This window comes from Streptomyces sp. NPDC031210 (assembly GCF_055570395.1).
In genome coordinates this window covers 251,734-362,704 of sequence record NZ_JBVIHH010000001.1, presented here as the reverse complement: position 1 = coordinate 362,704, position 110,971 = coordinate 251,734, and the positions used below count along the sequence as shown (strand labels likewise).

119 protein-coding genes, 1 tRNA gene and 1 pseudogene (2 of these 121 running past the window's edge) are annotated in these 110,971 nt (G+C 70.8%); 81 read left to right on the top strand and 40 right to left on the bottom strand.

The genetic code is table 11. The annotated features are described in order from the left end of the window. From ACZ45Z_RS01770 to ACZ45Z_RS01745, 6 genes are all read right to left on the bottom strand, one after another. On the bottom strand, positions 1-877 hold the 5' portion of the coding sequence (locus tag ACZ45Z_RS01770) for an ABC transporter permease (protein ID WP_468354383.1). It extends 53 nt beyond the left edge of the window; the window shows 877 of its 930 coding nt (coding positions 1-877); the start codon lies at positions 875-877; the stop codon falls past the left edge of the window. Between the two features lie 78 nt (positions 878-955). Then, positions 956-1,828 (bottom strand): glycosyltransferase family 2 protein, encoded by an 873-nt coding sequence (locus ACZ45Z_RS01765; protein WP_468355527.1) that lies wholly within the window; start codon positions 1,826-1,828, stop codon positions 956-958. A gap of 20 nt (positions 1,829-1,848) precedes the next feature. Then, positions 1,849-2,628 (bottom strand): CDP-alcohol phosphatidyltransferase family protein, encoded by a 780-nt coding sequence (locus ACZ45Z_RS01760; RefSeq protein ID WP_468354381.1) that lies wholly within the window; start codon positions 2,626-2,628, stop codon positions 1,849-1,851. Beyond that, complete coding sequence (locus ACZ45Z_RS01755) at positions 2,606-3,667, bottom strand: iron-containing alcohol dehydrogenase family protein (protein WP_468354379.1); 1,062 nt, start codon at positions 3,665-3,667, stop codon at positions 2,606-2,608. The genes ACZ45Z_RS01760 and ACZ45Z_RS01755 overlap by 23 nt, the downstream gene beginning before the upstream one ends. Then, positions 3,655-4,392 carry a phosphocholine cytidylyltransferase family protein gene (locus tag ACZ45Z_RS01750; protein WP_468354377.1) on the bottom strand — a complete coding sequence of 246 codons (738 nt, stop codon included), beginning with the start codon at positions 4,390-4,392 and terminating at the stop codon, positions 3,655-3,657. Before ACZ45Z_RS01750 ends, ACZ45Z_RS01755 begins: the two co-directional genes overlap by 13 nt. Further along, the gene (locus ACZ45Z_RS01745; protein ID WP_468355524.1) at positions 4,389-6,200 is read right to left on the bottom strand and encodes a DUF5941 domain-containing protein; all 1,812 of its coding nucleotides are present in this window, start codon (positions 6,198-6,200) and stop codon (positions 4,389-4,391) included. Before ACZ45Z_RS01745 ends, ACZ45Z_RS01750 begins: the two co-directional genes overlap by 4 nt. Positions 6,201-6,717: 517 nt before the next feature. Between ACZ45Z_RS01745 and idi the strand changes: the two genes are divergently transcribed. Then, positions 6,718-7,329 carry an isopentenyl-diphosphate Delta-isomerase gene (gene idi, locus ACZ45Z_RS01740; RefSeq protein WP_468354375.1) on the top strand — a complete coding sequence of 204 codons (612 nt, stop codon included), beginning with the start codon at positions 6,718-6,720 and terminating at the stop codon, positions 7,327-7,329. Here the strand turns inward: idi and ACZ45Z_RS01735 are convergent. From ACZ45Z_RS01735 to ACZ45Z_RS01725, 3 genes are all read right to left on the bottom strand, one after another. Beyond that, positions 7,304-7,795, bottom strand: a complete 492-nt coding sequence (locus tag ACZ45Z_RS01735) for an ATP-binding protein (protein ID WP_468354373.1) — start codon at positions 7,793-7,795, stop codon at positions 7,304-7,306. The genes idi and ACZ45Z_RS01735 overlap by 26 nt on opposite strands. A 330-nt stretch (positions 7,796-8,125) precedes the next feature. Then, a tRNA-Met gene (locus ACZ45Z_RS01730) sits at positions 8,126-8,199 on the bottom strand. A gap of 63 nt (positions 8,200-8,262) precedes the next feature. After that, positions 8,263-9,906 carry an ABC-F family ATP-binding cassette domain-containing protein gene (locus ACZ45Z_RS01725; protein ID WP_468354371.1) on the bottom strand — a complete coding sequence of 548 codons (1,644 nt, stop codon included), beginning with the start codon at positions 9,904-9,906 and terminating at the stop codon, positions 8,263-8,265. Positions 9,907-9,960: 54 nt separating this feature from the next. Here ACZ45Z_RS01725 and ACZ45Z_RS01720 point away from each other — a divergent pair, with 54 nt between their 5' ends. Then, positions 9,961-10,737 carry an enoyl-CoA hydratase/isomerase family protein gene (locus tag ACZ45Z_RS01720; RefSeq protein WP_468354369.1) on the top strand — a complete coding sequence of 259 codons (777 nt, stop codon included), beginning with the start codon at positions 9,961-9,963 and terminating at the stop codon, positions 10,735-10,737. Between the two features lie 97 nt (positions 10,738-10,834). On the opposite strand, the gene ACZ45Z_RS01715 is transcribed toward ACZ45Z_RS01720, so the two are convergent. Continuing rightward, on the bottom strand, positions 10,835-11,479 hold the full coding sequence (locus ACZ45Z_RS01715; RefSeq protein ID WP_468354367.1) for a DJ-1/PfpI family protein: 645 nt from the start codon (positions 11,477-11,479) through the stop codon (positions 10,835-10,837). Between the two features lie 77 nt (positions 11,480-11,556). After that, positions 11,557-12,519 carry a GlxA family transcriptional regulator gene (locus ACZ45Z_RS01710; protein WP_468354365.1) on the bottom strand — a complete coding sequence of 321 codons (963 nt, stop codon included), beginning with the start codon at positions 12,517-12,519 and terminating at the stop codon, positions 11,557-11,559. Between the two features lie 171 nt (positions 12,520-12,690). Between ACZ45Z_RS01710 and ACZ45Z_RS01705 the strand changes: the two genes are divergently transcribed. Further along, positions 12,691-13,563 carry an SCO6745 family protein gene (locus ACZ45Z_RS01705; RefSeq protein WP_468354363.1) on the top strand — a complete coding sequence of 291 codons (873 nt, stop codon included), beginning with the start codon at positions 12,691-12,693 and terminating at the stop codon, positions 13,561-13,563. Positions 13,564-13,688: 125 nt separating this feature from the next. After that, positions 13,689-16,127 (top strand): Tex family protein, encoded by a 2,439-nt coding sequence (locus ACZ45Z_RS01700; protein WP_468354361.1) that lies wholly within the window; start codon positions 13,689-13,691, stop codon positions 16,125-16,127. 49 nt (positions 16,128-16,176) lie between these two features. Here the strand turns inward: ACZ45Z_RS01700 and ACZ45Z_RS01695 are convergent, their stop codons facing one another. The 6 genes from ACZ45Z_RS01695 to ACZ45Z_RS01670 all read right to left on the bottom strand — a co-directional run bounded on the left by ACZ45Z_RS01695 (position 16,177) and on the right by ACZ45Z_RS01670 (position 25,436). After that, complete coding sequence (locus ACZ45Z_RS01695; protein WP_468354360.1) at positions 16,177-18,138, bottom strand: FUSC family protein; 1,962 nt, start codon at positions 18,136-18,138, stop codon at positions 16,177-16,179. A gap of 219 nt (positions 18,139-18,357) precedes the next feature. Beyond that, positions 18,358-18,900, bottom strand: a complete 543-nt coding sequence (locus ACZ45Z_RS01690; protein WP_468354359.1) for a TrmH family RNA methyltransferase — start codon at positions 18,898-18,900, stop codon at positions 18,358-18,360. A gap of 219 nt (positions 18,901-19,119) precedes the next feature. Next, a complete protein-coding gene (locus ACZ45Z_RS01685) occupies positions 19,120-20,178 on the bottom strand; it encodes an oxidoreductase (protein ID WP_468354358.1) in 1,059 nt (352 codons plus the stop codon). Between the two features lie 95 nt (positions 20,179-20,273). Further along, entirely contained in the window at positions 20,274-21,971 is a 1,698-nt protein-coding gene (locus ACZ45Z_RS01680; RefSeq protein WP_468355521.1) for a BCCT family transporter, read from the bottom strand. An 85-nt stretch (positions 21,972-22,056) separates the two neighbouring features. After that, entirely contained in the window at positions 22,057-23,469 is a 1,413-nt protein-coding gene (locus tag ACZ45Z_RS01675; RefSeq protein WP_468354357.1) for a M14 family metallopeptidase, read from the bottom strand. Then, entirely contained in the window at positions 23,466-25,436 is a 1,971-nt protein-coding gene (locus ACZ45Z_RS01670; RefSeq protein ID WP_468354356.1) for a Xaa-Pro dipeptidyl-peptidase, read from the bottom strand. The genes ACZ45Z_RS01675 and ACZ45Z_RS01670 overlap by 4 nt, the downstream gene beginning before the upstream one ends. A gap of 197 nt (positions 25,437-25,633) precedes the next feature. Between ACZ45Z_RS01670 and ACZ45Z_RS01665 the strand changes: the two genes are divergently transcribed. Next, positions 25,634-27,136, top strand: coding sequence for a M1 family metallopeptidase (locus ACZ45Z_RS01665; RefSeq protein ID WP_468354354.1), 1,503 nt, complete (start codon positions 25,634-25,636; stop codon positions 27,134-27,136). A 69-nt stretch (positions 27,137-27,205) separates the two neighbouring features. On the opposite strand, the gene ACZ45Z_RS01660 is transcribed toward ACZ45Z_RS01665, so the two are convergent. Continuing rightward, positions 27,206-28,081, bottom strand: a complete 876-nt coding sequence (locus tag ACZ45Z_RS01660; protein ID WP_468354352.1) for an oxygenase MpaB family protein — start codon at positions 28,079-28,081, stop codon at positions 27,206-27,208. Between the two features lie 178 nt (positions 28,082-28,259). On the opposite strand from ACZ45Z_RS01660, the gene sph reads away from it, so the two are divergent. Then, the gene (gene sph, locus ACZ45Z_RS01655) at positions 28,260-29,243 is read left to right on the top strand and encodes a sphingomyelin phosphodiesterase (protein ID WP_468354350.1); all 984 of its coding nucleotides are present in this window, start codon (positions 28,260-28,262) and stop codon (positions 29,241-29,243) included. On the opposite strand, the gene ACZ45Z_RS01650 is transcribed toward sph, so the two are convergent. The 3 genes from ACZ45Z_RS01650 to ACZ45Z_RS01640 are packed head-to-tail and all read right to left on the bottom strand — an operon-like array spanning position 29,240 to position 31,690. After that, positions 29,240-30,796 carry a recombinase family protein gene (locus ACZ45Z_RS01650; protein WP_468354348.1) on the bottom strand — a complete coding sequence of 519 codons (1,557 nt, stop codon included), beginning with the start codon at positions 30,794-30,796 and terminating at the stop codon, positions 29,240-29,242. The genes sph and ACZ45Z_RS01650 overlap by 4 nt on opposite strands. Before the next feature lie 45 nt (positions 30,797-30,841). Further along, positions 30,842-31,180: a hypothetical protein gene (locus tag ACZ45Z_RS01645; protein ID WP_468354346.1), complete on the bottom strand. Its 339-nt coding sequence runs from the start codon at positions 31,178-31,180 to the stop codon at positions 30,842-30,844. A 45-nt stretch (positions 31,181-31,225) separates the two neighbouring features. Further along, positions 31,226-31,690 (bottom strand): helix-turn-helix domain-containing protein, encoded by a 465-nt coding sequence (locus tag ACZ45Z_RS01640; RefSeq protein ID WP_468354344.1) that lies wholly within the window; start codon positions 31,688-31,690, stop codon positions 31,226-31,228. A gap of 234 nt (positions 31,691-31,924) precedes the next feature. Between ACZ45Z_RS01640 and ACZ45Z_RS01635 the strand changes: the two genes are divergently transcribed. The 23 genes from ACZ45Z_RS01635 (at position 31,925) to ACZ45Z_RS01525 (ending at position 44,408) form a co-directional block, all read left to right on the top strand. Continuing rightward, a complete protein-coding gene (locus ACZ45Z_RS01635; protein WP_468354342.1) occupies positions 31,925-32,173 on the top strand; it encodes a helix-turn-helix domain-containing protein in 249 nt (82 codons plus the stop codon). Beyond that, entirely contained in the window at positions 32,170-32,403 is a 234-nt protein-coding gene (locus tag ACZ45Z_RS01630; RefSeq protein ID WP_468354340.1) for a hypothetical protein, read from the top strand. The genes ACZ45Z_RS01635 and ACZ45Z_RS01630 overlap by 4 nt, the downstream gene beginning before the upstream one ends. A 94-nt stretch (positions 32,404-32,497) precedes the next feature. Then, a complete protein-coding gene (locus ACZ45Z_RS01625; RefSeq protein WP_468354338.1) occupies positions 32,498-32,851 on the top strand; it encodes a hypothetical protein in 354 nt (117 codons plus the stop codon). Next, positions 32,848-33,312, top strand: coding sequence for a hypothetical protein (locus ACZ45Z_RS01620; protein WP_468354336.1), 465 nt, complete (start codon positions 32,848-32,850; stop codon positions 33,310-33,312). The genes ACZ45Z_RS01625 and ACZ45Z_RS01620 overlap by 4 nt, the downstream gene beginning before the upstream one ends. Then, complete coding sequence (locus tag ACZ45Z_RS01615; protein WP_468354334.1) at positions 33,309-33,698, top strand: hypothetical protein; 390 nt, start codon at positions 33,309-33,311, stop codon at positions 33,696-33,698. The genes ACZ45Z_RS01620 and ACZ45Z_RS01615 overlap by 4 nt, the downstream gene beginning before the upstream one ends. Beyond that, entirely contained in the window at positions 33,695-33,967 is a 273-nt protein-coding gene (locus tag ACZ45Z_RS01610; RefSeq protein WP_468354332.1) for a hypothetical protein, read from the top strand. Before ACZ45Z_RS01615 ends, ACZ45Z_RS01610 begins: the two co-directional genes overlap by 4 nt. Then, positions 33,964-34,794, top strand: coding sequence for a hypothetical protein (locus tag ACZ45Z_RS01605; RefSeq protein WP_468354330.1), 831 nt, complete (start codon positions 33,964-33,966; stop codon positions 34,792-34,794). The genes ACZ45Z_RS01610 and ACZ45Z_RS01605 overlap by 4 nt, the downstream gene beginning before the upstream one ends. Positions 34,795-34,816: 22 nt before the next feature. Next, entirely contained in the window at positions 34,817-35,869 is a 1,053-nt protein-coding gene (locus ACZ45Z_RS01600; RefSeq protein ID WP_468354328.1) for a recombination directionality factor, read from the top strand. 20 nt (positions 35,870-35,889) lie between these two features. Beyond that, positions 35,890-36,669 carry an exonuclease domain-containing protein gene (locus tag ACZ45Z_RS01595; protein WP_468354326.1) on the top strand — a complete coding sequence of 260 codons (780 nt, stop codon included), beginning with the start codon at positions 35,890-35,892 and terminating at the stop codon, positions 36,667-36,669. Further along, positions 36,666-37,121, top strand: a complete 456-nt coding sequence (locus tag ACZ45Z_RS01590; RefSeq protein ID WP_468354324.1) for a phiSA1p31-related protein — start codon at positions 36,666-36,668, stop codon at positions 37,119-37,121. The genes ACZ45Z_RS01595 and ACZ45Z_RS01590 overlap by 4 nt, the downstream gene beginning before the upstream one ends. Next, positions 37,121-37,372, top strand: a complete 252-nt coding sequence (locus ACZ45Z_RS01585; protein WP_468354322.1) for a hypothetical protein — start codon at positions 37,121-37,123, stop codon at positions 37,370-37,372. Before ACZ45Z_RS01590 ends, ACZ45Z_RS01585 begins: the two co-directional genes overlap by 1 nt. Further along, entirely contained in the window at positions 37,372-37,998 is a 627-nt protein-coding gene (locus ACZ45Z_RS01580) for a hypothetical protein (protein ID WP_468354320.1), read from the top strand. Before ACZ45Z_RS01585 ends, ACZ45Z_RS01580 begins: the two co-directional genes overlap by 1 nt. After that, positions 37,995-39,317 (top strand): DNA cytosine methyltransferase, encoded by a 1,323-nt coding sequence (locus tag ACZ45Z_RS01575; RefSeq protein ID WP_468354318.1) that lies wholly within the window; start codon positions 37,995-37,997, stop codon positions 39,315-39,317. The genes ACZ45Z_RS01580 and ACZ45Z_RS01575 overlap by 4 nt, the downstream gene beginning before the upstream one ends. After that, the gene (locus ACZ45Z_RS01570) at positions 39,314-39,580 is read left to right on the top strand and encodes a hypothetical protein (RefSeq protein ID WP_468354317.1); all 267 of its coding nucleotides are present in this window, start codon (positions 39,314-39,316) and stop codon (positions 39,578-39,580) included. Before ACZ45Z_RS01575 ends, ACZ45Z_RS01570 begins: the two co-directional genes overlap by 4 nt. Before the next feature lie 38 nt (positions 39,581-39,618). Beyond that, entirely contained in the window at positions 39,619-40,023 is a 405-nt protein-coding gene (locus ACZ45Z_RS01565; protein ID WP_468354315.1) for a hypothetical protein, read from the top strand. Next, positions 40,020-40,376 carry a hypothetical protein gene (locus ACZ45Z_RS01560; protein WP_468354313.1) on the top strand — a complete coding sequence of 119 codons (357 nt, stop codon included), beginning with the start codon at positions 40,020-40,022 and terminating at the stop codon, positions 40,374-40,376. The genes ACZ45Z_RS01565 and ACZ45Z_RS01560 overlap by 4 nt, the downstream gene beginning before the upstream one ends. 12 nt (positions 40,377-40,388) lie before the next feature. Next, entirely contained in the window at positions 40,389-41,339 is a 951-nt protein-coding gene (locus ACZ45Z_RS01555) for a hypothetical protein (protein WP_468354311.1), read from the top strand. A 2-nt stretch (positions 41,340-41,341) separates the two neighbouring features. After that, positions 41,342-41,956, top strand: coding sequence for a zinc finger domain-containing protein (locus ACZ45Z_RS01550; RefSeq protein ID WP_468354309.1), 615 nt, complete (start codon positions 41,342-41,344; stop codon positions 41,954-41,956). Beyond that, the gene (locus ACZ45Z_RS01545) at positions 41,953-42,204 is read left to right on the top strand and encodes a hypothetical protein (RefSeq protein WP_468354307.1); all 252 of its coding nucleotides are present in this window, start codon (positions 41,953-41,955) and stop codon (positions 42,202-42,204) included. The genes ACZ45Z_RS01550 and ACZ45Z_RS01545 overlap by 4 nt, the downstream gene beginning before the upstream one ends. 21 nt (positions 42,205-42,225) lie before the next feature. Beyond that, positions 42,226-42,729, top strand: coding sequence for a hypothetical protein (locus ACZ45Z_RS01540; protein ID WP_468354305.1), 504 nt, complete (start codon positions 42,226-42,228; stop codon positions 42,727-42,729). Then, positions 42,726-42,980, top strand: coding sequence for a hypothetical protein (locus ACZ45Z_RS01535; protein ID WP_468354303.1), 255 nt, complete (start codon positions 42,726-42,728; stop codon positions 42,978-42,980). The genes ACZ45Z_RS01540 and ACZ45Z_RS01535 overlap by 4 nt, the downstream gene beginning before the upstream one ends. Positions 42,981-43,084: 104 nt before the next feature. Beyond that, positions 43,085-43,396: a hypothetical protein gene (locus ACZ45Z_RS01530; protein WP_468354301.1), complete on the top strand. Its 312-nt coding sequence runs from the start codon at positions 43,085-43,087 to the stop codon at positions 43,394-43,396. 97 nt (positions 43,397-43,493) lie between these two features. Next, entirely contained in the window at positions 43,494-44,408 is a 915-nt protein-coding gene (locus tag ACZ45Z_RS01525) for a hypothetical protein (protein WP_468354299.1), read from the top strand. Between the two features lie 9 nt (positions 44,409-44,417). Here the strand turns inward: ACZ45Z_RS01525 and ACZ45Z_RS01520 are convergent, their stop codons facing one another. Further along, positions 44,418-45,773 (bottom strand): hypothetical protein, encoded by a 1,356-nt coding sequence (locus ACZ45Z_RS01520; RefSeq protein WP_468354297.1) that lies wholly within the window; start codon positions 45,771-45,773, stop codon positions 44,418-44,420. Positions 45,774-45,883: 110 nt separating this feature from the next. Next, positions 45,884-46,096, bottom strand: coding sequence for a hypothetical protein (locus ACZ45Z_RS01515; protein WP_468354295.1), 213 nt, complete (start codon positions 46,094-46,096; stop codon positions 45,884-45,886). 174 nt (positions 46,097-46,270) lie between these two features. On the opposite strand from ACZ45Z_RS01515, the gene ACZ45Z_RS01510 reads away from it, so the two are divergent. The 37 genes from ACZ45Z_RS01510 to ACZ45Z_RS01330 all read left to right on the top strand — a co-directional run bounded on the left by ACZ45Z_RS01510 (position 46,271) and on the right by ACZ45Z_RS01330 (position 78,872). After that, the gene (locus ACZ45Z_RS01510) at positions 46,271-47,533 is read left to right on the top strand and encodes a DUF2637 domain-containing protein (protein WP_468354293.1); all 1,263 of its coding nucleotides are present in this window, start codon (positions 46,271-46,273) and stop codon (positions 47,531-47,533) included. Between the two features lie 40 nt (positions 47,534-47,573). After that, complete coding sequence (locus tag ACZ45Z_RS01505; protein WP_468354291.1) at positions 47,574-47,774, top strand: hypothetical protein; 201 nt, start codon at positions 47,574-47,576, stop codon at positions 47,772-47,774. 379 nt (positions 47,775-48,153) lie between these two features. Next, positions 48,154-48,363: a hypothetical protein gene (locus tag ACZ45Z_RS01500; protein ID WP_468354289.1), complete on the top strand. Its 210-nt coding sequence runs from the start codon at positions 48,154-48,156 to the stop codon at positions 48,361-48,363. Between the two features lie 36 nt (positions 48,364-48,399). Further along, positions 48,400-48,657: a hypothetical protein gene (locus ACZ45Z_RS01495; RefSeq protein ID WP_468354287.1), complete on the top strand. Its 258-nt coding sequence runs from the start codon at positions 48,400-48,402 to the stop codon at positions 48,655-48,657. Next, the gene (locus ACZ45Z_RS01490; protein WP_468354285.1) at positions 48,654-48,950 is read left to right on the top strand and encodes an HNH endonuclease; all 297 of its coding nucleotides are present in this window, start codon (positions 48,654-48,656) and stop codon (positions 48,948-48,950) included. The genes ACZ45Z_RS01495 and ACZ45Z_RS01490 overlap by 4 nt, the downstream gene beginning before the upstream one ends. Before the next feature lie 1,081 nt (positions 48,951-50,031). Next, positions 50,032-50,610, top strand: coding sequence for a bifunctional DNA primase/polymerase (locus tag ACZ45Z_RS01485; protein ID WP_468354283.1), 579 nt, complete (start codon positions 50,032-50,034; stop codon positions 50,608-50,610). A 50-nt stretch (positions 50,611-50,660) separates the two neighbouring features. After that, a complete protein-coding gene (locus tag ACZ45Z_RS01480; protein ID WP_468354281.1) occupies positions 50,661-51,170 on the top strand; it encodes a phage terminase small subunit in 510 nt (169 codons plus the stop codon). A gap of 76 nt (positions 51,171-51,246) precedes the next feature. Further along, positions 51,247-52,851 carry a Terminase gene (locus tag ACZ45Z_RS01475; protein WP_468354279.1) on the top strand — a complete coding sequence of 535 codons (1,605 nt, stop codon included), beginning with the start codon at positions 51,247-51,249 and terminating at the stop codon, positions 52,849-52,851. 19 nt (positions 52,852-52,870) lie between these two features. Continuing rightward, on the top strand, positions 52,871-54,292 hold the full coding sequence (locus tag ACZ45Z_RS01470) for a phage portal protein (protein WP_468354277.1): 1,422 nt from the start codon (positions 52,871-52,873) through the stop codon (positions 54,290-54,292). After that, positions 54,289-55,110, top strand: coding sequence for a hypothetical protein (locus ACZ45Z_RS01465; RefSeq protein WP_468354275.1), 822 nt, complete (start codon positions 54,289-54,291; stop codon positions 55,108-55,110). The genes ACZ45Z_RS01470 and ACZ45Z_RS01465 overlap by 4 nt, the downstream gene beginning before the upstream one ends. 52 nt (positions 55,111-55,162) lie before the next feature. Further along, entirely contained in the window at positions 55,163-55,900 is a 738-nt protein-coding gene (locus tag ACZ45Z_RS01460) for a hypothetical protein (protein ID WP_468354273.1), read from the top strand. Positions 55,901-55,916: 16 nt separating this feature from the next. Further along, positions 55,917-56,306 carry a head decoration protein gene (locus ACZ45Z_RS01455; protein ID WP_468354271.1) on the top strand — a complete coding sequence of 130 codons (390 nt, stop codon included), beginning with the start codon at positions 55,917-55,919 and terminating at the stop codon, positions 56,304-56,306. Between the two features lie 16 nt (positions 56,307-56,322). Continuing rightward, positions 56,323-57,357 (top strand): major capsid protein, encoded by a 1,035-nt coding sequence (locus ACZ45Z_RS01450; RefSeq protein ID WP_468354269.1) that lies wholly within the window; start codon positions 56,323-56,325, stop codon positions 57,355-57,357. A gap of 14 nt (positions 57,358-57,371) precedes the next feature. Continuing rightward, on the top strand, positions 57,372-57,716 hold the full coding sequence (locus ACZ45Z_RS01445; protein WP_468354267.1) for a hypothetical protein: 345 nt from the start codon (positions 57,372-57,374) through the stop codon (positions 57,714-57,716). A 4-nt stretch (positions 57,717-57,720) separates the two neighbouring features. Next, positions 57,721-58,128: a hypothetical protein gene (locus ACZ45Z_RS01440; RefSeq protein WP_468354265.1), complete on the top strand. Its 408-nt coding sequence runs from the start codon at positions 57,721-57,723 to the stop codon at positions 58,126-58,128. After that, on the top strand, positions 58,125-58,478 hold the full coding sequence (locus ACZ45Z_RS01435) for a hypothetical protein (protein ID WP_468354263.1): 354 nt from the start codon (positions 58,125-58,127) through the stop codon (positions 58,476-58,478). The genes ACZ45Z_RS01440 and ACZ45Z_RS01435 overlap by 4 nt, the downstream gene beginning before the upstream one ends. 2 nt (positions 58,479-58,480) lie before the next feature. After that, positions 58,481-58,759 carry a hypothetical protein gene (locus ACZ45Z_RS01430; protein WP_468354261.1) on the top strand — a complete coding sequence of 93 codons (279 nt, stop codon included), beginning with the start codon at positions 58,481-58,483 and terminating at the stop codon, positions 58,757-58,759. Next, positions 58,759-59,163, top strand: a complete 405-nt coding sequence (locus tag ACZ45Z_RS01425) for a hypothetical protein (RefSeq protein WP_468354259.1) — start codon at positions 58,759-58,761, stop codon at positions 59,161-59,163. The genes ACZ45Z_RS01430 and ACZ45Z_RS01425 overlap by 1 nt, the downstream gene beginning before the upstream one ends. A gap of 74 nt (positions 59,164-59,237) precedes the next feature. After that, complete coding sequence (locus tag ACZ45Z_RS01420; RefSeq protein WP_468354257.1) at positions 59,238-59,900, top strand: phage tail tube protein; 663 nt, start codon at positions 59,238-59,240, stop codon at positions 59,898-59,900. Between the two features lie 103 nt (positions 59,901-60,003). Next, a complete protein-coding gene (locus ACZ45Z_RS01415; RefSeq protein WP_468354255.1) occupies positions 60,004-60,327 on the top strand; it encodes a hypothetical protein in 324 nt (107 codons plus the stop codon). A gap of 170 nt (positions 60,328-60,497) precedes the next feature. Continuing rightward, positions 60,498-60,791, top strand: a complete 294-nt coding sequence (locus tag ACZ45Z_RS01410) for a hypothetical protein (protein ID WP_468354253.1) — start codon at positions 60,498-60,500, stop codon at positions 60,789-60,791. Between the two features lie 6 nt (positions 60,792-60,797). Next, entirely contained in the window at positions 60,798-65,180 is a 4,383-nt protein-coding gene (locus tag ACZ45Z_RS01405) for a phage tail tape measure protein (protein WP_468354251.1), read from the top strand. Positions 65,181-65,184: 4 nt separating this feature from the next. Beyond that, entirely contained in the window at positions 65,185-66,078 is an 894-nt protein-coding gene (locus ACZ45Z_RS01400) for a hypothetical protein (protein WP_468354249.1), read from the top strand. Further along, entirely contained in the window at positions 66,078-67,226 is a 1,149-nt protein-coding gene (locus tag ACZ45Z_RS01395) for a phage tail protein (protein WP_468354247.1), read from the top strand. Before ACZ45Z_RS01400 ends, ACZ45Z_RS01395 begins: the two co-directional genes overlap by 1 nt. Beyond that, positions 67,223-68,152 (top strand): hypothetical protein, encoded by a 930-nt coding sequence (locus tag ACZ45Z_RS01390; protein WP_468354246.1) that lies wholly within the window; start codon positions 67,223-67,225, stop codon positions 68,150-68,152. The genes ACZ45Z_RS01395 and ACZ45Z_RS01390 overlap by 4 nt, the downstream gene beginning before the upstream one ends. Positions 68,153-68,164: 12 nt before the next feature. Beyond that, on the top strand, positions 68,165-68,788 hold the full coding sequence (locus ACZ45Z_RS01385; RefSeq protein ID WP_468354244.1) for a hypothetical protein: 624 nt from the start codon (positions 68,165-68,167) through the stop codon (positions 68,786-68,788). Positions 68,789-68,804: 16 nt separating this feature from the next. Continuing rightward, a complete protein-coding gene (locus tag ACZ45Z_RS01380; protein WP_468354242.1) occupies positions 68,805-71,327 on the top strand; it encodes a right-handed parallel beta-helix repeat-containing protein in 2,523 nt (840 codons plus the stop codon). A gap of 70 nt (positions 71,328-71,397) precedes the next feature. After that, on the top strand, positions 71,398-71,634 hold the full coding sequence (locus ACZ45Z_RS01375; RefSeq protein WP_468354240.1) for a hypothetical protein: 237 nt from the start codon (positions 71,398-71,400) through the stop codon (positions 71,632-71,634). Next, positions 71,631-72,560, top strand: a complete 930-nt coding sequence (locus ACZ45Z_RS01370) for a LysM peptidoglycan-binding domain-containing protein (RefSeq protein WP_468354238.1) — start codon at positions 71,631-71,633, stop codon at positions 72,558-72,560. Before ACZ45Z_RS01375 ends, ACZ45Z_RS01370 begins: the two co-directional genes overlap by 4 nt. 22 nt (positions 72,561-72,582) lie before the next feature. Next, positions 72,583-72,864: a hypothetical protein gene (locus tag ACZ45Z_RS01365; protein ID WP_468354236.1), complete on the top strand. Its 282-nt coding sequence runs from the start codon at positions 72,583-72,585 to the stop codon at positions 72,862-72,864. Between the two features lie 41 nt (positions 72,865-72,905). Further along, positions 72,906-73,238 (top strand): hypothetical protein, encoded by a 333-nt coding sequence (locus ACZ45Z_RS01360; RefSeq protein WP_468354234.1) that lies wholly within the window; start codon positions 72,906-72,908, stop codon positions 73,236-73,238. Next, positions 73,235-73,969, top strand: a complete 735-nt coding sequence (locus tag ACZ45Z_RS01355; protein ID WP_468354232.1) for a collagen-like domain-containing protein — start codon at positions 73,235-73,237, stop codon at positions 73,967-73,969. Before ACZ45Z_RS01360 ends, ACZ45Z_RS01355 begins: the two co-directional genes overlap by 4 nt. Before the next feature lie 291 nt (positions 73,970-74,260). Then, positions 74,261-75,505 (top strand): helix-turn-helix domain-containing protein, encoded by a 1,245-nt coding sequence (locus tag ACZ45Z_RS01350; protein ID WP_468354230.1) that lies wholly within the window; start codon positions 74,261-74,263, stop codon positions 75,503-75,505. 347 nt (positions 75,506-75,852) lie between these two features. Continuing rightward, positions 75,853-76,383, top strand: coding sequence for a hypothetical protein (locus tag ACZ45Z_RS01345; RefSeq protein WP_468355518.1), 531 nt, complete (start codon positions 75,853-75,855; stop codon positions 76,381-76,383). A gap of 187 nt (positions 76,384-76,570) precedes the next feature. After that, positions 76,571-77,080: a hypothetical protein gene (locus ACZ45Z_RS01340; protein WP_468354228.1), complete on the top strand. Its 510-nt coding sequence runs from the start codon at positions 76,571-76,573 to the stop codon at positions 77,078-77,080. A 106-nt stretch (positions 77,081-77,186) separates the two neighbouring features. After that, the gene (locus tag ACZ45Z_RS01335) at positions 77,187-78,308 is read left to right on the top strand and encodes an adenosylhomocysteinase (RefSeq protein WP_468354226.1); all 1,122 of its coding nucleotides are present in this window, start codon (positions 77,187-77,189) and stop codon (positions 78,306-78,308) included. Between the two features lie 9 nt (positions 78,309-78,317). After that, positions 78,318-78,872: an NUDIX hydrolase gene (locus tag ACZ45Z_RS01330; RefSeq protein WP_468354224.1), complete on the top strand. Its 555-nt coding sequence runs from the start codon at positions 78,318-78,320 to the stop codon at positions 78,870-78,872. 526 nt (positions 78,873-79,398) lie between these two features. On the opposite strand, the gene ACZ45Z_RS01325 is transcribed toward ACZ45Z_RS01330, so the two are convergent. Next, a complete protein-coding gene (locus ACZ45Z_RS01325) occupies positions 79,399-79,521 on the bottom strand; it encodes a hypothetical protein (protein WP_468354222.1) in 123 nt (40 codons plus the stop codon). Positions 79,522-79,595: 74 nt separating this feature from the next. After that, positions 79,596-81,056 carry an amino acid permease gene (locus tag ACZ45Z_RS01320; protein ID WP_468354220.1) on the bottom strand — a complete coding sequence of 487 codons (1,461 nt, stop codon included), beginning with the start codon at positions 81,054-81,056 and terminating at the stop codon, positions 79,596-79,598. Positions 81,057-81,437: 381 nt separating this feature from the next. Here ACZ45Z_RS01320 and ACZ45Z_RS01315 point away from each other — a divergent pair, with 381 nt between their 5' ends. Beyond that, entirely contained in the window at positions 81,438-82,166 is a 729-nt protein-coding gene (locus tag ACZ45Z_RS01315) for a MerR family transcriptional regulator (RefSeq protein WP_468354218.1), read from the top strand. Positions 82,167-82,202: 36 nt separating this feature from the next. Here ACZ45Z_RS01315 and ACZ45Z_RS01310 read toward each other — a convergent pair whose 3' ends face one another. From ACZ45Z_RS01310 to ACZ45Z_RS01285, 6 genes are all read right to left on the bottom strand, one after another. Then, positions 82,203-84,374 carry a 3-hydroxyacyl-CoA dehydrogenase NAD-binding domain-containing protein gene (locus ACZ45Z_RS01310; protein ID WP_468354216.1) on the bottom strand — a complete coding sequence of 724 codons (2,172 nt, stop codon included), beginning with the start codon at positions 84,372-84,374 and terminating at the stop codon, positions 82,203-82,205. Between the two features lie 32 nt (positions 84,375-84,406). Further along, positions 84,407-85,621 carry an acetyl-CoA C-acetyltransferase gene (locus ACZ45Z_RS01305; RefSeq protein WP_468354214.1) on the bottom strand — a complete coding sequence of 405 codons (1,215 nt, stop codon included), beginning with the start codon at positions 85,619-85,621 and terminating at the stop codon, positions 84,407-84,409. A 62-nt stretch (positions 85,622-85,683) separates the two neighbouring features. Continuing rightward, a complete protein-coding gene (locus ACZ45Z_RS01300) occupies positions 85,684-86,826 on the bottom strand; it encodes an acyl-CoA dehydrogenase family protein (protein WP_468354212.1) in 1,143 nt (380 codons plus the stop codon). 14 nt (positions 86,827-86,840) lie between these two features. Further along, positions 86,841-87,866: an LLM class F420-dependent oxidoreductase gene (locus ACZ45Z_RS01295; protein ID WP_468354210.1), complete on the bottom strand. Its 1,026-nt coding sequence runs from the start codon at positions 87,864-87,866 to the stop codon at positions 86,841-86,843. Next, positions 87,866-89,065, bottom strand: coding sequence for a CaiB/BaiF CoA transferase family protein (locus ACZ45Z_RS01290; RefSeq protein WP_468354208.1), 1,200 nt, complete (start codon positions 89,063-89,065; stop codon positions 87,866-87,868). Before ACZ45Z_RS01290 ends, ACZ45Z_RS01295 begins: the two co-directional genes overlap by 1 nt. A gap of 167 nt (positions 89,066-89,232) precedes the next feature. After that, a complete protein-coding gene (locus tag ACZ45Z_RS01285) occupies positions 89,233-89,613 on the bottom strand; it encodes an MmcQ/YjbR family DNA-binding protein (protein WP_468354206.1) in 381 nt (126 codons plus the stop codon). A 183-nt stretch (positions 89,614-89,796) separates the two neighbouring features. Between ACZ45Z_RS01285 and ACZ45Z_RS01280 the strand changes: the two genes are divergently transcribed. Next, positions 89,797-90,534 (top strand): MgtC/SapB family protein, encoded by a 738-nt coding sequence (locus ACZ45Z_RS01280; RefSeq protein WP_468354204.1) that lies wholly within the window; start codon positions 89,797-89,799, stop codon positions 90,532-90,534. Between the two features lie 152 nt (positions 90,535-90,686). Further along, a complete protein-coding gene (locus tag ACZ45Z_RS01275) occupies positions 90,687-91,874 on the top strand; it encodes a saccharopine dehydrogenase family protein (protein WP_468354202.1) in 1,188 nt (395 codons plus the stop codon). A 39-nt stretch (positions 91,875-91,913) separates the two neighbouring features. Here the strand turns inward: ACZ45Z_RS01275 and ACZ45Z_RS01270 are convergent, their stop codons facing one another. After that, positions 91,914-92,645 (bottom strand): endonuclease V, encoded by a 732-nt coding sequence (locus ACZ45Z_RS01270; RefSeq protein ID WP_468355515.1) that lies wholly within the window; start codon positions 92,643-92,645, stop codon positions 91,914-91,916. A gap of 242 nt (positions 92,646-92,887) precedes the next feature. On the opposite strand from ACZ45Z_RS01270, the gene ACZ45Z_RS01265 reads away from it, so the two are divergent. Continuing rightward, a complete protein-coding gene (locus tag ACZ45Z_RS01265; protein WP_468354200.1) occupies positions 92,888-93,187 on the top strand; it encodes a YciI family protein in 300 nt (99 codons plus the stop codon). Positions 93,188-93,251: 64 nt separating this feature from the next. Here the strand turns inward: ACZ45Z_RS01265 and ACZ45Z_RS01260 are convergent, their stop codons facing one another. After that, positions 93,252-94,673 (bottom strand): sugar porter family MFS transporter, encoded by a 1,422-nt coding sequence (locus ACZ45Z_RS01260; protein ID WP_468354199.1) that lies wholly within the window; start codon positions 94,671-94,673, stop codon positions 93,252-93,254. Between the two features lie 250 nt (positions 94,674-94,923). Between ACZ45Z_RS01260 and ACZ45Z_RS01255 the strand changes: the two genes are divergently transcribed. Together ACZ45Z_RS01255 and ACZ45Z_RS01250 are read left to right on the top strand one after the other, a co-directional pair. Next, positions 94,924-95,829 (top strand): SIS domain-containing protein, encoded by a 906-nt coding sequence (locus tag ACZ45Z_RS01255; protein ID WP_468354197.1) that lies wholly within the window; start codon positions 94,924-94,926, stop codon positions 95,827-95,829. 52 nt (positions 95,830-95,881) lie between these two features. Next, on the top strand, positions 95,882-96,766 hold the full coding sequence (locus tag ACZ45Z_RS01250; protein ID WP_468354195.1) for a class II fructose-bisphosphate aldolase: 885 nt from the start codon (positions 95,882-95,884) through the stop codon (positions 96,764-96,766). A 15-nt stretch (positions 96,767-96,781) separates the two neighbouring features. On the opposite strand, the gene ACZ45Z_RS01245 is transcribed toward ACZ45Z_RS01250, so the two are convergent. Beyond that, entirely contained in the window at positions 96,782-97,291 is a 510-nt protein-coding gene (locus ACZ45Z_RS01245; protein ID WP_468354193.1) for a nuclear transport factor 2 family protein, read from the bottom strand. A 232-nt stretch (positions 97,292-97,523) separates the two neighbouring features. Here ACZ45Z_RS01245 and ACZ45Z_RS01240 point away from each other — a divergent pair, with 232 nt between their 5' ends. Continuing rightward, the gene (locus ACZ45Z_RS01240) at positions 97,524-98,345 is read left to right on the top strand and encodes a DeoR/GlpR family DNA-binding transcription regulator (RefSeq protein ID WP_468354191.1); all 822 of its coding nucleotides are present in this window, start codon (positions 97,524-97,526) and stop codon (positions 98,343-98,345) included. A gap of 191 nt (positions 98,346-98,536) precedes the next feature. Here ACZ45Z_RS01240 and ACZ45Z_RS01235 read toward each other — a convergent pair whose 3' ends face one another. Continuing rightward, positions 98,537-99,457 (bottom strand): SDR family oxidoreductase, encoded by a 921-nt coding sequence (locus ACZ45Z_RS01235; protein ID WP_468354189.1) that lies wholly within the window; start codon positions 99,455-99,457, stop codon positions 98,537-98,539. A gap of 394 nt (positions 99,458-99,851) precedes the next feature. Continuing rightward, entirely contained in the window at positions 99,852-100,835 is a 984-nt protein-coding gene (locus ACZ45Z_RS01230; protein WP_468354187.1) for an SDR family oxidoreductase, read from the bottom strand. Between the two features lie 88 nt (positions 100,836-100,923). Here ACZ45Z_RS01230 and ACZ45Z_RS01225 point away from each other — a divergent pair, with 88 nt between their 5' ends. The 5 genes and pseudogenes from ACZ45Z_RS01225 to ACZ45Z_RS01205 all read left to right on the top strand — a co-directional run bounded on the left by ACZ45Z_RS01225 (position 100,924) and on the right by ACZ45Z_RS01205 (position 105,282). After that, positions 100,924-101,688, top strand: a complete 765-nt coding sequence (locus tag ACZ45Z_RS01225) for an enoyl-CoA hydratase family protein (protein WP_468354185.1) — start codon at positions 100,924-100,926, stop codon at positions 101,686-101,688. Between the two features lie 52 nt (positions 101,689-101,740). Further along, a pseudogene (locus ACZ45Z_RS01220) lies at positions 101,741-102,637 on the top strand (CoA transferase subunit A); the annotation flags it as partial. Between the two features lie 111 nt (positions 102,638-102,748). Further along, positions 102,749-103,510, top strand: coding sequence for a CoA-transferase subunit beta (locus ACZ45Z_RS01215; RefSeq protein ID WP_468355512.1), 762 nt, complete (start codon positions 102,749-102,751; stop codon positions 103,508-103,510). A 119-nt stretch (positions 103,511-103,629) separates the two neighbouring features. Further along, the gene (locus tag ACZ45Z_RS01210; protein ID WP_468355509.1) at positions 103,630-104,709 is read left to right on the top strand and encodes an NAD(P)H-dependent flavin oxidoreductase; all 1,080 of its coding nucleotides are present in this window, start codon (positions 103,630-103,632) and stop codon (positions 104,707-104,709) included. A 252-nt stretch (positions 104,710-104,961) separates the two neighbouring features. Beyond that, positions 104,962-105,282, top strand: coding sequence for a hypothetical protein (locus ACZ45Z_RS01205; RefSeq protein WP_468354183.1), 321 nt, complete (start codon positions 104,962-104,964; stop codon positions 105,280-105,282). 175 nt (positions 105,283-105,457) lie between these two features. Here ACZ45Z_RS01205 and ACZ45Z_RS01200 read toward each other — a convergent pair whose 3' ends face one another. Continuing rightward, a complete protein-coding gene (locus tag ACZ45Z_RS01200; RefSeq protein WP_468355506.1) occupies positions 105,458-106,450 on the bottom strand; it encodes an ArsR/SmtB family transcription factor in 993 nt (330 codons plus the stop codon). A gap of 73 nt (positions 106,451-106,523) precedes the next feature. Between ACZ45Z_RS01200 and ACZ45Z_RS01195 the strand changes: the two genes are divergently transcribed. Both ACZ45Z_RS01195 and ACZ45Z_RS01190 read left to right on the top strand, forming a co-directional pair. Next, positions 106,524-107,432: an aldo/keto reductase gene (locus ACZ45Z_RS01195; RefSeq protein ID WP_468354181.1), complete on the top strand. Its 909-nt coding sequence runs from the start codon at positions 106,524-106,526 to the stop codon at positions 107,430-107,432. Between the two features lie 56 nt (positions 107,433-107,488). Next, on the top strand, positions 107,489-107,878 hold the full coding sequence (locus tag ACZ45Z_RS01190; RefSeq protein ID WP_468355503.1) for a helix-turn-helix domain-containing protein: 390 nt from the start codon (positions 107,489-107,491) through the stop codon (positions 107,876-107,878). A gap of 49 nt (positions 107,879-107,927) precedes the next feature. Here the strand turns inward: ACZ45Z_RS01190 and ACZ45Z_RS01185 are convergent, their stop codons facing one another. Next, entirely contained in the window at positions 107,928-108,599 is a 672-nt protein-coding gene (locus tag ACZ45Z_RS01185) for a hypothetical protein (RefSeq protein WP_468354180.1), read from the bottom strand. Positions 108,600-108,688: 89 nt separating this feature from the next. Here ACZ45Z_RS01185 and ACZ45Z_RS01180 point away from each other — a divergent pair, with 89 nt between their 5' ends. Then, on the top strand, positions 108,689-109,033 hold the full coding sequence (locus tag ACZ45Z_RS01180) for a hypothetical protein (RefSeq protein WP_468354178.1): 345 nt from the start codon (positions 108,689-108,691) through the stop codon (positions 109,031-109,033). Between the two features lie 184 nt (positions 109,034-109,217). On the opposite strand, the gene ACZ45Z_RS01175 is transcribed toward ACZ45Z_RS01180, so the two are convergent. Both ACZ45Z_RS01175 and ACZ45Z_RS01170 read right to left on the bottom strand, forming a co-directional pair. Further along, positions 109,218-110,396, bottom strand: coding sequence for an acetyl-CoA C-acetyltransferase (locus tag ACZ45Z_RS01175; RefSeq protein ID WP_468354176.1), 1,179 nt, complete (start codon positions 110,394-110,396; stop codon positions 109,218-109,220). Between the two features lie 69 nt (positions 110,397-110,465). After that, on the bottom strand, positions 110,466-110,971 hold the 3' portion of the coding sequence (locus ACZ45Z_RS01170; RefSeq protein ID WP_468354174.1) for a TetR/AcrR family transcriptional regulator. It continues 109 nt past the right edge of the window; 506 of the gene's 615 nt are visible here — the last part of the coding sequence; the start codon falls outside the window, past its right edge; its stop codon occupies positions 110,466-110,468.

The following is a 110,971-nucleotide window of genomic DNA, read 5'->3' as shown; positions in this document are numbered from 1 at the left end:
CGCCCATGACGAGCGCCCAGCCGCCGGCGAACGCCCACACGTGCGGCGGCAGCTTGTCCGCCGTGAAGCTGTCGATCAGCGCGAAGCGCATCAGGTCGATGTAGATGGCGGCGGGGTTGGCGTTGAGCAGGACCTCCACGAACGCCGGGATGTCCTTGCCCTTGAGGATCAGGTCGATGCTGAACATCACGCCGGACGCGTACATCCACGTCCGCATGATGAACGGCATGAGCTGCGCGAGGTCGGGCGTCTTGCTGCCCAGCCGCGCCATGACCATCGCCAGGCCGGTGTTGAAGGTGAACTGCAACGCCAGCGCCGGGATGACCAGCAGCCACGACCACGTCGGCATCTGCCCGAAGCCGAGCAGGATGACCAGCAGCACGCCCATGGAGAACACGAGCTGCTGCAACTGCATCAGGCAGAACGAGATCGGCAGGCAGGCGCGCGGGAAGTGCAGCGCGCGCACCAGGCCGAGGTTGCCGGAGATCGACCGGGTGCCGGCCATCACCGAGCTCTGCGTGAAGGTGAAGATGAAGACGCCGGTCACCAGGAAGGGGACGAAGTCCGGGACGCCGTTCCGCGTGCCGATCAGCAGACCGAAGATGAGGTAGTAGACGAGCGCGTTCAGCAGCGGCGTCGCCACCTGCCAGACCTGGCCCAGCTTGGCCTGGCTGTACTGCGCCGTCAGCTTGGCGCTGGCGAAGGCGGAGATGAAATGCCGCCGGTCCCACAGCTCCCGTACGTACTCCGGCAGGCCGGGCCGCGCCCCGCTCTGCGAGAGCCCGTACTTCTGGGCCCGCTGGGCAGGGGTGAGCCCTTCATCGGAAGATGGCGGGGCACTCATGGCGACCGCACTGTCGTGCGTAGTCTCGCTCACAGTTGACACTTTCGTCCTCAAGGTGCGCTGCCGGGGCCACGCCCCGGTTCGCGCCTGATGCTCTCAGACACGAGCTTGTCAGATGACGGGAGGGCGGCCCAGTCGGGTCAGTCGCCAAACGGTAGCCCACTTCATGGGACGCCTGGGACCGCACGGGGTGACCCAGCCCTCCTTGAAGCCGGCGAGCCACACCCGCAGCGCGGGCCACGAGGGACGCCGGGCCAGCGTGAGCAGGAACCAGACACCGAGGTAGACCGGAACGAGCGGTGCGGGCAGGTTGCGCCGGGCCAGCCAGACCCGGTTGCGGGCCACCATACGGTGGTAGACCGCGTGCCGGCTGGGGGCCATCGTCGGGTGGAGCAGGAGCATGTCCGACCGGTAGTCGATCATCCAGCCCGCGTCCAGGGCCCGCCAGGCCAGGTCCGTCTCCTCATGGGCGTAGAAGAAGTCATCCGGCAGCCCGCCGACCTCCTGGAACACCTTCGTCCGGACGGCATTGGCGCCGCCGAGGAAGGTGGTCACCCGCGACGAGCGCATCGGGTCCGCGGCACGCAGCCGCGGCACGTGACGGCGCTGGGTCTCGCCGGTGTCCGGGTCGGCGATCCGGAAGCTGATGATGCCCAGCTCCGGGTCCTCGGCGAACGCCCGGCGGCACAGCTCGGCGGTGTCCTCCGTGGCCAGCAGACCGTCGTCGTCGAGGAAGAGCAGCACGTCGACCTCGCTGCCGCCGGGCCCGAACGCCTCGATGCCGACGTTCCGGCCCGCCGGGATGCCGACGTTCTCCGGCAGCTCGACGGTCCGGACGCCCTCGGGCAGCTCCGGCAGCGGCGAGCCGTTGCCGACGACCGCGACCTCGACCCGCTCGCCGTCCTGCTTGGCGACCGAGTCCAGCAGCGCGCGCAGCTCCTCGGGGCGGTTGCCCATCGTCAGGACAACGGCGCCGACCTTCATCTCCGTGTGCGCGGCCTCGGTCACTTGAGCCTGCTCGAAGCCAGGATGGACACGAGGTGGAGCAGCGTCTGCACCAGCGCGATGCCGGCGAGCACGGCGATGCCCAGGCGGGTGAAGAAGACGTCGCCCCTGATCTGGTCGAGGACGGCCACCGCCAGGATGAACAGCGACGCCTCGACGCCGCCGACGAGCCGGTGGAACTTCAGCGCCGCGGCGGCCTTGCGGGCCAGCGCGAGGCCGGAGGACCGCGGCACCGCGGCGTCGTCCTTGACCGCGGCCAGGCCGCTGCGGGCCCGGGCGACGTCGACCAGGTCCGTCTCGGCCTTGATCAGGATCGCGCCGAGCGCGGCCAGCGTCCCCAGGAACGCCCACAGCCACTCGGGGTGGTCCTGGTGGAAGAGGTCCGCACCGCGCACGCCGAAGCCGACCAGGAGGGCCGCCTCGGAGAGGTAGTGGCCCACCCGGTCGAGGTAGACGCCGGTGATCGACGTCTGCTTGCGCCAGCGGGCGATCTCGCCGTCGACGCAGTCCAGCAGCAGGTAGAGCTGGATGAGGACGGCGCCGAGGACCGCCCCGGTCAGGCCCGGCACGAGAAGTGCCGCGCCGGCGGCGATGCCCGCCACGACCATCAGGTACGTGAGCTGGTTGGGCGTGATCCTGGTGTTCACCAGGTACCTGTCGCAGCGCAGCGAGATCTCCCGCATGTACAGACGACCGGCCCAGTGCTCACCGCTGCGCCGGTCCTTCACCCCCTCGGGGTGAACGACCGGCCGGAGTTCAGCTACTGACGGCTTGTGCATAGTCGGCGTAAGCGTCCCTGATCTGGTCGGTGGACAGGTCGAGGTGCTCCAGGATGGTGTAGCGCCCGGGGCGGGTCTTCGGTGCGTAGGCGACGGCCTGGACGAATTCCTCGTCGGTGAAGCCGATCTCGCCCGGCGTGACCGGCAGGCCGTGCCGGCGCAGCACCTCGACCATCAGCGCGCACATCTCCTTGTCCCCGCGCAGGTGCGTGGCGAAGGCGGCGCCGAGGCCGCACTGCTCGCCATGGCTCGCCGCGCGCTTGGGGAAGAGGATGTCGAGCGCGTGATTGATCTCGTGGCAGGCGCCGGACGCGGGGCGGCTGTCGCCGGCCACCGACATCGAGATGCCGGTCAGGACCAGGCCCTCGGCCAGCACCTGGAGGAACGCGTCCTCGCCGACCCCGCCGGGGTGGCGGAGCACGGCCTCGCCGGCCTGGCGTGCCATGGCGGCGGCCAGCCCGTCGATCGCCTCTCCGGTCTCGCGGTGGGAGAGCTCCCAGTCCGCGACGGCGGAGATGTTGGAGATCGCGTCGCCGATGCCGGAGCGGACGAAGCGGACCGGGGCCTCGCGGATGATGTCGAGGTCGATCACCACGGCGATCGGGTTCGGCACGCCGTAGGAACCGCGGCCCGCGTCGTTGTCCAGGGTCGCGACCGGCGAGCACAGACCGTCGTGCGAGAGGTTCGTCGCGACGGCGACGAGCGGCAGCCCGATCCGCGCGGCGGCGTACTTCGCACAGTCGATGATCTTGCCACCGCCGAGGCCCACGACCGCGTCGTAGTGCCCCTTCTTCATGGCGTCACCGAGCTTGATCGCGTCGTCCAGGGTGCCGCCGCCGACCTCGTACCAGTCGGCGCCGGGCAGCGCGGGGGACAGCCGCTCGCGCAGCCGTGCCCCCGAGCCACCGCTGATCGCGATGGCGAGCTTGCCGGACGCGGAGATGCGCTGATCGGCCAGCAGGCCCGCCAGGTCGTCCAGGGCGCCGGCGTTGATGTCGACGACGACCGGGGACGGGATGAGGCGGGTCAGTACTGGCATGCGATCTCACGGCCCTTCGCGAGGTCGTCGTGGTTGTCGATCTCGACCCACTTGACGTCGCCGATCGGCGCCACGTCCACCTTGAAGCCGCGGTTGACGAGCTCCTGGTAGCCGTCCTCGTAGTAGAGGTCGGGGTCGCGCTCGAAGGTGGTCTTCAGGGCGTCGGCCAGCTCCGCGGCGGCCTCGCCCTCGATGAGGGTGACACCGATGTACTCACCGGTGGCCTCGGCCGGGTCCATGAGCTTGGTGATCTTCTGGACGCCCTTGTCGGCGTCCACGACGACCTTCATCTCCTCGTCGGCGAGCTGCTTGACCGTGTCGAGGGCGAGGATGATCTTCTTGCCGTCGCCGCGGGCGGCGAGCAGGGTCTTCTCGACGGAGACCGGGTGCACGGTGTCGCCGTTGGCGAGGATCACGGTGTGCTCGATGGAGTCACGGCCGCACCACAGGGAGTAGGCGTTGTTCCACTCCTCGGCCTTGTCGTTGTCGATCAGCGTCAGCTTGAGGCCGTACTTCTCCTCCAGGGCCGCCTGTCGCTCGTACACGGCTTCCTTGCGGTAGCCGACGATGATCGCGACCTCGGTCAGGCCGATCTCGGCGAAGTTGCCGAGGGTCAGGTCGAGGATGGTCGTGTCCCCGTCGACCGGCACCAGAGCCTTGGGCAGGGTGTCGGTGTAGGGGCGCAGACGCCGTCCGGCGCCGGCGGCCAGCACGAGGCCGATCATGCGGGTTCTCCTTCATCGTGTACGGCGGGTGCTTGGGAGGACACCCAGAAGCGGATGCTCTCGATGAGCACCAGCAGCGCCAGGGCCACAGCGAGGGCCGTCAGCGCGATTGTGAAACCTGTGGGGGACAGCGCGGCGGCGAGGACGGTGACCACGAGGATCCGTCCCTCATGCCCGCCGCTCGCCCGGACCAGCCACCGCGGCGGCGCTCCGGTGCCACCGCGGATGCGGTAGACCGTGTCGTAGTGATGGTAGGCGACCGCCGCGACCAGCCCGAACGCCGCCGGCAGTGCGCCGGGCGCGTCCGACCGGGCGGCCAGGACCAGGATCGCGGTGTATTCGCCGGCCCGGAAGAGAGGCGGTACGAGCCAGTCGAGGACACCCTTGAGGGGCCGTGCCACGGCCGCGCCGGCCAGCAGCGCGGAGCAGGCGGCGACGCCGACTGTGAGCCACGAGGCGGGGTCGTCCTCGAAGAGCACCCAGACCAGCAGGACGGCGGACGAGACGAACGCCATAGCGGGGGCCAGGAACGACCCGGCCCGGCCGCGGCCGCGCGCCCCGCCGGCGATCAGCTCGGCGACCGGCCCGGAGTCGGCGAGGTCGGCGAGCGCCCGCGCGGCGCGGTCGGTGCGCCGGGCCCGCCGGGTCAGCGAGCGCAGGACCCGGCCGGCGGTGGTGTAGCAGGCGGCCAGCGCGCAGCCGATGAGCAGGGCGTAGAAGACGACGCGGGGGGTGGTGAGCGCGGTGAGGACCGCGATCATGGCCCAGCGCTCACCGATGGGCAGCACGATCATGCGGCGCACCCAGACCGTCCAGCCGACGCTGTCGAGGCGGTCGGAGAGCGCGGCGGTGGGGCTGGTGTTGGCGGTGGCGTCGTGGTTCGCCTCGTTGAACGAGAAGTCCACGACGTGGCGGCAGGTCTGGAGCACCATCGCGCCGAGCGCCAGCGCCCAGACGTCGTCGCTGCCGCCGCCGCGGGCCGCGCCCAGGGCCAGGCCCGCGTAGTAGGCGTACTCCTTGGCCCGGTCGAAGGTGGCGTCGAGCCAGGCGCCCATCGTGGAGTACTGCAGGGAGTAGCGGGCGAGCTGCCCGTCGGTGCAGTCCAGGACGAAGGAGAACAGCAGCAGGAAGCCGGCGGCGACGAAGCCGCCGCGGGTCCCGGTGGCCGCGCAGCCCGCCGCGATCAGCGCGGTGAGCAGGGACGCGGTGGTGACCTGGTTCGGGGTCAGGCCGCGGCGCGCGCACCAGCGGGCGAGGTAGCGGGAGTAGGGGCTGACGCAGTAGGTCGTGAAGAACCCGTCGCGGGACTTCACGGCGGTGCGCAGCCGTACGGCCTCGTCGTCGACGGCCGCGACGGACTCGCGCGCGTCCTCGCGCTGTGCCGGGGTGAGGGGGACGGTGGCGACCAGGCTGCCCAGCTCGACGTGGTGCAGGCCGATGTCCATGCGGTCCAGGGACGCGGTCAGCGTGTCGGTGAGCACATCGGTGAGGTGGGCGGTGCCGGCGCCCACGGGGACGGCGGAGACCGCGCGGGTGAGCGCGGCGCGCGCCTCGGGGCGGGCGCTGACGGCGCCCTGCACGGCCGCGGCCGGGAAGCGGGGGTCGGTCAGTGCCAGCCGCAGGGCGTGCAGGTGGCCGACGAAGCGGGGGTCCACGACGGCCACCCGCTCCTGGGCGGGCACCGCGGCGATCAGCTCGGCGGCGGACGCGGCGTCGTCCGCCGTACGCACGTCGAAACCGAGCGTGCGCAGGTCGCCTTCGAGCGGCGACCCGGCGACCGGCGGACCGGTGAGGATGGCGGTCGACAGACGAACTCACTCCTTGGATGCTGACAAGGCAGCGCCGGCCGGTCCGCATTCGATACGGACTACCCGGGCGGTGGGCGTGGCACACCTCGCCCCCGGCGGGGCTGGGTGGCACGTCGGCAGAGGCTATCGGATCGCCGGATGCGGCCGTTCACCGCGCATTCACCGCCCGATCGAGTGACCGACGGCTGCGCCTGCCGCGATCATCATGGTGGATGGGGTGGCGCATGAACAACTGGCGTCCGGCCGCGGTGGCGGATCCGGTGCCGGTTATGAGAGGGCTGGTCACGGGTGGGGGAGTTGTGCCGGACGGGTGTGGCCGGATCCGTGCCGGAGCGCGGCGGGAGGCGTCCCGCGGACCCGCGGCGGGACGGAACGCCGGATTCCGACCCGCCGGCGCGGCCGGCGCGCCTTTCGCAATCGAACACAGTGGCGCCGCGTCCCCCCTGGCACCGCTCTGCCGCTGATGCGGACCTTGCTAGGGCAGACTTGGCTTCGAAGACCGACGACAAGGATGGGCATGCCGATCACACCTGCCAACGGACAGACCGCCGGGAGCTCGGCGGTGAGCACACCGGAGCCCGCCGCCGAACCGATCATGCTGGAGCTGGTCGACGAGGACGGGACGACGATCGGCACCGCCGAGAAGCTCGCCGCCCACCAGCCTCCCGGGCAACTGCACCGGGCGTTTTCGGTCTTCCTCTTCGACGAGAAGGGCCGGTTGCTGCTCCAGCGCCGGGCGCGGTCGAAGTACCACTCCCCCGGTGTGTGGTCCAACACCTGCTGCGGCCACCCGTATCCCGGTGAGACGCCGTTCGCGGCGGCGGCCCGCAGGGTGGCGGAGGAGCTGGGTCTGGCGCCGGCGCTGCTGGCGGAGGCCGGCACGGTGCGCTACAACCATCCCGACCCGGCCTCCGGGCTGGTGGAGCAGGAGTTCAATCACCTCTTCGTCGGGCTGGTGCGGGCCGAGCCCTCGCCGGACCCGGAGGAGATCGGCGAGATCGCGTACGTGACGGCGGACGAGTTGGCCGAGCGGCATGCCCGGGCGCCGTTCTCGGCGTGGTTCATGACCGTGCTGGACGCGGCCCGCCCGGCGGTGCGCGAGCTCACAGGACGGTCGGCGGGCTGGTAGCGAGCGGGACGAGCGGCAGCTCCGCCCAGATGGCCTTGCCGCCGTTCTCGGTGTGCTCGACATCGCATTTGCCGCCCGCCTCGGCGGTGAACGTCTTGACCAGCCACAGGCCCCGGCCGCCGACGTCACCCTCGTCCGCCCGCAGCGCCTTGGGGCGGTAGGGGTGACTGTCCTCGACGGCGACGCGCAGCCAGTTCGCGCCGATGGTGACCTGCACGGCGATCTGGGGGGAGAGCACGGCGGCGTGCTGCACGGCGTTGGTGACGAGCTCGGAGACGATCAGTAACAGGCCGTCCATGATCTCGGTGGCCACGGGCACGCGCTGTTCGGTGAGCAGATCCCGTACCGCGTGGCGCGCCTGGGGCACCGACGACTCCAGTGCCGGGGCGGTGAAGCGCCAGACACCTTCGTAGGCGAGCGGGGAGGTCAGCTCCTCGGGGGGTTCTGCGGGGGGTCCGGAAGGCATCCTCACAAGAAGAGTGTTGAGAATGTGCTGGTCCGGACCGGGCCGCTGAACGCAAGTCAGCGGTTATCGACGCCTTCTGACCGCTTCGGAGTGGTCCGATCAGTCCGGCGACCGGTCTTTTCTCTTTTGTTCCTCATTCAAGGACTCCGGAGCTGTGGCCACCGAACGGTCCACGCCATCATCCGGACCGCTGCCCCCGGGCCCCCGCACCTCTCGACGACACGGCGGCGGCCGAAGCCCCTCGCGCACAGGCCGAGCCCGTCGGAGCACAACGCAGCAGGCCCGGTGCCGGGGCACCGGGCCTGCTGTCACGCGTCTGCGCTGTATGAGTAGCGGGGACAGGATTTGAACCTGCGACCTCTGGGTTATGAGCCCAGCGAGCTACCGAGCTGCTCCACCCCGCGTCGGTGAACCCCACACTACGGGCCGCCGTCCCCAGCGCCAAATCACTTTTCGGCCGCCCGTCCTCACACCGTCCGGTCCGCGATCCGCCCCGCATCGACCTCGATGCGGCGGGTGGTGTGCACCGCGTCCAGCATCCGGCGGTCGTGGGTGACCAGCAGCAGCGTGCCCGCGTACGACGCGAGGGCGGCCTCCAACTGCTCGATCGCGGGCAGGTCGAGGTGGTTGGTCGGCTCGTCCAGGACGAGGAGGTTGACCCCGCGGCCCTGGAGCAGGGCCAGCGCGGCCCGCGTCCGCTCCCCCGGCGACAGGGTGCGCGCCGGGCGCAGCACATGGGCCGCCTTCAGCCCGAACTTCGCCAGCAGCGTGCGGACGTCGGCGGGCGACAGGTCGGGGACGGACGCCCGGAAGGCGTCCATCAGCGGCTCGTCGCCGACGAAGAGGCCGCGCGCCTGGTCGACCTCGCCGACCACCACGCCCGGCCCGAGCGACGCCTGTCCGGCGTCCAGCGGGAGCCGGCCCAGGAGGGCGGCGAGCAGGGTGGACTTGCCCGAACCGTTGGGGCCGGTGATGGCGACCCGGTCCGCCCAGTCGATCTGGAGGTCCACCGGGCCGAAGCGGAAGTCGCCGCGCCGGACCTCGGCGCCGCGCAGGGTGGCCACCACCGCACCGGCGCGGGGCGCCGCCGCGATCTCCATCCGCAGCTCCCACTCCTTGCGGGGCTCCTCCACGACATCGAGCCGCTCGATCAGGCGCATGGTCTGCTTGGCCTTCGACGCCTGCTTCTCGGTGGCCTCCACCCGCCCCTTGCGGCCGATCTTGTCGTTGTCGGGGGCCTTGCGCCGGGCGTTCTTGACGCCCTTCTCCATCCAGTTGCGCTGGGTGTGGGCGCGGGTCTCCAGGGCGGCCTTGGTGTCGGCGTACTCCTCGTACTCCTCGCGGGCGTGCCGCCGGGCCCGCTCGCGCTCCTCCAGATACGAGGCGTAGCCGCCACCGAAGGTGTTGACCTGCTGCTGGGCGAGATCGAGTTCGACGACGCGGCTGACCGTACGGGTCAGGAACTCGCGATCGTGGCTGACCAGGACCGTGCCGGCGCGCAGCCCGGTGACGAAGAACTCCAGGCGCCGCAGGCCGTCCAGGTCGAGGTCGTTGGTGGGCTCGTCGAGCAAGAAGATGTCGTAACGGGAGAGCAGCAGCGAGGCGAGGGAGGCGCGGGCGGCCTGGCCGCCGGACAGGGACGTCATCGGCTGGTCGAGGCCGATGGTGAGGCCGAGCTGCGCCGCGGTCTCCTCGGCCCGCTCGTCCAGGTCGGCGGCGCCCAGCGCGAGCCAGCGCTCCAGGGCGGTGGCGTAGGCGTCGTCCGCGCCGGGCCGCTCGTCGACGAGCGCCTGGGTGGCGGCGTCCAGGGCGAGCTGGGCGTCGCTGACGCCGGTGCGGCGGGCGAGGAAGGCGCGTACGGACTCTCCGGGGCGCCGGTCGGGCTCCTGGGGGAGGTGGCCAACGGTGGCGGCGGGCGGGCTGAGCGCGAGCTTGCCCTCCTCCGGGGTGTCCAGGCCGGCCAGCAGGCGCAGCAGCGTGGACTTGCCCGCGCCGTTGGCGCCGACGAGGCCGATCACATCGCCGGGGGCGACGACGAGATCGAGACCGGAGAACAGGACGCGCTCGCCGTGGCCGGCGGCGAGGTCTTTGGCGACAAGGGTTGCTGACATCAGGCCGCCGATCGTATCGGGCCGCCCGGGCGGCGGTCGCTCTACTATCCCGGCATGGAACCGGCCCTGAAGACGCACGTCAGCGACGGGACAGCGACCGTCACCCTCAGCAATCCCGCCAAGCGCAACGCGATGACCGCGCGGATGTGGCGGGAGCTGCCGCCGCTGCTGGAACGGCTGGCGGGTGATGACCGCGTGCGGGCGCTGGTGCTGACCGGCGAGGGCGGGACGTTCTGCGCCGGCGCGGATATCGGGTCTCTGCGGGACGCGGCGGGGGCGGTGGAGTCGCAGGGCCTGGCGGTGGCGGCCGAGGAGGCGCTGGCGGCCTTTCCCGGGCCGACGCTGGCGGCGATACGCGGCTACTGCGTGGGCGGCGGCTGCCAGCTCGCGGCCGCCTGTGATCTGCGGTTCGCCGAGGAGGGCACGCTGTTCGGTGTGACGCCCGCGAAGCTGGCGATCGTCTATCCGGCGTCCAGCACCCGGCGGTTGGTCCGGCTCATCGGCCCCTCCGCCGCCAAGTACCTGCTGTTCTCCGGCGAGTTGATCGACTGCGCGCGGGCGCTGCGTACGGGGCTGGTGGACGAGGTGCTGCCCGAGGGGGAACTCGACAAGCGGGTGGCCCACCTCGCGGCGGTGCTGGCGGGCCGTTCGCGGCTGACGCAGCACGCGGCCAAGGAACTGGCCGACGGCACCTGGGACGTGGCGCCGGAGGCGGCCGCCGAGCGGGGGGCGTACTGGGCGGCCCAGGCGCGGGCCAGCGGCGACACCGCGGAGGGTGCCGCCGCGTTCCTGGAGCGCCGGACGCCGCGCTTCACCTGGCCCGCCGGCTGAGGCGGCCGGGGCGCGGTGCGGGCGCCCGCTCCCCTGCGCCGGGCGCCCCCTCCCCCGCCCCGGTCACCGGCTGCCGCGCCCCCGGGTGCCGCCGCGCTCACACCTCCCCGGCGAGCACGAACCGGCTGCGCTCCCGCAGCGCCGCGGTGATCTCGGCGGGGGCCTTGTCCGGGGCGCCCGCGTCGTAGGGCGGCCGCGGGTCGTACTCGATTCCCAACTGGACCGCCTGCGCCACGGCGTCCCCGGCGATCCGGCCCGCCAGGGTCAGGCCCATGTCGATGCCGGCGGAGACCCCGGCGGCCGTGACGTACTTGCCGTCGAAGACCACCCGTTCCCCGGTCGGCTCGGCGCCGTGCCCGGTCAACTGGTCCAGGGCGAGCCAGTGGCTTGTCGCGCGGCGGCCCTTGAGCAGGCCCGCCGCCGCCAGGATCAGTGAGCCCGTGCACACCGAGGTGGTCCAGGTGGTGCCCGCGTCCACGGCGCGGATCCACTCGTGCAGCGGGCCGTCCGCCATCTGCGCGATCTGGCCGGGGCCGCCGGGCACGACGAGGATGTCGGGCGCGGTGACGTCGGCCAGCGCGGCGTCGGCGACCAGCGAGAGCGCGCCGGTGTCGGTGCGGTGCGCGCCGGTGCGCTCGGCGACGAACACGGTGCGCGCGCCGGGCAGGCGGGAGAGGGTCTCGTAGGGGCCCACGGCGTCCAGGGCCGTGAAGCGGTCGTAGAGGAGGATCGCGATCTGCATGGCTGATTCCCGTCGGTTTGGGGAGTGGGTGGGGGCTCGGTGTCGTGAGCGGTGGGGAGCGGTGGCCGGGGCCATGGTCAGAGGGCGGGCCGGGGCGGCTGGAACCGGCGGCGGTATTCGGCCGGGGAGGTCCCCAGGGTCCGTACGAAGGCGCGGCGCATCGCCTCGGGCGTGCCGTAGCCGCAGCGGCGGGAGATCTTCTCGATGGCGTCGACGCTGTCCTCCAGGCGGCGGCGGGCGGACTCCAGACGCACCCGGTCGACGTAGCGCCCGGGCGTCATCCCGACCTCGTCGCGGAAGGCGCGGGCGAAATGGCGGGGCGAGAGGCCGGCCCGGGCGGCGAGGGCGTCGACGGACAGGTCGGCCTCCGGGTTCTCGGCGATCCAGCGCTGGACGTCACGCAGCGGCCGCCGCTCGGCGGTCTGGGCGGCGAGCTGGGCGCTGAACTGCGTCTGGTTGCCGGGCCGGCGCAGGAAGACGACCAGGTGGCGGGCGAGGGTCAGGGCGAGATCCCGGCCGTGGTCCTCCTCCACCAGGGCCAGCGCCAGGTCGATGCCCGCGGTGACGCCCGCGGAGGTGGCGAGGTCGCCGTCGCGTACGTAGATCGGTTCGGGCTCGACGCGGACGGCGGGGAAGCGCGCGGCGAGGGTGTCGCACAGGTTCCAGTGGGTCGTCGCGCGGCGGCCGTCCAGCAGCCCGGCCTCGGCCAGCAGGAACGCCCCGCTGCACACCGAGACCAGCCGCCGGGCGCGCGGCGCGTGGGTGCGCAGCCAGTCGATCAGGCGCGGGTCGGGGGCACGGGTGCCCTGGCCGCCGGGCACCAGGAGCGTGTGCGGCACCTCGGCGTCGGCGAGTGCGACGTCGGGGGTGAGCGTCAGTCCGCTGGTGGTGCGCACCGGGGCGCCGTCGAGGCCGGCGGTGCGCAGGCGGTAGGCGCCGGGAACGGCCTGGGCGGCGCCGGCGAAGACCTCGACCGGGCCGCTCACGTCGAGGCTCTGGAGGCCGTCGAAGAGGAGGACCAGCACGTCGCGTTGTTCCATGCCGTCCATCCTGGGCAGCGGCGGCCGTGGCGGCAATGACGGGTTTCCCACCTTTACTGCCATGGGTACCGCCGGGTTCCGGCCAGGTGGCCGTCAGGGAGGTGCGGGCCCCGCGACCACCGCCGGCGCCCTGGAACCACCGCCATACCAACGGGTCGGTAACCTGCCCGCATGACCTCTTCCCGCGCACTGCCCGAGCACGCCGGGCGTCACTGCCACAACGTCATCAACCCGTTCCACTCCACCCACTACTTCTCGCCCGACTTCCCCGCCGAACTGGCCAAGGCCGGCATCGAGAACCGCAGCGCCGCCTACTTCGCCGCGCGCGGCGCCGCCATGGGCGCGGTGGGTCCGGGCACCATCACGGCCACCTTCTACAACTTCAACCACGCCCTCGTCGCCGAGCACATCCCGCACGTGTGGTCGGTCACGACCCCGCAGGCCGTGCTGGAGGCCCGGCTGCGCGCGGCCGATGTCACCCTGCGCCGGCTGCTCGGCGAGGAGGCTGTGGGCTCCCCGGAGATGGCGGAGGCGGCGAAGCTGGCCCTGCGCGCCACGGAGGCGTGTTCGCGCCCCGGCCGCCCGCTGTACGCCGCGCACGCCGACCTGCCGGTGCCGGAGGCCCCGCACCTGGCGTACTGGCACGCCGCGACGCTGCTGCGCGAACACCGCGGCGACGGCCACCTGCTCGCGCTGCTCGACGCCGAACTGGACGGCCTGGAGGCGCTGGTCACCCACAACGCCAGCGGCCGGGGCATGAGCTACCAGGGCGTCATGGCCACCCGCGGCTGGTCGCAGGAGGACTGGGCGGCGGCGCAGGAGCGGCTGCGCGAGCGCGGTCTCCTGGACGCCGAGGGCGAGTTGACCGAGGCCGGCATACAACTGCGCAAGGACCTGGAGCGCACCACCGACCGGCTGGACCGGGCGCCGTACGAACACCTGGGCGCCGACGGGGTGGCCCGGCTGACCGAGCTGGCGACCGGGTTCACCACGACCGCCATGGAGGGCGGGGCCTTCCCCGCCGCGATGTTCGGCAAGGGATGAGCCGTGCGCCGGGGTACGGGCGGCCGCTCGCACCCCGGCGTCCCGGCCGGGCGGTGCGACAGCCAGGGGCCCCACCCGGCACAATGCAGGCTCAGGCAAGCGCGGGAAGGCAGGTCGGGATCAACGTGACGGCATCCACTGAGCCCATCGGGACCCTCGGGTCCATCGAAGCGAGGATCGCCGGGGAGCTCGGCGTCCGGGAGCGGCAGGTGAAGGCCGCGGTCGAACTGCTCGACGGGGGCTCGACCGTCCCGTTCATCGCGCGCTACCGCAAGGAAGCCACCGAGATGCTCGACGACGCGCAGTTGCGCGCCCTTGAGGAACGGTTGCGGTATCTGCGGGAGCTGGAGGAGCGGCGCACCGCGATCCTGGAGTCCGTACGCTCCCAGGGCCAACTGGACGCCGCTTTGGAGGCGCGGATCCGCGGCGCCGAATCCAAGGCCCGCCTGGAGGACATCTACCTCCCCTTCAAACCCAAGCGGCGCACCAAGGCGCAGATCGCCCGGGAGGCGGGTCTGGAGCCGCTGGCCGACGGGCTGCTGAGCGATCCGTCGGTGGAGCCGGCCGCGGCCGCCGCGGCGTTCGTGGACGCGGACAAGGGGGTCGCCGATCCGGCCGCCGCCCTGGAGGGCGCGCGGGCGATCCTGACCGAGCGGTTCGGTGAGGACGCGGACCTGGTCGGCGAGCTGCGCGAGCGGATGTGGGCGCGCGGGCGGGTGGCGGCGAAGGTGCGCGAGGGCAAGGAGGAGGCCGGCGCGAAGTTCGCCGACTACTTCGACTTCGCGGAGCCGTTCACCGAACTGCCCTCGCACCGGGTGCTGGCGATGTTCCGCGGCGAGAAGGAGGAGATCCTCGACCTCGCCCTGGAGCCGGAGGACCCGTCCGTGGTGACCGACGGGCCCAGCGCCTACGAACAGGCCATCGCCCGCCGCTTCGGCATCGCCGACCGGGGCCGTCCCGCCGACAAGTGGCTTCAGGACACGGTGCGTTGGGCCTGGCGGACCCGGGTGCAGGTACACCTGGGCATCGATCTGCGGCTGCGGCTGCGGCAGGCCGCCGAGGACGAGGCGGTACGGGTCTTCGCCGCGAACCTGCGCGATCTGCTGCTGGCGGCGCCCGCCGGGACGCGCGCGACGATGGGCCTGGACCCCGGTTTCCGTACGGGGGTGAAGGTCGCGGTCGTCGACGCGACGGGCAAGGTGGCGGCCACGGAGACGATCTACCCGCATGTGCCGCAGCAGAAGTGGGACGCCTCGCTGGCCACGCTGGCCCGCCTGGCGCGGGAGCACGGCGTCGAGCTGATCGCGATCGGCAACGGCACCGCCTCCCGGGAGACCGACAAGCTGGCGGTCGATCTGATCGCCGCCCATCCCGAGCTGAAGCTGACGAAGGTGATGGTCTCCGAGGCGGGCGCCTCGGTGTACTCCGCGTCCGCGTTCGCCTCGCAGGAGCTGCCCGAGCTGGATGTGTCGCTGCGCGGCGCGGTGTCCATCGCGCGCCGGCTCCAGGACCCGCTGGCCGAGCTGGTCAAGATCGACCCCAAGTCGATCGGCGTCGGCCAGTACCAGCACGACCTGTCCGAGGTGAAGCTCTCGCGCTCCCTGGACGCGGTCGTCGAGGACTGCGTCAACGGTGTCGGCGTCGACGTCAACACCGCCTCCGCGCCGCTGCTTTCGCGGGTGTCGGGCATCGGGTCGGGCCTGGCGGAGAACATCGTCGCCCACCGCGACAGCAACGGTCCCTTCCGCTCCCGCAAGGCCCTCAAGGACGTGGCGCGGCTGGGCCCGAAGGCGTACGAGCAGTGCGCGGGCTTCCTGCGGATCCGGGGCGGCGACGACCCGCTGGACGCCTCCAGCGTGCACCCGGAGGCGTATCCGGTGGTGCGCCGGATGGTGAAGTCGGCGGGCGCCGACGTCGCGTCGCTGCTCGGCAACGCCACGGTGCTGCGCACGCTGCGCGCCGCCGACTTCGTGGACGACTCCTTCGGTCTGCCGACGGTGACCGACATCCTCCAGGAGCTGGAGAAGCCGGGCCGGGACCCGCGTCCGGTGTTCAAGACCGCGACGTTCAAGGAGGGCGTGGAGAAGATCGGTGACCTGACGCCCGGAATGCTGCTGGAGGGCGTGGTGACCAACGTCGCCGCCTTCGGGGCGTTCGTGGACGTGGGCGTCCACCAGGACGGTCTGGTCCATGTCTCGGCGATGTCGAAGACGTTCGTCAAGGACCCGCGGGAGGTGGTGAAGCCGGGCGACATCGTGCGCGTGAAGGTGCTCGATGTCGACATTCCGCGCAAGCGGATCTCGCTGACGCTGCGGCTGGACGACGAGCACGGCAAGGCCGCGCCGGCGGGCGGCGGTGAGCGCCGTGGTGGCGCGGGCGGTGAGCGCCGTGGTGCCCCGGGCGGCGGGCAGCGCGGTGGCGCGGGCGGTCGTGGCGGGACGCCGCGGCAGCGGCAGGGCGGCGCGGCGCCGCGCGGCGCCCGCGAGGCGGCTCCGGCCAACGACGCGATGGCCGACGCACTGCGGCGGGCCGGACTCCTGGGCAAGGAGCGGGGCGGCCGCTGAGGCGGGCCGGCGGCGGCCACCGGCGGGTGACGCCGCGCGCCGGTGTGCGTCAGGTCGTGTCCGCGTAGCCCCGCAGGTTCTCCAGTTCGGTGGCCACGTCGGTGAGGGTGGCGCAGTCGGGTACGGGACGCAGGTCGGGGGCGGGTGTGCCGGCGGCCGCGCGGCGGGGCGCGCCGAGGGCGTCGGCCATCGCCGTCAGGGCCCGGCACAGGCGTCGGGCGTCGTCGGCGGTCGGGCGGCGGGCGCCGTGGTCGAGGCGTACGGCGCAGGCGGTGGCGGCGTCCAGGATGCGTTCGGCGGCGGTGACGACGGTCGGCCAGTCGGGGTTGCGGTCGCGGGCGGCGAGGAGTTCGGCCGCGGCGGTCTCCGCCGCGGCCCGGGCCTCGCCCAGCGCCCGGTAAGCGGCCCGGCGCAGCGCGAGCCGTTCGGTCGGGTCCTGGTCCGGCGCCGCGGTCAGGACGTGCCGCAGGAAGCGCTCGGTGGCGCGCAGGGCCGCGGCCACCCGCTGCCCGACGCGGCGGCGCGGATCGGCCAGCCTCGGCAGATGGCCGACGACCAGCACGATGCCGCAGGCCAGGGAGGTGTCGACGATCCGCTCGGCGGCGGCCTGCGGATCGCCGCTGACGTGGACGAACGACAGCACCATCAGGGTGATCGCGACGGTTTGCAGGGCGAAGTGGCGGAGGGCGAACGGCAGCAGCGCACCGCCGAGACCGGCCACCAGGGCGGGCCACCACGCTCCGCTCAGCAGCAGGCCGGCCCCGGCGAAGAGAAGGACGCCGGCGACGGTGCCGGCGAAGCGGTTGACCGTACGGGAGAAGAGCGGGCCCAGGTCCGGCTTGACCAGGAAGGTGATGGTGGCGGGGAGCCAGTACCAGTGGTCGGCACGCAGGAGGAGGGCCACGGCGGTGGCGGCGGCGACGCAGACGGCGACCCGCAGGCCGTAGTCCCGGCCGGCGGGCCCCAGCAGGCCGCGCCCGCGCCGCGCCGGGCGGCTGTTCACGCCCAGGGGGCCACGTGCCGTGGACGGGGCGGGGCGCGTCCGGGGCAGCGGCCGCGGGCGGGCGAAGGCGACGGCCGCGTCGAGCAGGGCCCGGTCGAAGGCGCCGCGGGCGGCCGAGCTGGTCTCGGGGGCGGAGAGCCGGCCCGGCGGTCGGCCGGTGCGCAGGGCCTCGGCGAACTCCCGGGGGCTTCGCGCGACGCGCGGCGGCAGCGGGCGGCCCTCCCACAGGAGCGCGACGCTCGCCTCGCACAGGGCGGTCGCCGCGGCGAACCGCTCGGCCAGCAGGGCTTCCTCCGCGCGGGCCGGCCCGCGCAGCAGGCCGCCGGTCAGATGACGCAGCCGCAACGCCTCGTCAGCGCGGTCCAGCGCGGCGGTCAGCCGGCGTCGGGCGGGCTCCGCGCCGGGCCCGCCGACCGCCTCCAGGGCGTCCGCGAGCGCGTCGAAGACGGTGGCCACCGCGGCCCGCTCGCCGCTGAGCGGGCCGCCGGCGGGGCGCGGGGAGCGCAGCACGAGGCGCAGCAGGAGCAGCCACAGGCAGCCGGCGAGAACGTAGAGCGCCTTCGTCCAGGGCGCGCCGGGCAGCGGCATGCCCGCGCCGAGGATGGTGGTGGCCAGCATCTGCATGCCGGCGTTGGAGCGTACGGGCCCGGCCACGCTGCCCGCGCCGGAGACGAAACCGACGGCGAACAGGGCCGGCACCAGCCACCAGCCCGCGCCGGCCGCCCCCAGCGCGGCGCCGATGAGCATGCCGAGCGCCGAGGCGACGGCGGGCAGGCCGATGTGGACGATGCCGGTGCGGCGGGTGCCGGGGCGGTCGTTGACGCCGGCGAGCATCGAGCCGAGGGCTGCCAGGACGCCGGCCGCCTGGTGGCCGGTGGCGATTCCGGCGCCCAGCAGCGGACCCGCGCACAGCGCGCCCCGGGCGACGGCGGGCCACGGGACGGGCAGCCGCTGCCAGCGGAAGGGGTGAGCGAGCCAGGCGGGGACGGCGCGCTGCGCGCGAGGCATGGGCCTCCTCAGACGACGGCGGGCGGATGGCGGTGAGCGGATCCGAGGGGCGTCATCGGCCAACGGTGCTGCTACCAGCCTAAGGTCCGGGTTTGTCCGGGTGGCGGCCGGAGGGTTACACCAAGATCACGGGCGCGCGTACTTCTCCCGGCGGGCTCTCCGGCCGTACTCCCGCCCGGCCGGGCCGCACCACGAAGCGCAGTGGGCCGTACCCTCCGCTCACACCAGCCCCGCCAGCTTGTAGAGCGCCAGGGACCCCGCCACCGCGACGTTGAGGCTGGCGCCCGTGCCGACCATCGGGATCTCCACCACCGCGTCCAGGAGATCCAGCGCCTCGGGCGGGATGCCGTGCTGCTCGTGGCCGAGCACCATGACCGTGGGCTCACGGGCGGCCGGCAGGTCGGCGAGCCGTACCGCCTCGTCGGCCAGTTCCACGCCCACCACCCGCAGCCCGCGCTCGCGCTGCCGCTCCAGCCAGCCGACCGGATCGCCGGTCCAGTGCACACAGGCGGGCCGGCGCAGGGTGTTGCCGCGTTCCAGTGCCTCGGGCACCCAGGGGAAGCGGGGCACGGTCAGGCACGCGCCGACCGCGTCGCAGGTGCGCAGCAGGGTGCCCAGGTTGGCGCCGTGCAGCGGCCACAGGGGCGCGGCGTAGAGGTGGTCCCAGCAGGAGTGGGCGCGGGGGCGCCGGGTGCGGCGGAGTTCGCCGGGCGTACGGGGCCGGATGGCGGGTGCGGGAGCGCGTCGCGCGCGGCCGGTCATCGCGCGGCGGAGGCGGCCCTCCGGAATCTCGCACCGGCATGGAAGATCTTCTGCGTCGTCATCGTCTGAGCGCTTGGCGGCGCGCCCGGGCCATCGTCGTGGTGGCCGCCGCCCATCCGGCGCCGGCCGCCCCACGCTACGCCGCCGCGCCCCGCCCTGTCGCCGCCTTTTCCGCCCGCCCGACGTCGCCGCGCCCGGACCGGCTCACCGTCTGTCGCCCTACCGCGCGGTCTCCGGATCGCCGCCCACCCGTGCCACGCGCACGCCCCCGGTCGTCCGCGCCACCACGAACGCCTCGCCGGCGCGCATCGAGGCGTCCAGCGTCACCTCATGGTCGCCGGGCGGCAGTTGGCCGTCGAACAACACGGTCGTCCGCGGTCGGCGGAGCCGGTCGAGGCAGTGTCCGCTGAGCTGTACCCAGCACGGGACGGCGACGGTGAGGGTGGCGCTCTCGCGCCCGGCGGCCAGGCGCAGCAGCCGGCGGTCGGCCGGCGGGCAGCGGTCCAGCGCCTGTTCGATCTGTGCGACGAGCAGCGGGATGACGGGGGCGAGGCAGTCGACGAGGACGGCGGACGATCCGGCGTCCGCGAACGCCCGGTGCGTGGCGGCGCGTTCGGCCTTGGTCAGGCTGCGGCCCAGGGCCACGGCGCCGTAGGAGCGGAGTTCCGCCGGTGCGGCGGCGGTCGCGTCGCGGGTGATCTCCGCGCCGATGCGGATTCCGCGCAGCGCCGCGGCCAGTCGCGTCGCCACGGCGGTCCGGCGGCCGATGAGCAGGACCCGGCCGGCTCCGGGAGCGGGCGGGCTCTCGTCGGCGGTCAGCAGGCGTTCCAGCGCGGCGCGGTATTGCGCGCCGCGGAACCGGAACGGGCCGATGCCCGGGTAGCCGTTGAGCCACAGGTCCACGGTTTCGTCGGTCTGCCAGGCGAAATCGCGCCAGACGAAGTCGGGGCCGGCGCGTTCGATGACGGCGGTGACGGCGCCGCAGGCCAGGCCCTCGCACTCGGGGCAGCCGTAGATCATCCGACGTCCGCCGCCCAGTGGGGGCTCGCCCTCCAACAGGAGCCGCCGTACCCGTGCGGCGAAGAGGGAGGGGCCCACGTCGGCGGCGAGCGGCGAGACCGCGTCGAGGTCGGACAGGCGCAGCAGCAGCGGGCGGCCGTTGATGCTGAAGTCCAGGAAATCCCGGTGTATTTGGTAGGCACCGTTGGAGAGCACGCCGCCGGGGCGCATGGCCGGGGTCAGCCCGAAGGACGCGTATTCCGCCGGTTCCGCAGACATATCCCGAGTATCCCCACATGGGGGGCGCGGGGAACGCTTCCCTTCCCGCGCGGAGGGCCGGTGATTCACTGCCCTCCGCGCGAAAGGGGCGCCGCTCAGGGGGTCTTGCCGACCTCCGGTTCCGCCTCCTGCTCCGCCGGCTCCTCCGGAACGCCGTCGCCCGGTCCGATCCGGAAGGCGAAGTCGCCGTCGTACTGTTCGTGGCCGGCGATGACGGCCATTTCGACGGCTTCCTCACCCCGCTGCCCGCGCACGATCAGCGGGTCGGTGCGCAGATCGCGCAGGAGCGCCCAGCACATCGCGATCATCACGAGCAGGAACGGCACCGCCACCAGGATCGTCAGATTCTGCAGGCCCGTCAGGGCGTCGCCGGAGCCGCCGCCGATCAGCAGCATGACCGCGGCGACCGCGCCGGTGACCACACCCCAGAAGACCACCACGGGCCGGCTGGGCTCGAAGGATCCCTTCTGCGACAGGGTGCCCATCACGATGGACGCGGCGTCGGCACCGGAGACGAAGAAGATGCCGACGAGGACCATGACCAGGATGCTGGTGACGGTCGCGACCGGGTACTGGTGCAGCACGTCGAAGAGCTGTCCCTCGGGCGTGCCCGATCCGCTGAGGTGCTTGCCGGCCTGGAGCTTCATGGCCGAGCCGCCGAACACGGCGAACCACACCAGGCTGACCACGCTCGGCACGAGGATGACGCCGCCGATGAACTGGCGGATCGTCCGGCCGCGGCTGATCCGGGCGATGAACATGCCCACGAAGGGCGTCCAGGAGATCCACCACGCCCAGTAGAAGACGGTCCAGCTACGCAGCCAGCCGCCCACCTCGTCGCCGCTGCTGGCCTGCGTACGGCCGGCCAACTGCGGCAGTTCGCCGATGAACGAGCCGATGGAGGTCGGCAGCAGGTCGAGGACGAGGATGGTCGGCCCGGCCACGAACACGAAGACGGCCAGGATCAGCGCCAGCACCATGTTGATGTTGGACAGCAGTTGGACGCCCTTGGCGATGCCGGAGACCGCGGACAGGATGAAGGCGATGGTCAGGACGGTGATGATGGCGACGAGCAGGGTGGTGCTGACGCTGTCCATCCAGCCCAGCACCTTGATGCCGCTGCCGATCTGGAGGGCACCGAGACCGAGTGAGGCCGCGGAGCCGAAGAGGGTGGCGAAGATGGCCAGGATGTCGATGACCCGGCCGCCCCAGCCGTTGGCCCGCCGCTTGCCGATCAGTGGCGTGAACACCGCGCTGATGGTTTGCCGCCTCCCCCGCCGGAAGCAACTGTAGGCGATGGCCAGCCCCACGACGGCGTAGATGGCCCAGGGGTGCAGCGTCCAGTGGAACAGCGTGGTGGCCATCGCCGTGTCCATCGCCTGGGCGGCGTCCTTGGGGTCGGTGCCCGGTGGCGGCGTCATGAAGTGCCCGAGGGGTTCGCTGACGCCGTAGAACATCAGGCCGATGCCCATGCCGGCGCTGAACATCATCGCGACCCAGGACACGGTGCGGAATTCGGGCCCTTCGCCCTCCTTTCCGAGAGTGATCCGGCCGTACTTGCTGACCGCAAGCCAGATGGCGAAGATGACGAATGCGGAGGCGGAGAGCACGAATGCCCAACCGCCGTTGTCTATCACCCAGTTCAGCATCGCTGTCGATACGCTCTTGAGTGATTCGGTGCTGCCGGCTCCCCAGGCGATGAACGCCAGGGTGAGCAGCGCGGTCACTCCGAAGACCACGCGGTCGGTCTGCGGGGGCCCGGTGCGGTGCGGTTCACCGGGGAGGTCCGCCAGATGCGGCGCGCCGTCCCCGCCGCTCTCTTCCTTGACTCTGTCCGTCAACGCGTTGACCTTTCAATTGGCCATATTTGCTCTGCCCCTACCCGCTGTCGCCTGGGATAGTGCGGCAGACCCGCACGGGCGTCGCGACCGCGAGGTGATAGGTGGCCCGCGCGTCGAGGAGGAGGGGCACCAGAGCCCGCAGCGGCTGGCGCAGGGGCACGAGCACGCCGTCGCCGTCGCGCCGCCAGGTCACCCCGTGGGTCGCGAGGACGTTCTTGATCCGTGCGAAGCGCGCGGCGTCGAGGCGGTAGGCGCAGGGCGGGTCGGCGAGGATCTCGGCGCCGGTGGGGGGTTCGTTGTCGGCGCCGCCGAGGTAGACCGGGCCGTGGTCGGTGAAGCCGGCCAGCCGCGCGGCCGTGGTGGCCGCTTCGACGGGGGCGCGATGCCGTCGAACGAAGGTCAGGGCGCCTTTCAGCGCGGCGAGCTGGGAGTCGACGCGGCGCCGGTTGTCGCGCGCGGGATCGGCCTTCGGCGCGACCGCGAGCCGGATGAGAGGGGGGTCCCCCCGGCCGGTGGCCGAGGGAGCGTCGACGCGGCTCTCGACGAGCAGCCCTACGGAGCCCTTGACGCCCACGGTGTTGCGCAGGATCCGCTCCTGCCCGTCGCCGGCGACCTGCCGGACGGGGTCGCCGGTCACCGGGTCGGTCCAGATTCCGTAGACGCCGGTGCTGAAGCCGGCCCGGCGCACGGCGGGCTCGACGAAGTCCCGGGTCATCAGCCGGGCTTCGCGGCGCACCGCGTCCGCCGTGTTGAGGTTGCGCGGCCACAGCGTCAGCAGGTCCTTGGCGTAGTACGGCTCGGTGGCGTCGTATTCGTGCAGGTCGTAGACGGTGTCGGGGCGGTAGTCGCGCAGGACGGCGGCCATCGCGCGGGCTTCGGGGGTCCGCAGGGCGAGGTGGTCGCGGTTGACGTCCAGGCCGGCCGCGTTGCCACGGGAGTCGGCGGCCCGCCCGTCGGGGTTGGCGGTGGGCAGGACCAGCACGCTGGTGCGGCCCAGGAAGCGCCGGGTGGCCCGGTCCCGGGCGAACGCCAGGGCGCGGATGGTGGTCAGGCATGCCTCGCGCCCGGCGGGCTCGTCGCCGTGCTGGGAGCACACCAGCAGGACGGAGTTGCCGCGCCGGACGTCCTCGGGGCGCGGCGGGGCCGGGGCGCCGATCCGTACGAGCCGCAGAGGGCGCCCCTGTGAGGTGACCCCGACCCGGTCGACGCGGACCCGCGCGGAGGCGCGGTCGACGGCGGCGAGGAAGTCCCGCTCCTGGGACTGGCTGGTCCAGCGGGCGCCGTCGCTGGTCTCGAAGCCCGTGCGGGGCTGGCGGGGGACGGCGGCGCCGACGGGCGGGCCCGGCGGTCTCGCGCCGAGGGCGGCGGTCAGCGAGACGGCCAGCGCGCCGAGGGCGACGGCCTGTCCGGCACGCCGGGCGATCGACCGGCCGCGGGAGCGGAGTGTCACGAGGCGGCGCCTCCCTCGGGCAGGCCGCTGGGGGCGGGCGGGGCGATGCCCACCAGCGGGGCCCCCGCGGCGCCCTCGGTGGGCCGCGTGCCGGCGGTGGCCCGCGCGAAGGCCCGGGCGCCACCGGTCAGCGGCAGTTCGGCGCGGGTGCGGGCCAGGTCGAGGGTGAGCGTCGGCCGGGAGGGCGGCGGGTCGATCAGGCCCGCGTCGGTTCCGGCGATGATGAGCGCGAGGCGGTGTCCGGCGGGTACGACGTGATCGGTCGCGGCCAGGTCCAGGGTGAGGGTGTACGGCGTGCCGGGGGTGAGCGGCCGGCCCTTGTGGTCGTCGGCGTAGTTGCCGAGGTCCGCCCAGCCGCGGCTGACGACGGTGTGGGCGACCCGCCGGGTGTCGGCGGCGGTTTCCTTGAAGCAGCCGGTGTCGGCCGGGGTACCCGCGCCCCAGCAGGTGCGCTCCTCCAGCGTCGTGATGCCCTCGCCGTCGGCGGCGTAGTCGCGGATGGTGTCGGGGCCGAGGTCGACCAGGACGGCCGAGAGGTGGGCGGTGGAGGTGCTCGGGGTGGCGGTCACGGTGACCTTGCCGGAGCCGGACAGCCGCAGCGGCGCGGTCAGCGTCCCGGTGCGGAAGCCGGCCTTGGCCGCGGTCGGCTCATCGACACGGGCGCCCCAGTCGGCCTCGCCCAGCCGCGGGTCGTCGGTGAACGCCGCGGTCGTGCCCGGCGGCGCGGGCTCGGTGCCCAGGACGCCGACGCCGGGGGTGGTCGTGCCGCGCGGCCGGAGCGTGGTGGGCGTGGTGCCGGCCGCGGGCCAGCGGGCGTCGGTGGACCAGGTGCCGGGCGCGCGTTCGATGTCGGCCATCGGTGCGCGATCGATGCCGTTGTCGTATCCCATCAGGTAGTGATCGAACCACTGGTGCAGGGTGCGGACCCAGTCGGCGCGGCGGAAGTCGAAGGGGTCGACGTGCCCGGTCTGGGACAGCCAGACCTTGCGTTCGACGCCGTGCCGGGCGAGGGCGTCCCACCACCGGCCGGCGTGGCGGGTGCGGACGTTGAGGTCCTGCATGCCGTGGACCATGAAGACGCTGGCGCGGACCTTGCCCGCGTCGGGGACGTAGTCCCGCTCGGTCCACAGATCGGTCCAGTCGCCGCTGCGCGGCGCGCCCTCGGCGAGCCGGCGCTGGACGGCGGCGCAGCGCCGGCGCGTTTCGGCGCTCTCGACGTAGCCGGCCAGGTTGTCGGGGCCGGCGGCGTAGAGCGGGGCGCCCTTGGCGAAGTAGTAGTCGTACCAGGAGGAGATGCCGGCGATGGGGACGATGGTTTTGAGACCTTCGACGCCGGTGGCCGCGACGCCGTTGGCGACGGTGGCGTCCCAGCTCTTGCCGATCATGCCGGTGTCGCCGTCGGCCCAGCCGGCGGTGACGGGCCTGCCGCCCGTGCGGGCGTCGTAGGCGCGGGCCCGGCCGTTCAGCCAGTCGACGACGGCCTTGGCCGACTGGATGTCGGAGCGTCCGCCGACGTCGACGCAGCCGTCGGAGCGGTTGGTGCCCGCGAGATCGACCAGGACCGTCGCATAGCCGCGCGGCACGAAGTAGTTGTCGTAGAACAGCGGGAACAGGGCCGGGCGTCCCTGGCCGTCGTAGGTCTTCTTCTGGCTCTCGTTACCGCGTCCGCAGCAGGAGTAGTAGGGGCTGGCGTCCATGATCGTGGGTATGCGGCGGCCCTGCCGGGCGGGTTCGGAGGGCCGCACGATGTCGACGGCGACCCGGTCGGTCCTGCCGTCCGCGTCGCCGTCGAGCCGTGTGTCCACCCAGACCGATTCGCGTATCGCGCGGTCGTAGGAGTAGACGGGTCTGCTCTCGCCGGGCGCCGCGTGGGCGGTGGCCGGGCCGGTCAGGGCGGACAGCAGGGCGACGACGGCCGTCACCGCGAGCGCCGTGGGGATGCGGGGGACCCGCGCGCGAATCGTCACGGGCGGACGGTAGCGCGGCCGAACTCCTGTGCGTAAGGGCGCGTGGGCCGGCGCGTCCGCCGTGGGAGACGGGGAGCGGAAGGGGCGCGGGGTGTTTCATGTCGGTCATGTGTCAGATGCGGCCATGGGCATGACGTCGGTCGCCTCGCGTGCATATGGTCTGAACGGTTCCACCTCCCCTACGAGTTGGAGGACTCGTGCGTCACAGACTCCTCGTCCCGGGCGCGGCCGCCCTCAGCCTGTTGCTGGCGATCCCGGCATCGGCGGCGACCACGGCCGGCGAAGACGGCACGCCCGGCGCTCCCGGTGTGGGCGACACCTACTACCCCGAGAGCGGAAACGGCGGATACGACGTTTCCCACTACGACCTGCGGCTCAAGTACCAGCCGGAGACGGACCTGCTGGAGGGCACGGCGACGCTGCTCGCCACGACCACCCAGCAACTGTCCCGGTTCAACCTGGACTTCGGCCTCAAGGTCAGCGAGATCCGGGTCGACGGCAAGAAGGCGGCCTTCACCACGTCCGGCAAGCACGAGCTGGAGGTCACCCCGGCGGCGCCGCTGGAGAAGGGCAAGCGGGTCAGCGTCGTCGTGCGCTACGCCGGCAAGCCCTCCGAGCTGAAGATCGACGGCTTCAGCGCCTGGGCGCGGACACCCGACGGCGGTGTGGTGGCGCAGGAGCCGGACGCCGCCGTGTGGTGGTTCCCCAGCAACGACCACCCCACCGACAAGGCGACGTACGACATCTCGGTGGCGGTCCCCGACGGCACCCAGGCGCTGAGCAACGGCGTGCTGGCCTCGCAGTCCTCCAAGCTGGGCTGGACGCGCTACAACTGGCGCTCGGACAAGCCGCAGGCGACGTATCTGACGACGCTGGCCGTCGGCAAGTTCGACATCACCACCGACCGGACCGCGAACGGCCTGCCGGTGATCAACGCCATCAGCCCGGACCTCGGCGCGAACGAGGGATCGGCGCGGGCGAGCATCGAGCGCACCACCGAGATCACGGAGTGGCTGGAGGGCGTCTTCGGGCCGTATCCGTTCAACGCGGTGGGCGGCTATGTGCCCAACGTGCCGGCCCGGTACGCGCTGGAGACCCAGACCCGCCCCTTCTACGGCAAGAAGGCCTTCGACAAGGGCACCAACGTCTCCGTGGTCGTGCACGAACTCGCGCACCAGTGGTACGGCGACAGCGTGTCCCTCAAGGACTGGAAGGACATCTGGATCAACGAGGGTTTCGCCGCCTACAGCCAGTGGCTGTGGTCGGAGAAGGAGGGCGAGGGCACCGCTCAGGAACTCGCGGACTACGTCTACGCCCAGCATCCGGCCGACGATCCGTTCTGGACGGTCAAGCCGGGTGACCCGGGCGCGGAGAACCAGTTCGACGGCGCGGTCTACGACCGTGGCGCGCTGGCCCTCCAGGCGCTGCGCGCCAAGGTCGGCGACACGGTGTTCTTCGATCTGCTGAAGTCCTGGCCGACGGAGCACAAGTACGGCAACGCCTCGGTCGCGGACTTCGTGAAGTTCGCCGAGGAGAAGTCCGGCAAGCCGCTGGCGGCCTTCTTCGACACGTGGCTGTTCCAGCCGTCCAAGCCGTCGGCGGGCGCGGTGAAGCAGGCGTTCGGGGCGCAGCGGGCGCCCGTCGCGCAGCCCACGTCGTGGAAGGCGATCGCGGCCACGCACGACGTGCACGGGCACTGACCGGCCGGCGCCGCCCGGCGCCGGCCGTCCCACGTCGCGGCGGGAGGCGCCCGCCGCGACGGCGGCCCGTCAGGCGCCGCCGCGCATTCGGCGCTCTCGGCGCGCGGCGCGCCGGGCCCGGCGCGCCAGGGGCATGTACCGCAGCCGCTCGGGGAGCACGGGGAGGACGGCGCGCACGACCCGGCCGAAGCGGCGCAGCCGGCGCTCCTGGGCCGGGCTCCACTCCAGTCCGATCGCGCGGCGGGCGTCGGGCGGCATCAGTCCGATCGTGACGAAGCGCCGGAAGCGGGCCAGCCGGGGCCCCAGCAGCGGCCAGGCCAGGCGGAGCAGCAGCCGTACGGGCCGGGGGCCTCGGTCGGGGGCCGGCAGCGGCCGGTCGGTGGCGACCAACTCCTCGACGACGGCGGTCCTTTCGAGGGTGTCGTCGAGTATGCGGTGGTAGTACGGCCAGAACGCCTCGATGGTCTGCGGCATGTCCCGGTCGTGGAGGCCCAGTACCCGGCCGACGCGGAGCCACTCGGCGTAGAGCTGCCGTTCCTGCGCCTCGGTGAACGGGCGGCCCAGATAGCGCTGGGCGTGCCGGAAGACGGGGTACCCGGTGGCGTGCACCCAGGCGTAGTGCGCGGGGCTGAGCGCGTGGTACTTCCTGCCGTGGGCGTCGGTCCCCTGGATGCTCTTGTGCAGGCGGCGCAGCCGGCGGCCCTCCTCGGCCGCGTCCGGCCCGCCGTAGACCCAGAGCTGGAGCGAGGTCAGCGAGCGGGCGCCGCGGCCCCACGGGTCGGTGCGGAAGACGGAGTGGTCGTCCACGCCCGCGCTGACCGCCGGGTGGGCGACCTGCATCGTGAGCGCCGCGGGCAGGGTCAGCAGCATGCGGATGTCCCCTGCCAGGGTCCAGAGCACTCCTCCGGGCGGCGGGGGAATCGGGTCGTTTCGCACCGCCTTCATCGCAAAAACCATTTTACGGCGGTCCGGGGGTGGCTTTACGGCGCTCCCGGGGGCGGTGTCGGAGGCCGGACGGCCACGGCCGGTAAATCTCGCACCCCCCAGGAGGTTACCTAGAAGTAACCGGAGCTGGTTGGATGAACGTCGCCGGATCATGTCCCCACCCCCACAGGGAGATTCAGTGCCGCACTCCGCGCCGCGCACCTATCGGGCCGCCGCCCTCGCCACGGCTCTGGCCGCCGCCACGCTCGCCGCCGCGTCACCCACCGCGTCGGCCGCCCCCGCCCCTCCCCACCTGAAGGTGCTGTCCTACAACGCCTTCCTCATGAGCAAGAACCTCTATCCCAACTGGGGCCAGGACCACCGCGCGCAGGCGATAGCGGCCGCGGACTTCTTCCAGGGCCACGACGTCGTCGTGCTCCAGGAAGCCTTCGACAACTCCTCCTCCGACGCCCTGAAGTCCCGGGCCGCGGCGCAGTACCCGCACCAGACGCCCGTCGTGGGGCGCGGCAAGAGCGGCTGGGACGCGACCGGCGGCGCCTACTCCTCCGTCACCCCGGAGGACGGCGGGGTGACCCTGCTGAGCAAGTGGCCGGTCGTGCGCAAGGAGCAGTACGTCTACAAGGACGCCTGCGGCTCGGACTCCTACTCCAACAAGGGCTTCGTCTATGCCGTGTTGGACGTCGACGGCACCAGGGCGCACGTCGTCGGCACGCACACCCAGTCCACCGACTCCGGCTGCGCCGCCGGCGAGGCGGCCGCGGACCGCGCCAAGCAGCTCAAGGAGCTGGACGCGTTCCTGGACGCCAAGAACATCCCGGCGGACGAAGAGGTCATGGTCGCCGGCGACCTGAACATCGACTCGCACAGCGCCGAATACGACGCGCTGCTGGCCAACGCCGACCTGGCCCCCGCCGACACCCGCACGGGCCACCCGTACTCCTTCGACACCCGCGACAACTCCATCGCGAAGTACCGCTACCCCACCGACCCCCGCGAGGACCTGGACTACGTCCTGCACCGCAAGGGCCACGCCCGCCCGGCGGGCTGGACCAACGAGGTGGTCAAGGAGGAGTCGGCGCCCTGGACGGTCTCCAGTTGGGGCAAGGACTACACCTACACCAACCTTTCCGACCATTATCCTGTAATGGGTACAGTCGGCTAGGCGCTCTTCACGCTCTCCTGCTCGTCCGCCGGCGCCCACACGGGTACGACGAACACGGTCTTGTTCGGGGCGATCTCTACTCGGCGGACGATCGAGGCAAGCATGACCCGCTTCGACGGGACGCTGATTGTGTCCCACTCGTCGAGCAGCCCCTGCACAGTCTCGCGGTAAGGCATCGGGCCGAGTTGCGGCCCCTCGTCACCCGGCAGCGCGTCGAGTTCCTTCTGTCGCTCGGCGCGCTGCCCGGCGAACTTGTCACGGGTGCGCAGGTACGAGTCGCGCGGGATGTCGCCGAGCGTGAAGCCTTCCGAGGCCCGATCGAGGGCGCCCGTCAGCTTGGCGATCTCCTGTTCGAGGCGCTTGCGCTTCTTCTTGACGTCGGGAGCCTTGCGCGGCTGCGGGATCACCACCCGGCCGGCGACGATGTCGTCGATCTCGTCGCGGACGGTCGAGAGCCAACGGCGCACCTCGCCCTCGACGATGATTCGGCGGATCCATACGACCGCGTGCCTGACAGCGTGCCGTGAGAGCGCACCGCAGTTGTAGGCGTAACAAGGGCCTCGCGAGTTGTCGTTGACCGGGAATGACTGGCATACGCCGCAGCGAATCAGCCCGGAAAGCGGGTATGCCGGCGACAGGGAACGGCGGGGCGTGGTTCTGCGAGCGGCTCGCCGTTCGCTGTACTCGTCCCACTCCTCCCCCGACCAGATGCCTTCGTGCTCTGCCGGACGGTGGTCGTAGTGGGGTGGCTTCTGGCAGCGGCCGGGATCGCCGCATTGAACGTCGGTTCGGTGCGTAACAAGCAGCCCGGCGCCGAACCCGCTGTCGTAGTACCACCGAACGGTCTGGTCTTGCCACGGTCGGCCGCGGGTGTTGAGCACGCCGAGCTCGTTCCACCTGATGGCGATCTTTCCGTAGCCGGTTTTGCCGGCGTTGTACCCCTGGAGCCCTTCGAGGGACAACTCTGCGGTATCCGGATGCGCTTCGTATCGCTCGTCTTGCAGCGTCCACCCGCCCTGACCGTCTGGGATGCGGCGCGGGAACCAGGTGTACCCGAAGCGCTTGCCCCCTGTGGCCGGTAGGCCCATGCTGCGGCGAAGCTCGTGCGTCTCCTTCCATTGCTCGCCGGCGCGGTCGCTCTCGAAGGCGGCGACTTCGAGCAGCATGCCGCGTGTGAAACGGCCGACCGCTGTCTTCGAGTCGATATCTTCAGTAGCGCTGATGAGTTCGCCGCCGACATCCTCGATCCTGGCGAGGTTGATTGCGACGCCGTGTCGGTTACGGCCGAAGCGCGAGAACTTCCACACCCAAATTTCTCGCAGGGGATTGTCGTCTTCCTCGACGATCTCGATGCCCTGCATAATCTTGCGTTTGAAGTGGCGCCCCGATTGATCTGGGTCTTCGATCCAGTGCGCGACATAGCGCCCGCGGCGGGCAGCCGCTTCTTCTACGACGCTTTTCTGAATGTCGACGCTGATCATTTCTTCGCGCCACGTCGAAACTCGCGCATACCCGATCACGGGAATTAGTTCGGCGCTTGTGATCGACGACATTGCGGGAACATAGAGATTTCCGCGCGCACCCATATTGCACCCTATTTATGACGCGCTGCCGTTCTTCCGAGCCTTGGAAGGAGAGCGGGCGCCGGGCAGGTGCACGACCTGCGCATCGCCGTCTTCATCACGTTCCGCCCCGCCTTCGATGGCGTCGAGCCTGGCAGCCTTCCACCCCATCTCGGCGTACCGCCACCGTTCGCGGACGGTGAGGCTGGCGACCTCTGCCTGACGGGCTATCAGTCTCTCTGTGTAACAGCGATTGCGGGCGTCAACGAGGGCGGCGACCCCGATGACGAGGACCGCGAGACCCAGGCGCCATGTCGCGACGTGGTCCGTGTATGTCGCGTGTGCGATGAGCGCGAGCCCTACGATAGTGATCATCACTGCCGCCGCGATCCTTGCTCGTCGTGCCCGCACCCGCATGATTCACCCCTCCGCGGCAGCACCCCCCGCGGCGCTGTCACCATTTGTCGGGCCCCGCCTTCGGAGGGACCTCACCATGGTCGTAAACCAATCCATATCCACCTCGGGTACGCCCGCCAAAGCCCCCAGCTCTTCGGGCGTCAATCGCCTTTCGGACGATACCTCAACGTGACCAGATTCGTTCGTAGGATGCGGGAAATCGGATTCCCTCGCCTTGCCTGTTCGGATGAGGAACTCACTTAGAGGCACACCGAGATACCGGGCGAGGATCACCTGATTGTCGAAGTCGGGCGCTTGCCCTGACATGATCCTCGTTACCGTGGAGCCGGCGAGTCCGGTCTCTTTGGCGAGCCTTGCCTTACCGCCCCCTCGTGGCGACTTCACGTCAAAACCGCGTTCGGTCAGGATGCCCTTTAGCCATACGAGCCAATCGGGCTCGCGTGGGTCTTGCTCGTCTCGTCTCCGCATGTCCGCAGGCTACCGCCGATGGAACGACTCTATGTCGACATTCCACCGATGGAAGCACATGCCAAGTCTGCGACGGGGCATCCGTTCCCTTTTGATGCACGTCGCACCCATTTTCGAACTTACGTACGGGCGACGCAACGTCATATGCGCATTCCGCTCCTTCCTTCCGTCGAAGGAAGGAGCGTGTTACCTTTCTTCCGTAGATGGAACTTCCGCCTATGGAAGGAACACGCTGTGTCCATCATCCTTCTACGCGTCGATGAGTACCTCGACCTCGCCCACGCCAACGGGCACCGGACCTACGAGCAGCAGGCGATCGCCGCGAGCCTCGGCGTCGCCACGATTCACCGGCTGCGCAACGGCGCCCCGGCCGGCCCGAGGGCCGTCGCCGCGCTCTGCTCGGCGTACGGCGTCGAGTTCGCTGACCTCTTCAAGCTCGGCAACACGGGGGCCGAGTCGGCGAAATCGAAGGCTGCGGCATGACTGCCGAAGTGATCGCGCCGAACGCGACTCGTGACCGCGCGATTAAGGCCGCTGCCGCCGCTCTGCTCGACGCCGTCGCCGAACGGGCTTCGCGGACGCCCCGCGAAGCGGCCGAAGCGGCGTACTACCCCGGTCATCCGCTCGGCTCGGTCGAGGCGATCGAGGCCGAGATCATCCGGCGCCGCGAGAGCCAGGCGGCCGACGCCGCCGAGCTGCCGCGCGCCGCATAGGCCAGCAACACGACGGGGTCGCCCCGCAACGCCAGCAGCGGTGACGACCCCTCGGCTCACACCACAGCAACGGTCAGAAAGTGAGGCGAGAGCCTTGAGCGCTCAGCCTATCGAACGCCCCCAACTCTCCGACTCCGATCGGAGGGCACTCAACGAGCTCGCTGTCGGCGCCGTCGTCGACTACCTCTCTCTTCCCGCCCCAACCATGACCCCGCGCCCCGACGCCGTGCACATCACCGTGACGGACACGCGCGAACTCGGTCAGTGGATGTACGAGCTCGGCGGCGAGATTCACCGCAGCGCCGGGTCGGACGACGTCGCGCTGTGGACGCTGCGCACCAAGACCCCGACCCGCGCCGATGGCTCGACCGTCCCGATCTGCGTGCACGTCGCGGTCGTTGAAGGCGAGGACGTCCTCACCGAGGTTCGCCGGGCGGTGAACTCGTGAGCCGGAACCCGAACTTCCTGACCGCACGTGACCGGCTGCGCTACCTCGCCGCGAAGATGCAGTACCGGTGGCAGGCGATCGTTCCCGACGCCTTCCGCATCTACGTCCGCCGGACGCCGCTCGGCGCCGAGCTGGACGTGTCCGACCTCGTCGAGTGCCTCGTGCGGCAGCTCGCCGAGAACTACGCGGACGACCCCGAGGGCGTCGGCGACGAGCTCGCCCGGATCGCCGAGCTCGGCGACGCCGCGGCGAACGAGCGGCACCTCGACGGCGCCGGCTACGCCGAGCACGAGCGAGACAGCCTCGTCGAGCGGTTCGTCGACGAAATGGGCGGCGCTCGGATGCGCCTCGTCGGCCCGTCCGCGCTGCGGGTGGCCGAGTACATCACCGCGTACTGCGGCGGTCCGAGCACGGTCGTCGAGCTGCCCCGGCAGCGCCGCGAGGGTGGTGCGGCGGCGTGAAGAAGACGATTCGCGAGAACTACCGGATCGAGGTCGTGCCGCAAGCGCTCGGTTACGCCGGGGCGTTCACGATCCCCGACGACCGCATGAGCAGCGACCCGGCGGCCGCGTACGGCGAGCTCTGCGAGGAGATCGCCGCCGGCATCCGGCGGCACGTCGACAACGTCGCCGCCGCCCTCGTCCGCTTCGACACCCGGCACGAGTGCTCGCACTGCGGGCTCGCGTGGGAGGTGCTCACCGCGGCCGACGCCGCCGACCCGCGCTCGCAGATGGACGAGCGCAGCGTCGAGGGCGAGCCCGTGTGCTGCGACAAGGCGATCTACGAGTTCCGCGTCGAGCACGGGATCGAGCCGCTCGCCGACGGTCGGGGCGGTGAAGACGCATGAGCGCGCTCGACGATGCCCGCAGCGAGGCGGCCGGGTTCCTTCACGCCATGACCGGCAGCGACCGGCCCGAGTGGCGAGCGACGTACCTCGGGCGCAGCAACGAGCGGCCGAACGCGATCGGCCCCGTGTGCACCGGTCAGGAGCACCTCGACTCGGAAGACCCGAGCGCCTTCGGGTGCTGCCCCGAGCCGATCATCGAGGTCGAGCCGCCGCTCGTCGATTACCTCGTCGCGCTGCTCAACGCCGACCGTGAGGGCGGCGCCCGGTGACCGATCCGAAGAACGCCGTCGCCACCGAGCGGGGTCGCTACTACCGCGACCCCGCCGGGGGCCCGGACCTGATCAGCGTTACGAACGTGCTCGGTACCGCCGTGCACAAGCCGGCGCTCGTCCCGTGGGGCGCCGGGCTCGTCGCCGACGCGGTGATCGCGAACCCGATCGAGATCGCCCGCCGCGCCCGGACCGAGCCGACCAAGCTGCGCCGCGAGCTCGTTGGGCTGCCCAACGCGAACCGCGAGCGGGCGTCGAACCTGGGTACCCGCGTGCATCACCGTGCGCACGCGATCGTGATCGGCACCCCGTACCCGGCCGATCCCGAGGTCGAGCCCTACGCGATTCAGCTCGCGAAGTTCTTCCGGCTGTGGCGGATCGACTTCGAGAGGGACGTCGCGGCGGTCGAGACGACCGTGCTTCACCGCCGGTACGGCTACGCGGGCACGGGTGATCTGTGGGTGTGGCTGCCGACCGGGCAGTACGGGCGCCGGCAGCTCTGGCTCATCGACTACAAGACGGCGCAGAAGAAGCCGGCGACGACGGTCTACGCCGAGCAGCCCTACCAACTCGCCGCGTACCGGCACGCCGAGACTGCGCTGCTGCCGGACGACACGGAGATGCCTGCCCCGCGGCCGCGCCGTACGGCCGTGCTCAACCTTCGGCCGCGCTCTCACCGGTTGATCGAGCTGCCGAGCGACCGGGCGGTGTTCCGCGCGTTCCTCGGCGCGCTGCGCAGCGCCCGCCACCTGCATGACTCCCCCGCCGAGTTCCCCTCGATCCTGCCGCCGTGGGCGCCGGGGTCAACTGATCGAAAGGCAGCCTGATATGGGCTCCCGAATCCTCACCATGAAGCGACAGGCGGCCGAGCTCGGGCGTATCCGGACCGGCTACAGCCGGCCGAACTCCGACCCGAAGAAGCGGCCGATCCCGGTCAAGTCCGAGACCTTCGTGTTCTCTTCGCACTCCCGCGACTACGTCGCCGCGGCCGCCGAGCTGTGGGGCGGCGCGGTCGAAGAGTGGACACCGCAGAACACGAGCATTCAGCAGTTCCGGGTCATCACCCGGGCGAAGGAGATCCGGGCGATCCTGCCCGCCGGCGACCCGCTGTCGCAGTCCTACGAGATGTGGTCGGGCGGCGGGTGCGCCCGGCGCTGCGACGGCGAGACCGAGCAGCTAACCCGACGCCCGTGCTTGTGCCTCGCGCAGTACGGGCCCGAGTGGCACGAGCGGTCGCCCCGCGAGGTCTGCCGGCCGACGAGCCGTATCAACGTCATGTTGCCCGAGCTGCCCGACCTCGGCGTGTGGCGCCTCGAAAGCAAGTCGTTCTACGCGGCCGATGCCATGGCGGGCGGTGTCGACACCGTGCTGCAAGCCACCGAGGGCAAGTCGATGATGCCGGTCCGCATGTGGATCGAGCAGCGCACGGCGGTGCGCAGCGGGAAGACGAAGAACTTCCCGGTCGTCATGGTCGTGCCGAGCCTGCCGAAGCTGCGGCACGCGCTGTCGGGCCCGCTGTCGACGGCGGCCGCCCTCGACCCCGGGTCGCTCGTCGGACGCCCGGCGATCGAGGCAGCGTCCGCCGCCGTGCCCGACTACCTCGACGAGGCCCGGAAGTGTCGGACCGCCGACGAGGTGCGCGAGGTGTGGCACCGGGCGAACCGCGCGGGCGCCGTCGACCCGAAGGGGGCCGACGAGCTATCGCAGCAGCTCATGCAGATCGCTGCGGATATCGCGAAGGGCATCGACCCGGACACGGGCGAAGTCGGCGACCAGGACGAGGACGAGCTCGACGAAGACTGCGCAGTCGAGGGCGAGATCGTCGACGACGAAGAGCCGCCGACCGCCTTCCCGGCTGCCGGTTGGCCCGAGGTCGCGCAGCCGGGCGGGGGTGCGCGGTGACCCCTTGGCACCTGGGGCGCATGTGCGCCTTCGATCTTGAGACGACGGGCGTCGACGTCGAGGCCGACCGGATCGTGACCGCCGCGGCGATCGGGCTCGGCGGCGCCGGCGGCACCGAGCCGTCGTCGTGGATGGCCGACCCCGGGATTCCGATCCCGGACGAGGCGGCCGCGGTGCACGGGATCACCACCGAGCACGCGAGGGCGAAGGGCTCGCCGGCCGCGGGCGTCGTCGACCAGGTCACGCAGTGCCTCGCGAACTTCCTCGGTACGGGCGTGCCGATCGTCGGGCACAACGTCGCGTACGACCTCACGCTGCTCGACCGCGAGTGCCGGCGGCACGAACTGCCGACGCTGCTCGACCGGTTCGCCGACGACGTGCTGTGGCCGGTGATCGACACGCGGGTGCTCGACACGCATGTGCTGCCGTACCGCAAGCGCCCGTCGGAGACGCAGGGCGCGCGGCAGCTCGTCACCCTCGCGCAGGTCTACGCACTGCCGTGGGTCGAGGACGACGCGCACGGCTGCGAGTACGACGCGCTGATCGCCGCGCGGGTCGCGTACCGGATCGGGTCGCTCGCGCACATGCGCCGCGGTGATTGGCCCGAGCCGATTCGGAGTGAGCGGCGGCCGCGGTTTCACGAGCTCAAGGGGCTTGACCTCGAAGGGCTGCATCACCTGCAAATCCGGCTCGCTCGTGAGCAAGCGGCCGGGCTCGAAAGGCACTTCCGCAAGACCGACCCGGCCGCAGTGGTCGACGGGTCGTGGCCGTTCCGTCCGTGGGTGGGGGTAGCAGCATGATCCCGAAGATTCGAATGCTCGATCTCGACGAGCACGCCCTCGTGCTCACCATGAGCAAGGCGGGCGAGGTCGAGGTGACCAACCCGGGCATGTGCGACGCTCTCGCCGCCGCCGTGCTGCGCAGCATCGCTGAGCAGCTCGTCGCGGCGCATCCGCCGTACCCGTGCACGCCCGGCGAGTCCGAGCCGCGGCACGACCGGCCGGCCGAGCCGGTGACCGGGCGGGGCAGCCGGCTCGACGGCGACCGGAAGGTGTGGACGGACGGGCGGGGTCACGCGTGGGATCTCTCGCTCGGGTGGGGCGACGCTGCGGGCGGTGTGTGGCGTTGGACGGGCGTTCTCGACCGTGTCGGCACTCCGATGATTCGGGCGGACGGCGCCGCCGAGCGTGAGCCGCTGGACGTCGTACGCGAGGTGTACGGGCCGATCGCGCCGGTCGGGGGTGTGTCGTGATGAGCGACTGCTACCCGTACTTCCTCGCGGCGCTCGTGCTCGCGTCGACGGGGATCGCGTGGGCGGTGCGCCTTGCTCCGTCGCGCGTGACCGTCGAGAAGCCGGCCGTCGTCGAGGAGATGCCCGCCGGCTGCGAGCCGTGCGAGATGGCGTTCTGCGGCGCCTGCAAGCGCGAGCGGTACAGCGCCATGCACGAGGACGGCTCTCACACGTGCTGGACGTGCCGCACGACGGCGGCGGGTGAGCAGTGATGAGCGTCCCCGGTCTGCTCTCCCCCGGCGCCCTCATGCCGCTCGACGAGGCGCCCCTCGAACCGACCGCGCTGCGCGTGCTCGGGCTCGATCTGTCCCTTCAACGCACGGGCGTCGCGCTGCCGGACGGCTCGACGTTCCGGATCAAGACGAAGTCGAAGGACGGCGACCGCCGGCTGTGCGTCATCCGTGACCGCGTCCGGGCCGTGCTCGCCGAGCACCGGCCGCACCTGGCCGTCGTCGAGGATCTGCCCACGCACGCGATGTCGGCCGGGATCACCGGACACGTGCACGGCGTCGTCAAGACCGAGTTGCTCGACGCCGACGTGCCGTACGCGCTCGTCGTGCCGGCGACGCTCAAGAAGTACGCGTGCGATCACGGGAGCGCCGACAAAGTGCGCATGGCGGCGGCTGCGTACCTCGCGGCGGGCGCCGAGTTCCCGGGCGACCTCGACGCGAAGGGCCGCGGCGGCGACATGTGCGACGCGTGGTGGCTGCGCGCGGCCGGTCACGACTGGTGCGGAATGCCGCTGTTCACGCTGCCGCAGGCGCAGCGCGACCGGCTCGGCAAGGCGAAGTGGCCGGATGCCTACAAGCAGCGGTACGTGATGGGGGTGTCCCTGTGACGCTGCGAATTGGATCGCTGTTCAGCGGGTACGGCGGGCTCGACCTAGGCGTGCAGGCTGTGCTCGGCGGCGAGGTCGCGTGGCACTGCCAGTACGACCCGGAAGACAAGTTCCAGTACGCCGCGCGCATCCTCGCGCACCACTGGCCCGGCGTGCCGAACCTCGGCGATATCAGCGTCGTCGACTGGCAGCGCGTGCTCGATGAGCTCGGGCCGATCGACGTCGCCGCCGGTGGCTTCCCGTGCACCGACCTCTCATTCGCCGGGCTACGACTCGGACTCATGATCGGCACGCGCTCGGGCCTGTGGCATCACATGCTGCGCGCGATCGCCATCCTTCGGCCCCGATTGGTGGTGATCGAGAATGTGCGCGGCATCCTCTCGACGAAAGCACGTAGCGGTGTGGACCCCTGCCCCTGCTGTGTGGAGTACGCAGGAAGTAAGCCTCTTCTGCGGGCACTCGGTGCCGTACTCGGAGACCTGGCCTCCGTCGGGTTCGATGCGGAGTGGGCGGGCGTACGCGCTTCGGAGGTCGGCGCTCCCCACGAGCGTTTCCGCGAGTTCGTCCTCGCCTGGCCTGCCGACGCCAGCGGCCAGGGACTGGAAGGGCGACGGGTACTCGGGGCAGTTGCCGAACGCGCTGCGGCTGCTGCCGACCCCGCGCACCTCGGATACGAACGGCGAGGGGAGACACGGGACGGGCGGGCCGGACTTGCGGACGGCGGTCGCTCTGCTGCCGACACCGGCGGCGAGCGACTCTCGGCATACGGCGAACTTCCGACCGGACGGTTCGGCGTACGGCAGCGGGCACGGGATGACCTTGACGGACGCAACTCGGCTGCTCCCTACGCCGAGAGCGTCGGACGGGGAGAAGGGCGGACCGAATCAGCGGGGCAGCTCGGGCGACCTGACGCTGCCGAGCGCGGCAGCGAGGTTGCTGCCGACGGCGTCGGACGGGGCCAGGGGGAGCGAGCGCTACGACCGAGACACCCCGACATTGCATGGGGCGAGTACGCGCCCGCGATCCGGCGTTGGGAAGCGATTCTCGGGCGCCCTCACCCCCGGCCAACTGACGATCGAGGACGTCTAGCCGCTGAGTTCTCGGAGTGGATGCAAGGACTCGCCGCCGGGCACGTCTGCTCGGTGCCCGCAGCGCCCGGTATGAGCGAGGCAGCGCTACGAAACGCCCGGCTCAAGGCGCTCGGCAACGGCGTCGTCCCCTTGCAAGCCGAGTCCGCGCTGCGGCTGCTGCTCTCTCGTGTTCTTCCCGAGGTGCCGCTGCTCCTGGGCGACGAACGAGCAACGGGGCAGGCGGCGTGAGCGGCGTCGGCCCGACCATCGGCGATCCGCGGCCCGGGTTCGGGCTACGGGTCCGCCTCGACCACAAGCGGGCGCTTGCGTCCGGTGACTTCAACTGCCGGTGCGGCGAGCTCGCCGAGGACGCAGTCGATCACGCCGAGGTGCAGCGGATGGCGGTTCGGGCCGAGCGCCACATGCGGGACGAGTGCCCGCTCGAAGAAGTACGGGCGGCGGCCGCCATGCGCGACCGCCGCCGCAAGAACCCCCCGAAGCGAAGGAAGTGATCACGATGCCGAGGCTCGACCCTGACAAGGTCCCCGAGGTGAAGCTCGACAGCGGCTCGGCGTTCATCGACGCCGCCCTGACTCGCGAGATGAAGCGCGGTTTGTTCGAGCGGCCCGACATGAGCGTGTTCGCCGTCGTACAGCTCACGAGCAAGTCGTACACCGGGCACGCGGACGGCGAGGAGAAAGACCCGACCGTCAAAGTCCGCGTGACGCTGTGCGAGGTCGCCCTCGACGACCGGCAGGCGCAGCTCGTCGCGAACGTCATGCGCGCCATGATGCGGCGCCGAAAGATGGATCAGACCTTGGACGAGCTCGGGCCCGGCGTGCACGACGTCGAGGCGACCGTCGCCGAGGCGCTCGCCGCGCACCCAACCGAGACGGACTTCGAGGCGCACCAGGAACGGCGGCGCCGCGGCGGCCGGATCGAGTCTCACGGGTGACACGGGCAGCCGGCACCAGCGGGGCGCGGCATACGCGCTGCGACCGCTGCGCCCGCCCCGTGCTGCGGCAGCTCGTCGGCCGGCGGGCCGCGCTGGACGTCACCGCCGACGCCGAGCAGATGACCGCGGCCGACGCCGCCGAACTGCGCGAGCCGAACCGCCTCGACTGGTGCGTGCGCACCGTCGGCGGAGGGCTCGACCTTCGGTGGCGGGACGGCAGGCACCGCCCGGACTGCCCACACCCGCACGTGATCGACCACCAGTGCACCGCCCCGGCGGCACCCCCGCGGACGACCGCGGCCCGCAGAACCCGTAAGCCGCAGCCCGTTCCCGCCGGGCAGCTCACCCTCTGAGGAGAACCACCGATGCCATGGTTCAACGTCGACGACTCGGCACACTCACACCCCAAGATGATCAAGGCGGGGAACGCTGCGGTCGGGCTGTGGATGCGTTGCGGCTCATACGTGGCGCAGCACTTGACCGACGGCATCGTTCCCGGGCTCGTCGCCGGCATGTACGGCACGGCGCCGCAGATCAAGAAGCTCACGACGGTCGGTCTGTGGCACGCGACCGGGCACGGCTGCCCGAGCTGCCCGCAACCCCCGGCCGGCGACTACTTCATGCACGACTACGCCCGCAACGGGAATCCGCTGCGCACCGAGGTCGAGCAGCGTCGGGCGAAGGCTGCGGAGAAGAAGCGGAAGCAGCGCGCCAGCGGCGAGCTCGGCGGCGGTCCGGGCGGTCCGCCCCGGAAACCCTCGCTCTTCGACGATGATCCGGACGCGAACCGCGAGGGAAACGACGACGATTCGGGTTCTTTTCCTCCCCTCGATTTCGACGAAGACGCAGGTCAAGGCGACCCGTCCCCGGGGGACGCCCCCGGGACCTCGCGCGCACGCGATCCACTCCACTCCACTCCACTCCCTAAACGGGGGGTTGCTGAGAGAGAGAAGGGTGCGGGTAGTGGCGGGCGCACGCACGAGACGGCTCTCTCTCTGATCTCCGCCGAATGGCAGCCGAGCGAACAAGACGTCGCCGCCGCGCAGCTCGCCCGGTCCGACGCCGGTCGCGGGCAGCTCACGCAGCAGCAGATCGACGACGTCACGCGGAAGTTCGTTCGCCGGCAGATCGACGACGGTCGCCTCGCCGCGGCGTGGGGCGGCCGGTGGCAGCAGTGGGCCGAGAACGAGCGCACCGAGTCGGCGAACGGCGTTGTCGTGGCGTTCGGTGCCCCGGGGCGTGGCCAGCAGCAGACCAGAGGACAGCAGCAGCGCGAGGGGCTCGCGCGGCTCATGCAGCAGACCGGGGAGGTCTGACGATGAACACGCAGGAAGTGATCAGGCTGCTCGCCGAGATCAGCCTCGTCGATGACCGGGTCGTCAAGGCAGACGAGACCGAGCAGATCGCACAGGTTCGTCTCTGGGCCGCGGCGCTGATCGACGTGCCGTACGAGTTCGCCGGCGAGGCGGTCGGCCGGCACTACGCCGAGAGCGCATGGCCGGTCATGCCGAAGGACATCGCGACCCGTTGGCGCGCGGTCGCCCGTGACCGGATGGCGCGGCACGCCGAACGCCGGGCGCCGGACGCCGACCCGGACGACGTCGACGGGTACGTGCTCGCGCTGCGCGCGGACCGATCAGCGGTCGTCACCGGTGCCGAGCCGCCGGCCCGGGTCCGGGCGGAACTCGCCCGAGTCGGCCGGGCGATCGAGCCGGCCCCGGCGAACCCCGGCTACCTCGCCGCGAAGGCAGCGATGTTCCCGAAGCGCGACCGTCCGGCCGGGCCGCCCGAGCTCGGCGTGCGCTGCCCGACGTGCGGGGCGGACGCCGGCCGGGCGTGCAAGACGCTCAAGCGCGGTCGCGACATGGGCAACACGCACCCCGACCGGAAGCGCGATCACTTCGTCGCGCAGCAGCAAGGGGCGAGCGCATGAGCCGCCCCGAGCAGCGACAGATCGCCGAGGCGTGCGCCGCGGTGATCGCCGGCGCGATCGAGGACGTCGTCGCCGAGTTCCCCGACGCGACACCCGAAGCGCAGGCCCGGCGCGCAGTCCTCGCGCTCATCGCTCAGGGGTGGCACATCACCGCCGAGCCGCTGTGCGCCCGCGTGGGCGCCTCGCCGGACCCGACTGGCCCCACGAGTCACACCGACGCGTCTGCGCCCGCGGTGCGGGCCGCGTAGCCGCGAGAAAGGGATCACCTGATGACCGACGAGAACCTGTCGCAGATCACCGAAGGCCCGCAGTTCGTAGGGGCCCGCATCGTCCGCGCCGATGAACAGGTCGACCCGCCGCGGCTGTTCGTCCTCCGCCGTCACGTCGACGTGTCGGGAGTGAGCGGGACCGGAAGCGTCGCCGACGGCGTGCAGTGGCCCGACGGGACCGCTTCGGTCCGGTGGCGGGGCGAGCACCCCTCGATCGTGTTTTGGGACCGCGGCCGCATGTCCGTCGACCTCATCCACGGACACGGCGGCGCGACCGAGGTGCAGTTCGCCGACGAGGACCCGGCAGGCGTGATCCCGGTCGGAGACGCCCCGGTAGCACTGCGCCGCGTGATCGACATTGCCCTCGGCAAGCCGGTCCGGTGCCCGCAGTGCCAACGGCCCGGCGCGTGCCGGTGCATCGCGTCGCGTCACGAGGAACGCGTCGACGTTGTCCTCGACGCCGTGCTGTCGTGGCTCGCCCACAACCCGGGCGCCGCCTCGTGAGCGCCTTCGACTTCGACCCCGACGAGCTCGACGAGGACACCCTCGACGCCCTCGACGGGATGAGCGATGACGAGCTCGCCGAGCTCTTCGACGACCAGGGCGACGCCGAGCCCGAGCGCATGCTGCTCGCCGGATACGCCCGCCCCGCCAGCCGGCGGCCGCCCGTGCTCGACCCGCACCGCCGGCTCGAAGATCTCCCGCCGATCGACACCTACGCCCCGATCGTCCGCACCACTGCGAGGACCCAATGACCGACATACCCACGACCCATGACGAGAGGAGGTGCGGGCCCGGCTGCGGCGAGATGCACACGTGCACCGGCCGGTGCGCTCTCGCCCCGCTGTACCCCTCGCTCGTGTCCGACGAGGTGCTGCTCGCCGCCCTCATCAGCATCCGGGCGTGGCGGCACCGGCAGCCGCACCATGATGCGACCCGCTTCGTCGAGCTCGACGCGATCCTCGACGCCGCGGCGGTCGGCCGGATCGAGAGGCAGCTCGGGCGTGATGCGCCAACGTCGCTGCCCGAGGCGGTCGAGGCGCATCACCGCGTCATGAACGAGCGGCGCCGCGCGCTGGACGACGCGCGCCGCATCTGGGACCAGGCCGAGGCAGGCGCGATCCGGCAGGTTGCCCGGTTCATGCCGCTGCACGCCCCGCACACGAGGTGAAAACGACGACGGGGCGCCCCCTGCCGGCAAGCAAATCGGGGCGCCCCGCGCGGTGTTGATGACGATACGCCCCGCCGCACCATCAGGAGCACACACCATGCAGGACACCGCCCGCCCCGCCCGTACCGCCGCCGACGACCTTCGGATCGTCCTCGACCACTGGCAGCACATGCGAGACCTGATCGACACCGCGACGCCCGCCCCGTGGCCGCCCGCCATGGGGAGCGCCTACTTTCGCGCCCTCGATGAGCACGACGCCGCCGAGCACGCCCTCGCCACCATGGGACCGGCCGAGTTCCTCGCCCACCCCGGCGAGAACGACGACCAGGGCGACGCGGCCGCCGGCGAGCGAGAGCACCTCGTGCTCGCCGAGCAGCCTGCCCCGTTGCGCCTGCATGTCGTCGACGCCTGCCGCGCGGTCGAGGTCGCGCTGTGCTCGGTCGCCGACGAGGTCGCCGCCGATGTGCAGCGCGCGAAGGTCGCCCCGCCGCGCCGGGCGAACCCGGCCGACCCGGTCGGTCGCGACCTCGCGCTGCTCTCGGCTCGCGACGAGGCCGATCCGCAGCGTTGGCACTACAACGTCGGCGGCCGCAGCGCCCCGCAGGCGGCCGCGTGGCTGCTCGCCCGGCTCACCGACGAGCCCGGTCCGTGCCTGCCGATCAACGGGGCGCACCGTGACCGCATCAGCCGTATCGCTCGCGAGGCTGCGCGGCGTATCGAGCGGACGATCGGGATCGAGCAGCGCCGCGCGTTCCCCATGGATGACCGGCCGTGCCCGTGGTGCGGCGCCGCACTGACGATGCACCGTGGCGGCACTGATGCCCCGGCCGTGACGTGCGAGAACGGGGTCGAGTGCGACGCTCCCGTGCCGGTCGTCGACGGGCGCCGCACGTGGGTGACGCCGCAGGAGTTGCTCAAGCTGCACGCGGCGCTCGACGCTGTGGCGCGTCGACGTCGGCGGGCCGAGGCGCGTCGCCGACAGCGGGCGGCCGCGAAGGGCGCCGCGGCATAGCGCTGCCAACTAATCGGACAGCATAAGGTCTTCCCAGTTAATTCGTTGACCCTTTGTGTCAACTGACCGGTTTATGGCCTTCAGCAAGGCGACCCGAATTATACTCTCGGTGACAGCAACGAATTCCCGCAGGTCGACCCGAATGCCCCGAATCTTGATGTCCTTTGGGTCAATGGTGCCGCCATGTGCAATCTTGCTACGGAAGTCGTACCCATCTTTCATATGCTTAAAGACCTGTCGCTTCGTCCAGTCGCCTATTTCTCCATCAAACCAAGTGGCAGCCCGCAAAGACAGGCGGTATCGCATCTCTCCGCGCTCCGGGATTTCGCTGAGATATAGGGCCTCGGCTGCAATAAAGACATCCAAGAGTCGATCTTCAGCTCGCTCACGCTGAGTGGCGAATCCTAGCCGGCGAATAGCCAGAGAAAACGCCTTGTTTTGTAGCTCATGCGTCACCCTCCAGAGTTCGTGCAGCTTATCGCGCTCGTGTGACCCAAGCATCCACGGCGAGCTATGATGAAGAAGGATGCGACGCATATCCCATGCGACCGAATACCCGAGCACCGAGCTAACCGTAGTCATATTTCCGATCAGGCTGATCGATTCATGTGTTAGCAACGCAAGACATTGAAGTAGCTCCTCCGGTTCCTCCCGGGCTATGCGGAAGGATTCCCAAGCCTCATCGGCTTGGTCCTGCATCGGGGGCGGGAGATCATCGCCGATAATCTTCGGTAGCCGAATGGTGCGCTTCAATGCATAGGAGATTCCCGCATCGACAGGGAACACTGGAAGAATGACTCCCTGTGGCGGCGTGAGCAATCCGACATGCAGAGCCCGCTCAATTTCTGTTGCGCTAAGTCGTTCGAGCGTAAGATCCGGAGCCAACTCAAGCGACCCTCCCTCAAGGACAATGCCCTGCAACAAGCTTAGCCACCGGAAAGTGAACTCCTCGCAAGACAGGAAGTCGGATACCTCTTGCCAGCGCTCTTCAAAGTACGATTCTGCGCATGTCACGCTATCGGGGTCCGGCAGAACGTGAAGTGTCAGCGATTGCAGGGTGCAACGCGTGAGGCCAACGCCAGTACCGACTAGATGCTCGACGTGTGAAGCGACAAGTGGAGAGTCGCGAGCAGCCGAAATAACCTGCTCGTAAGCTGGAAATTGCTGCACAGATTCCATGGCCCGTCGACTCCATACGCGCCTTTCAATCCGCTTGCGCCGATATTGGGGCCCTCCCTCGTGGCACCATTTTTCCTCCGTCAGGGTCTCGACATTGCTCTCTTCTGAATTAAGGCTCGAAATAGCCTCAGTGCACCAGGCGTGAAGCGCCTTCTTGAAATTATCCAGATCAGCGTGGGTAGTCATATATCAATAATGCGCCTCGAAGCGCGTCGCCGCCCGACGCCACAGCAACTACTCACCTAGCAACAGACCCCGCCGATCTTCCTTCGGCGGGGTCCGTTCTGCTGCCTTCCCTATCCATCGTCGCGACCTTCGAGGTCGGTCCGGCGCCCGGGGCGCTTCGGCTTCGCCTCGAAGTACGCCGCGACCGCAGCCCGCAGGAATTTGACGCGCGTACTGCCCGGCTGCTGATCACCGGCCGGGAACCCGCTCTTCGGGTTCACCCGCAGCGCGTGCAACGCCTGCCGGCTGATGCCGTTCTCGGCGCAGATCTCGGCAAGGGTCATCCATTCACCTTCGGACTCGGTCGGCACAGCGCCACCACCCCTCGAACCTCTTGACATTGTAAATAGGTGACTCTTAGTTTGAACTCGCATACGGAAAAGCCCCGGCCGGCGCTGACGACGCCATATGGCCGGGGTGGACCGTGCCCAAAGCCGTGAAGCCGAGAGGGCCGATCCGTGAAGAATCGTAGCCGGGAGCATCCGGCCGTAACCCCTGATGGAGGCACCCCACCGCACCGGTTCACGAACCGGCTCGGGTGGCGCATCGGGACCGCCATCATCGCGCCGGCCGCCGCCGGGATCGTGGCTTGGTCGCTGTACGTCGTCGCACACGACATGTACGGCGTCCCCTGGGTCCTCGCCACGCTTGTCGCCGCGTGCTTCGACGGCGCTGCGCTCGCCTGCCTGTACCTGGCAAGCGAGGCGGTCCGAGAGAACCGCAGCGCCCTCGGGCCGCGGCTCGCGACGCTCGGGCTCGCAGCGATCTCGATGTACCTCAACAGGCTTCACGCGCTGCACATCGACGGCGGGCTGGGCGCGACGCTGCTCTTCGCCGCGCCGACCGCCGCCCTACTCCTGATCGCCGACCTTTCGTGGGCGGCAACCCGCGAGCGGCACCGGATCGCGCGGGGCGAGCAACGGATGCGGTTCCCCGTGTTCGGTTGGCTCGGGTGGGTGCTCGCCGGCGAACAGGCGTGGGACGCGACGAAGCAGCGCGCCGTCGAGCACGTCACCGGGAAGTCGGCCGAGGTCGAGCCGGCGGCCGCCGTCCGCGAGCCGGGCGAGCTGCTCGCCTCTGAGCTCGGCGACATGACACCGAGCAAGGCGATCCGAATCATGCACGAGGCACGGCCCGAGCTCACCCTCATGCAGCTCGCCGACATTCTGCGGCAGTACGGGCAGGAAGTGACCGAGCTCGACGTCGCGATCGTCCTCGACCGCGTGCCGCGACCGAGCGGCGTCACCGTGACACGGGCTGATACGGGCCCGCATCACTACGAGGCGCCCCCGACGCAGCACGTCGTGATCACAGTGCAGCAGCTTGAGGCGATCACCGCGGTGCCGGCCCCGCCCGCGGAGCCCGAGTCGCCCGTCGATGGTGCGCCGGACCATACAGGTCAGCCGACAGAAACGCCCCGGCAGCACCAGCTCGACGACACCCGCCGGACCGATCGCATCGTCGATGAGGCGCTCGCCGCCTCCGGGCTGTCAAAGGCTGATGCGGTGCGCCTCGTGCGTGACGCGGTGCCCAGTCTCAACGCCGTGCAGATCGCCGCGCAGCTCACCCGCCGCGGGTTCCAGGCGACCGACGGATATGTACGCACGGTCAACTCGCGCGACCGCAACAAGGCGGCGCCGAACGCTTCTCCGCCGGCCCCGGCCACCCTGCCTGAGCCGCCCGCCCCACCGCGGTCGACGTCGTCCGGCCCCTACCTCTAACGACTGCCAAGTGTGACGCCGGTACGAGAGGATTGATCGCATGGCGAAGAAGATCGAGCACGCAGCCGGCGACAAGCACGTGACCCTCGACGAGCTGTCGGCGTTCGTCGCCGACGCCTACTCGAACGGTGCGACCGGGACCGAGGAAGTCGCGGGCGCCGTCACCTTCCGGGCCAAGCTGCGCACCGTGAGCGTGAACGTCACCATGCAGCCCGAGGGGAAGCAGACGAACGAGGCGTGATCGGGGCGGGATTCGTTGAGGGTTCGGAACGGAATCGAAGACGAATCGCGCTCGAATCGTGCGCCCCTTTCTGACGACACCGCAGGTCACCGTGACCTGTCCCCCGGGGACTCCCTCGGGACTCGCGCGCGCGTGCTCCACTCCAATCCACTCCCTGTACGTGGGGGTTACTGAGAGAGCAGCACATACACGCAGTACGCGCGAGCGCACGACACGCTCTCTCTGCCGCCGCCCGTGACTTGACGCAGACGATCAGGGTGTCGCACTCTTGTCGGCAAGTCCGCCATGCCCGGACACAACAACAGACCACAGCAGCAGCCCCTCCCGGCCGACCGGTGAGGGGCTGCTCGCATTGGGGGTGCAGACAATGAGCCAACGCATGCGCCGCATCCGAGTGACCATCGCGTGGGTTCTCGTCGTTGGCTCCATCATCGGTTGGCCGCTCAGCATGGTGACCGTCGCTCGATCCGAGCCGCCGTTCGTACTGTCGCTGTCGTGGCTCGCAATCATCCTCGCCGCCGCCGAGCTGGCGACTGCCTCCCAGGTACACGAAGAACAAGGCGAGAACGATGGACACACCGCCGTATGACGACACCCCACCCCCCGACGAGAGGACCCCGCACCCATGCGCGTACGCCTCACCGACGGGACACGCGAGGTAGAGATCAGGACCGACGGCACGGCCGACGACACACCGCTGCTACGGCAGATCGAGCGCAGCGCCCGCCGGCTGCTCGACGCAATGCCCGCACCCCAGCGCACGACGACCAACGCGTTCGGGTTCGGCAAGCAGCTCGACCTCGACCGCATCGCCCTCGACTCGACGATCGAGCGAGCCGACCCCGACGACGAGCCCGACCTCGACGAGAACGGCGAGGCATGAGCGGCCGATGGCAAGGCAGCACAAGACGCGACGAGCTGCCCGCGGACTGGCCCGCGATCCGTGCCGCAGTCCTCGAACGAGACGAGCACCGATGCCGACAGATCAACGAGGGCAGAGTGTGCCGACGTTGGGCGAATCAGGTCGACCACATCAGGCGCGGCAACGATCACCGGCCCGAGAACCTGCAATCGCTGTGCGCCGACTGCCACGCGATCAAGAGCAGCCGCGAAGGCAATGACGCACCCCGCATCACCCGGTACCGCCCCGTCGAGCGGCACCCCGGGCTTCTGTGAGCTGGCTCCCGACTCGCCGATAGCTCGCAGGGTTACGGCAGGTGCCCTCGCAAGCGCTCCCGTCGCTCTTGCGCCCTTCGGGCCAGACCCTCTTTAGTGAACCCCTCGCGTGGCCAACGACGCATTACGCGAGCACGGTCCCGCCGCCGTTCTGCCAGGATCTGGAGGGCGCGACCCGGTAGGGGCTCGCCCCCAACGTACCGAGGGGGGCTGTTCCCCTTCCTCTCCCAAATAGCGCCCGCCGCATCTGTGTAGTGAAACAGGACAACAACGGACTCATGCCAGCAGATTTCTGGTGGCACCAAGGATCCGTCATCTTCGTTTTTCCACACAGCAAAATTGAAGGTGGCTTGCCGGACAGGTGCGAGCAAGTGCACAAATGGAGGCTCAATCCGCGCGGTTCCCACGCCGGCGTACTCGCCATCACGTAGCAGAACAGCACTTACAGACATGACGCGCACATCGGTGACCGGTGTCTGCCCAAGGTTCTGGATGATGGCGGAATCGCAGTTGAAATCGGTCACCGCCGTAAGCGTGGCCCTCTCCTTCTGCGCTCCGCGCAGGACGCTCTGTTGTGAGTAGTGCTGCCACACGGCGATCCCTAGAGCGCTCGCCGCGGCGAAAGTCGTCGCAAAGGCTGCAAACCATTGCGCACCAGTAGCGGCCTCCGCTGCGAGATCACCCCAAGCATGCATGTAGGCACGGTACGCACTGATTCATGCGTATTGCCGTTTACGATCCCGGTTATCACCCACATAGCTCTCGCGAACGAAGCCGGCAACGAGCTCACTTCCCGCCATCCCGGCATTCCCGATCAGCCCCTGGGGGGTGACTCCCTCCCCCGCCCCTTCGGGGTTCCGGGAGGTGCTGCGGCTCTCCGCGCGTATGAAACCCCCGGATTCCGGGGCATGGCGCCCCCTGTACTGCCCGTGGGCGGACGGGCAGAGGGTCGGGAGGGTGATTCGATGGCGCGGCGGTAGGGCGCCGCACAGCGCCTCTCGCCCTCTCGACCCCCATCAACTTACGGTGAATGCGCAGGTCAGCGCCATGAAAGCGTTACATCTGCGGTATGATGGTGGGCATGGAGACGCCCCGCTGCGAGCACTGCGACGAGCCACTGCGCATCACCGCGCGGCGGCACGCCCGGTACTGCGGCGGTACCTGCCGCGTCGCCGCGCATCGTGCCCGCCGCACACTGCCCGACGAGCTCACGAGCCGGCCCCGTTGGGTGCGCCGCACCTCGCGGAAGCTGCCGATCGCGGTCGACGGCGACACGGCGAGCAGCACGGACCCCGAGACTTGGTCGCGCTACCGCGACGCCGCGGCGTCTACCGCCGGCGCTGGGCTCGGGTTCGTCCTCGACGGCGACGGCGTCGTGTGCCTCGACCTCGATCACTGCCTGTACGGCGACCGGCTCGCCCCGTGGGCGCAGCGCATCGTCGACGCGGCCGGCCCGACATGGGTCGAGCGATCGGTGTCCGGCGACGGGCTGCACATCTGGGGACTCGGCGAACTGCCGCACGGCCGGCGCATCACCGTCGGGACCGGCACGGTCGAGCTGTACGGGACCGGCCGGTACATCGCGGTCACTGGGGACACGTGGGGCGGCACGCCCCGCCGGCTCGGCGATCTGTCCGACCTGATTCACGAACTGCTGTAGCGGCTCCCGACACGGGGCGCTGCGGCGTACCCGACACGGGAGGTAGACCCATGGCGGTCACGGGGCGCAAGCCGAAGGACGGGCCGAAGCGGAACAGGGTCGCCGCGGTGCACGAGTGGACGACCGTCGCCGACGAGCGGTACGAGGGCCCGCGGCCCGAGCTGCCCGAGGCGCGGCGGGTCGAGTGGACCGATCGCGAGCTCGGGCGCTGCTCGGAAATGCAGCCGTTGCAGCAGCTCACCCGCGTGTGGTGGGAGCGCATCACCTCTATGCCGCACTGCGTTCTCTGGGATGACGGCGACTGGCAGTTCGTCATCACGACCGCCATGGTCGCCGACGCGGTGTTCGCCGGCGACGTCCGGCTCGCTGGCGAGCTGCGGCAGCGCGAGCGGGTGATCGGCACGACCCTCGACGCTCGGCGAGATCTCCGCATCCGGTACGTGCCGGTCGAGGACGTCGACCAGGACGACGACGAGCAGCAGCTCGCCGCGGCCGCCGACGCACGGCCGGTGACCCGGCTCGCCGACCGCCGGCGCCGGTTGACCGCCGATGCCCCGTGAGCTCGTTCGCGCCCGGGACCATGACCGCACCCGCTCGCTAGGTTGGCTCGCCCTCGCGTGGAAAGAGCATTTCTGCGTGCACGGGCCCGGCGATATTCAGGGCCGGCCGCTCGCCCCCGACGCTCCCGACGGCGTCCCCCTCGACGACGAGCTCGCGGCGCTCACAGTCGATGCCTACGCCCTCGACGGGTCCGGGCGCCGGCTGTACGACTCGACGTTCTTCTCTCGGGCGAAGGGGCGCGACAAGAGCGGCACCGCCGGGCGGTTCGTGCTCTTCGAGGCATTCGGGCCGTGCCGGTTCGCCGGCTGGGCCGAGGGCGGCGAACGGTTCCGGTGGCGCGACTTCGAGTACGTCTACGAGCCGGGCGAACCGATGGGTCGGGGCGTCACGTACCCGTTCATCAGGTGCCTTGCCACCGAGGAAGGGCAGGCAGGCAACACCTACGACAACGTTCTGTTTAACCTCACCGACGGGCCGCTCGGCGAGGATCTGCCGGGCGACGCCGCGGGCGTGACCCGGGTCATCCTTCCGGACGGCGGCCAGATCGTTCCGTCGACCGCGTCCAACGCGGCGAAGGACGGCGGGAAAGAGACCTTCGTCGTCTTCGACGAGACGCACCTGTACGTGCTGCCCGAGCTGCGCCGCATGTACGCGACGGTCCGGCGCAACATGGCGAAGCGCAAAGAGGCGTCGCCGTGGTCGCTGGAGACGTCGACGATGTACGCCCCGGGCGAGGGGTCCGTCGCCGAGGAGACGCACACGCTCGCGAAGCTCATCCGGGAAGGCAAGACCCGGCGCGAGCGGCTGCTCTTCGATCACCGGCAGGCGCCCGAGGGCGTCGACCTCACCGACGAGGCTGCGGTGCGCTCGGCGCTCGTCGAGTCGTACGGCGACTTCGCCGCGGTGATGGATCTCGATCGGATCGTCGACGAGGTTTTCGACCCGCGGAACTCGCCGAGCGACAGCCGGCGGTACTTCTTCAATCTGGCCGAAGCGGCGGCCGACGCATGGCTCGCCGAGCCCGAGCTGATCGCCGTGAGCGACCTCGACAAGGTGATCGCCGACGGCGACATGATCACGCTCGGGTTCGACGGCTCGCGGAAGCGCTCGCGGAAGGTCACGGACGCGACGGCGCTGATCGGCTGCCGCGTGTCCGACGGGCACCTCTTCGAGATCGGCGTATGGGAGCAGCCGGCCGGCGCCGCGGGTGAGCACTGGGAGGTGCCGAAGGCCGAGGTTCTCGCCGCGATCGAGGCAGCCTTCGAGCGGTACAACGTCGTCGGGTTCTTCGCCGACCCGGCGAAGTGGCAAGAGCACGTGACCGGTTGGGAAGCGCGCTACGGCACACAGCTCGCGGTCAAGGCGACCCGCGATCACCCCGTCGAGTGGTGGATGACCGGCGGCCGCGCGATTCACATCGTGCGGGCAACGCAGCGCCTACTCGACGCGATCCTCGAACGCGAGGTGACCTACGACGGGTCGTACGCCTTGACCCGGCACTTCCTCAACGCCCGCCGCCGAGAGGGGCGTACGGGCATCCAGATCATGAAGGAGAACCCCGACTCGCCGCGCAAGATCGATGCGGCGGTCGCGAGCATCCTCGCGTTCGAGGCGCGGTCGCAAGCGGTCGCGAAGGGGCTCGCCGAGGCGGCCGCCCCGATGGGCGGGTTCACGTTCTGACAGCCCGAGAGGGGGCGACATGCTGAGTGACGAGGTCGACTCTCCCGACTGGTGGCTGCTGCGGCTCGGGCGTCAGATGCGTGACCGGACGATCGAGCTCGATCTGTGGTGGGACTACTACCGCGGGCGGCACCCGTTGCCCGAGCTGCCGAGCAACGTCGGCGAGGCGTTCCGGCAGTTCCAGCGCAAGGCCCGTACGAACTTCATGGGCACGGTGGCGAATGCACCCGTGCACCGGCTGCGGGCGCTGGGTATCACTGACGGCGACGGGAACCCGGACGACGACGCCGCCCGATGGTGGCAGCTCAACCGACTCGACTCGCGGCAGAAGCAGGTGTACCGCACCGCGCTTACGCAGTCGGTCGGCTACATGATCGTCGGACCGCACCCGACCCGAGTCGAAGAGAACAGTCGGCCGTCACCGCTCATCACCGCCGAGACGCCGCGCGAGTGCATCGTCGAGCACGACCCGGCGACCGGCGAGCGCCGCGCTGGGCTCAAGGCTTGGTACGACGACGTCGAGCGGGTCGGCCGGGCAACGCTGTACCTGCCCGACTTGATCGTGCGGTACAAGACGAAGCAGCGCGGGCCCGGCCGGCTCCCCTGGGGTCGGCAGGCGTGGGAGCAAGACGGCGACGAGCAAGAGCACGACCTCGGCGGTATGCCGATGATCGATTTCCCTTGTCGGCCCGAGCTCGGCGAGGACCCCGAGCCGGAATTCGCCGGCGTGATCGACATTCAGGACCGGCTCAACCTCGGCGTGCTCAACCGGATGACGGCGGCGAGGTACTCAGCCTTCCGACAGAAGTACATCACCGGGCACAAGTTCCGGAAGCGGACCGATCCGCTCACCGGGCTCGAAGTCGTCGAGCAGCCCTTCGTTCCTTCGCCCTCGGCGGTGTGGGCGAGCGAAGGCGAGGCGACGAAGTTCGGGCAGCTCGACGCGACCGACTTGAGCGGGTTCTTGAAGGAGCACGAGGCGGATATCCGGAACCTGTTGCTGATCAGCAACACCCCCGCGTATTACTTCGCGACCGACCTCGTCAACATCTCGGCGGACACCGTGCAGGCGCTCGACGTGCTGCACCTCGCGAAGGTCGGCGAACACATGGCGTTCTTCGGCGAGGCGATCGAGGACGTCTTCACTCTGTGCGCGCGGCAGGCAGGCGTCGAGCGCGACTTCACCGAGGCCGAGGTGCGTTGGCAGGACCCGCGGCAGCTCAACCCGGCCGTGCTCGCCGACGCCGCAGTGAAGAAGAAGGGGATCGGCTACCCGCTCGGCGTGCTCGCCGAGGACATGGGCGAGTCGCCGCAGCGCGTGCGGCGCATCACCGCGGGCGCCGCGGCCGATGCGCTGCTCGGCGCCTCACTGCTGCCGGCGACGCCGCAGCAGCCGGCAGCGCAGCAGCCGGCCGACCCGGGTATCGGTGAGACAGCGTGAGCGAGGCGACGCAGGCGGCGCTCGCGCAGCAGTACGACGGGCTCACCGACCGACTGCGCGAGCGGCTGCTCAGCTTCGTGACCGACGCCTTCGAGTCGCTCGGCAGCTACCGCGACGCCGACGCCGCACTGTTCGTCGAGCACGTGCTGCCGGTCGTACTCGGCGCTCAGCAGCAGATGGGGGCGCTCACCGACGCCTACCTCGCGAGCATGGTCGCCGACATGTTCGGCGGCGCCGCGGCGCCGGCCGGCGTTGTCCTCGACGATGCGCTGCGCGGCGTCGCACCCGAGGCGGTCTACGCCCGGCCGTTCGCGTCGGTGTGGTCGGCACTCGGCGAAGGCAAAGACATGACCGACGCGGTCGACGCCGGCCGCGTCCGGCTGCGCTCGATCACCGAGACCGACATGCAGCTCGCCCGCACCCATGCGGCGCAGCAGACGATGCGGCGCAGCGGGTCGCGGTTCTACCGGCGCCGGCTATCGGGCTCGAAGAACTGCGCGCTGTGCGTGATCGCGAGCTCGCAGCGGTACCGGGTCGAGAAGCTGATGCCGATTCATCCTGGCTGCCACTGCAAGCCCGAGCCTTTGCCGGGCGATCGCGACCCGGGGCAGATCATCGACGAGGGGCTGCTGAAAGAGGCGCACGACACGATTGCGCGCGACCTCGGCGAGTCGGACCGCGGCGGGCGGAAGCCCGATTACCGGAACGTGATCATCACCCGCGAGCACAGCGAGATCGGCCCCATGTTGGCAGTTCGCCGGCACGAGTTCACCGGCCCGAAGGACGTCCCGAAGACGGACGACCCCGGGACGGAATGACGCCGACACGGCGCACATCTGCTCACCCTCACCCGACACGGGAGACACCACCATGCGCAAGCGCACTTTGCCGACGCTGCCCGGGACCGAGTCGGTCGCCGGCTGGGCGCATCCCTACCCGACCGGTCTGTTCTCCCCGTTCTTCTACAAGGACGGCGGCGACGGCGGCGGGGATGACGACGCCGACGACGACAGCGACGACGACCAGGACGACGCCGACGACGACAAGCCCGACAAGGGCAAGAGCGACGACGGTAAGGACTGGAAAGCCGAGGCAGAGAAGTACAAGGCGCTGTCGCGCAAGCACGAGGCCCGCGCGAAGGAGAACGCCGGCGCCGCGAAGGAACGCGATCAACTGCGGCGCGAGGGGATGCCCGAGCAAGAGCGGAAGATCGAGGAAGCAGTCGGCAAGGCGCTCGCTGAAGAGCGGGCGAAGAACGGCGGGAAGCTCGCGCGGCAGGCGTTCCTCGCCGCGGCGAAGGGACTCATCCCCAACGCGAGCGACGTCGCCGACGACGTGAACCTCTCGCGGTACGTCAACGACGAGGGCGAAGTCGACGAGGACGGGCTCGCCGAGCTCGTGAAGCGCCTCGCCCCGAAGGCGTCCGACACGGACGACGACGAGGACGACGACGGCGACGACGGGCGCGACACGCGCCGCGGCGGCCGCGACCGGCGCGGGTTCGATCAGGGCGCACGCGGCGGCCGCTCGAAGGACCGTCGCCGAACCAGCGTCGCAGCCGGCCGCGATCTGTGGGCCGAGAAGCACGCCAAGAAGACCACCACCTGACACCGGGAGTCTCCCGATGAACCTCACCACCTCGACCGAGAGCTTCGGTCAAGACGATCAGTCGTGGCTCGCGTCCGCGCACGGCACGGAAACCGCGAGGACGATCACCCTCGACACGTCGGCGTTCACCGCCGGCACGCACTACCCGAATGGCTACTTCCCGAGCGGTCTGCCGCTGGGCAAGATCACCGCGACCGGGAAGTTCGGGCCGTACGACGGCGCCGCGTCCGACGGGCGCGAGACGCTCGTCGGTCACCTCTTCACCGCGGTGAAGGCTCCGACCGTGAACACCATCGACCCGCAGGGCGGGCTCTTCTGGCACGGCGGCGTCGTCGAGGCCAAGCTGCCCGCCGCCGTCGACTCCGCCGGAAAGACGGACGTCGCCGGCCGGATCACCTACTTCTGAAAGGGGTGAGTAACCCGTGCTGATCAACAACGACTACATCACCCCCGCCGAGCTCACCGGCTACGTGCGCGCCGGCGAGGCCGACCGCGCAGCGAATCAGTTCACGCTCGCGCGATGGCTGCCGAACAACGACATCGACGATCTTGAGTACCGCTTCACGCGGGGCGGCGAGGGGCTCGTCGAGGCGGCGACGTTCCGCTCGTACGACACCGAGTCGCCGATCGCCGCGCGGCCCGGGATCGCCCGAGTGTCCGGTGAACTGCCGCCTATCTCCCGCAAGATCCGGCTCGGCGAGTACGACCGGCTGCGGCAGCGCCGCCTCGACGGGCAGGTGCGCAACGCGCTCATGCGCGATTCGCTGCGCATGACGCGGGCAGTCTCCGCACGCATGGAGCTCGCCCGCGGCGAGGCGCTCTACAAGGGCAAGCTCGAACTCGCCGAGAACGGCATCGTCGCGACCGTCGACTTCGGCAGGAAGTCGTCGCACACCGTCGTCGCCGGAACCGCGTGGACGGACCCGGCGGCCGAGATCCTCGCCGATCTCATGGCGTGGAAGTCGACGTACATCACGACCAACGGCGAGGCGCCCGGGGCGATCCTCACGAGCGATCGAGTCGTCGCGCTGATGATGCGGAACGACGAACTGCGCGCCCTCGTCTACGCGGGCGGCGTCTCGCAGCCTTCCGTGATCAGCGTCGCCTCGATCAATGAGGTTCTTCGGGCGTACTCCCTGCCTGCGATCTCGACCTACGAGGCACAGGTGCGGGTCGGCGGGACCGCGACCCGGATCATCCCCGACGACCGCGTGCTGTTGCTGCCGGCCGCCGGCGACCCGAACGACCCCGAGTCGACCGACCTCGGCGCGACGCTGTGGGGCACGACTGCCGAGTCTCTCGACAGCGATTACGGGATCGAGGAAGGCGAAGAGCCGGGCATCGTCTCGGGCGTCTACGCGGAGAAGGACCCGCCGGCGCTGTGGACGAAGGCCGCGGCGATCGGGCTGCCCGTGCTCGCGAACCCCGACCTGACGTTCTGCGCCGACGTCGCCTGAGAGGGGTGAGCAGCATGAGCGAGCAGCAGCTCGTCGCGACCGTGCACGTTCGTGATCTCCAGGGCCGGACCGTCGTGCTCGAAGCCGGCGACGAGGTACCGGCGTGGGCGGTCAAGCAGATCACGAACCCGAAGGCGTGGGGCAACGTCGTCGACACGGTCGACGTTGTCTGGGCGCCCACGCCCACGCCCACGGGCGGGGGCGTCGTCGAGGCGCCGCCCCGGTCCGGCAAGGGCTCGGGGGTCGAGGCATGGCGGGCGTACGCCGAGCGCAAGGGCGTCGACGTCGACCAGGACGCGACCCGCGAGGACGTGATCGCCGCGTGCGAGGCGGCTGGCGTCGTCGATCGAGAGGAGTAGCGGCATGGCGCCGTTCGCGACCGTCGAGGACTACGAGGCGCGTGCCGGCGTGACCCTTGTCGAGCCGAAGCGCTCGCAGGTCGAGGCGTACCTCGACGACGCTTCGGCGCTCATGCGGCGGCACATACCGACCGGATACGAGCCGGACCCGGCGACGACGAAGGCGATAGCGGTCGCCGTCGCCCGCCGGGTCATGGCGAATCCGGGCGGGTACCGGCAGCGCTCGATCGGGCAGTACGCCGAGACCCTCGGCGAGAACGGCGGGCTGTACCTCACCGAGGACGAGATCGCACTGCTACAGCCCGAGACGCTCGACGACCCGAACGCCGACGCGGCGTACTCGGTCGGGCTGCGCGACGACGGGCTCCCCGGCTGGACGTACGACCCGCTGTGCAAGGGCCGGTTCCTGTGATCCCCGACGATCTGCTGCCGCACCTCGTCGACGTCGAGCAGCCGGGCACGACGACGGACCGGTACGGCAACGAGGTCGACGACTGGACTACCTCGACGCACACCGCGGTGAACGCGTGGATGCAGCAGAACACCGGGGCCGAGGACACCGACCAACGGAACGCGCAGATCGGCGAATGGCTGATGCTGTGCAACTCGCGCGACACCGAAGGGCAGCCGCTCACGGTGCGCGGCGAGGCACGCGTGCACTGGCACGGGCTCGACTTCGAGGTGATCGGACCCCCGGGCCCGGCGTACGAGCCGACCGAGCTGCATCACTACGAGATCAGGCTTAAGGCAGTAGAGGGGTGACCATGGCACGCCCGTCGTTCCGTCCCAACCGGCGCAACATCGCGACGTTTCTCAAGGCGCCGCAGACGCACGCGCTGATCGAGCGGAAGACCCGAGCAGTCGAGGGCGCAGCGACCGCGGCCGCGCGCTCCGATGGGTGGGAAGGGGAGTTCCGGACGGACGTCGAGACGGGCGACAAGCGCGCTCGTGGCGCCGTCATCGGCGACTACTCGACCCCGTACCCGGAAGTGTCGCGGCGGGCGCTGCTGCGCGCTCTGGACGCCGCGAGGGGCGCCGACTGATGGCGCCGCCGATCGTCTTCCCGGACGCGGCCGCCGTCGTCGCCGACTACCTGCGGGCGGCACTCGCCGAGCACGGGCAGCCGGTGCACGTCGGTACGCGGGTGCCATCACCGCGGCCGGCATCGTTCGTCCGGGTCGAGCGCATCGGCGGGGCGCAGCGGGACGTCGTGACCGACCGGCCGCGGCTCGACGTCCACTGTTGGGGCACGACCGAGGAAGCCGCGCACGACCTCATGCAGCTCGCGCGGGCGCTGCTCGGCGCGATCCCCGGATGGCGGGGGGCGACCGCGTACGACGTCGACGAGGTCGGCGGACCGAACCTGTTGCCGGACCCGGCGAGCTCGTCGCCGCGCTACGCCCTCGCCGTCGAGATATCGCTGCGGGGCAAGAGCCTCGCCACCTGAAATCGGGCTCACCCGCCCCTGACAGCACACCCCCGGACCGCGTCGCGGCCGGGGGTTTCTCATTGGAGGGACGCATGTCCACACCGACCCCGCCGGTCCTCGAAGACGGGCTCAGGAACGACTACATCCGCAAGCAGCTCATGCAGGCTGTGTATGCCGCGGACTACTCGGCGTCCGCCGTGGCGACGCCGTTCAACGCGTCCGACGGCGTCCTCGCCGCGATCCCGGCCGGCTACGTCCCGGTCGGCTACACCACCGACGACGGGCTGACGTTCACCGGTGATCTGTCGATGGCCGATGTCACTTCGTCGCAGTCGGTCGAGCCGACCCGGTCCGACGTCGAGTCGGACGTGCTCAGCGTGCAGTATGCGGCGCAGGAAACCAATCAGGCGACGGTCGCTCTCTTCGAGGGGCTGCCGCTGTCGGGCACGGGCGCGCTGCCGGCGATCGGCGAGGCGTGGCAGTGGGACCGGCCGGCGACGCCGAAGAACCCGTACAGGCGACTTCTGTTCATCGGGCTGGACTACAACGACAGCGGCGAAGAGATCTACGTGATCAAGTTCTTCCCGCGGGCCCGGCTCACCTCGCGAGACGACGAGCAGTGGGCGCGCAGCACCGAGACGCAGCGGCCGGTGACGTTCACTGCGTACCGCGATCCCGTGCTGAAGACGCCGTGCCGCAACTGGGTCGACGGTCCCGGGTGGAGGGCGTTCGCCCCGCCGCCCGAGGGTGGCTGATCTCCCCCATGAACGGGCGAGGGACGGCGGTTCTGGGTGAGCCCCTCCGTCCCTCGCCCTCGTGATGCTCACCCGCAGCTCACCCGAGGAAGAGAGCACGATCATGTCTAAGCCTAACCGTGCCCGGTTCAAGCTGTCCGCGGTCAAGCGCTCGTACGCCGAGGCTGTCGGCGGCGAGCTCGTCGAGGTCGAGACCGACGACGGGAAGGTGTTCACCTTCCCTCACCCGCTGTTCACCGAGGACGACCTCGCGCGGCAGATCGACGCCGCCGAGGGCGACACCGGTAAGGCTCACGTTCTGCTCGGCGAGCAGTACGACGACTTCGTGAAGAGCGGCGGCGACGCGAACTCGCTCATGCTCGTCTACGTCGCGGCCCGATCCGAGATGCAGGACACCCTCGGTCGGCACCGCCCTACGAGGAAGTAGGCGAGGGCGGCGACGAGCCGGCCGACGTCTACACCGTTCTTGACGTCCTCGGGGACGACCCCGAGGCCGTCGAGGCGGACCTCATCCACTACTACGGCCACGCCTACCCGGTCGGCGGGCCGCTCGCCTCGTTCTGGCGGGGCGAGATCACGCTGCGGCTGCTGCGGGTCATGGTCGAGGGGCTGCCGCCCGACTCGGCGACCGCCCGAGCGAACGCCGGTCACGACTGGCAGCACACGGACTACGCGGCGCAGGACACGGTCGATCTGCTCGCGCTGCTCGTGACGCAGTTCGCCAACGCGCACCGCGACCCGAAGAAGCAGCCGATGCCGCTGCCCGAGCCGGGATGGCGACCGGGCGACCCGCTGCCCGAGGACGTCGCCGCGGCCGAGGAAGAGCGCCGCGCGAAGGCGCGCGACGCGTACGACCGCATCAACTCGCAGGTGCTCCCCGGGAAGGGGTGATTCGTCGTGCCGGTCGAGGTCGGTGTCGGCTACGTCTCAATCGTTCCGGAGATGAGCCGGTTCGGTCCCGAGCTCGACCGGCAGATGAGCCGCCAAGAGGGACGACTGCGTACCGCGGTCACGCAGCCCATGACGGACGCCGGCGGGGACGCGGGCGGGGGCGCCGGTAAGGGCATCCTCGGCGGGATCGGCGGGGCGCTCAAGGGCGGAATGCTCGCGGTCGCGGCCGCCGGCGCGGCGCTGTTCGCAAAGGGCTTCTCGGACGCCATGGAGCAGGAGAAAGCCGGCGACAAGCTCGCCGCGCAGCTCGGGCTCTCCGAGAAGGAGTCGGCGCGGCTCGGCAAGGTGTCCGGCAGCGTCTACGCGAAGGGGTACGGCGAGAGCGTCGAGCAGGTAAACGACGCGCTCAAGTCCCTCGCGCAGAACGGCGTGACGGCGGTCAACGCCCCCAAGAAGGATCTCGCGGCGCTGAGCAAGAGCGCGCTCAACCTTGCCGAGACCTTCGACGCCGACGTGGGCGAGTCGGCGAAGGCGGCCGGGCAGCTCATTCGGAACGGGCTCGCGAAGGACGGTAAGCAGGCTTTCGACCTGATCACTCGCGGGTTCCAGACAGGGGCCGACAAGAGCGAGGACTTGCTCGACACGCTCAACGAGTATTCGACTCAGTTCCGCGACCTGGGGCTGACGGGGCAGCAGTCGATCGGGCTGCTCACGCAGGGACTCAAGGCAGGCGCCCGCGACAGTGACACGGTCGCCGACGCGCTCAAAGAGTTCGCGATCCGGGCGAAGGACGGCTCGGACAGCACGAAGCAGGGGTTCGACGCGATCGGACTGTCGGCGTCGACCATGGCGCAGACGTTCGCGAAGGGCGGGCCGCAGGCAGGCAAGGCGCTCGACACGGTCCTCGACCGGCTGCGGAAGATTCCCGACCCGGTCAAGCGGTCGCAAGTCGCGGTGCAGCTCTTCGGCACGAAGGCCGAGGACTTGCAGCAATCGCTCTTCGCCCTCGACCCGAGCAGCGCCGAGAGCGCCCTCGGCAAGGTGGGCGGCGCCGCGAAGCGCATGGGCGACACGCTGCACGACAACGCGTCGGCGAAGATCGAGGCGTTCAAGCGCACCGCGATGCAGGGCATCGTGACGTTCATCGGCGGGTACGTGCTGCCGCCGCTGGAGAAGCTCGGCTCGGTCGTCTCGCGCGTCGTCGGGCCGGCGTTCCGCACGGCGAAGGACGTCGTCGGCGGGCTGTTCTCGTCGTTCCGCGGCGGCGACGGGGCGCTCGCCCCGTTCATGTCGGCGATCTCGGGCGTCGGCGAGACCGTGCGCAGCACCCTCGGGCCGGCGTTCGCGACCTTCGGCGGCACCGTGCGCGACACGCTGCTGCCCGCGCTGTCTGGTCTGTGGTCGGTGATCTCCGAGCGGCTCGTGCCCGCGCTCGGCGGCGCCTTCGGGGCGTCGCTGCAATTCACCTGGGGACTGCTGTCGAAGGTCGGCGCGATCCTCGTCGGCGTCGTCTGGCCGGCCGCGATGAAGGTGTACTCGGCGATCGCCGACGCGCTCGGTCCGATCTTCCGGTCGGTGTCCGACTTCATCCAGCAACGGGCCGTGCCCGCGGTGCAGATGATCGGCGCGAAGCTCGGCGAGCTGATCACGAAGGCGCAGCCCGTGATCTCCGTCGTCGCGTCCGTCGCGTCGTGGCTCGGTCAACTCGCGGCGAAGATCGTCGGGTTCGTCGCCCCCGTCTTGATCAACTTGATCGGTCCGATCTTCAGCGCCGTGTTCTCCGTGCTCGGCACGGCGATCAGCGTGCTCTCGTCCGTGGTCGGCGCCGTCGTCGCCTTCGGGCGCGGGGTCGGTACGGTCGCGTCGGCGGTCGGTTCGGCGTTCATGTGGCTGTGGCAGAACGCCGTGTCGCCGGCGCTTTCGGGCATCCGTACGGCGATCTCCGTTGCGTGGTCGATCATCCGGCCGATTCTCGAAGTCGGCGCGGCAGTGATCCGCAAGACGCTCGGGCTCGCGTTCTCCTGGCTCTACAACTCGGTCGTAAAGCCCGTGTGGTCCGGCATCCGTTCGGCGATCTCCGCCGCGTGGAACGGCGCGATCAAGCCGGCGCTCTCGGCTATGTCCGGGTTCCTGCGGTCGACGCTCGGGCCGGTTTTCACGTGGCTCCGAGACAAGATCATCACGCCCGTGTGGTCGGCGATCCGGTCGTCGATCTCTACCGTCTGGCGAGGCGGGATCAAGCCCGTGTTCTCCGCGCTGAAGAGCGCGGTCGGCACCATCGGCGACAGCTTCCGCACCGCGAAGGACGCGGTCGGCAAAGCGTGGTCGGGGATCAAGGACGCGGCGAAGACGCCGGTCAACTTCGTGTTGGGCACGGTCTGGAACAAGGGACTGTTGCGCGCCTGGAACGCGATCGCCGGGTGGGTCGGGCTCGACAAGCACAAGCTCAAGCCGGTGAAGCTGCTCGCGTCCGGCGGCACGCTCGGGCCCGAGCCGGGCATCTACAACTCGCCGACCGCGATCGTCGGCGAGGGCAACCCGGCGCACCCCGAGTACGTGATCCCGACCGACCCGAAGTACCGCAAGAGGGCCCTCGCGCTGCACGCGGCCGCGGGCTCTCAGTTGCTCGCCGACGGCGGCGTGATCGGGACACTCAAGGGCTGGGGGAGCACGGCGGTCGATACGGTCGTCGGCGGCGCGAAGTGGGTCGGTGGCAAGGTCAAGTCGGCGGCCGACTTCCTGACCGACCCGAGCAAGGCTATGTCGCTGATCTTCCGTCCGATCCTGGGCAAGCTCGGCGGCATCGCGGGCGGGAACTTCGGCCAGGCGATCGCCACCGTGCCGCGCATGGCGGTCGACGGGATCAAGGATCTCGTTTCGAAGTTCCTCGACTTCGGCGGCGGCGGGTCGGGCCCGGTCGGCGGGTCCGGTGTGAAGCGCTGGACGAGCGTCGTCTTGCAGGCGCTCAAGATGGTCGGACAGCCGGCGTCGCTGCTGAACACCGTGCTGCGGCGCATGAATCAGGAGAGCGGCGGCAACCCTCGCGCGATCAACAATTGGGACGTCAACGCGAAGAACGGCGACCCGTCGCGCGGGCTCATGCAGACGATCGGCGGGACGTTCAACGCGTACGCCGGGAAGCTGCGCGGCCGCGGCATCTATGACCCGCTCGCCAACGTCTACGCGTCCATGCGCTACGCGCTCAGCCGGTACGGCTCGCTCGCGAAGGCATACAACCGCGCGGGCGGGTACGCATCGGGCGGCCGCCCGCGGGCGGGTGAACTCGCATGGGTCGGCGAACAGGGGCCCGAGCTCGTCCGCTTCAAGGGCGGCGAGACGGTCTACGACAGCCCGACGTCGCTGAACATGGCGGCCGGGCTCGCCGCCCGCGGGTTCGCGAGCGGCACCGCGAGGACGAACGCTCGGAGGGAAGTCCCGGGCGACCTGAAGTCGTTCACGAAGTCGCTCACCGGCAGTGCCTCGTCGATCTCGACGGCGGCGAAGAACCTCGCGGCTGATCTCAAGACGGCGGGCGGCGCCGGCCGGTCGCTGTCGACGTCGGTCAACAAGGCGTCGACGAAGTTGCAGACGCTCGCGAAGAGCCGCGACAGCGTCGGCAGCCGGCTCGACGCGGCGAAGCAGGCGTACACCGATCAGAAGAAGAGCGCTTCGGACTACCTCGGGTTGTCCAACATCAGCGCCCCGGGATCGGTCGGTGACCTGATCGCCGGTATGCAGTCGCGGCAGTCGTCGCTCAAGTCGTTTCAGGGGCAGATCAAGACGGCGTCGAAGAAGGGAGTCGGTCAAAGCCTGATCTCGCAGCTCGTCGCGGCCGGTCCCGACAGCGACCTCGCCGGGCTCGTCGCCGGCGCGAGCGCCGCGCAGATCAAGCAGCTCAACGCCCTCGCGAAGAGCGGCTCGGCGCTCTCGACGTCCTACGGCCGGACCATGGCCGACGCGATGTACGACGCCGGGTCGCAAGCCGGTCGAGGGTTCCTCACGGGTCTACAGGCGCAAGAGGCCGAGCTGCAAAGGCAGATGAACAAGCTCGGGGCCGGCATGGTCAAGGCGATCAAGCGCGAGCTCAAGATCAAGAGCCCGTCGAGGGTGACCGACGAGGTCGGCTCGCAGGTGGGCGCCGGACTCGTCGGCGGCATGGTCCGCAGCCTGCCCGAGGTCGACCGGGCCGCGGTGCGCATGGCTGCGGCCGCCGTACCAGTGCCGGTCACCTCGGGGCAGTCCAGTGCACCGGCCGCCGGGCTACGCCGGGGCGACACGGTCGTGCTCAGGGTCGGCGAGCGCGAGTTCGTCGCCGTCGTCGATGAACGAGTCGATGCCGGGATGAGCGACGTCCGCAAGCGCAGCCGAGCCGGAGTGAAGGGGAGGTAACCCAATGCCGATGATCGTCGATCCGAGCGCGCCCGAGGTGACGCCGCCGGACCGGGTCACCTCGCCCGACGGGTGGTTCGCCGCCATCGTCGACGAGCCGTGGGCGGGCGTCGTGCTGTCGGTGGACTACACCGCGGGCACCGCGCTCGCCGACGCCGTCGACGTCCGGCAGGTGCGCATCGTCCGGCAGGACCCGGGCGCGGCCGCGCCGATCCCGGTGCGCAGCGGCGACGCCGCGTGGGCGATCGAGGGCGTCGGCACTGCCTACGATCACGAGGCGCCCCTCGGCGTCGCCGTCATCTACACCGCGACCGCGGTCTACGAGGACGGGAGCACCGGCCCGTCGTCGAGCCTCTCGGTCACGGTGCCGGCGCCCGAGGTCGGCGACGACGACGATCTGTGGCTCAAGTCCCTCGACACGCCCACGCTTTCGGCTCGCGTAATGATCGTGGATTGGCCCGGCATGTCGAGCGCCGGCCGGGTCGACGCGGTCGACGTCGCCGGCAGCGCGTTCCGGGCGACGGCGTACGACTCTCACGGGGCGCCGACGATTCAGGTCACGGTCGATGTGACCGGGGCGACGAAGATCGAGCGGGTTCGGAAGCTGCTCGTCGACGGCGTGCTGCTCGCGCAAGTGCGACCGGCGTACCTGTACGCCGACCGGTATTTCGTGGTCGGTGACTGGACAGAGAAGCCGACCGGGAAGCTCGGGATCGACGACCCGTCGATGCAGTACACATTCACGATCGAGCCGATCGAGCGGCCGGCGACCGCCGGGCAGCCGATGCGCCTGCCCTCGTGGTCGTGGGACTCGCTCGCCGAGCTCTTCGCCGACTGGAATGCGGTCGCGTCGAGCTACAGCACGTGGGCGTCGCTGTCGACGAACGGGGTCACCTGATGCTGCCGGTATCACCGGCGGCGTACGAGGCACTGCTGCGCACGGCTCGGCGGCCGCGGCGAGCGGCCTGGTCCAACGACGGCGGCCGCACATGGGTCGAGGCGAAGTGCGGCTCGGCGAAGGTGACGCCGGACCGCAACGCCGAGTGCCGCTACAGCGGTTCGGCCGAGCTCATCGGCGTGCCCGTCGGCCGCGACGGGATCAACACGGTCGCAACGCAGGTGCGTCTCTGGCAGGGGATCGCGGGCCCGCGCATGGATACCGAATGGATTCCGGCCGGGGTCTACGTCGTCGACCGGGCCCGTCGCACGCGGCTCGGGGCAACGGTCGATCTGCTCGGGCTCGAAGATGCGATTCGCAGCGCCTCGTTCCCGACGACGCGCACCATCGGCCCGGACACCGCGGCCGCGATCGTGCCGACCCTCGTCGGCGAGGCGCTGCCGAACGCCCCGATCTCATGGCGCCGCGGCGTCGACAAGGGCACGGCCGTGCCGCGGTTCGTCGTCGACGAGGACCGATGGCAGGCGCTCAGCACGGGCACCGACAGCTCGGGGACGAAGACCGGGATCGCCGCGGCGCTCGGCGGCGAGATCTTCGCCGACGCCCGCGGCGTGATCACACTCGCCCCGGTGCCGACCCTCGCCGACGACGTTGTGTGGCGTATCCCGTACGGCGTCGCCATGGTGCAGCCGGCCGAGGAGCAGTCGGCCGAGGGGCTCGTGAACGTCTGGGCGATCTCGGGTGACGGCGGCGACGGGGCGCCGGCGGTCGGCCCGGTCTATGTCTGGGATGACGACCCGAACTCGCTCACCTTCGCCGGCCCGGACCCGATCGAGGACCCTCTCGCCCCGCAGCGGCTCGGGCTCACCGGCGTACGGCTGCGTGTTGAGCGCTACTCGTCACCGCTCATCACCTCGGCAGCGCAGGCGTACGCGGTCGGCCGGGCGAAGCTCGCCGACTCCCTCGGCGTACAGAGCTCACTCTCGTTCACCGCGGTCTGTCACCCCGGGCTCGAACCCGGCGACGTCGTCGACGTCGAGGTGCGGCCGGGCGAGTGGCAGCGCCACATCATCGACTCGTGCCCGTACGAGCTCAGCGCGGCGTCGATGAGTTGCACGACCAGGACGACCGCACGGAGGCTCACATGACGGATGCGGCACGGCAGCTCGGCGAGGATCTCGCCCGCGCGCTGTCGTCGAGCGGCAGCAGCGCCGGCACGGTGTCGGCCGAAGTCGTCGACGTCACCGACGCCGGCGTGAACGTGATGATGGGCGGCGCGCTCGTCCTCGACGTGCCGTGCGCCGACAGCTACCGCGGCCGGAAAGCCGGCGACTGGGTCGCGGTCCGGCCCGGCGCGCGGCCGGTCGTCATGTGGCGACTCGGCGCCGACCCGGGCGCCACCGACGAGGCGACAATCAGGCAGCTCGCGAACGAGGTCGCCCTCGACGTGCAGGTGCTTCGGGCGGCGACATGGGGCACCGCGGCGCCGGCCGGCTCGGGCTGGCAGCAGGTCAACACGCTGTACCTGCGTAAGAACGCCGAGGGGAAAGTCGAGCTGTACGGGCATCTCGGCAGCGAATCGGACACGTCGCCGGACGCACCGGCCGGGCGGGCACCGAAGCCCGTCACGGTCACCGCGAACTCAACCGGCTCATGGCGCAACGGCCGGCGCGACAGCTACCGGGACTACCCGTTTCAAGGGGACTACACCGGCGGCGGGAACCTGCGGGGCGCATGGTTCTACGGCAACAAGATCGCCGATGCGTGCTCGGGAAAGACAGTCGCCTCGATGAAGGTGTCGTTCACCCGCCGCCGCGGCTCGGGCGCGAACGCCCGCCGGCCGATGCACCTGTACTTGCACGACCACACCTCGCCGCCGTCGTCGCTCGACCTCGACGAGGGGCCCGAGGAACTGCTGTCGCTGTCGGTCGGCGCGAACGGTACGGCGACGCTGCCCGCGGACTGGCGGGCGAAGCTCGCGAGCGGCACGCGCAAGGGGCTCGCGATCTACGCCCGCGGCAGCCGCGATTACGCCTCGTTCACGGGCGGCTCGATCACCATCACGTTCTCGTAAGGAGGCGCCGAAGTGGCAACAGTCGGCTACGTGAATATCAGGATTCCCGGCGGGGGCGATGCTCCAGTCGGGCCCGGCGCGCTCATGGAAATGGGCACCGACATCGACCCGCACCTGTTGCAGCACGTCGCCGATCAAGCGGAGCGCGACGCGACGTACGCCGACGCGCCGCTGCACACCGCGGTTACGGCCGAAGACGGTTCGCTGTGGCTCAAGACGTCGGCGACCACGAACACATGGGCCACCATCTACGAGCCCGACCCGGCATGGCGGCCGATCGGCCTCGTCACCGGCTATCAGGCAGGCACCTATCGACCCGAGGTGCGCCGCATCGGCAATCACGTGTGGCTGCGCGGCCGGATCGAGCGCACCGACGGGACCGTGATCCCGAACGGTGGCATCGCGATCGCCAAAGTCCCCGACGACTGCATTCCGCTGGAACAGATCGGCGCGTACGCCGCGACCTCGTCGCTCGCCGACGACGTCGTGATCGGCACGGGGAAGCTCGAAATCCTCGACACCGGTACGGCGAGCTCGCTCGGCGACCCCGGCTCGGTTCTGTGGTGGTCGCAGGACGGCGCAACGGCGGCCGGTACCCCCTGGGTGAACATCAGCGGCGACTACTGGCTCGACTGAAAGGGGGCTGCCACCCGTGGCGCTCTACACCTACGGCGGAACGCCCGCCGACGTCCTGACAACTGCGGCCGGCGACGTCGTCCCCGACTATCCCTTGCTCGTGCGCGTCGCCGGCACGGGGCAGCTCGTGACCGCGCTATACGAAGTCGACGGAACGACGCCGATCGGCGAGCTACGCACCAACGCGGCCGGCTCGCCGCAGCCCGGCGCTATCCGTCCCTTCAAGTGCGATGTACCGGCGATCGAATTCGAGTACAACGACGCCGCGGGCGAGCCGATTCGTTGGTACGAGGCCGGCCGCGAGGTCGCACAGGAAGCGCTCGCCGCGTCGCTCGACTCGCTCTCGAAGGCCGACGGCGGCACGGTCGAGGGGCCGCTCACCGCGGCCGCCGGGCTCGACGTAGTCGGCGGGCTGGACGTCACCGGCGGCGCAAACGTCGACGAGCTCGACATCGAGGGGAACATGACCGTCGGCGGGCTCTTCGCCCCGGCGTCGCTGTCCCTCGCCGGGATGCGCATCTACAACCCGCGCGTGCTCGGCGCTCTCGGCGACGAGGCGCACGACGACGCCCCGGCCGTACAGGCGGCGCTCGACGCCGCGTACACCGCCGGCGGCGGCTGGGTCATCGTCCCCTCGGGCACGTACCGGCTCGCCACACTGCCGTTGCGCATCCGGCGCAACACCCGCTTGACCCTCATGCCGGGCGCGACATTCGTACGCGCCGTAACGGGGACGATGCTGCTCAACGGCGACGCCGACCAGACGTACGGCGGGTACACCGGGCACGGGCACATCACGATCGAGGGCGGCGTGTGGGACATGCGCGGCACGGTCGTGACCCCCTCGAACATGTGCATCAGCATCGGGCACGCCCGGAGCGTGACGATCCGCGACGTCGAGGTGCGCGACCTTCCCGGCTATCACGGCATCGAGCTCAACTCGACGAAGAACGCAGTCGTCGACGGCTGCCGGTTCCTGGGCTACGTCGACCCCGGCGGCCGCGACTTCAGCGAGGCAGTGCAGATCGACCTCGCGAAGAGCAGCGGGGCGTTCGGCGGATTCGGCCCGTACGACAACACCGTGTGCGAGGACATCGAGATACGGAACTGCTACGTCGGCGCATCCGGCACCGCGGGTACGACAGCTTGGCCGCGCGGCATCGGCTCGCACTCGGCGACCGTCGACACCGCTCACCGACGCATCCGGATCGTGGGCAACACCTTCGAGGGGTGCCTGCAATACGGCGTCGTCGCCTACGCCTACGACGACAGCGTGATCGCCGAGAACACGATGCGGAACTGCGGCGCCGGCATCCGGGCCCGCACGATCATCAGCGCCGACGCGGCCGACTCGACGAACCTCGCCGGCGTCCAGACGAACGCTTCACAGGTGATGCGGAACCTCGTCGTCGCCGACAACGTGATTCGAGGCTGCACCGGGTACGACGACGCCGTGCTGCTGTACGGCGAGACGACCGGCCGCATCGTGGGCGCCTCGATCACGGGCAACACGATCGAGGGCGCGGCGACCAACGAGAACGGCGTACGGGTCTACTACGCCGAGCAGTTCACCGTCGGGAACAACGTGATCCGTGACGTGAGCGGCACGGGTATCAGTCAAGAGCAAGTGATCGGCGGCGTCGTGTCCGGCAACCGGGTCAACGCCCCGGGCGCATCCGGCATCACCTGCGACACCGGCACCGGCATGACGATCGCGACGAACTCGGTCCGAGACGCCGGCACGAACGGGATTCATCTGCTCGGCGGGTCCGACGTGCAAGTGCTCGGCAATGTCATCAAGGGCGCGAGCCGGGCAGCGGCCGGTAACTACGGCATCCGAGTGTCGAGCTCGCTCGCCGGGCTGCTGCTCGTCGGCAACCGCGTCCGCAAGTACGGGTCGGGCAACGAAGCGGCATGGGGCGTCAGCATCACCTCGACGTGCTCGGGCGTCCGGCGGTACGGCAACGACCTCGCCGACTCGGGCACCTCGGGCGCGCTCGACGACCCGACGACCGGCCCGGTCACTTCCCCTTACGACAGCGTCACCGCACTGTCGGGGCGGCCGACCCTCGCCACCGCGGCGAGCTCGACCGCCGAGACCGTCGTCGCGAGCTGGACGGTCCCGGGCGGCGACGCTGCGCCCGGCAACGGCTACCGGTTCACCGCGCACGGCGTCGCCTCGACGACCGGCACACCGACGCTGACGATCCGGGTCCGGCTCGGCGGTACGTCCGGCGCCGTCATCGCGGCGTTCACCGCGGTAACGACGAGCCCGGCGATCTCTAACCGTGGGTGGCGCGTCGACGGCTCTCTGCACAACGTCACCGCGGGTGGCTCGGCGACGTGGGCGGGCGGCGCTTCGCTCTCGCATCACCTCGCGAGCACGGCCGGGGCGGTGCAGCACGAGCTCACCGACGCCGCGGTGACGAAGGACAGCACGGCTGATCAGACCCTCGTCGTCACCGCTCAGTGGTCGGCGTCCAGTGCCAGCAACACCGCGGCCGCGACCGCCGGACAGATGCAACGCGTCGCGGCGTAACCCCCGCGTACATCGCTCGCCCCGTGCCGTTCGGCCGGGGCGTTTCTCATGCTCGAAGGAGGGCTCACCCATGGGCCAGGAAGAGCGGCCGGTCGAGGGCCGGCCGGACCAGGAAGAGCAGGCACGGCTCATCAGGCGTACGGGTAACGGCCCGACCGTCGAGAACGAGGCCGAGCTGCTGCGCGAGCGGTTCGGACCGCCGGACATGGCGGGCGTGTTCCGCACCTCGGACGCCGGCGCCGACGACGTCGAGCCGGCTGCCGACGAGGCGCCCGCCGCGGGCCCCGAAGGGGACGACGCGGCATGAGCCTCGAAGGGATGATTTCGCAGGCCGAGAAGTGGCTCGGCACCGGCGAGCCGAACGCGATACAGACGTGGTACCGGCAGCGCAACGGCAGCGCGTTCGCCGGCAACTTCGCATGGTGCGATGCCATGATCACCCGCTGCGCGGTCGACGCAGGCGAACGCGCAGCGGTGTGCTTCGGCACCGACTACGCATACACCCCGTGGCACGCGCAGCGCTTCAAGGACGCCGGACAGTGGCACGTCGATGTGAAGGGCATCCGGCGCGGCGACATCGTGTTCTTCGACTGGAACGGGTCGGACTCGATCGGCGCGATCGATCACATCGGGATCGTCACCGGCGTCTCGGGCGCGAACGTCTTCACGATCGAGGGCAACACGGCGAACGTCTGCGCGCGGCGTGTGCGCACTGCGGCGACGATCGTCGGGTACGGCCGGCCGAAGTACAAGGCGGCGAGCAGCCCGTCGACGTCCGACGCGACGTACACCGTCAAGGCGGGCGACACGCTGTCGGAGATCGCCGCGGCGCACAAGACGACCGCGAAAGCGCTCGCCGAGCTCAACGGGATCAAGGACCCGAACAAGATCAAGCCGGGGCAGAAACTCAAACTGCCCGCGGGCGCCTCGACGAGGAAGGTCGTCAGCCTCTCGAAGCTCGTGAAGGCGTCGAAGGACGACCCGCCGAAGTCGGGCACGCCCGTCTCGTACGCCGGCGTGGAGATCGTCGAGGACGCCCTCGTAAGCGAGGGGCTGCTCGCCGCCGGCTACGCCGACGGGCATTTCGGCACGGCTACCCGCAGCGCGTACTCACTGCTGCAACTCCGGTACGGCTACACCGGCACGGCGCCCGGCGGCGCGGCCGACGGCACCCCCGGCAAGAACTCACTCACCCGACTCGGAACGGCGCACGGGTTCACCGTCGTCGCCTGACACCACGTAGGGAGAACCTCCCATGCTCGGAAGCAACCTGAAGTACGACGCCGTCGAGCGGGCACTGTGGACCGGCGCCGAGGGCGCCCTCGGCATCCTCGTGACCTCCCTCGCCGACGTGTCCGTGTGGTGGGCGGCACCCGTCGCCCTCGTGCTGGCATCCGGGAAGGCATGGGTCGCCGGCCGACTCGGTCGGCTCGGCACCGGCTCAACGCTGCCGGCGAGCAAGGACCCGGCGACTCCCCCGCGGACCGTGGGGCTCGGGCCCAACACCGGCGCCGCCGATGGACCGTTCGCCCAGTAAGGGGGGCTCTCTGCTCACCCTGCACCACCGGAGGCACACGCGTGGACGCTGCGACGCTCGGCGCCGTCGGGACCATCGTCGTCGGGCTCGCAGCGGCCGCGGCCGCCATCGTCGGGCAGCGAGGCGCGAACTCTGCCTCGCAATCCGGCGCCGTGCTCGGCGGGTACTCGACGCTCGTCGACAACCTGCAAGAAGAGCGCGACAAGGCGCAGTCAAAGCTCGCGGAGAACGAGCTGCTGCTGGCGGCCGCGTACGCCGAGCTCGCCGGCGAGCGGGCCGATAAGGCAGCGCTACAGACACAGATCACGACACTCACGGCCGAGAACGCCCGGCTGCGAGATCGCATCGTCGAGCTAGGGGGACAACCGACGTGACACGCGCTCAGGCTGCCCTCGCGCAACGGTGGCGGACGTTCGCCGTTGCTGCCGTGCTGCTCGTGCTGTCCGGGGCGATCGTCCTCGTCTGGCTGCGGATAGACGACGCCGACCAACGCGCGGGGCAGCTCGCCACGGAAGCGAACCGCCGCGGCGACGCGGTGACGACCCTCGCGGGCGACGTGCGTGTGCTGCGGGCGCAGATCAAAGCGAAGGGCGGCACACCGGCCGCGCCGGACCCCGCGGCCGCGGTCAATGATCTGCCGGGGCGCGCAAAGGTTCCGGTACCGATACCCGGACCGGCCGGCCCCCGGGGCGCCCGCGGCGAGAACGGCGAGCCGGGCGCGACGCCGTCCGCGGTCCCCGGACCGAGCGGCTCGAAGGGCGACCGCGGCGACCAGGGCGAGCCGGGCGCCACCGTGACCGGGCCCCCGGGCCCGGCCGGTCCGCCCGGGGCGGACGGGGCGGACGGTACGAACGGCACGGACGGACGCGACGGCGTCGACGGCAGGGACGGGCAGACATGCCCCGACGGGTACTCGCTCCAACCCCCACCGGACGACCCCGACGCCCTCGTGTGCCGAAGGACCGGCGCGCCGGCGCCCGACGACCCATCACCGACACCGAGCCCGAGCGCCCTCGGGCTGCCCGCGGAACGACCCGCTCATGATAACTGCGCCCTCGTCTGGCCTCACGGCCGGGCGAGGGCGCTTTCGTCGTTTCTGAATTGATGATCTGTCCGGGCTGCCCACTACGCCTATCGAGCAGCACGTCGACCCCCTACCGTGGTCGCGCGCGGCGCCGGTTAGGTTCCGGGCTCCACGACTCCCCGCCCTGTTAGCGGCAGTACCAGGGGCGGGGCGTTTCGCTGCCCGGAAACGGGACCGACCCCCGTCGAGTACGAGTCGACGAGGGTCGTTGAGTGCTCCCCGAAGGGGCTGCATCACCAGTATGACCGATACAGCCGACAACGGGCAGTCGTACTCTGGGGATTGAGTGCTCTCACCCATCAAGGGGATTCCATGATCAACCCAACAGGCATGACCACAGGGGAGCGGATCAGGTACTACCGGGGCCGCGCCCGCAACGGTGTCGGGCTGTCGCAGGCGGCGCTCGCCGGGCTCGTCGGCCGGTCCGAGGATTGGCTCTCGAAGGTCGAGCGGAACGTCATCACGATCGACTCACTTTCCATGCTCACCCGGCTCGCGCGTGAGCTCGGGCTCGACAACGTCGGCGAGCTCTGCGGGCCGGCGGTCGACTTGAGTCTCGTCGGCGGCACCGAGCACCCATCGGTGCCAAATATCCGGCGGGCGCTGAACACCCCACCGTCGCAGCAGGGTCTCGGGCTGCCGGGCGACGCTCTCACTGGCACGCAGCTCGCTGAGCGTGTCGTCGAGGCATGGGGCATCTACGAGACGAAGACCGAGCGGTACGCGCCCGTCGGCGACATGCTGCCCGGGTTGCTCGCCGAGGCGTATGCCACGCTGCGGCAGGTGAACGGCGAGGACGAGCTCGAAGCGACCCGCGCGCTCGTGTCGCTGCTCCATCTGCATCAGGTGTTCTTGCGGCGCGTCGGCGAGCGCAAGCTCTCTTTGCGCGCAGCGGACCGCGCGATGCAGATCGCGGACGAAACGGGCGACCCGGCGCTGATGGCCGCGGCCGCGTGGAACGTGTGCGGCATCCTTCTCAGCTCGGGCGAGGTCGCCGACTCGTTCGACCTGGCCCGCAGCACGATCGCGCACTGCCGGCCGGGCGAGGACGCGAGCCCCGAGCACCTCTCGGCGTACGGGGCGCTGCACCTCTCCGCGGTGATCGCTGCCGTGCGTGACAGTAAGGCGCCTACCGCGTGGGATCTGCTGCGCGGAGCGGAAGCCGTAGCCGAGCGAGTCGGCGTCGATCGGAACGACTTTCACACCTCGTTCGGGCCGACGAACGTCGCCATGCACGGCGTACATCTCGCGGCCGAGGAGGGCGACATTCACGAGGCGCTACGCCTCGCCGACGACGTCACCGTGCCCGAGCCCGGCGGCGTGCTGCCACTGGAACGAACGACCCGGTATCAGGTCGAGGTCATGCACGCGCACCGGCTGAACGGTGACGACTTCGGAACCCTGTACTTCCTTCAGAAGATCATGAAGGCGTCACCCGAAGAGATCAGGTACTTCCCGCTCGTCACGGAAGCAGTTCAGGCGCTCTTGAAGCGGGCGCGGCCGCAGTTGCGTACCGAGGTGCACCGCATCGCTGAACACGTGGGCGTACTCGCCTAGTTGACACCCGGAACCAGAGGCGACCCGGAAGAATCTTCCGGGTCGCTTCGTCGTTTGCGTTCTACGGTCCGTGACATGACGATGACTCAGCGAGTGCGACGAGGGGTGAGTCGGACGACCGCCAATCCCGCACAGGGCGTACGGATCGAGCGTCACGGAGCCTTACGGCTGACCTCCGCTGGTCGGGTGGCGATACCGCTCTCGGTTGGTAAGGACGGAATCCGCATCGGCGAAGGTGACCTCGTCTTGACCTACGACAGCGCGGCCGAGCTGCACACCGAACTCGGGCGACTGCTCGCCGAGTCGATCCCCCCGACTACTCCGGACGAGCGGAGCCAGACGTGACCATGAACGAGGGGCTGCCACGTCGCGCCCCGAGAAGCACGCAGGATCACATTCGGCGAGCGAACCTCGCCGACGCCGCCGGCGGGTTCGATGGGTTCGTGCCGCTGGAATGGATCAAGGACAGCGGCGCGAGCGTTAGCGATGCCTTGATGAAGTGGGACGCGGGCGAGCTCGCCGAGATCCCCGTCGGCCGCGTGTGGGACGTCGTACGGATGCCCCGGCGGGTCGGGTGGCGGACGGTTGCGGAACTCCGCAACGCCGGCGCAACCCTCGGGCCCGTGCTCCACAACGGGACGCACGTCGAGGTGCTCGTGCCGGCCGGCTCGGCTGCCGATTGGGACTGGCGCGGCGCGACCGTTGCCGGTGTGGGCGAGACGATCTCGGTACCGCATCCGTCGATCGTCGCCCCGCACACGCAGCACGCCCGCTCGTGGATCGTTCCGCCGAAGGGTCTCGTCTTCACGAACGTGGCCGAGCTGTTCGGCGCCTATGCCGCAGTGGTCGCAAGCTTGGGAATGGACGCGGCCCGGTGAGCGCCGACCGGCCCGTGTGCGCGGTGTGCGGTACCTCGAAGGGCTTGAAGAGGCAGATTCACTCGGGGATGTCCGGGCCGGGTTGGGTGCGCTTCGTCTGTGAGCTCGACGCGTTGCTGCCGGTGGACCCGGACGCTATCCCCGAGGGCGTTACCCGGGTGCTCATGCGGAAAGCGGGGCGCGGCTGATGACCACGCTCGCACTGCCCGCACCGACACCCGGTCTGATCGCGACGCTCAACGCGCGCACGTGGCTCGACCACACCATCGACGGGCGGGTGTTCTCGCCCGTGCTGATCACCTACCCGGCACCGCAGTTCGAGGTCGCCGTCCCGGTCGACGTCGAGCGGCAGATGAGCATCGTCGCCGCCTCGCTCGGTGTCCGTCCGTGCGGCCGCGATCTGCCGGACGTCGGCGAGCGGGTCACTGTTCACTACGGCGGTGTCACCCTCGTGCACTTCGACGGTTCGCCGTACGCGCTGCGCCTGCCGAAGCATCCCCGATGGACGCAGGTCGTCGCCGGGCTCGGGCAGGTGCTACTCGCCGTCGGGCTTGACGAGCTGTCGCCCGTAGCTTCCCGGTCCGAGGTCGACGAGTACATAGAGGCAGCCGGCTCGAACGGCCGGATGCTCTTCGGTCTCGCCGGCGTCACCGCATCACCTCGCGGTGTCCGCAGGGCGATCGCCGCCCGCGGCTGAGCACACCCCGGAGTCTCCCCCAAGACCCCCGCACCCCCGCTGAGATCGGCCGCCGTCGGACCACCCATTCCGGCGGCCGGCCACTGAGTCCCTGAAAGGGGAAGGCATGGAAGCCTTCGAACGTGCCCGTCTCGACTCCTATTTCGCCCGCATAGCTGCGCAGTTCGTACCGCCCGAGCCGCCCGCCGGGTTCCTGATCACGCACCTACTGCCCGAGCGTCCCTCGTTCGTGCGGGCGGTCGCGAGTCAAACCGATCTACGCGCCGTACTGCCCAAGCCGAAGTCCATCGACATGACGGCAAGGCGCGAGGTCGAGAAGTTCACACAGTGCGACACGCTGTCGCGAGGACTGTTCGAGGACCCCGAGGCGACCGTCGACTACGTCGAGGCGCGGGCGGCCGGCGAGTCGGTCGTACTGCTCGACGTCGGCGGGTACTTCGCGCCGACCCTCGACACACTGTGCGAGCGGTTCTCGGGCCGGATTCTGGGAGTCGTCGAGGACACCGAGAACGGACACAAGCGCTACGCCGAAAACGAGAAGCTGCCATGCCCGGTCGTCTCCGTCGCCCGGTCGCCGCTCAAGGACCCGGAAGACTTCCTCGTCGGGCAGTCTGTCGTGTTCTCCGCCGAGGCGCTGATGCGCGGCCGCGGCGACATCATGCACGGCCGGCCGGCGCTCGTGATCGGGTTCGGCAAGCTCGGCAGCTCGATCGCGCGGCTACTGCACGCGAAGGGCGTCCAGGTCACCGTGTACGACATCGACCCCGTGCGGCAGGCACAGGCGCTCTCACAGGGGTTCACGGTGGCTCGCGACCGCGACGCCGCGCTGCGCGGCGCCGGTTTGGTTCTCTGCGCGACCGGCGCCGTATCCCTGCGGGGCGAGGACTTCTCGAACCTCCGCAACGGGGCGTACGTCGCGACGGTCACCTCGTCCGAGGACGAGCTCGACCTCGCCGGGCTGCCCGACGTCTACACCAGAACGCCCAACGGGGATCACGTAACCCGGTACCAGACGACCGGGCACTACTTCTATCTGCTCAACGGCGGCAACGCCGTCAACTTCCTGCACGGGGCGTCAGTCGGCCCATTCATCTTCCTCGTGCAGGCCGAGATCCTCGCCGGCGTCCGGATGCTGGCCCGAGGTGACCTCGGGTCCGGTATGCACGACGTCGACGCCAAGGACCGGGCCGCTATCGCGGCGACCTGGCTGAGCTACTTCAACCGGTAAGGGAGACACATGCCGATCACGGCAACGCACGTACTCGACACCCTCGACGCCTACCTGAGTCGCTACCCGGAGGACAAGGAGACGCTCGCCGTCATCCCCGAAGTGCTCGGCGAGTCCGGCGACGAGATCGCCTCGCGACACGAATTCCGCGGGCACGTCACCGCCGGCGCGATCCTGCTGCGCCCCGACGGTCGCGTGCTCACCATCGAGCACAAGGCGCTCAGGAAGTGGCTGTTTCCGGGCGGGCACGTCGAGCCGGAGGACTTGACGCTGCTCGACGCGGCACGGCGGGAACTCGCGGAAGAGACCGGCATCGACCCCTCGCAGGTCGAGCCGGACGACGAGGTACCGCTGCACATCGACGCTCACCCAATCCCGGCGAACCCCGACAAGGACGAGCCGGCGCATCAGCACTTCGACTTTCGGTTCTTGTTCCGCACGACCGCCGAACTCGTCGAGCTGCAAGAGGAAGAGGTCACCGCGTACTCGTGGCAGTTCGCCGACATGCTGACCGCCGAGCCGACGCGCGGCCGCGTGTTGGCCTCGATCCGGCCGTCTGACTGACGGTCCCCGAGACAGGGTCGCCCGGCGCTTGATCACCCCCGGATCGCGCCGGGCGGCCCGTTCACCGGCCGCTGCGGTCGTGCCTCCCCCGCGGGGCCGCAGTGAGCCGCCAGGGCCCCGGTCGTCCGCTCCCCGTGGCGGATGGCCGGGGCCCCTCCCGTGTCTCCGACCGTCCTCACGCCACTGCGGTCGAACTCCCCTCGACAAGGTCGCCCGGCGATTGGGCACCCCGGGCCACGCGGGCACAGACAACACTATCGTTCATTCGTTCGAATAAGTCTCGGCATAAGCCGTTGAGTGATGCGCCATGCATCTGGTTCGCTTGACGTGAGTTAATCGCCAGTAACTCCGCCCGCCATCCGCAAAATCGGGGAGGCGGGCGGTCCACTGTCGCCGATCCGTTGCGCCACAATGGAGAGGTGACGGCAGCGCCCCGGCTCCTCGTCTCCGCAAGACATGGGCCGGGGCGCTGGTCTATTCCCGCAGGTCACCGCGTACATGTTTTTCCATGGTGATCGTCCGATCACTATCCGGTCATCGGCGGCTGAGGGAAGCCGACCGACGCCCCGAGCCCGGCCGCCTTCTCCGCCACCCGGGCCAGGCCCGCGTGGACGGCTTCGTAGCGCACCGGGGCGCCCTCGCCGCTCATGACGAACGGGCGGCCGCGAAAACCCGTCGGGGTCTTCGCGGCCGCCCGTTCGTCTCAGGCGTCCCGCCGTCCGGCTACTTCGTCAGTTCGCGTTCCTCGGCGATCCGGCGCACCCGGCCGCGGACGGCGAACCAGCCGCCGACCAGGGCGAGGGCGAGGATCGGGATCAGCATCACGGTCTGCCGGCCGACACCGTCGTCGAACCACATCAGCACGATGACGCCGAGCAGGAAGGCGATGGTCGCGATGTCGGTGACCGGCGTGCCCGGGAGGCGGAAGCGCGGGCGCTTGACCAGGCCCTCCTTCGAGCGCCGCACGAACACCATGTGGCAGATCATGATCGTGCACCAGGTGCTGATGATGCCCAGCGCCGCGATGTTCAGCACGATCTCGAACGCCTCGTCGGGCAGCAGGAAGTTGAGCCCGACACCCAGCACACACACCGACGAGGTGAGCATGATGCCGCCGTACGGCACCTGGTTGCGGTTCATCAGCCCGGCGAACCTGGGCGCCGAACCGGCCATCGCCATGGAGCGCAGGATGCGGCCGGTGGAGTAGAGGCCGGAGTTCAGGCTGGACATCGCCGCCGTCAGGACGACGAGGTTCATCACATCGCCCGCCGCCGGCACGCCGACGTTGGACAGGACCGTCACGAAGGGGCTTTCGCCGCCGACGTACTTGTTCCACGGCAGCAGCAGCGTCAGCAGCAGCACCGAGCCGACGTAGAAGACGCCCACCCGCCACATGATGGAGTTGACGGCCTTGGGCACGACCTTCTCCGGCTCGCTGGTCTCACCGGCGGTCACGCCGACCAGTTCGACGGCGGAGTAGGCGAAGACCACGCCTTGGAGCACGATGACCACGGGCAGCAGACCGGTCGGGAAGAACCCTCCGTTGTCGGTCAGCAGGTTCAGTCCTGGTGTGTGCCCGCCGACCGGGTGCTGGGTGGCGAGCAGGAAGATCCCGATGAACATGAAGACGATCAGCGCGACGACCTTGATGATCGCGAACCAGAACTCCAGCTCGCCGAAGATCTTCACGGAGATCAGGTTCACCGTCAGCACGACCGCCAGCGCGATCAGGGCCATCACCCACTGCGGGATGTCGGTGAACAGGCTCCAGTAGTGCGTGTAGAGCGCGATCGCGGTGATGTCGGCGATACCGGTGGTCGACCAGTTCACCACGTACATCCAGCCCGCGACGTACGCGCCCTTCTCGCCCAGGAACTCACGGGCGTACGAGACGAAGGAGCCGGACGACGGGCGGTGGAGCACCAGCTCGCCGAGGGCGCGGACCACGAAGAACGCGAACAGGCCGCAGACCGCGTAGGCGACGGCGAGTGCGGGACCGGCGGAGTGCAGTCGGCCACCGGCGCCCAGGAACAGGCCGGTGCCGATCGCGCCGCCGATGGCGATCATGTTGACGTGCCGGCCCTTGAGGCCCTTGCTGTAGCCGGCGTCGCCGGCGTCCTGCTGTGTACCGCTCCCCCCGTCCGGGCGCCTGTGGGCTTCCTCCGTGACGGTTTCTGTGCTCACTGCTGGTTCTCTCGCTTTCGGGCAGGCGGTTGAGCCGAGCCGGTTTTCGCGGATCGCGCGAAGTCGGCCGACGGCACACCTTCCCCGAAGAGTGCCCGCCCGTCTGTGCGCAAGATCACATAGCGAACGAGACGCCTGCGCTTTGCGGGTCTTTGCCTGGATTTTTCCGGCGTGGGAGCGGGAAAATAAGCAGCGGCTCACCGGATTCCGGGCGCTCTTTCCCGTCGCGGCACCGGAATTTCTTGGCCTGTTCCCTTCGGTGGGGTCCGGCCGTCACCCTCACCCGGTCGCGGGTGGCCCCGGCGGGGCGGACGGCCGTACGGCGGGTCCGCGCGGGCGGGAAGGTTTCACACCAGTGGTGAGACAGCAATACTGTTGAACATGATGGAGTCCGCCACCGACCTGACGGTCGACGAACTGGCCGCCCGCGCCGGCGTCACCGTCCGCACCATCCGCTTCTACAGCACCCGCGGACTGCTGCCGCCGCCCGAGATCGGCCCCCGCCGGGTCGGGCGTTACGGCCCCGACCATCTCTCCCGGCTGGCGCTCATCGAAGAACTCCAGCACCAGGGCATGACGCTCTCGGCGATCGAGCGCTACCTGCGCCAGCTCCCGCCCGACCTCAGCGCCCAGGACCTGGCCATCCACCGGGCGCTGGTGGCGACCTGGGTCCCGGACAAGGCGGAGGACACCACCCGCGAGCAGTTGGAGCGGCGGGTGGGCCGGGCGCTGACCGAGGAGGACCTGGACCGGCTGGCGGCCATGAGCGTGCTCGTCCGCACCGATGACCCGCGGGTCTTCCAGGTCGACCCCGGTCTGCTGCATCTGGGGACGCGGCTGCTCGATGTGCCGATCGCGCTGGAGACGATCCTCGCGGCGCGCACCGTCGTCATCGAACACACCCGCTCGGCGGCGCGTGAGCTGAGCCGGCTCTTCAAGGACGAGGTGTGGGAGCCGCAGCGCGGGGCGGGACCGGCCGAGGAGGAGATGGCCAGGCTGAAGTCGCTCTCCGCGCATATGCAGCCGATGGTGGTCCAGGCGCTGGTCACCGCCTTCCAGCGGTCGATGAAACAGGAGCTGCGGGAGTGGTTCGCCACCGGCGAGGAGTGAGGGGGCGGGCCGTCCCGGCCCGCCCCCCTTACCCGGTCAGTCGCTGAATTTCTCGCCCTTCTCCGCCTTCTCGACCAGCAGCGCGGGCGGCGCGAACCGGTCGCCGTACGCCTCCCGCAGCTCGCGGGCGCGGGCCACGAAGCCGGGCAGGCCGCCTTCGTAGCCGTTGATGTACTGGAGGACGCCCCCGGTCCAGCCGGGGAAGCCGATGCCGAAGATCGAGCCGATGTTGGCGTCGGCGACGGAGGTGAGCACGCCCTCCTCGAAGCAGCGGACCGTGTCCAGCGCCTCGGAGAAGAGCATCCGCTCCTGCATGTCGACGAACGGAATGGCGGCGTCCGGCTTGGTGAAGTGCTCCCGCAGCCCCGGCCACAGCCCGGCCCGCTTGCCGTCCTCGCCGTATTCGTAGAAGCCCGCGCCGCCGCTGCGGCCTGTGCGGCCGAACTCGTCCACCATCCGGTCGATGACGGCATCGGCCGGGTGCGGCTGCCAGTCGCCGCCGGCCTCCTCCATCGCGCGCCGGGCCTCCAGGCGGATCTTGCGCGGGAGGGTGAGGGTCAGCTCGTCCATCAACGACAGGACCTTCGCCGGGTAGCCGGCCTGGGCGGCGGCCTGCTCGACGGAGGCCGGTTCGATGCCCTCACCGATCATCGCGACGCCTTCGTTGATGAAGTGGCCGATGACGCGGGAGGTGAAGAAGCCGCGCGAGTCGTTGACGACGATCGGCGTCTTGCGGATCTGCCGGACCAGGTCGAAGGCGCGGGCCAGCGCCTCGTCGCCGGTCTTCCCGCCCTTGATGATCTCCACCAGCGGCATCTTGTCGACGGGCGAGAAGAAGTGCAGCCCGATGAAGTCGCGGTCCCGCTCGACGCCTTCGGCCAGCAGCGTGATGGGCAGCGTGGAGGTGTTGGAGCACAGCAGCGCGTCGGGGTCGACGATGTGCTCGATCTCCTGGAACACCTTGCGCTTGAGGGAGACGTCCTCGAAGACGGCCTCGATGACGGCGTCGCAGCCCGCCAGGTCCTGCGGGTCGGCGGTGGGCGTGATGCGCGCCAGCAGTGCGTCGCGCTTGTCCTCGGTCGTGCGGCCCCGGGCCAGCGCCTTGGCGAGGATGCCCTCCGAATACGCCTTGCCCTTCTGCGCCGCCTCCGGTGTGACGTCCTTGAGGACGACCTCGATGCCGGCCTTGGCGCAGGAGTAGGCGATGCCCGCGCCCATCATGCCCGCGCCGAGGACGGCGACCTTGCGCACCGTGCGCGACTCGATGCCCTGGGGGCGGTTGGCGCCGGAGTTGACGGCCTGCAGATCGAAGAAGAACGCCTGGATCATGTTCTTCGAGATCTGGCCGGTCACCAGCTCGACGAAGTACCGGGCCTCGATGGTCTGGGCGGTCTCGAAGTCGACCTGCGAGCCCTCGACGGCCGCGGCGAGGATGTTGCGCGGCGCCGGATAGGGCGCACCGCCCACCTGCTTCTTGAGGCTGGCGGGGAACGCCGGGAGGTTGGCCGCGAACTTCGGCTGGGCGGGGGTGCCGCCGGGGATGCGGTAGCCCTTGACGTCCCAGGGCTGCTGGGACTCGGGGTGCTCGTCGATGAAGGCGCGCGCCTTGGCGAGCAGTTCCTCGGGGGTGGCCGCCACATCGTGGATCAGGCCGGCCTCCTTGGCGCGGGTGGCGTTGTACTGGGTGCCCTGGAGGAGGACCTTCAGCAGCGCGTCGGCGATACCGAGCAGGCGGACGGTGCGGGTGACGCCACCGCCGGCGGGCAGCAGGCCGAGGGTGACCTCGGGCAGGCCGATCTTGGTGCCGGGGGTGTCGAGGGCCACGCGGTGGTGGCAGGCCAGCGCGATCTCGTAACCGCCGCCCAGCGCCGCGCCGTTGATGGCGGCGACGACGGGCTTGCCAAGGGTTTCGATGCGGCGCAGGTCGCGCTTGATGCCGTTGCCCGCCTCGAACGCCTGCTGGGCCTGGGCGGGGGTGACGGCGATGAGGTCGCGTAGGTCGCCGCCGGCGAAGAAGGTCTTCTTGGCGGAGGTGAAGACGACGCCGCGGACGCTGTCCCGCTCGGCCTCCAGGCGGTCGGCGACCGCGGTGAGGGACGCCTTGAAGGCGCCGTTCATGGTGTTGGCGGACTGGTCGGGGTCGTCCAGTACGAGGGTGACGACGCCGGTCTCGTCCTGTTCCCAGCGAATGGTGGTGGGCTCGCTCACTGTGGCTTCTCCGTAAGAGGTGGGGCGGGCGGTCAGAGACGCTCGATGACGGTGGCGATGCCCATGCCGCCGCCGACGCAGAGGGTGGCCAAGCCGTAGCGCTTGTCCTGCCGCTCCAGCTCGTCGATGAGGGTGCCGAGGATCATCGCGCCGGTGGCGCCGAGCGGGTGGCCCATGGCGATGGCACCACCATTGACGTTGATCTTGTCGAGGGAGAGCCCCATGTCCCGGGCGAAGCGCAGCACGACCGCCGCGAACGCCTCGTTGATCTCCACCAGATCGATGTCGTCGATGGTCAGGCCGGCCTTGGCGAGAGCCTTGCGGGCGGCCGGGGCGGGACCGGTGAGCATGATGGTCGGGTCGGACCCGCAGACGGCTGCCGCGACGATCCGGGCGCGCGGCGCGAGACCGTAGCGCTTGCCGGTCTCGGCGTTGCCGATCGCGACGAGGGCGGAACCGTCCACGATGCCGGAGGAGTTGCCCGCGTGGTGGACGTGGTCGATCTTCTCGACCCAGTGGTACTTCTGCAGGGCGACGGCGTCGAAGCCGCCGGCCTCGCCGATCACCGCGAAGGACGGCTTGAGACCGGCCAGCGATTCGGCGGTGGTGCCGGGCCGGATGTGCTCGTCGCGGTCGAGGACGACCAGGCCGTTGCGGTCGCGCACCGGGACCACCGAGCGCTCGAAGCGGTTGTCCTTCCAGGCTTCGACGGCCCGCTCCTGGGAGAGCGCGGCGAAGGAGTCGACGTCGTGCCGGGAGAAGCCCTCGATGGTGGCGATGAGGTCGGCGCCGACGCCCTGCGGGACGAAGTTGGTCTCGAAGTTGGTCATCGGGTCCATCGCCCAGGCACCCCCGTCGGAGGCCATCGGGACGCGCGACATGGACTCGACGCCGCCGGCCAGCACCAGGTCCTCCCAGCCTGAGCGGACCTTGGCGGCGGCCAGGTTGACCGCTTCGAGGCCCGAGGCGCAAAAGCGGTTCTCCTGGACGCCGGCGACCGTGTCCGGCAGACCGGCGGCGATCGCGGCGACCTTGGCGATGTCGGAGCCCTGGTCGCCGACCGGGCTGACCACGCCGAGCACGATGTCGTCGATGGCGGCCGGGTCGAGTCCGGGGAAGCGCCGGCGGAGTTCGTGGATGAGGCCGACGACGAGGTCGACGGGCTTGGTGCCGTGCAGTGCGCCATTGGCCTTGCCGCGGCCGCGAGGGGTGCGGATCGCGTCGTATACGTACGCTTCGGTACTCAAGTCAAGCAGCCTTTCGCATGAGGGTGAGGCTTTCGCGGCGGGTGGTCCCGGCCGGTGCGGGGTCAGCCGAGGAGCGAGCGGCCGATGATCTCCTTCATGATCTCGGTCGTCCCTCCGTAGATCGTCTGGATGCGGCCGTCGGTGAAGGCTTTGGCGACGCGGTACTCGCTCATGTAGCCGTACCCGCCGTGCAGTTGCAGGCAGCGGTCGGCGACGCGCTTTTGCAGCTCGGTGGCCCACCACTTGGCCATCGAAGCGTGCACCGCGTCCAGTTCGCCCGCGCTGTGGTCGGCGATGCAGCGGTCGAGGAAGGCACGGGTGACGGCGCATTCGGTGGCCATCTCGGCTATCTCGAAGCGGACGTGCTGGAGCTTGGCCAGCGGCCGGCCGAACGCCTCGCGTTCCTTGACGTACCGGCTGGTGATCTCCAGGAGATGTTCGGCGGCGGCGATACCGGCGACCGCGATGCCCATCCGCTCCTGTGCGAGGTGGGTCATGAGGTGGACGAACGCGCCGTTCAGCTCGCCGAGGAGGTTCTCCTTGGGCACGCGTACGTCCTGGAAGAACAGCTCGGCGGTGTCCTGGGACTTCTGCCCGATCTTGTCGAGGTTGCGGCCGCGCTCGAAGCCGGCCATGCCCCGCTCGACGACCAGCAGGCTCAGGCCGTGGGCCCCGCCCTCCGGGGTGGTCCTGGCCACGACGATGACGAGGTCGGCGAGGATGCCGTTGGAGATGAAGGTCTTGGAGCCGTTGAGCAGCCAGTGGTCGCCGCGGTCCTCCGCCGTCGTGCGGATTCCCTGAAGGTCGGACCCCGCGCCCGGTTCCGTCATCGCGATGGCGGTGATGATCTCGCCGTCGCAGAAGCCGGGCAGCCAGCGGCGCTTTTGCTCCTCGGTGCCGAGCGTGGTGAGGTACGGGCCGATGATGTCGTTGTGCAGGCCGACGGCGAGCCCGGCGGCGCCGGCCCGGGTGAACTCCTCGGCCAGCACGGCGCTGTAGCGGAAGTCGTCCTGCCCGCCGCCGCCGTACTCCTCGGGCACGGCCAGGCCCAGCAGCCCCTGGCGGCCGGCCGCCCGCCAGGCGTCCCGGCTGACGATGCCGTCCTTCTCCCACTGCTCGTAGTGCGGGGTCACCTCCTTGGCCAGGAAGGTGCGCACCGTCTCGCGGAAGGCTTCGTGGTCGTCGGTGAAGAGCTGGCGCTTCATGGGTGGGGCCCTCCTCAGAGCCAGTTCTTGACGGTCTCGATCAGTGGGGCGGGCTCCGGTCCGACGGGCTGGACGTTCAGCATCGTCACGCCCGCCTCCCGGTAGGCCGCGAGGCGTTCGCGTACGTAGCCCGCGGGCCCGCACAGGGAGGTCAGCTCGCACAGTTCGTCCGGCACGGCCGCTTCGGCCTCCCGCTTCTTCCCGGCGAGGTACAGCTCCTGGATCGTGTGCGCGGCCTGTTCGTAGCCATAGGCCACGGCCAGGTCGTGGTAGAAGTTCTTGCCCTTGGCGCCCATTCCGCCGATGTACAGGGCGAGGGTGGGGCGGGCGAGGTCCCGGGCCGCCGCCGCGTCCTCGCCGATGGCCAGCAGGCCGCCGGCCACCGTCCGCAGGGGGCCGAGCGCGGGGTCGCGCCGCGCGCCTCCCTCGGCCAGCGCGGGGCCCCACACCCGCGCCGCCTTCTCCGGGACGAAGAGGGCGGGCAGCCAGCCGTCGGCGACCTCGGCGGTCATGTGGACGTTGGCGGGCCCGAGCGCGGCGACGTAGACGGGGATCGCGGGCCGCACCGGCCGGGTGAGGATCTTCAGCGGCTTACCGAGCCGGCCGCCCTTCTCGGGCGGCAGCGGCATGTCGGTGATGCCGTGGTGGTCGATGACCTCGCGGCGCCAGATGCGCCGGCACAGCTCGATCGTCTCGCGGGTGCGGCCCAGCGGCTTGTCGTACGGCTTGCCGTGCCAGCCCTCGATCACCTGGGGGCCGGACGCGCCCAGGCCCAGCAGTGCCCGGCCGCCGGAGACCGCGTCGAGCCCCGCGGCGGTCTGGGCGATCAGGGCGGGGGTGCGGGAGTAGACGTTGAGGATCGCCGAGCCGATCTTGGCGTGTTCGGTGCGGGCGGCGAGGAAGCCCATGATCGTGGGCGAGTCGAAGCCGTAGGCCTCGGCGACCCAGATGGCGTCCAGGCCGGCTCTCTCCAGGGCCGCGACCTCTTCGGCGGCGCGGCGCGGATCGCCGGCGTACTGGAGCGTGGTGGCGAGTTCCATCAGGCGCCCGCTTCCTTCCGGTCGGCGCGGTCGGCGTCGGCCTCCGACGGCGGCTCCGCCGTGTCGGCGGGCCGTGGGGCGCCGGTCAGGCTAGGGGCGTGCCAGTCGCGGGCGACCTCTTCGGTGTCCGCGCCGGGCCGGGCGGGGGGTCGGCGCACCGTGCCGGGCGTACGGGAGAAGCGGGGCGCGGGCGCGGGCTGGGTGAGGCCGGCGTGGTCGACGAAGGTGGCGCGGGCGGCGAGATGGGGGTGCTCCGGGGCCTCGCGCAGCGAGAGGACGGGTGCCACGCAGGCGTCGGAGCCCTGGAAGACCGCGGTCCACTCCTCGCGGGTACGGCTTTTGAAGCGGGCGGCGATGGCGGTGCGCAACTCGGCCCAGGCGGCGAGGTCGTCGCGGCCGGGGACGTCGTCCTCGATGCCCAGCAGCCGGATGAATTCGGCGTAGAACCGCTTCTCCAGGGCGCCTACCGCCATATGGCCGCCGTCGGCGGTCTCGTAGGTGCCGTAGAAGGGTGCCCCGCCGTCCAGGAGGTTGGCGCCGCGCCGGTCCTGCCAGCCGCCGGCCGCCAGCATGCCGTGGATCATCGTCGTCAGATGAGCCGTGCCGTCGACGATGGCGGCGTCCACGACCTGGCCTTTCCCGCCGTCGGTCCGGGCGTGGCGGAGCGCGGCGAGGACGCCGATGACGAGGTAGAGGGAGCCGCCGGCGTAGTCGCCGAGGAGGTTGGCGGGGACGGTGGGCGGTCCGTCGGGCGGGCCGATCATGCCGAGCGCGCCCGTGAGGGCGATGTAGCCGATGTCGTGCCCGGCGGTGTCGGCGAGCGGGCCGTGCTGGCCCCAGCCGGTCATCCGGCCGTAGACCAACCGGGGGTTGCGCGCCAGGCACGCGTCCGGACCGACACCGAGGCGCTCGGCGACCCCGGGGCGGTAACCCTCGATCAGCACATCGGCCCGCTCGGCCAGTTCGAGGACCTGGGCCACGCCTTGGGGACTCTTGAGGTCGACCAGGACGGAGCGTTTGTTGCGGTTGGTGAGGTCGCGGGCGGGATCGATGCCCAGCCCCGCTCCCCCGGGCCGGTCGACCCGGACGACGTCGGCGCCGAGGTCGGCGAGCAGCATGGCGGCGAACGGCCCGGGGCCGATCCCGGCGAGCTCGACCACACGCAGTCCATCGAGCGGGCCGTTCCCTGCCTGCGTCATCGCGCCCGCCCCTTCGCCGACTGTGACACTTCTGATGTAACACTCGTGATGTTAAGAACGTGTTCCACTTTCCACAAGCCCCCTGGCCGAGCCGGCGCCACCGAAAATGCCCGTGCCCGCGATGTCCTCCGCCATCGCCGACACGGGCCCTTCGCGCACCTGCGCCGCTATCCCCCGTCGAGTTCGGCGATGAACTTCTTCGGGGCTATGACGCGGTAGGACTCCTCGACCCAGTCGCACAGCAGGTCGGCCGGCGGCGCGCCCTTCTCCGCCAGCGGCACCCGCACCCATCCGGACTTGCCCAGGCCGTAACCGGCCGGTTCGGCGCCGGGCGAGGACAGCGCGTGGGCATGCGCCTCCGGGTCCCTGAGCTTCATCGTGATCCCCGGCGAAGAGCCGCCGTCCTCCACGCCCAGGAAGACGAACACCTTCTTGTTGACCTTGACGACGCTCTCGCCCCAGGGAAACTCCTCCACCGCCCCGGGCAGGCCGAGCGCGAACGTCCGCACCCGTTCCCACACCGCCGGCGGGTTGGCTGCCTTCGCCATGCGTCCCTCCACGTCCGTTCCCCCGTGCGGCACCGCACCCGGCGCCCCGGCCGCGCGGGCTTCCCCGCGCACCGCTCTCATCGCCTTCCACGCTAACGGCGACCACTGACAACGGCCCGGCGGTGCCCGGCGGCCGCACCCGACGGCAGGCCACAGCGGGCCGGATGGGGGGACAATGCGGCCATGTCACCCGCCGCACTCGCCGCCGCACTCTTCGACATCCAGAACGGCCAGGGCCTGCGCCAGTTCGCCGAGCTGGCGATAGCACTGCTGCTGTCCTCGCTCATCGGGCTGGAGCGCGAGGCCAGACAGAAGAGCGCCGGGCTGCGCACCCACACCCTCGTCGGCGTGGGCAGCGCGCTGTTCATGGAGGTGTCGATCCATGGCTTCGGCGCGCTGGAGGGCGTGAGCGGCGTCGGCCTGGACCCCTCCCGTGTCGCCGCGCAGGTCGTCTCGGGCATCGGCTTCATCGGCGGCGGCCTCATCTTCGTCAGGAGGGACGCGGTCCGCGGCCTGACGACGGCCGCCACCATCTGGCTGACCTGCGCCATCGGCATGGCATGCGGCGGCGGCCTGCCGCTGCTCGCGATCGGCGCGACGGCCGTGCACTTCCTCGTCGTACGCGGCTTTTCGAAGGTGTCGGACCGGATCGGGGCGGCACCGTCCTTCACCCAAGTGGAGCTGCGCCTCACCTACCGCACCCAACACGGGCTCCTGGGGCGGATATTGGAGATGTGCACCGGCAGCGGCTTCCGGGTGACCGACGTCCAGGTGGAGACCAGCGGTGAGGAGCGGCTCACGGCCGAGGTGTTGCTCCGACTGGAGGGCGCCGCATCTGCTCATGCGCTGGTCGAGGCGCTGATGGAGCTGGAGGGCGTGCGCGGGGTGACGCTGGGGCGCCAGGCGGACCGAACCGAGTGAGACGAGCCGCCGCGGATCCCTCCGCCGCCCGTCCAACCGCCCGCCGCCGGGCCGAAGGAGCCGCCTCGGCGCGGGAGCACCTGCCACGGCCGGTCGTTGACGGGGCGTCGGGGACTGCCTAAGGTCCGAACTCCAGATCGAGAGGACCCGCGATGCCACGGCAGGACACCACCGGACGAGCCCACGACCTCGTCCTTTACGGCGCCACCGGCTTCGTCGGGGCGCTCACCGCCGAATACCTGGCCCGCCACGCCCCCCAGGACTGCCGTTGGGCACTGGCCGGCCGCAGCACCACCAAGCTGGAGCGGCTGCGCGACCGGCTGGCCACGATCAACCCGGCCTGCGCGGACCTGCCCCTCCTGAGTGCCGACAGCGGCGATCCCGCCTCCTTGCGCGCCCTCGCCGCGGACACCCGGGTCCTCGCCACCACCGTCGGCCCCTATCTGCTGCATGGCGAGCCGCTGGTCGCCGCCTGCGCCGCCGCCGGCACCGACTACGTGGACCTGACCGGCGAAACGGAATTCATCGACCGGATGTACCTGCGCCACCACGCCACGGCCCGCGCCTCGGGCGCGCGCCTCATCCACGCCTGCGGTTTCGATTCCGTCCCGCACGACCTCGGGGTGCTGTTCACCGTCGGGCTCCTGCCCGAGGGCGTACCGGTGCGCATCGACGGCTTCGTACGCTCCAACGCGACGTTCTCCGGCGGCACACTGGCCTCCGCGCTGAACGCCGCGTCCCGTCCGGTGGCCATGGCACGCGCCGCCCGTGAGCGGCGGCTGGCCGAGCCGGAGCCCGTCGGCCGTACGGTCCGGGCGCCGTTCGGCCCACCCGTGCGCAGCGGCGAGACGCGCACCTGGGGTGTGCCGCTGCCGACCCTCGATCCGCAGATCATCGCCCGCTCGGCCGCCGCACTCGACCGCTACGGGCCCGATTTCCGCTACCGCCACTACGCGGGGGTGCGCCGGCTCCCGGTCGCCGTGGGCGGGGCGCTGGGGATGGGTGCGCTGTGCGCCCTCGCCCAGGTGCCGCACGCGCGCCGCTGGTTGTCGGGGCGTCTGGAGCCGGGCGACGGGCCGAGCGCGGAACGGCGGGCCAAGAGCTGGTTCGCGGTGCGGTTCGTGGCCGAGGCCGGCGGAAAGCGCCTGGTCACCGAGGTTTCGGGCGGCGACCCCGGGTATGACGAGACGGCCAAGATGCTGGCCGAGTCGGCGCTCGCCCTGGCCTTCGACGCTCTTCCGGAGACCTCCGGTCAGGTGACGACGGCCGTGGCCATGGGTGAGGCGCTCACCACCCGCCTCGAGAAGGCGGGCATCACCTTCCGCGTGGTCCGGGCGTAGCCGCTCCGCCACGGGGCCGCCGCTTCCGCGGACACCTCTTCAGGCGGCCGTCAGCGCCCTGCGGCACAGGGAGTCGGCGGCGCGGGTCGTCTCCGGGAGCCGGTATTTCGGCGCGAGGCGGAGGGTGTGTGCGCAGGCGCTGTCGAGGTCGACGCGGTGGCCCACCGAGACGAAGACCGGCTTGACGCCCTGTTGGGTACGCAGCGCCCGCCCCACCTCTTCGGGGCCCTCGCCCGGTCCGGTCGTCTTCTCGCCGTCGAGCAGCGGTGAGCTCGCGCCCCGCTCCGGCCCGGGAGGCGCGAACCGGAACGTGAACGGATTCTTGGCGACACCGATGGTGGGCAGCCCCGTCAGCACACCGAGATGGCTGGCGAGCCCGAAGCGGCGCGGGTGCGCCAGCCCGTAGCCGTCGCAGACCACCAGGTCCGGGGTGCGGGTGAGGCGCCCGAGGGCGTCGAGCACGGTGGGGATCTCCCGGAAGGCGAGCAGGCCGGGAACGTAGGGGAAGGCGACCCGGCCGACGGCGGTGGCCTCCTCGATGACGGTGAGCGTGCGGGCGTCGAGGACGACGGCCGCCGCGGCGACCACGTCGCGCGCGTCGTCGTAGGCGACGTCCACGCCGGCCACGGTGCCCGCGAAACCCGGTGCCGGGCCTGTCTCGTCGAGCCGCACCAGGGAGCGCAACCGGTCCTGGACGGCGCGCGCCTGGGCTTCGTCGGTCGGCCAGCGCCGCAGTTCGTCGTCGCAGGAGAGAGTGCCGGAGGTGTTCATGATGGACGCCACGCTACCGAACCCTTGATCGCCCCGGTACGGCCGTACGACCGGCGCCGCGGCGCTCCTCCGCGGCCCGCCTTCGCCGCCGTGCGCGGCACGCGACCGTCCACATCGCGGTCGCCCAGCCCTCCCCTGGCGCCTTCGTGACACTCTTACGGTCCGCCACCCGGCTCTGGCCTGCGCGTTCTGGGTCGGCAGGCCGGATCGGCCGCACGGGACGGCTCCTTTATATTGCCTTTATGTTTGTACTGGAGCTGACCTACACCGCGCCCATCGAAAGCGTCGACGCCGCCCTTGAGGACCATGTCGCCTGGGTGAACGAGGGGTATGCCGCCGGGTATTTCATCGCCGCCGGCCGCAAGGTGCCGCGTGACGGCGGTGTCATCCTGGCGCGCGGGCTGGACCGGCCGGCCGTCGAGCGGCTCGTGGCCCAGGACCCGTTCACCGTCGCCGGGGTCTGCTCCTACCGGATCACCGAGTTCGCGGCGACCACGACGGCACCGCCGCTGGAGGAGTACCGGGAGCAGCCGCGCCCCTGAGACACCGGCGGACCGCTCGGGCTGCCGGCTCACCGGCGGCCTGAGCGCCACTCCCCTGGCCCGCCTACGGGGCGCTCTCCGTGGGCGCCGGGGTGGGCCAGCGGCCTCCGTTGCGCCAATAGCCCTGGATCTCCTCCAGGTGGCGTCCCTTCGTCTCGGGTGCGGTGACGGCGGCGAAGAGCAGCGCGCCGAGTGCCAGGGCTCCGAGGGCCGCGAACGTCCAGGTGGCGCCCGCCCAGGCCATCAGTGACGGGAAGAACTGGGCGATCAGGAGATTGGCCACCAGGTCGGCCGTGAGCATCATCGAGGCGCCGGTCGACCGGAGCTGCGCCGGGAACGCCTCGCTCGCGTAGACCCAGATCAACGAGCCGAACCCGAAGTTGAACGCCGCGGTGAACAGCAGGATCGCGCCGAAACCCACCCAGAGGGTGACGCCGCCCAGTTCGCCCGCTCCGAAGACGGCGGTCAGCACGGCGAGCATCATGACCATCGTGCCGATGCCGGAGAGCAGCACCACCCGGCGGCCGAGCCGGTCGATGATGAGGATGGCCAGGACGGTCGCGGCCAGTGAGGCGAGCTGGACGAACGCCGGGAGCAGGAAGCTCTGCCCGTCGCCGGTGAACCCCATCTCCTCGAAGATCTGCGGGCTGTAGTAGGTCACCGCGTTGATGCCGGTGATTTGGCAGAAGAAGCCGAGGCCGACGACGAAGAGCGTGGCGCGCACGTACGGCTTGTGCAGCAGGGCGCGGGAGGATCCGCCGCGCTCCTCGGCGAGGGCGGCCCGCACCGCCGCGACCTCCGCGCGCGCGTCGACATCCGGGTCGGTCGTCGCCATGACCTCGACCGCGCGTTCCGTCCGGCCCTTGAGCACGTACCAGCGGGGGGTGTCGGGCAGCCGGCACAGCGGGATGAGGACGAGGGCCGCGGGAACGGCGGAGAGACCGAGCATCCAGCGCCAGTGGCCGCCGCCGGACAGACCCCAGTTGACGAAGTACGTGACCGCGATGCCCGCGACCGTCGCCACCTGGTAGGCGGCGACGGAAGCGCCGCGGATGCGCGCGGGGGTGGATTCGGCGATGTAGAGCGGGGCGGCCACGATCGAGATGCCGATGGCGATGCCGAGCAGGAAGCGGACCGCGTCGAGGACGACGACGTTGGGCGCGAGCGCGGAGAGCGCGACGAAGACGGCGTAGGACCCGGCGACGATCAGCATGGCGGCCTTGCGGCCGAGCGCGTCCGCGAGCTTGCCCCCGATGAGCGCACCCATGATGGATCCGAAAACCAGAACGCTGTTGACCAGGCCCTTTTCCGTCTCGGTGAGGTGGAAGTCGCGGCTCAGGAAGACCAAGGCGCCGGAGATGCTGCCGGTGTCGTAGCCGTAGATGACGCCGACGACGGCGCCGGTGAGCGCGAACAGTCTGCCGGTGCGGCGCGAGGTCTGGGGTGGCGGCGACGGAGGCGTCGCGGAGAGCGTGGCAATGGACATGGGGAGTCCTTTGTCGGCGGAGCGGCCTTGCTGCATGGCGCATGACGCGTGACGCATGCGTCCATGACTGATCTTGCGAGTATTCGGCGTCATTCGCGCAACTGTCAACAGCAGATCTCCCAGCCTCCTCCCCTCTTCTCTGATTCATACACTCTCGCGAGGGATGGATCGCCTGCGCGAAGTTGCGTACAGTCGACCGCAGCGAAGCAGAAAAGTGCATCAATACGCATCACATCGCGGGAGGCGTGCCATGAGCGGGACCACACATATGGAGCGGGAGCTGCGCAGCCAGCCGGAGACCTGGCGGGAGGCCGCCCGCATCGCCGGGGCGGACGGTCCGCTGCCCAAGCCGGGGGCGCGCGTCGCCGTTGTCGGATGCGGCACCTCGTGGTTCATGGCGCAGTCCTACGCGGCACTGCGCGAAAGCGCCGGACTCGGTGTCACGGACCCGTTCGCCGCCTCCGAGGCGTTCCTCGGCGGCGCGCGCGGCTATGACGCGGTCGTGGCGATCACTCGCTCGGGCACCACCACCGAGGTGCTGCGCGTTCTGGACGCCGTCAAGGGACGCATCCCGACGGTGACGATCCTCGGGGATGTGGAGACGCCGGCGGTCGCGATGTCCGACGAGATCGTCGCGCTGCCCTTCGCGGACGAGAAGTCCGTCGTGCAGACGCGTTTCGCGACCACCGCTCTGACGCTGCTGCGGGCGCACCTGGGCGAGGACGTCTCACGCGCCGTGGGCGACGCGCAGGAGGCCCTGTCGGCGCCGGTGGAGCAGGAGTGGGTGGATGCCGAGCAGTTCTCCTTCCTCGGCACGGGCTGGACGTTCGGCCTGGCCAACGAGGCGGCGTTGAAGATGCGGGAGGCGTCCCAGAGTTGGACGGAGTCCTACCCGGCGATGGAATACCGCCACGGCCCGATCGCGATAGCCGCGCCCGGCCGGGTGACCTGGACGTTCGGGCCGGCTCCCGAGGGACTGGAAGCGGATGTGGCACGCACCGGTGCGCGCTTCGTGTGCCACGCGCGCGATCCGCTCGCCGACCTGGTGCTGGTGCAGCGGGTGGCGCTGGAGCGGGCCCGCGCCCGTGGTCTGGACCCGGACAACCCCCGCAGCCTGACCCGTTCGGTGATGCTCGGGGCGCCTGCCGCGCCGTAGCCCCCGCTCCCACGACCTCAACCCGCCCGAACCGCAAGGGAGTCAAGATCCCATGCCCCTCGTTCCCACCGCGTCAATCGTCGACGCCGCGCGAGAAGCCCGGGCCGGCGCCGCGGCCTTCAACGTCATCCACCTCGAAACGGCCGAGGCGCTCGTCACCGCCGCCGAGCGCACCGGCATCCCCCTCATCCTGCAGCTCAGCGAGAACTGCGTCCGCTATCACGGCAGCCTCCTGCCCCTCACCCGCGCCACCCTCGCCCTCGCCGAGGAATCCTCAGCCCGCATCGCGGTCCACCTCGACCACATCACCGACGCGTCCCTGGTCCACCAGGGCGTCGCCGCCGGAGTCGGATCGGTGATGGTGGACGCCTCCGCGCTCCCCTATGAAGAGAACGTCCGGGCCACCGCCGAGCTGACGGCCTGGTGTCACGAGCGTGACATCTACGTCGAGGCGGAACTGGGCGAGGTCGGGGGCAAGGACGGCGTGCACGCCCCTGGAGTGCGTACCGACCCGGACGAGGCCCTCACCTTTGTCCGTAGCACCGGAGTGGACGCGCTCGCGGTGGCCGTGGGTTCCTCGCACGCGATGCGGGAGCGGACGGCCGTGCTGGACAAGGACCTGATCGCGGCCTTGCGCGAAACGCTGCCGGTGCCCCTGGTGTTGCACGGCTCCTCAGGGGTGCCGGACGACGAGCTGCGTCGCGCCATCGCCGCCGGCATGACGAAGATCAATATCTCCACCCATCTGGTCTCCGTCTTCACCCACTCGATACGCGAGACGCTGACCGCCAACCCGGCGCTCGTCGACTCCCGCAAGTACGTCAAGCCGGCGCGGGAGGCGGTAGCCGAGGAGGCGGCGAGACTCCTCGACGTGCTGGGCACCCCGGCGGCGGTCCCGGCCCAGTACGCGGCACAGGCCACGCCGGCTGCCGGGTAGCGGGACGGAAGCCGCTCACTGGCCCTCCGGGTCGAAGGCCCGGGCGACGGCGAGGCTGTCCTCGTAGACGTGGTGTCGGGTGATGAGGCCGTCTTCGACCGTGAGATGGAGGGCGAAGCGGGCGCGGTAGGCGCGTTGGGTGGGCCGGGCCGTCTGGCGGATCTCGCCGAGCACGATCGCGTCGCTTCCGTCGACGAGGATGCGCTCTATCTCGGTCGCCGCCTTCCCGGGGACGTGGTACTCGGCGAGTTCGCGGTAGTGGGCGACGGCGTCGGCGCGGGTGGAGCGATGGCGGATCCAGGGCGTGGCGGCGCGGCCGTGCTCGGCCTCCGGCCAGTCCAGTTTCCAGTCGCCGCGCTCGGCGTACAGCTCGCCGATGTGCTCCGGAACGCCCTCGCCGATCCGGCGCAGCAAGTCCTCCACTACGGCGCGCGTGGCCACGGGTGCGGCGGGGGTGGTCGGAGCGGTGGGAGTGGTTGCAGCGAGGGGAGCGGTCGCACGGGTGGGAGTGAGGGGGGTGGGCATGGCAGGGCCTCCGGTCCGAGGTACGCGTCGGGGTGACACGGGCGAAGCTCATTCTTCGGAGGTCGACGGCTGGGGGCGATTACCTCCGAGGTAAGCGTGCGGAAGACGCGGCGCCCAACGGCCCGGGCGCGGACCCGGCCCCAGCCCCGGGCCGGAGTGGGGGGTGGGTGTGGGGATGGGGTGGTGCTGGGTGACGACGCGGGGTGAGGTGGAAACGAATTAGGCTCGCGCTATGAAGCGCCATGAACGGATGAACGCACTGCTTGAGCTGCTCGGGGAGCGGGGCCGGGTGGAGGTCGAGGAGGCGGCGACCGAGCTGGAGGTCTCGGCCGCGACGATGCGGCGTGACATGGATGCCCTCGCCGAGCAGCAGTTGCTGACCCGTACCCGGGGCGGGGCGGTGCTCAGCTCGGTGGCGTACGACCTGCCGATTCGCTACAAGCACGCCCATCGGTCCGAGGAGAAGGAGGCGGTGGCGAGGGCGGCAGCGAAGCTGGTCGAGCGGGGGGATGTGGTCGGGCTGAGCGGGGGGACGACGACCACGGCGATCGCCCGGGTACTCGCCACCCGCCCGGACTTCGCCGAGGCGGGGCCGCAGCCGCATCTGACGATCGTCACCAACTCCCTCAACATCGCCAATGAGCTGGCCGTACGACCGCAGATCAAGATCGTGCTCACGGGCGGGGTGGCGCACTCGCGGTCGTTCGAACTGGTCGGCCCGTTCAGTGAGTTGGTGCTTCAGCAGATCTCCGTGGACATCGCGTTCATCGGGGCCAATGGGATGGATCCGGTGATGGGGGCCACGGTGCACGACGAGGCGGAGGCTCGGGTCAATCGCCTCATGGCGGAGCGTGCCCGGCGTGCGGTGGTGGTCGCGGATTCGTCGAAGATCGGCGCCCGTTGCTTCGCCCGGGTCGGTGACGCGGACGTCTTCGACACCTTCATCACGGACAGCGGTGCGACGGAGGCGACCCGGCGGGAATTCGCGGACCGGGGGCTGCGCGTGGTGACGGCACGCCCGTCGACCGTCCCGGCCGACAGTCAACGTTCCTGATCGGCGAGCGTTCCTGATCTGCCAGCGCTCCTGATCGGCGAGCGTTCCTGATCTGCCAGCGCTCCTGGTCCGCCAGCGTTGCCTGATCGGCCGCGCCCGGGAGCCCACGGGCGCGCCGCCGGGGGCCGCCCGGAGGGCCGGGGCGGTGGTAGGGGCTACGGGGGACGACGCGGCCGACCGTCGGGCGCGTGTTATCGCGCACCGTAGACCGGCTGCGGGGTCGCGGCGCCGGCCAGCAGTTGGCGGGCGGTGGCGCCGGCCTCGGACGGGGTCCAGCGGGCGCCCTTGTCGAGCGTGGGACCCGGGCGCCAGCCCTCCATGACGGTGATCCGGCCGCCCTCCGCTTCGAACACCCGGCCCGTGACGCCCTCGGACGCGGCGGAGCCGAGCCAGACGACGAGGGGCGAGACGTTCTCGGGCGCCATCGAGTCGAAGCCGCCGGCCGTCGGGGCGGCCATGGTCTCGGCGAACGTCCGCTCGGTCATGCGGGTGCGGGCGGCCGGTGCAATGGCGTTGACCTGAACCCCGTAGCGGCCCATCTCTGCTGCGGCAACCAGCGTCAGGCCGATGATTCCGGCCTTGGCGGCGGAGTAGTTGCCCTGTCCGACGCTGCCCGCCAGGCCGGCTCCGGAGGTCGTGTTGATGACCCGGGCCTGCGGTGTGCGGCCCTCCTTCGCCTTCGCGCGCCAGTGCATCGCGGCGTGTTTGAGCGGCAGGAAGTGGCCTTTGAGATGGACCCGTAGCACGGCGTCCCACTCGTCCTCCTCCAGGTTGACGAGCATCCGGTCGCGGAGAAAACCGGCGTTGTTGACCAGGGTGTCGAGTCGGCCGTAGGTGTCGAGGGCCGTGGTGATGAGGGAGGCGGCGCCGTGGGAGGTGGCGATGTCATCCCGGTGCGCGATGGCTTCGCCGCCCGCAGCCCGGATTTCCGCGACCACTCGGTCGGCGGGGGCATCGCCGCTTCCCCCGCCGTCCAGTCCCACGCCGAGGTCGTTGACGACCACGCGGGCGCCCTCGGCGGCGAGGGCGAGGGCATGCGCGCGTCCCAGTCCGCGCCCCGCGCCGGTCACGATGACCACGCGCCCGTCGCAGATTCCGGTCGATTCGGGCATCCGGTGTTCTCCAATCGTCAGTTGAGGGAGGGAGGTGAGAGGGAGGGAGGGAGGTGAGTGAGGGGGAGGAGGGGTGCGGGGTGCACACGCAGAGAGGGCAGGCGGTGCAGGGGTGCAGAAAGTGGCGGACGGTGCACGTGGTGCGTGTTGCAGGTGGTGCAGGTGGTGCAGGTGGTCCACGGGGAACGCCTGGTGGGGTGGCGAGGATGCGCGCGGTGTGGTGGCGCACGTGCGTCGTCCATGCGAGCCCGGGGGGGAAAGGGGCAAGCGAGTGGGTTGACCCGGAGGCGCAGGTGCGGCTCAGTCACGACGCCGCTCACCCCGGCCGCGCTCCTAGGCCGAGCGCCCAGGGCCCCGCTCCTCGGCCGCGCCCCCAGCCGTACCCTCCCCAACGTCACGCTCCCCGACCGCCAACCCCACGCTCCCCAGCCCCCCGGCTTCCCATCCCCCGGCCTCCGACCACGCCGCCGTCGGAAACCGCACCGCTATCGGGCACCACGCCGCCGTAGGGGATCGCGCCTCCGTCGGGAGCCGCGCCGCCATCGGGAACCGCGCCTCCGTCAGGAGCCGCGCCGCCGTCGGAGGCCGCGCCGCGCCCCGCCCCCCGGTCCACGGTCGCCGCGGCCAGGAAGGCCGGGCGTTCGCCTCCGCCGTGGACCAGGAGGCTGGCGCCGGTGATGTAGGCGGCGAGGTCGGAGGCCAGGAAGGCGCAGGCATCGCCGATCTCGGTGGGGGCGGCCAGTCGGCCGAGGGGGACGGTGCGGGCGACGGCGGCGAGGCCGACTTCGTCGCCGTAGTGGAGGTGGGAGAGCTCGGTGTGGACCATACCGAGGGTGAGGGTGTTGACGCGGATTTGCGGGGCCCATTCGACGGCCATGGAGCGGGCGAGGTTGGCCAGTCCGGCCTTGGCGGCACCGTAGGCGGCGGTGCCCGGTGAGGCGCGGGTGGCGCTGACGCTGCCGATCATGATGATGGAGCCGCCGGATTCCTGGTCGGCCATCACCTCACGGGCTGCGAGTGACGCGGTCAGGGGCACGGTCAGGTTCAACTCCAGGACGCGGGAGGCTTGTTGGGGCGTGGAGTCGGCGAGGAGGCGGTAGGGGGTGCCGCCGGCGTTGTTGACGAGGAGGTCCAGGCGCCCGTGTGTGGCGCGTATCCGGCGGAGGAGTCGGCCGGCCGCCGTCGGGTCGCGCAGGTCCGCTTCCGCGTAGTGGGCGGTACGGCCCGCCGCTTCCAACGACCGGTCAGGGGGTCTGCGCGCGCAGGCGATGACCTCCGCTCCGGCGGCGAGCAGGGTCGTGGTGATCCCCGCGCCGACGCCGCGCGTGCCGCCTGTGACGACCGCGACCCGGCCGGTCAGATCGATGGTGAGCGCCATGCGACACCTCCCGCAGCGCGCGCCGCGCTGCTACCTTCTCCCTCACAGCACCTAACAAACGTTTGGTGGGAAGGTAGCTGATCTGCTCATGGGTGTCTCCACCTCGCACCACGGCGCGGGCGCGATCGCCGTCGTCACCGTCGACTTTCCGCCGGTCAACGCCCTTCCCGTACAAGGCTGGTTCGACCTGGCCGAGGCCGTGCGGAGCGCCGGCCGGGATCCCGGCGTCCGGTGTGTGGTGCTCGCCGCCGCCGGGCGCGGATTCAACGCGGGCGTCGACATCAAGGAGATGCGGCGGACTCCGGGGCATTCCGCGCTGATCGGCGCCAACCGGGGCTGCTATGAGGCGTTCGCGGCGGTGTACGACTGCGAGGTGCCGGTGGTCGCCGCCGTCCGGGGGTTCTGTCTGGGGGGCGGCATCGGGCTGGTCGGCAACGCGGACGCGATCGTGGCGAGCGAGGACGCGACGTTCGGGCTGCCGGAGCTGGATCGTGGCGCGCTGGGCGCGGCGACCCATCTCGCCCGCCTCGTACCACCGCACCTGATGCGCACGCTCTACTACACCTCGCGCACCGTCACCGCCCGCGAGCTCCAGCGGCACGGGTCGGTGTGGGAGGTGGTGCCGGGCGAGGACGTGCTGGACGCGGCCCTGGCGCTGGCAGGGGAAATCGCGGCGAAGGACGGGTACTTGCTCCGGCTGGCCAAGGCCGCCATCAACGGCATCGACCCGGTGGACGTACGCCGCAGCTACCGCTTCGAGCAGGGCTTCACCTTCGAGGCGAACCTCAGCGGCGTCGCCGACCGGAAACGGGCCGCCTTCAAGACCCATTCCGATGCGGAGGAAGGAAGTTGAGAAGGGAATTGAGAGGGAGCTGAGAAGGAAGTTGAGAAGGGAGTTGGGCACCATGAAGAACACGAGCGATGCGGGCGACGCGGCGAGCCATGCCGCGAGCGACAAGGTCATGAGCGCGGACGCGGTCGTGGGGCGGCTGGCGAGTGGGATGACGATCGGCATCGGCGGCTGGGGGTCTCGTCGTAAGCCGATGGCGCTGGTGCGCGCCCTGCTGCGGTCCGATCTGACCGATCTGACGGTCGTCGCGTACGGCGGTCCGGACGTCGGCCTGCTGGCCGCCGCAGGCAAGGTCCGGCACCTGATCGCCCCCTTCGCGACCCTCGACTCGATCCCCCTCGAACCGCACTTCCGCGCCGCCCGGCAGCACGGCACCCTGGAACTCACCGAGCTCGACGAGGCGATGTTCCTGTGGGGGCTGGTCGCGGCCGGCCAACGGCTGCCGTTCCTGCCGGTCCGCGCCGGCCTCGGTTCCGACGTCCTGCGGGTCAATCCCCACCTGCGGACGGTGACTTCGCCGTACGTGGACGGGGAGGAACTGGTCGCGGTGCCGGCGCTGCGGCTGGACGCGGCGCTGGTCCATCTGCACCGGGCGGACGCGCGGGGCAACGGCCAATACCTGGGCGCCGATCCGTACTTCGACGATCTCTTCTGCGAGGCCGCCGACGCCGCGTATGTGTCCTGCGAACGGGTGGTGGACGGCGCCGAGTTGATGTCGGCGGGCGGCCCGCGGAGCTTGCTGGTCAAGCGGCCGTTCGTCAGCGGGGTGGTGGAGGCGCCGAACGGTGCGCACTTCACGGCCTGCGATCCGGATTACGGGCGCGACGAGGCTTTCCAGAAGGCGTACGCGGTGGCGGCCGCGCGGCCGGAGGAGTGGGCGGCCTTCGCCGAACGCTTCCTTTCGGGGGACGAGCGGGACTACCGGGCGGCGGTCGCGGCCTTTCACGACGAGGCGCGGCACGACGAGGCGCGGCACGGGGACGCGAGGCACGAGGACGCGCGGCACGAGGAGGAGGACGCGGAGGGGCAGAGGGCGCCGGGCCGTGCGCGGGGAGGTTCGGGGGTGGCGGGGCCTCCCACCCGGGCCGAATACTGCGTGGTGGCCTGTGCGGAGGCGTGGCGTGGGGCGGGTGAGGTCCTCGCCAGTCCCATGGGGACGGTGCCCTCGATCGGTGCGCGCCTGGCCCGGCTGACCTTCGCGCCCGATCTGCTGCTGACCGACGGCGAGGCGCTGCTGATCGGCGACGTCCCCGCGGTCGGTGCGCGCGCCGAGGTGATCGAGGGCTGGTTGCCGTACCGCCGGCATCTGGCACTGGTGGCCACCGGGCGTCGGCACGTCATGATGGGCGCGAGCCAGATCGACCGGTTCGGCAACCAGAACATCTCCTGCGTCGGCGACTGGTCCCGTCCGGACCGGCAGTTGCTAGGCGTGCGGGGCGCGCCCGCCAACACCGTGAACAATCCGACGAGTTACTGGGTTCCGCGGCATTCCCGGCGGACGTTCGTCGAGCGGGTGGACATGGTGTGCGGCGTCGGTTACGACCGGGCCGCCGCGGCAGGGCCGTCCGCGACCCGCTATCACGACATCCGGGAGGTCATCAGCGATCTGGGCGTCTTCGATTTCGCGACGCCGGACCATTCGATGCGGTTGCGCTCGCTGCACCCCGGGGTGTCCGTGGGGCAGGTGCGTGAGGCCACCGGGTTCGCGCTGACGGTGGGCTCGGAGGTGCCGCTGACGCGGGAGCCGACGGTGGAGGAGCTGCGGCTGATCCGCGAGGTGATCGATCCGATGGGCACGCGCGAGCGCGAGGTGCGGACGACGTGACCGACGACCGGACGGACGACGTGACCGAGGACCGAACCAAGGACCGAACGGAGGACGCGACCGGCGACCGCACCCCGGGCCCGACCGACGACCGAATCCCCGCCCCCGCGCCCCCTCCGCTGCGCACCGCCCTCACCGAGCTGGTGGGCGTTCGGCATCCGCTCGTCCAGACGGGGATGGGGTGGGTGGCCGGGCCGCGGCTGGTCTCCGCCACCGCCAACGCCGGGGCGCTGGGCATCCTGGCGTCCGCGACGATGTCGGTTCCCGAGCTGCGGGCGGCCGTACGGGAGGTCGCTTCGCGTACGGACGCGCCGTTCGGCGTCAATCTGCGTGCCGACGCCGGGGACGCCGGGGACCGGGTGCGGGTGATCATCGAGGAGGGGGTGAAGGTCGCCTCCTTCGCGCTGGCGCCGTCGCGGGAGCTGATCGCGCGGCTCAAGGACGCGGGGGTCGTCGTGATCCCGTCGGTCGGGGCGCGGCGGCACGCCGAGAAGGTGGCGGCCTGGGGCGCGGACGCCGTACTCGTCCAGGGCGGTGAGGGCGGCGGGCACACCGGGGAGGTGGCGACGAGCGTGCTGCTGCCGCAGGTCGTGGACGCGGTCGGCATCCCCGTGATCGCGGCCGGCGGTTTTCGCGACGGCCGGGGTCTGGTCGCCGCGCTGGCGTTCGGCGCGTGCGGGGTGGCGATGGGGACGCGGTTCCTGCTGACCTCGGACAGCACCGTGCCGGACGCGGTCAAGGAGCGCTATCTGGCGGCGTCGGTGAAGGACGTCACGGTCACGTCGAAGGTGGACGGGCTGCCGCACCGGATGCTGCGTACGCCGCTGGTCGACGCGCTGGAGCGGAGCGGGCGGGCGGCGTCCCTGGTGCGCGCGGTCCGGCACGCGGCGGCGCTGCGCAGGCAGTCCCGGACGGGCTGGCCTCGGCTGGTGCGCGACGGGCTGGCGATGCGGCACGGCAGGGAGCTGAGCTGGAGCCAGGTCCTCATGGCCGCGAACACGCCGATGATGCTGCGGGCCGCGATGGTCGAGGGCCGGCCGGATCGGGGCGTGATGGCCGCCGGCCAGGTCGCCGGGCTGATCGAGGATCTGCCGTCGTGCGCGGAACTGGTGGAGCGGATCATGGCGGAGGCGTACGAGACGCTGGCGCGGCTCCCGGGAGCGCGGGGCGACGGCTCCCCGCGCCCGGTGACGGGGTAGCGCGGGTTGGCCTCTCTCCGATGCCCTCGCTCTCCGATGCCTCCCTCTCCGATGCCCTCGCTCTCCGGCGCCCTCCCTCTCCGGCGCCCGTGACCTGCACTCGGAGCATCGGCGGACCGCCGGTGCCACCACATGCGCACCCGGGGCTGTTTTCCGCACCCCGCGCATGGAGAATGGGAATGTTCGTGCGAGGGCCGGGCCGGCCTTCGCAGGAGGAGTTCCGACCGGGGGAGAGATTTCGTGCGGAAGATCATGGCCACAGTTCTGGCGGCGGTCGCGTGCGGCGCGTCGCTGACGCTGACCACGGCCGCGGACGCCGCGGCTGCGGGCGGGGCGCCGCACTGCGTCAAGGTGCGCAAGTTCTTCGACAAGGACCACCGGCGCTATGTGCGGCTGACCAACCTGTGCTCCAGGCGCACCGCGTGCTTCACCATCGTGATCCCGCATCACAAGGACCCGCAGGGCCGCCTCACGAAGGGCGCGACGAAGGACGTGCGCTACGGCACGGTCCAGGGTCCGCGGGCCCTCTACGTCAAGAACACCGTCTGCCGGGAGCACCCGCCCCGGCAGTAGCACCCGGTCTGCCCGGAACGCCGGTCTGCCGGGAGACCACCGCCGGCCGGGAGGACACCGCGTAGCGCGAGAACGCCGCTTAGCGCGAGGACACCGCGTAGCGCGAGGACACCGCGTAGCGCGAGGACACCGCTTAGTGGTCAGCTCCGGAAGTTCTTCGGGGGGTGACCGAGTGTCAGGTGGATGCGGCGTTGAGGAGGGTTTCGGCGGCGGTGGTGCGGGCGTAGAGGACGGAGCGGCCGGTGCGGTGGGCGCTTACCAGGCCGGCCTTGCGTAGCGCGGTGAGGTATTGGGATACCCCGGCCGGGGAGAGCCCGGTTCGGCGGGCCAATTGTGTGGTGGAGGCCGGGGTCTCCAGTTCAGTCAGCAGCCGCGTCCGCGAGCGGCCCAGTACAGCGGCGAGGGCGTCGGCCCGGGGGGCGGGCCGCGCCGTCCATAGGGAGCCGACGCCGCGTGCCGGATAGGCGAGTTGCGGTGGGTCCGGCAGTGTGGTGCGGGTACGCAGTCCCGGTCCGGTGAAGGCCGAGGGGATCAGCAGCAGTCCTGTGCCCGCCGTGCTGCGGGTCAGTGGCTGCTTTCGACGGGCCATCCGCAGCGCGTTGTCGTCCCAGCTCACGGAGGTGTGCAGGTCGTTGAAGAGGCGGCCCGCGCCGTGCTCGGCAACCATGCGGGCCCGGTAGAGGATGTCGGCGTCCAGCACCGCCCGGATCCGGTCCCAGTAGGGGGCGAGTGCCAGCTCCCAGTACGTTTCGATCTCTTGCGTGACCTTGGCCAGGCAGTTCTGCGGGTCGGTGTGCAGGGTCCGCAGCCGGGGGCCGAGATTCCCCTGGTGGTGGGCCAGGTGGTCGAGGTCCTGGCGTACTCGGTCGGCGGGCGAGGCTCGGATCGCATCCCACTCCGCCTCGGGTGTGGGGGCCGGTGTGGCGGGGGCCGGGTTGAGGAAGTCGGGGACGTAGCCGGCGGTGGGCGGGATCAGCTCGCAGAGCCAGCCCCGGTCCAGTCCGGCGGCCACCAGGCGCGGCCGTACCTGGTCGGCCCAGGCCCAGTGGATGGGATGCGTGGTGTCGGACCTCAGTAGCCGGAAGCTGGCCGCGACCTCCCACATCGGTGAGACGGCGAACCGCACTTGCGCCAGATCGCTCGCCGAGAACGCCAGCTCCGCCACGATGAACGCTCCTCAATGGATTCAGGCATGCGTGAATCCATGGCGCGTCAGCCTACCGTGCGTAGATCATCTCGCCATGACCTCACAGACGATCACCGCGGCGGCATCGGGCACCTGGAAGCTCGGCGACCGCACCGTCAACCGGATCGGTTTCGGCGCCATGCGCCTGGCGCAGCACGGCGAGGCGTTCGCCGCCGATGCCGTCCCACGCGACCGCGACCAGGCAGTCGGTGTGCTGCGCCGCGCAATCGAGCTCGGCGTGAACCACATCGACACCGCCGCGTTCTACTTCTCGCCGCTGCGCTCCGCCAACGAGCTGATCAACCGGGCACTGGCCCCCTACCCGGACGACCTCGTCATCACCACCAAGGTCGGACCGGGCCGCGATCCCTCGGGGCAGTGGATGCCGCACGCCACCCCCGAGCAACTGCGCGGCCAGGTCGAGGAGAACCTGCGCCAGCTCGGCCGCGACCACCTCGACGTGGTGAACCTGCGCATCGTCGGCACCGATTCCCTCGCCGAACGCTTCGGCGCACTCGCCGAACTGCGCGAAGCCGGACTCATCCGTCACCTGGGCCTGTCCAATGTCCGTCCCCACCACCTCGCCGAGGCCCAGGCCATCGCGCCCGTGGTCTGCGTCCAGAACATGTACGGCATCGGCGCATCACCCGAGCAGAAGGAGTTCCTGGACATCTGCGGTGAACAACGCATCGCGTTCGTGCCGTTCTACTCGATCGCCGGCACCGGACGCGAAGGGGGCGCGACCGCCGACCACAGCCCGCAGGTGCACACCATCGCCCGCGCCCACGGCGTGAGCACAGCCCAGATCCGGCTGGCGTGGACCCTGCACCAGGGCCCCCACGTCCTGGCCATCCCCGGCACCGGCGACCCCGACCACCTCGCCCAGAACGTCGCCGTCGGCTCTCTGCGCCTGTCCGAGGACGAAGCCGGCGTCCTGGACCGTCTCCACCACGAAACAGCATGAACAAGAGCCCGTACGGTGCCGTGATCCGCTTCCTCTGATCGGCTTGTCCGCCTTGCCTGTCGCCGCCCGCCCGCCCGATAGTCCTGCGCGCCTCCGAGCGACAACGACTGAAGAAGGCGGCCTACGCTCACAAGACCCCGCACCAGACCAGGATCCGGTCACGGATCGTGCTCCTGGCGGCTCGGGGCAGGCCCAACGCGCGGATCGCGCTTGGGGTGGGAGTGCACGTGGACACCGTGCGCACCTGGCGGGACCGATTCGCCGAGAAGGGCAGCAACGCTCCTGGACCTTCGGACCGGCTCCGGGACTTCGAGAACCGCCACAACGCCACGGCACAGCCATTCCAGTGGAAGTTCACCACCTCCGACCTGGACGATCTGTTGGCCAGGCTCGACCGGCACGCCACCGATCGCCCAGAACAATCCTCAGTTGCGTTGACAGCATGATCAACTCCCGAAGGACTTCCGGAGCCGACCGCTTAGCGCGAGAACGCCGTCAGCGCCCGGGTCGGCGGCTGAGGTCGGGCCGGCCGAGGTGGCCGGGTTCGCGCTGGGCCTCGCCCAGCCACAGGTGCGGCGGCGCGTGGTGCCGGATCGCCGTCGTCACCTTGTCCTGGCTGCCCTGAGGTACCGGCAGGCGGTAGCGCAGGCGGGGCAGGCCGGGGGCGATCGGGTCCTCGTCGCGGACGAGCGCCCACAGCACCGGATCGCGGTCGTTGATGGGGCCGCTCGGGCACAGCTCGATGGAGAACTGCTTCACCCGGCGTCCCATCTGGCTCCAGTGGACGCCGACGCCGGCCAGCACGGCCCAGGGGATGATCTGGCGCGCCCTGCCGTTGTCCAGCCAGACGCCCTGGGCGTCGACGACGACCGCCACGTTCCTGCCCTGCCAGACCGGCAGGCCGAAAAGCACGCCGAGGGCTCCGAAGACGAGCATCATCACGATCCCGGCCAGGCCCTTGACGGAGAAGTCGCCCTTGGCCGTTCCGGTGGCGAGCATGATCAGTCCGACGACTCCGATCAGGCCCAACGCGAGGAACGCCAGGCAGATGGGGAGGGATCGCACGGCCGCCCGGCGGCCGGTTCGGACGACGATCGCGTCGGGAGCGGGACCGGGAGTGGGCGTGGGACCGGGAGTGGGGCCGGCCGGAATGTGTGGCATGGGCATGATCGCGCAGTCTACGGTTTCGCCGCCCCCAGCCGTGCGGTGGCCCGCGCTCTGTGGCCCGTAGGTCCGTGGCCGTAATGTTGCCGCCCATGAGCGAATACGGCGACGCCGACTCCCGTGCCGGACAACTGCGGGCCGGCTTTCAGCGGCAGGGCGCGACCGGGCTGGCGGCCGGAGCCGCCCGCGACGACCGGCGCAAGCGCGTGATCCACACCGTGATCGCGGCGGCGCTGGCCGTCGCCGGTCTGGTCCTGACCGTGGTCCGGCTCACGGGCGGCGGCCACGTGGGCGCCTGGACCTGGCTGTACGCGGCGGGGACGGTGCTCACCGCGACGGCGGCGGTCCTCGCCCGGCGCGCGCCGACCCGCCTGGTGTTCGCGCTGATCGTCGCCGGCGTCGCCGTGATGGAGGTCGGGGACGTGGTGAGCCGGTAACTCCCCCGGTCGCCCTCGGCGGGCGTCGCCGTTGACCACGGCCGCCCTCTGCCTCCACAGCCGTTCGACGGCCTCTTCAGCCGTCTACAGCCGCCGCTACAGCTTCCTCCGCAGCCGGTCGATCGCCTCTACAACTGCCTCTGCCTCTGCCTCTGCCTCTACATCTACGTCTACCTCTTCCCCTCTACAGCCGTTCGATGATCGTGACGTTGGCCTGGCCGCCGCCCTCGCACATCGTCTGGAGACCGTAGCGCCCCCCGGTGCGTTCGAGTTCGTGCAGCAGCGTGGTCATCAGCTTGGTGCCGGTCGCGCCGAGAGGGTGGCCGAGGGCGATGGCGCCGCCGTTGACGTTGACCTTCTCGGGGTCGGCGCCGGTTTCCCCGAGCCAGGCGAGGACGACCGACGCGAACGCCTCGTTGATCTCCACCAGGTCGATCGCGTCGAGGGTGAGTCCGGTCTTCTTCAAAGCGTGGGCCGTGGCGGGGATGGGGGCCGAGAGCATGCGCAGGGGGTCCTCGCCACGGACGGACAGGTGGTGGATCCGGGCGCGTGGGGTCAGGCCGTGCCGGCGGACCGCGCGCGCACTGGCCAGCAGTATCGCGGAGGCTCCGTCGGAGACCTGGGAGGAGACGGCTGCGGTCAGGCGGCCACCCTCGACGAGGGGCTTGAGGCCCGCCATCTTCTCCAGCGAGGTGTCGCGGCGCGGGCCCTCGTCCTGGGTGACCTGGCCGTAGGGCACGATCTCGCGGGTGAAGCGGCCCTCGTCGATGGCTCGGACCGCCCGCTGGTGGGAGCGCAGGGCGTACTCCTCCATGGCGTGGCGGGAGATCCCCCACTTCTCGGCGATGAGTTCGGCGCCGTGGAACTGGTTGACGGGGCTGTCGCCGTAGCGGGCGCGCCAGCCCTCGCTGCCGGCGAACGGCCCCTCGGTGAGGCCGAGCGGTTCCGCGGCCTGCCGGCTGGCGAAGGCGATCGGGATCATCGACATGTTCTGGGTGCCGCCGGCGACGACGAGATCCTGGGTGCCGGAGAGCACGCCTTGGGCGGCGAAGTGCACGGCCTGCTGCGACGATCCGCACTGCCGGTCGACGGTGACGCCGGGCACCTCCTCGGGGAGTCCGGCCGCCAGCCAGGCGGTGCGGGCGATGTCGCCAGCCTGCGGGCCGACGGTGTCCAGGCAGCCGAAGACGACGTCGTCGACGGCGGCGGGGTCCACATCCGTACGGTCCATCAGCGCCCCCAGGACATGGGCGCCGAGGTCGGCCGGGTGGACGGCGGCGAGCCCGCCGCCGCGCTTGCCGACCGGGGTGCGCAGGGCGTCGATGAGGTATGCCTCGCGTGGCTCGTAGGGCGCGGACGTCATGGCTGGCTCCTTCACGTCGGTGGGGGCGTCTTTCCCGGTGGGCTCCTGGGAGTGCGCTGCCCGGCCCGCCTATTCCCGTACGGCGATGCCGTCCAGGACCATCGACAGGTACTGGCGGGCGATCTCCTCGGGGCGGTGGTGGCCGTCCGGCCGGTACCAGCTCGCCGCGACCCAGACGGTGTCGCGGACGAAGCGGTAGGTGAGCCGGACGTCGAGGTCGGCGCGGAAGACGCCGTCTCTCACACCGCGTTCCAGGGTGCCCAGCCAGGCTTTTTCGAACTTCTGCTGGGAAGCGGTGAGGTAGCCGAAGCGGGGCTGGGCGGCGAGGTGCTTGGACTCCTTCTGGTAGATCGCGACGGCGGCCCGGTGCCGGTCGATCTCCCGGAAGGACTCGGTGACCAGGGCTTCGATGGTTTCCCTCGGGCCGAGTCCGGCGGCGAGTACGGCGTCGTAGCCGTCCCAGAGCTCGGTGAGGAAGGTGGAGAGGATCTCGTCCACCATCGATTCCTTGGAGTCGAAGTGGTAATAGAGGCTGCCCGCGAGCATGCCGGCCTCGTCCGCGATCCGGCGGACGG

Bases quoted from the DNA above. Each gene is read 5' to 3' on its own strand.
- ACZ45Z_RS01765 (WP_468355527.1), bottom strand. From the start codon at position 1,828: ATGAAGGTCGGCGCCGTTGTCCTGACGATGGGCAACCGCCCCGAGGAG.
- ACZ45Z_RS01760 (WP_468354381.1), bottom strand. From the start codon at position 2,628: ATGCACAAGCCGTCAGTAGCTGAACTCCGGCCGGTCGTTCACCCCGAG.
- ACZ45Z_RS01755 (WP_468354379.1), bottom strand. From the start codon at position 3,667: ATGCCAGTACTGACCCGCCTCATCCCGTCCCCGGTCGTCGTCGACATC.
- ACZ45Z_RS01750 (WP_468354377.1), bottom strand. From the start codon at position 4,392: ATGATCGGCCTCGTGCTGGCCGCCGGCGCCGGACGGCGTCTGCGCCCC.
- idi (WP_468354375.1), top strand. From the start codon at position 6,718: ATGCCGATCACACCTGCCAACGGACAGACCGCCGGGAGCTCGGCGGTG.
- ACZ45Z_RS01735 (WP_468354373.1), bottom strand. From the start codon at position 7,795: ATGCCTTCCGGACCCCCCGCAGAACCCCCCGAGGAGCTGACCTCCCCG.
- ACZ45Z_RS01725 (WP_468354371.1), bottom strand. From the start codon at position 9,906: ATGTCAGCAACCCTTGTCGCCAAAGACCTCGCCGCCGGCCACGGCGAG.
- ACZ45Z_RS01720 (WP_468354369.1), top strand. From the start codon at position 9,961: ATGGAACCGGCCCTGAAGACGCACGTCAGCGACGGGACAGCGACCGTC.
- ACZ45Z_RS01715 (WP_468354367.1), bottom strand. From the start codon at position 11,479: ATGCAGATCGCGATCCTCCTCTACGACCGCTTCACGGCCCTGGACGCC.
- ACZ45Z_RS01710 (WP_468354365.1), bottom strand. From the start codon at position 12,519: ATGGAACAACGCGACGTGCTGGTCCTCCTCTTCGACGGCCTCCAGAGC.
- ACZ45Z_RS01705 (WP_468354363.1), top strand. From the start codon at position 12,691: ATGACCTCTTCCCGCGCACTGCCCGAGCACGCCGGGCGTCACTGCCAC.
- ACZ45Z_RS01695 (WP_468354360.1), bottom strand. From the start codon at position 18,138: ATGCCTCGCGCGCAGCGCGCCGTCCCCGCCTGGCTCGCTCACCCCTTC.
- ACZ45Z_RS01690 (WP_468354359.1), bottom strand. From the start codon at position 18,900: ATGACCGGCCGCGCGCGACGCGCTCCCGCACCCGCCATCCGGCCCCGT.
- ACZ45Z_RS01685 (WP_468354358.1), bottom strand. From the start codon at position 20,178: ATGTCTGCGGAACCGGCGGAATACGCGTCCTTCGGGCTGACCCCGGCC.
- ACZ45Z_RS01660 (WP_468354352.1), bottom strand. From the start codon at position 28,081: ATGAAGGCGGTGCGAAACGACCCGATTCCCCCGCCGCCCGGAGGAGTG.
- ACZ45Z_RS01650 (WP_468354348.1), bottom strand. From the start codon at position 30,796: ATGTCGTCGATCACAAGCGCCGAACTAATTCCCGTGATCGGGTATGCG.
- ACZ45Z_RS01645 (WP_468354346.1), bottom strand. From the start codon at position 31,180: ATGATCACTATCGTAGGGCTCGCGCTCATCGCACACGCGACATACACG.
- ACZ45Z_RS01640 (WP_468354344.1), bottom strand. From the start codon at position 31,690: ATGCGGAGACGAGACGAGCAAGACCCACGCGAGCCCGATTGGCTCGTA.
- ACZ45Z_RS01630 (WP_468354340.1), top strand. From the start codon at position 32,170: ATGACTGCCGAAGTGATCGCGCCGAACGCGACTCGTGACCGCGCGATT.
- ACZ45Z_RS01610 (WP_468354332.1), top strand. From the start codon at position 33,695: ATGAGCGCGCTCGACGATGCCCGCAGCGAGGCGGCCGGGTTCCTTCAC.
- ACZ45Z_RS01600 (WP_468354328.1), top strand. From the start codon at position 34,817: ATGAAGCGACAGGCGGCCGAGCTCGGGCGTATCCGGACCGGCTACAGC.
- ACZ45Z_RS01595 (WP_468354326.1), top strand. From the start codon at position 35,890: ATGTGCGCCTTCGATCTTGAGACGACGGGCGTCGACGTCGAGGCCGAC.
- ACZ45Z_RS01590 (WP_468354324.1), top strand. From the start codon at position 36,666: ATGATCCCGAAGATTCGAATGCTCGATCTCGACGAGCACGCCCTCGTG.
- ACZ45Z_RS01585 (WP_468354322.1), top strand. From the start codon at position 37,121: ATGAGCGACTGCTACCCGTACTTCCTCGCGGCGCTCGTGCTCGCGTCG.
- ACZ45Z_RS01580 (WP_468354320.1), top strand. From the start codon at position 37,372: ATGAGCGTCCCCGGTCTGCTCTCCCCCGGCGCCCTCATGCCGCTCGAC.
- ACZ45Z_RS01555 (WP_468354311.1), top strand. From the start codon at position 40,389: ATGCCATGGTTCAACGTCGACGACTCGGCACACTCACACCCCAAGATG.
- ACZ45Z_RS01550 (WP_468354309.1), top strand. From the start codon at position 41,342: ATGAACACGCAGGAAGTGATCAGGCTGCTCGCCGAGATCAGCCTCGTC.
- ACZ45Z_RS01545 (WP_468354307.1), top strand. From the start codon at position 41,953: ATGAGCCGCCCCGAGCAGCGACAGATCGCCGAGGCGTGCGCCGCGGTG.
- ACZ45Z_RS01540 (WP_468354305.1), top strand. From the start codon at position 42,226: ATGACCGACGAGAACCTGTCGCAGATCACCGAAGGCCCGCAGTTCGTA.
- ACZ45Z_RS01525 (WP_468354299.1), top strand. From the start codon at position 43,494: ATGCAGGACACCGCCCGCCCCGCCCGTACCGCCGCCGACGACCTTCGG.
- ACZ45Z_RS01520 (WP_468354297.1), bottom strand. From the start codon at position 45,773: ATGACTACCCACGCTGATCTGGATAATTTCAAGAAGGCGCTTCACGCC.
- ACZ45Z_RS01515 (WP_468354295.1), bottom strand. From the start codon at position 46,096: ATGACCCTTGCCGAGATCTGCGCCGAGAACGGCATCAGCCGGCAGGCG.
- ACZ45Z_RS01505 (WP_468354291.1), top strand. From the start codon at position 47,574: ATGGCGAAGAAGATCGAGCACGCAGCCGGCGACAAGCACGTGACCCTC.
- ACZ45Z_RS01500 (WP_468354289.1), top strand. From the start codon at position 48,154: ATGCGCCGCATCCGAGTGACCATCGCGTGGGTTCTCGTCGTTGGCTCC.
- ACZ45Z_RS01495 (WP_468354287.1), top strand. From the start codon at position 48,400: ATGCGCGTACGCCTCACCGACGGGACACGCGAGGTAGAGATCAGGACC.
- ACZ45Z_RS01490 (WP_468354285.1), top strand. From the start codon at position 48,654: ATGAGCGGCCGATGGCAAGGCAGCACAAGACGCGACGAGCTGCCCGCG.
- ACZ45Z_RS01485 (WP_468354283.1), top strand. From the start codon at position 50,032: ATGGAGACGCCCCGCTGCGAGCACTGCGACGAGCCACTGCGCATCACC.
- ACZ45Z_RS01480 (WP_468354281.1), top strand. From the start codon at position 50,661: ATGGCGGTCACGGGGCGCAAGCCGAAGGACGGGCCGAAGCGGAACAGG.
- ACZ45Z_RS01470 (WP_468354277.1), top strand. From the start codon at position 52,871: ATGCTGAGTGACGAGGTCGACTCTCCCGACTGGTGGCTGCTGCGGCTC.
- ACZ45Z_RS01460 (WP_468354273.1), top strand. From the start codon at position 55,163: ATGCGCAAGCGCACTTTGCCGACGCTGCCCGGGACCGAGTCGGTCGCC.
- ACZ45Z_RS01455 (WP_468354271.1), top strand. From the start codon at position 55,917: ATGAACCTCACCACCTCGACCGAGAGCTTCGGTCAAGACGATCAGTCG.
- ACZ45Z_RS01445 (WP_468354267.1), top strand. From the start codon at position 57,372: ATGAGCGAGCAGCAGCTCGTCGCGACCGTGCACGTTCGTGATCTCCAG.
- ACZ45Z_RS01440 (WP_468354265.1), top strand. From the start codon at position 57,721: ATGGCGCCGTTCGCGACCGTCGAGGACTACGAGGCGCGTGCCGGCGTG.
- ACZ45Z_RS01430 (WP_468354261.1), top strand. From the start codon at position 58,481: ATGGCACGCCCGTCGTTCCGTCCCAACCGGCGCAACATCGCGACGTTT.
- ACZ45Z_RS01425 (WP_468354259.1), top strand. From the start codon at position 58,759: ATGGCGCCGCCGATCGTCTTCCCGGACGCGGCCGCCGTCGTCGCCGAC.
- ACZ45Z_RS01420 (WP_468354257.1), top strand. From the start codon at position 59,238: ATGTCCACACCGACCCCGCCGGTCCTCGAAGACGGGCTCAGGAACGAC.
- ACZ45Z_RS01415 (WP_468354255.1), top strand. From the start codon at position 60,004: ATGTCTAAGCCTAACCGTGCCCGGTTCAAGCTGTCCGCGGTCAAGCGC.
- ACZ45Z_RS01410 (WP_468354253.1), top strand. From the start codon at position 60,498: ATGGTCGAGGGGCTGCCGCCCGACTCGGCGACCGCCCGAGCGAACGCC.
- ACZ45Z_RS01400 (WP_468354249.1), top strand. From the start codon at position 65,185: ATGCCGATGATCGTCGATCCGAGCGCGCCCGAGGTGACGCCGCCGGAC.
- ACZ45Z_RS01395 (WP_468354247.1), top strand. From the start codon at position 66,078: ATGCTGCCGGTATCACCGGCGGCGTACGAGGCACTGCTGCGCACGGCT.
- ACZ45Z_RS01390 (WP_468354246.1), top strand. From the start codon at position 67,223: ATGACGGATGCGGCACGGCAGCTCGGCGAGGATCTCGCCCGCGCGCTG.
- ACZ45Z_RS01375 (WP_468354240.1), top strand. From the start codon at position 71,398: ATGGGCCAGGAAGAGCGGCCGGTCGAGGGCCGGCCGGACCAGGAAGAG.
- ACZ45Z_RS01370 (WP_468354238.1), top strand. From the start codon at position 71,631: ATGAGCCTCGAAGGGATGATTTCGCAGGCCGAGAAGTGGCTCGGCACC.
- ACZ45Z_RS01365 (WP_468354236.1), top strand. From the start codon at position 72,583: ATGCTCGGAAGCAACCTGAAGTACGACGCCGTCGAGCGGGCACTGTGG.
- ACZ45Z_RS01350 (WP_468354230.1), top strand. From the start codon at position 74,261: ATGATCAACCCAACAGGCATGACCACAGGGGAGCGGATCAGGTACTAC.
- ACZ45Z_RS01345 (WP_468355518.1), top strand. From the start codon at position 75,853: ATGAACGAGGGGCTGCCACGTCGCGCCCCGAGAAGCACGCAGGATCAC.
- ACZ45Z_RS01340 (WP_468354228.1), top strand. From the start codon at position 76,571: ATGACCACGCTCGCACTGCCCGCACCGACACCCGGTCTGATCGCGACG.
- ACZ45Z_RS01335 (WP_468354226.1), top strand. From the start codon at position 77,187: ATGGAAGCCTTCGAACGTGCCCGTCTCGACTCCTATTTCGCCCGCATA.
- ACZ45Z_RS01330 (WP_468354224.1), top strand. From the start codon at position 78,318: ATGCCGATCACGGCAACGCACGTACTCGACACCCTCGACGCCTACCTG.
- ACZ45Z_RS01325 (WP_468354222.1), bottom strand. From the start codon at position 79,521: ATGAGCGGCGAGGGCGCCCCGGTGCGCTACGAAGCCGTCCACGCGGGC.
- ACZ45Z_RS01315 (WP_468354218.1), top strand. From the start codon at position 81,438: ATGATGGAGTCCGCCACCGACCTGACGGTCGACGAACTGGCCGCCCGC.
- ACZ45Z_RS01300 (WP_468354212.1), bottom strand. From the start codon at position 86,826: ATGAAGCGCCAGCTCTTCACCGACGACCACGAAGCCTTCCGCGAGACG.
- ACZ45Z_RS01295 (WP_468354210.1), bottom strand. From the start codon at position 87,866: ATGGAACTCGCCACCACGCTCCAGTACGCCGGCGATCCGCGCCGCGCC.
- ACZ45Z_RS01290 (WP_468354208.1), bottom strand. From the start codon at position 89,065: ATGACGCAGGCAGGGAACGGCCCGCTCGATGGACTGCGTGTGGTCGAG.
- ACZ45Z_RS01285 (WP_468354206.1), bottom strand. From the start codon at position 89,613: ATGGCGAAGGCAGCCAACCCGCCGGCGGTGTGGGAACGGGTGCGGACG.
- ACZ45Z_RS01280 (WP_468354204.1), top strand. From the start codon at position 89,797: ATGTCACCCGCCGCACTCGCCGCCGCACTCTTCGACATCCAGAACGGC.
- ACZ45Z_RS01275 (WP_468354202.1), top strand. From the start codon at position 90,687: ATGCCACGGCAGGACACCACCGGACGAGCCCACGACCTCGTCCTTTAC.
- ACZ45Z_RS01270 (WP_468355515.1), bottom strand. From the start codon at position 92,645: ATGAACACCTCCGGCACTCTCTCCTGCGACGACGAACTGCGGCGCTGG.
- ACZ45Z_RS01265 (WP_468354200.1), top strand. From the start codon at position 92,888: ATGTTTGTACTGGAGCTGACCTACACCGCGCCCATCGAAAGCGTCGAC.
- ACZ45Z_RS01260 (WP_468354199.1), bottom strand. From the start codon at position 94,673: ATGTCCATTGCCACGCTCTCCGCGACGCCTCCGTCGCCGCCACCCCAG.
- ACZ45Z_RS01255 (WP_468354197.1), top strand. From the start codon at position 94,924: ATGAGCGGGACCACACATATGGAGCGGGAGCTGCGCAGCCAGCCGGAG.
- ACZ45Z_RS01250 (WP_468354195.1), top strand. From the start codon at position 95,882: ATGCCCCTCGTTCCCACCGCGTCAATCGTCGACGCCGCGCGAGAAGCC.
- ACZ45Z_RS01245 (WP_468354193.1), bottom strand. From the start codon at position 97,291: ATGCCCACCCCCCTCACTCCCACCCGTGCGACCGCTCCCCTCGCTGCA.
- ACZ45Z_RS01240 (WP_468354191.1), top strand. From the start codon at position 97,524: ATGAAGCGCCATGAACGGATGAACGCACTGCTTGAGCTGCTCGGGGAG.
- ACZ45Z_RS01235 (WP_468354189.1), bottom strand. From the start codon at position 99,457: ATGCCCGAATCGACCGGAATCTGCGACGGGCGCGTGGTCATCGTGACC.
- ACZ45Z_RS01230 (WP_468354187.1), bottom strand. From the start codon at position 100,835: ATGGCGCTCACCATCGATCTGACCGGCCGGGTCGCGGTCGTCACAGGC.
- ACZ45Z_RS01225 (WP_468354185.1), top strand. From the start codon at position 100,924: ATGGGTGTCTCCACCTCGCACCACGGCGCGGGCGCGATCGCCGTCGTC.
- ACZ45Z_RS01205 (WP_468354183.1), top strand. From the start codon at position 104,962: ATGGCCACAGTTCTGGCGGCGGTCGCGTGCGGCGCGTCGCTGACGCTG.
- ACZ45Z_RS01195 (WP_468354181.1), top strand. From the start codon at position 106,524: ATGACCTCACAGACGATCACCGCGGCGGCATCGGGCACCTGGAAGCTC.
- ACZ45Z_RS01185 (WP_468354180.1), bottom strand. From the start codon at position 108,599: ATGCCCATGCCACACATTCCGGCCGGCCCCACTCCCGGTCCCACGCCC.
- ACZ45Z_RS01180 (WP_468354178.1), top strand. From the start codon at position 108,689: ATGAGCGAATACGGCGACGCCGACTCCCGTGCCGGACAACTGCGGGCC.
- ACZ45Z_RS01175 (WP_468354176.1), bottom strand. From the start codon at position 110,396: ATGACGTCCGCGCCCTACGAGCCACGCGAGGCATACCTCATCGACGCC.